The sequence below is a fragment of the Clostridioides sp. ZZV14-6387 genome, from assembly GCF_020657835.1.
Classification (GTDB): Bacteria; Bacillota; Clostridia; order Peptostreptococcales; family Peptostreptococcaceae; genus Clostridioides; species Clostridioides difficile_A.
Window position 1 is genome coordinate 1 of sequence record NZ_JAGWCW010000005.1, and the last position, 115,343, is coordinate 115,343.

The following is a 115,343-nucleotide window of genomic DNA, read 5'->3' on the forward strand; positions in this document are numbered from 1 at the left end:
CAGTTTAAAATAAATAACTTATGTAAGAACCGTAGGAACTACGGGGATAGCCTGTGGAGAATTGGTAAGACATATTTCAGTATGCAAAATTCTATGAAACAGGAACCCTGTGACTTTAGTCATGGGAGGTTCAGAAATTAGCAGGAGGAATTTTTTGCATGATAAAGCTCACAGATGAAGAATTTATAATTCTTGTAAACCATATAAAAAAAGAATATGGTATTGATTTAAGCAAAAAAAGAGCACTAATTGAAGGTCGGTTATATAATACAATGATAGAGAAAAAACTTAGTTCTTTTAGTCAGTATATGAATATATTATTTAAAGATAAGACAGGAAATGAGGCTATAAACTTAATAAATAGATTGAGTACCAATCATACATTTTTTATGAGAGAACCTCAACATTTTGAGTTTATACATGATAATATACTTCCTTTTTGGGAAGAAAACAATAAATTAAGAAACTTAAATATATGGAGTGCAGGTTGTTCTAGTGGAGAAGAAGCATATTCAATAGCTATGACTTTAGATGATTATTTTGGATATAATAAAAAATTGTGGAATATTAAGATTATAGCTACTGATATTTCAATGAATTCACTTGAAAAAGCTAAGAGGGCTACATATACAGAATTAAATGTTAATAATGTTCCTAATTTGTGGAAGAAGAAGTATTTTATAGATAATAAAGATGGTACATTTAAAATTTGTGATAAGATTAGAAAAAGCGTAACTTTTAAGCCCTTTAATCTAATGAACGATTTCTCATATCAACATTTTGATTTGATTTTTTGTAGAAATGTTATGATTTATTTCGATTTAAAAACTAGAGAAGAACTCATAAATAAATTTTATAATGTAACTAAAAAAGATAGCTTTTTATTTGTAGGTCATGCAGAGATAATTAACAGAAGCAATACCAAATATAAATACGTAAGACCTGCTGTCTATAAAAAATAAAAGAGTATTTCTGATATATGACTTTGTGGAGGCGGTAATGTGGAACATTTTAATAATATGGTAATTGCTATAGGTGCATCTGTAGGTGGCACAGAGGCGATACTTGAAATTATAAAAGACTTGCCAAAATCGACACCAGGAGTTGTTGTAGTTCAACATATGCCGGCTATATTTACTGATATGTATGCACAACGGCTTGACAAGCAGTGTGTTATGAATGTAAGAGAAGCTAAAAATAATGATAGAGTAGAACGAGGAAATGTGTTAATTGCACCTGGGGGCTATCAGATGAAATTACATGTGAATAAAGATGGTTATTATGTAACTTGTGAAAAAGGTGAGAAAGTAAGTGGTCATTGTCCATCAGTAGACGTTTTATTTGATTCAGTTGCAGAAGTAGCAGGTAAAAATTCAATAGGCATAATACTTACAGGGATGGGTTCTGATGGTGCAAATGGACTTTTAAAAATGAGAGAAAAGGGTTCATTTACTATTGGACAAGATGAAAACTCTTGCATAGTATATGGAATGCCAATGGTGGCTTTTGATAGGGGTTCTGTTGTATTACAATTGCCACTTGCTGAAATTTCAAACTGTTTGATTAGACATCTTAATATTTAAAAACGAAAAGATTAATTTTTTGTAAATAAAAAATTAATCTTTTATTAAATTATATGGATAAAAAACCCTAGAAACTCCAAATATAATAAGAGAGATTTATATTTAGGAGGAAAATGATAATATGAAATTTTTTAAAGGCGATATGAAAGCTAAAGTTTTAAGATATGTATTTGTTTTAACCTTGACTATAATAGCTGTTTTAGCAATTAAACATGACCATATATATAATAATTTAGGGAAAGATGCTTCGATTAATTTAGACAGAAATAAAGAAGCAGTAAGTGTTATGAATAATCAATCATTACCAAAGGATACTACAAGTAGCAAACAAACTTTATCAGTAAGTACAATAGGAAGTAAAACAATAGTGAAAAATGATGAATATCTAGAAAGTACTATAAATATGCCTATAATAACAAATTCAAATAAGATTGTTGAAAGGTCTACAAATGATAAAATAAAAAATGATATCTTTGAATTTTATAATAAATCATACACAGAAGCAAAGCAATATCTTAAGGATAATCCTGATGAAGAAAATAAGTTTGTTGCAAATGTAGATTTTGAACTTAAAAAGAATATTGACTCTGCTCTTAGTATAAAAGTAAGATATTATACTTATAGTGGCGGTGCACATGGATTTTATCAAGATATAGCATACAACGTGGATATGAGAACGGGAAAATTTTTAGAACTAATGGACTTATTTAAAGATAACACTAAATACAAGGAAGTTATAGATGAAGAAATTAAAAGACAAATAACTGAGCTGGAAAAAAAGGACAAAGAAAATATCGGAATATACAATTTTAAAGGTATAAAAGAGAATCAAAATTTTTATTTGCAGGATGAGAATTTAGTTATGTATTTTGATTTATATGATATAACTCCATATGCAGCAGGAATACCAGAATTTTCAATAAACAAAAAATTAATAAGCTATATGTTAAAACCAGAATATGTAGATTTATTTAATTTGAAATAGAAATTTAAATTAAATGTTATGCTATAATATCTAGCATAGAGATTTATTAAAATTGGGGGTATAAAAATGCTACTTTTAAAAAAAGACGACATAAAAAAAGTATTTACAATGAGAGATGCAATTGAGGCTGATAAGGAAGCTTTTAGAATTTATTGTGAAGGAAAAAGTGTAAATCCTTTGAGAACCAATATACCAGTTCCAAGCCAAGATGCTAGTATGTTATTTATGCCAGGATATGTAGAAGAACTGGGATGTGGGGGAATAAAAATTGTATCTGTATTTCCTAAAAATGCTCAAAAAGGTAAACCAGTAATTCCAGCAACAGTATTACTATTAGATGGTGAAACTGGAGAAGTGAGTGCAGCTTTAGATGGAACTTATGTAACTCAGATTCGTACTGGGGCAGCATCTGGAGCAGCTATAGATGTATTGGCTAAAAAAGATTCTAAGATTGGGGCTTTGATTGGTCTAGGAGGACAAGGAGAACCACAACTTGAAGCTATGATAGAAGCTAGAGATTTGGATGAAGTAAGAGTGTTTAGTAGAAATAAGGAAAGTAGAGAAAAATTTGCAGAAGAAATGAATTTAAAATTAAGTAAATATAACACTAAAATAATTGCAGTTGAATCATCTGATGAAGCTATAGACAATGCAGATGTAATAGTCCTAGCTACTCCATCAAAACAGCCTGTACTTAACGGAAACTTAGTAAAAAAAGGAGCTTTAATAAGTGCAGTAGGTTCATATATGCCAGATATGCAAGAGTTGTGCCCAAATTGTTTAACTAGAGCATCTAAGATATTTTTTGAATCAACAGATGCAGTTTTATCTGAATCAGGAGATATATTAATTCCATTAGAAGAAGGTAAAATAAGTAAAGATGATTTTAATGGCGATTTAGGTAATGTTATAAATGGGACTATTCCTGGAAGAGAAAGTGATGATGAAATAATTGTGTTTAAAACTGTCGGAATAGGTGTACAAGATGTCGTAACAGCGAAAAGAATATACGATAAAGCAAAAGAAAACGGTATTGGAATGGACTGGAAGTGGTAAAATTTTCAAAATAAATCTATAATTAGACAAAATTATGTTATAATGTTGATAAATAAATTTTTTTATTATCTTAGTTGAGGGAGGCTATTTGTATGAAAATGGTAAAAAAGTTAATATTATCTTCGATTATGGCTTTAGTTTTAGTTCTAACTATAGGGTGTTCTAATGCAGAAGAAAAAGTAAAGTCAAATTTTGAAGCTAATTTAGCCGCACTAGAAATGTATAAATATGACGAAAAGGGGATTTCTGACGCATTAACAGAAGTTGAATATAAACAAATTCAAACTTATAATAGCAAGGACAAGGTTTCAATGTTAGCTCAATTGACTCCTCTTTATGGTAAAGAAAATGCTGAAAAGATATATGACACAATTGTTAAGTTAATTCAAGGTGTTGAAAAGACTGTAACAGTAGATTCTTCTAGTAAGGATAAGATAACTTTAAAAGTTGTAAGTAAAGCATTAGATACTAGTAAAGTAATGTCTGAAGCAAATACTTTAGTAAAATCATATGTAACTGATGAAAAGAATTACAACAAAAAAGAAAAAGAAGTTCAAGATGATATGGCAAAAATGATTATAGACCTTTACAATAAAAAACCAACTAAGGATGTTACAACTTTAATTACATATACTAAAAAAGATGGTAAATGGCAACCACCAAGCAATATACAAAAATTATGTGAAGGAATATATACAATTTAATTTATTTTAAAGACACAAAAACTATCTTTTAAACATATAATAAAATGTTTGGGAGATAGTTTATTTTATTCTAAAAATATCAAATATATTTTATAAGTTATTTACTTATTTTATAAATTATATTTTATAAATGACTTATCTTGTTAAATAACTTATCTTGCCAAGTAATAAATAAATTTTTTACTAAATAAAGTACATTTAATATAATTTGTTTCAATATTTATTGTACAATCAAATTTATTTGGTATGTTTGCTAATTTTGACTATATAAAACTAACAATACAATTATGATATATCTTGATAAAACATGGTGAATAATTGTGTGTTATATAGTCGAAAATATGATATATTAATATTATATTATACGTTAAAAGTTTATTTATGTATTTTCAAAAAAGTTTTTATAAAATGAGAGGGGTGTTTTTATGGTATCAAGGCAAGAATTAAAAAGAGTGTCAAAAGCTCAATTGTCTGGAAACTGGGGTACATGTGCAATTGCTATGGCAGTATATATTGCAGTGATAGTATTAATATCGATTGTAGGATTGCCTTTTGAACCTTTAACTACTATTGTAGTGGCTATAATAGGGTTTTGCGTTGCAGCAGGATTTACATGCATGTTCTTGAAGATTACTAAAGATGAAAAAGTAAGAATAGGAAATATTTTTGTAAATGGAAGAATCTATTTAAGAAGTTTTGGACTTTATGTATTAGAATCAATAGCTGTTTATATTTATTCTTTTATAATCACAATTATAGGCGCATTTTTATCATTCGGTGTTTTACTTACTAGTGGAGCAATTGAATACCTATCAAGTGATAGTGTTGGTATAGGAACTATTATTTCTACTGGAATAACTTTAGTTCTTATAATATTTGTTCTTATGCTACCAGTTTATATATTGCTATTATATGTTTCTCAAGCTGCTTTTTTAATTTGTGAAGATAAAGATAACTTAGGTGTATTTAAAGCGATGGGTGCCAGTTTAGATATGATGAAAGGAAATGTACTTAAATTATTTGTACTAAACCTTAGCTTTATAGGATGGTATATACTGGCGATAGTTACTCTTGGAATAGGCTTATTATGGTTGATTCCATATGTAGGAGTTACTAACTGTAATTTTTACAGACAATTACTAAAAGAAAATCCAGATGTAGAGGATATATTATTGGATAAAGAAAAATCTTATTCTATGTATTAAGATAGTTTTACAGTTAAATAAAATGTATTTTTAACTTGAACATTAAAGTATGGCATGACAAAACTGTCTTTTATAAGAATTTTTTTCTTAAAAGGCAGTTTTTGTTATTAAAAAATAAATGGTTGACACAGTATAGACTATTATGATAGTTTTTAATTATAGTAATGACTATTGCGATAACCATATTTGAGGAGCGATTTTATATGGAAATAAAATTATTTGATTCAGAACTTAAAGTAATGGAAGTTCTATGGGAGATAGGAGAAAGTAAGGCAGGGGAGCTAGTAAAAATACTAAAAGAAGAAACAGGATGGAATAGAAATACTACGTATACAGTTATAAAAAAATTAGTAGCAAAAGGTGCAATAGAGAGAATTGAACCAAATTTTGTTTGTAAAGCTTTAATAAGTAAAGAAGAAGTGCAAAAACAGGAAACAGAAACACTAATTAATAAAATGTTTGGAGGGTCTTCAGAAAAATTTCTTTCAGCTTTTATTAATAAAGAAAATCTTTCAAGTGATGATATTACAAAACTTAAGCAGATTGTCGAAAAATTAAAGTGAGGTAAGATTTATGTTCATTAAATTGTTAGAAATGAGTTTTACTTCTGGAGTTTTACTTTTAATTGTTATTTTCATAAGAGCATGTTTATTTAAAAAATTACCTAAGAAGGTATTTGTATTATTATGGTTGATTGTGTTGTTTAAACTTCTTATACCAGTAAGTTTAAACTCTGGTTTTAGTATTTATAGTATAATTGAATCCGCTTTTAATGTTGAATTAGGTGCTACATCAGCTGAAGATTACACTCTTAAGGAAGTCAGTAATTCTATGGATAAAAATACTTCTAACAGTAAAGTACTATCTGATATTGAGAATTTTACAATATTGGAGATGTTAGGTATTTTGTCTTTTGTGGTTACTATTATACTGAGTATATTTTTATGCTCTAAGTATATTAAAATAATTAATCTTTTTAAAACTTCAATACATATAAAAAATCATGATTTTATTAAAAAATGGATATATGAAAATAGGTGTTTTAGAAAATTTATGGTTTGTGTATCTGAATTTACTAAGACACCACTTACATCTGGTATTTTAAAGCCACGTATTATTTTACCAAAACAAATGGATTATAGTAATAATCAGACTTTAAACTTTGTTTTGACTCACGAGATGGTTCATATTAACAGATTTGACAATATGCTGAAGTTGTTTATGCTTTTGGCTCTTGTTATTCATTGGTTTAATCCTTTAGTTTGGATAATGTTTTTTTTACTAAATAAGGACATAGAATTTAGTTGCGATGAAAAAGTAATGAATATGATTGGAGAAGAATATAGAGCTGATTATGCAACTGCACTGATAAGTTTAGCAGAAGAGAATAATCCATTTTCGATGGCAATTTACAATGGATTTGGAAAGACAAAGATAGAAGAGAGAATAGTTAATGTTATGAAGTTTAAAAAGTCAACTTATGTTACTTTTTTGGTTTCAACTGTATTAGTTTGTGGGACAAGTCTTGTTTTTGCAACAGGAAATAAGGAAATTAATGAAGTTGAATCTTTTGATTTAACAAAAAGTGAGCAAAGTAATAGAAGTGAATTTTCATTAAGCAATAAATCGACTGATTTGTATTCTTCAAATGAGGATTCTGATATTTCTGTCAGTGTGTCAAAAATATCTGTGAATAAAGAAAATGAACCTAAAAGTAATGAAGATGAATCCATGAATAAAGAAAGTAAATCTAAAAGTAATGAAGATGAGTCTGTAAATAAAGAAAGTAAATCTAATAGTAGTAAATACATGTATGTAAATAAATCAAGTAATTACAATGATATATCTTATACTAATTCATCAAATTATTTAGTTCAGAAAAATGGTTATGATGAGAATGGTTTAGTTATATCAAGACAAGGAAATTTGTTGTCAGTCAGCAAAGTTCAATATAGAACTTCTGTAAAGGAACCTTAAATCCTAGTAATACAAGAGATTTAGAATTAAAATACTATCTTGAAATAAGTTTAATTATTTTGAGATAGTATTTTTTATTAAAAAAATTATAAAGATACTTGACACAAATATGACTACCGTGGTAGTCTAAAGGTGCAGTTAATAACTATTGCAATAGTCACTGATAACTATTATACCTAAATAAATCTCTAAGAAAGGAAGATTGATTATGAAAATAAAAAAATCCCTTATAGGAACAATGATGGCAGCTGCTATAGTATTAGGAGGAACAGGGTCAATATTTGCAAATGAAAATAGTGATGTATCTAATATTACACTAGATAAGTTTGATTCTCTAATAAAAGCAGGAATAACTGACCCTGCTGACTTAGAAAAGTATGGAGTAGAGTATTATACTTATGAAGAGTATGCTAAGAATATTGAAGAGTTAAAAGCATATGCTAAAGACCCTAATGAAGTTAAAGATGTAAGTCAAGAAGACCTTGAAAAAACAATTAAAATAATGGAGCAAGATTTAGAGAAGATAAAAACTGAAGGATTAAAGATTATGAAACCTATCAGAATAGACAATGGAAATGGGCTTATAAGTTTCTGTGGTAGATAATGTACTCAGCTTACAATGCTAACATTTCTTATGTATACAATGAAATGTTAATAGTATTTATTAAAAAGTTTATAAAAATACTTGACACAAAAGTGACTATTATGATAGTCTAAAGATGTAGTTAATAACTATTGCAATAGTCACTGTCAACTACAATACCCAAATAAATCCCTAAGAAAGGAAGATTGGCTATGAAAATAAAAAAAACAATTATAAGCACAATGATGGTATCTGCTATGATACTAGGTGGAACTGGAGCAGTATTTGCAAATGGAAATGATTCATCTAAAATTACTTTACCTAAGTTTGAATCTTTAATGAAATCAGGAATAACTGACCCTGCTGAGTTAGAAAAGTATGGAGTAGAGTATTATACTTATGATGAATATGCTAAACATATTGAAGAAATGAAAGCATATGCTAAAGACCCTAATGAAGTTAAAGATGTAAGTCAAGAAGACCTTGAAAAAACAATTAAGATAATGGAACAAGAGTTAGAGAAAATAAAAACTGAAGGATTAAAAATTATGAAGCCTATCATTATAGAAAATGAAGATGGGTCTCAACTTGCTATTTCTTCAAATTATGTAGCAACTAATTAGTGTTAAATATAATCTCAAAGAATATCTTAAAACCCTAAATAAGCATGACTAAATACATTAGGCTACTGCGATGATATAAACATGTAGTTGATGATTATTTAAATATTCATTAACTACACTACCCAAATGAAGTTTAAGTTTGTTAAAGTGAAGTAAAAAAGTATTAAAAATTTAGACAAGTGCAATTGAACATATTGAGTGAGAGTAAAATGAGACTCAAATAAGTAATAAAAGAGCTAAAGTCTAAGTGAAAAAAGAAGTAAGAATTAGAGGAAAAACAGAATAAAAGTAAATCAAGTCAAAGTAAAAAGTATTAAACCCAATTTGTAATGTTAACATTTTTTAATGTATGTTAAGAAATGTTAACATTATTTTTTTTTATCTAAATTAATAATTATAATATTTAGAAAATTCTAACGAAAATTAAATGTTATTTATTAGATTCATTAAAAGTTAAAGAAAATAATCGATTTAGCATTTTTAAGAGGGGTTTTAAAATTTTTAGACTTCTTGGCATAGCAATTGCTTAATATATAAATTAAATAATATGATTATAAATTTGTGGATTAATTTTATCATTACTTACTTATTAATATATATACCATGTTGATAATAAGTATATGTTGATGGCTTTTAAAGTGTATCGCTAACAAATACACTAAGCTATTAGAGGAGTATTATTTCTAAGGGGGGAGAATCATGAAACAATTGCTTACAGGAAATGAGGCAGTAGCACGTGGAGCTTACGAAGCAGGTATATCTTATGCAGCTGCTTATCCAGGAACACCAAGTACCGAAATACTAGAAAATATAGCACTGTATAAAGATGACATAATTGCAGAGTGGGCACCAAATGAAAAAGTTGCAGTAGAGTCTGCAATAGGGGCATCTATTGCAGGAGGAAGAGCACTTGCGGCTATGAAACATGTTGGAGTAAATGTCGCAGCGGACCCAATATTTACGTATGCATATATGGGGGTAAATGGTGCAATGATTATTGTGTCAGGGGATGACCCTGGAATGCATTCATCACAAAATGAACAAGATAATAGACATTATGCTAAATTTGCAAAAATAGCTATGGTAGAACCGAGCAATAGTCAAGAATGTAAAGATATGTTAAAGGCAGCTGTTGAAATAAGTGAAAAATATGATACTACAGTTTTATTTAGAATGGTTACAAGAGTATGTCATAGTAAAGGTCTCGTTGAGTTAGGAGAAAAAGAAGAAACAGTTGTAAAGAAATATGAAAGAAATCTTTCTAAATTTGATGCTATACCAGCTACTTCAAGAGTACTTAGAGTTAAGCTTGAAGATAGATTAAAAAAACTTGAGGAGTTCTCTAATGAAACAGATTTAAACTTTATAGAATGGAATGACAAAAAAATTGGTGTAATAACTTCAGGTGCTTCTTATGAGTATGCTAAAGATGTGTTTGGAGATACTGTATCATACTTAAAATTAGGATTTACATATCCTCTTCCAACTAAGAAAATTAGGGAGTTCACAGAACAAGTAGATACTGTTTATGTAATTGAAGAATTAGAACCTTATATAGAAGAACACTTAAAAGAGAATAACATACCTTGTATTGGAAAGGAAAAGATACCTAATATTGGGGAGTTAAACCCAGATATCATAGCACAATCAATCTTGGGAGAAAAAAGGGAGCTAATAGAATACAGTAAAGAAAAGATAGTAGGTAGACCACCAACATTATGTGCAGGATGTCCACACAGAGGATTTTTCTATGAGTTAGGAAAAATTAAAAATGTACTTATAAGTGGAGATATAGGATGTTATGGACTTGGAGGAGCAGAACCTTTAAATGCTAAGGATACTTGTATATGTATGGGAGGAGGTCCAGGAGTAGCTCATGGAGCACAAAAAATATTTACTAAAAATAATATTAATATGAGAACTATAAGTACAATAGGAGATTCAACATTCTTCCATACAGGGATAAATGGACTTATAGATATAATATACAATAAAAGCAATACTGTAACATGTATTCTTGATAACAGGATTACTGGTATGACAGGGCATCAAGAGAATCCTGGGACAGGATTTTCATTACAAGGTGATGTTACTGAAATGATGGATATTGAGACTATAGTAAAAGCTTTAGGATGTAAGAATGTAAAAGTTGTAAATCCTAATAAGTTAGATGAAGTTAAAGGAGCATTAGATTGGGCTTTATCAATTGAGGAACCATCAGTAATAATTACAAGATGGCCATGTGCATTAAAAAAATTTACTGAAGATGATAAAAAGAGATTTGACCTTATACCATCAGTTTGTAGTGTAGATGATGAAAAGTGCATTGGATGTAAGAAATGTCTTACAACAGGATGTCCTGCTTTGAGATTTGATAAATCTAAAAAGAAATCAAGTATAAATCAAGCTCAATGTGTAGGTTGTACAGTGTGTGCACAAGTATGTCCAGTAAATGCTATAAAAAAGGTTGGTGAAGAATAATGAAAAAGGTTAAAAATGTATTGCTATCAGGTGTAGGAGGTCAAGGTACTGTTTTAGCAAGTAAAATACTTTCTGCTGGTCTTATTGATGCTGGATATGATGTTAAGATGTCAGAAGTTCATGGAATGGCTCAAAGAGGGGGAAGTGTAACAACTCAAGTTAGATATGGTGAAAAAGTACACTCTCCTATACTTGGTAAGGGCGATGTTGATGTATTAGTTTCATTTGAAACTATGGAAGCTCTGAGATATCTTGATTTTCTAAAACCTGATGGCAAATTAGTAGTGAATGATTATGAGATGCCTTCAGCTCCAATTTTAACAGGTAGAGTGGATTATCCTGAAAATATAATAGATGATATTAAAGAAAAAGTGGATGTAACAGTGATAAAGGCAGTTGATATTGCAAGAGGTCTTGGAAATGAAAAAGTTATGAATGTGGTCCTTTTAGGAGCTTTGATTAAGGCTCTACAGATAGAGGATGATATAGATTGGGAAAAAGTAGTGTCACAACAGGTCAAACCTAAGTTTATAGAAATTAATATAAAAGCTTTAAAAGAAGGGATGAATGCCTAAAAATAAAATGATAAGTATGTAAATAAAACTAGTTGAAAACTAGATAAAGGGCTAGGGTGGAAATCAATTACAAAATAAATTATAGGGTGATTGTAAATAAGACTAGTTGAAGGCTAGATAAAGGGTTAGGGTGGAAATCAATTGTAAAATAAATTATAGGGTGATTGTAAATAAGACTAGTTGAAAGCTAGATAAAGGGTTAGGGTGGAAATCAATTGTAAAATAAATTATAAGATGATTGTAAATAAGGCTAGTTGTAAAGTAGATAAATAAAGGGTTAGGGCAAAATATAAATAAAAATTAAGATTAAAATACAATCATTTAAGAGTAAGATTTTATAAATTTAAATATGGAAAATGAATATCTAATAAGCAATGGTTAATAAATAATTACAAATAAATTGTAAATTAAATAAATCTTTGACAGGAAGGAGAACTATTTATATATTAAATAGTATTTATAATATGAAAAAAGGCGATTTTATATGGATTGGAGTTCTTATTTGTATTATTGCTATCTTAGCGATACCAAGTAGTAGAGAAGTGTTTATGGCAGCAACAGGTGCACATCCATATATTGGAGGTTTTTTCAAGTTTGCTGTACTAGCTACAATGGGAGATTTACTTGGTGCTAGAATCTTGCATAAAGACTGGAAAATACCAGTAGGGGTCTTTTACAGAGCAATAGTTTGGGGAATAATAGGTATAGTTACAACATATGCGATGTCAATCTACTCAGCAGGTGTAGGTCAAGCACAAGTAGATGGTATGCTTCCTTTTGAGGGAATAGCCTTTGCTAATGCTTTGTTTAAGAGTGCAACTATGAACATACTAATGTCACCAACTGTGTTTTTATTCCATAAGGTTATGGATTGTTTTATAGACAAAAAATATGAAGTTGAAAAAGGGATTAAGGTAACACTTAAAGATGTGGTAAATGTAGTGGATTGGAATGCTTATCTTGGTTTTAGTGTTTTAAAAACTATACCATTTTTCTGGATACCATGCCATACAATTGTATTCTTATTCCCTGCTGAATATAGAGTAATTGCCTCTGCATTTGCATCTATAGCTTTAGGTCTAATATTAGCTTTAGCCAATAAATCTAAGGTTACAAATTAAGTTTATTGATGAATCAAAAATATTATTTAAACTAGGAATAATCTTTTAAAATAATAATCTTTAAAATAGTATTACTTAGAATAACTAAGCAATATTTTCATTATGAAGCAACATTTTATTAAAAATAAATATACAATTTCAAAGAAAACTAAATTTGCGAGTACTGTTTTTAAGAAGCTTAAAATCCCCCATTTAAAGTTTTAAGATTCTAAAACAATAAGTTATAACTACAAAAATGGCTGTTAGGACTATGATACTTATAAGTTAGAATACTTATAGTATAGATTAGTTCATAACAGCCATTTTTTATTTTGAATCAATAATCTAAAATAAATTCTAAATCAAACTTTAAATTAAAGGGTTTAAAGAAGCTATTCTAGTTGTAGCCACGTAAACTCTAGATATTTCATACCATGTTTTAAAATCTACCACTCCACTTTGAGGTAAACCAAAGATTCCTTGGAATATTCTAACTGCATTTTCTGTGTCTGTTCCATATATACCATCTTCTATTACCTTTGGTATAGCTGGGTAAGAGTTGGATATGGCATTTAACTGATTCTGTATAGTTCTAACATATTGTCCAGTAGAACCAACTTGTAATGTAGTCCCAGGGAATGATACAGGGACACCACTTACTATAGGCGCTCTTTCAAATACTATCTCATCTCCATAATAATATCTTAGTATGCTTTCGTAGTCGTATCCTTGGTCACCTAAATCTTTACTTCCCCATTGAGTCATTTGGTTAGGACATTGAGATTTTTGACCATCGCAATATTGTGCTAATAGTGGCTGTCTTGCTGTAGGAGGTCTTTTTATAAATGTGTTAAATATTGCATCTACAACTACATTAATTGGTTCAAATAAGTTTCTGTTGTTTATAAATTTATGGTCATATGCAGTTGATGAAGTTATTGTAAAATTATATCCTTTATTTCGATACCACTCAGTAAATACCCTATTTAAAGTAAATGATATTATAGCTATTACATTTGCATAGATTGTCTGTTGAGGCCAAGTTGAATATATTTCAGATGAGGCTATGTTTTTAATATACTCTTTAAATTGAATCCAATAGTTTGGAGCTGATGAATCTTCTGGCAAACCATCATGAACTACTATAAATTCAGGTACTACAGGGTTATCCAATACAACAAAACCAGTAGGAGGAGGTAATGGCTTTGAGTTACTTTCTGGAATTTTAGGAGGATAAGTACCGTATAGGGTATGTTCTCCTATATCAAAAATCAATTCACTTTGTCTTGAGAAAGAACGTTTACTTCTTGTTCTAGGAAACATGGGAACTCCCTGTCTCGCTTCAATTGTAGCTAATAATTGCGTTCCTTCTATGACAACTGTTTCATATCCATCTGCTATGGCTTCTACTATATACTGGCTGTAAGGTCTAACATCAGATGGTTGTAGAGAGTAATCTACATCTGGTGCTGGTAATACTAATCCAGTCACTTGACCAGATTCATTACTCGTTAGGTTTTGGTATAAAGTTGATGAGCTTTGGCTACCATTAGACATTGAATATATGTTTACTGTTGCATTTTGAATAGGTCTATTGTTAGTAGCATCGATTATACTTACTGTTAAGAAACCATCTTGCATCAAATCACCCTTTCTTTAAATGAATTTAGTTCCCTTATATTTCAAGATATGAATATAGCTTGAGATTTGTTAAATAATATAGATATAAATTTAAATTTTTTAAAATATTTTAGTATATTTGACTTTGAATAATTTAATGTCTATTTTAGAGTGTATTTAAAACAAAATAAGCTAAAAATAAATAGATGCTATAAAGAAGAAATGAATTAAGTATTTTGAACAGAAGTGAATTAAAAATTTTGAAAGGAAAATAGTCTATGAAGCTGGATTTATTTTTATTGGCAATAGTTCCTATATTGATAGGGCTATTTTGGATAAGGTCTAAAGATAAATATTGTAGAGAGCCTTTAATTCATTTAATTAAATTTTTTTTAATAGGTGCTTTTTTAAGTATTATAATTATACTTTTAGAAAATTTACTGATGAAATTTAATGTATTTGAAGGATATTCAGAACTAATATATGTATCATTTGTAGTTGCAGGGCTTGTAGAAGAAGGTGTAAAAGCTCTGATACTAATTCCTGCACTAATTAAAGAAAAACATTTTACCGAAAAGTTAGATGGTATTATTTACTCTGTATTTTTATCTTTGGGATTTGCAACAATTGAGAATATAGTCTATATTTTTTCTGAAAGTGGTAATTTAGCCCTTCAAGTTGGTATTAATAGAGCGATTATCTCTATTCCAGCTCATGTAATGTTTGCTATTACTATGGGATATTATATCTCTAAGTATAAGTTTGAAGGAAATAAAAACAAGAGACGTGAGTACTTATTTATGGCTGTATTGATTCCAATTTTATTACATGGAGTTTTTGATTTTATATTGATGATAGAATATAGATGGGCTATTATATTACTTATAGTTTATGTGATAATTTTGTGGAAGGTAAATCTTGATAAACTTGATAAATATATGAATCACTCTAAAAAAGTGTTTTTCGGTAATCTTAAGAAAAAGAAAAGAAAATAGAGTTCAAGCAAAAGACATAAACAGTTAAAAGAAATAAATGACAAACAAACGAAGCAGATTGAAGGGGGATTATAAATTTGGCGAATTTACCAGAAGAATTTTTAGAAGATATTAGAGAAATACTACAGGATGAATATGATGATTTTATAAAAAGTTATGATGAAGATAAGACTACTGGTCTTAGAATAAATACATTAAAAATTGATAAAAAGAAACTGTTGGATTTAAATTTATTTGATTTGTCACAGATACCATGGGCAGAAGAGGGTTTTTATTATGATGATAAAATCAATAGACCTGGTAGAAATCCACTGCATGAGGCTGGAGCATATTATTTGCAAGAGCCTTCTGCCATGAGTGTGATACCAAAAGCAGATATTAAAGAGGGCGATAAGGTACTAGATATGTGTGCTGCTCCTGGTGGGAAATCTACATATATATTGTCTAAATTAAATGATACAGGTCTATTGGTCTCTAATGAAATTAATGCTAGTAGAATTAAGGCTTTAGGTGAAAACCTAGAGCGATTTGGAGTGAAAAATTGTATTATAACAAATACCGATTCTAAAAGCTTAAGAAAGACATTTAATGGGTATTTTGATAAGGTGGTTATAGATGCACCTTGCTCTGGTCAGGGTATGTTTAGAAAGGACGAGGTGGCCATATCAGATTGGAGTTATGCAAAGGTATTAGAATGTCAATCTATTCAAAAAGAAATTATAAGAGATGGATATAAAATGTTGAAGAAGGATGGTATTTTAATTTATTCAACGTGTACTTTTTCAAGAGAAGAAAATGAACATGTTATAAATGAGTTTATCAGTGAATATCCATATGCAGAACTTATTGAAATGGAAAGATTATGGCCTCATAAAATAAAGGGAGAAGGTCATTTTGTTGCCAAAATAAAAAAATTGGAAGATGAAGAGTGTAATGTCAAAGAATTAAAAATAAAAAATTTAGATAAAGAAATAAAGGATTATAGGGAGTTTGAAAAGAAATTTTTAAAGGTTGATTTTTATAGTAATAAAAAAAATAAATTTTATTTAAGAGGAGAAAACCTGTACCTACTTCCAGAAGTATATCCAGATACGAAAAAACTAAAAGTATTGAGATACGGTTTGCATTTAGGGGTTTTAAAGAAGAATAGATTTGAGCCTTCTCATGCACTATCTCATTATTTAAAGGTTGAAGATGTAAAAAATGTCGAAAACTTTAGTGTACAGAGTGATTCAATTCTTAAATACTTAAAAGGGGATGTTGTAAATTCTAATGAAAGTAGAGGCTGGGTTTTGGTATCAGTTGAAGGCATACCTTTAGGTTGGGGAAAAGAATCTGCTGGTGTAATTAAGAATCATTATCCTAAAGGTCTTAGAAAATTATTTTAAACTAGTAGAAAAAAGAAGTATAATATTTATATTGTAAGTTTATGGTAGATTATTTTGCTGTAGATTGACTTAATATTTAACACAGAGGAGACGATTTTAGTGGGTGAAGCAGTTAAAAAAGAAATTGTAGAGTGGATAAAAGTGATTGTCATAGCTCTTGTTCTGGCATTTGCAATAACTCGTTTTATAGTGCCAACAATAGTTAAGGGAGAATCAATGTATCCTACACTGGTTGAACGTGACTACCTAATAGTTAATAGAATCGCGTACAAGGTAGGAGAGCCAAAATACAAAGATATAATAGTATTCAAAACCGACTTAACAGAAGAAAATGGAAAGAAAAAAGACTTAGTAAAAAGAGTCATCGGAGTTCCTGGTGACCATGTAAAAATACAAGACTCCAAGGTATATGTAAATGATAAATTGTTAAATGAGACTTCCTATATACATAATAATCGTACTGATGGAGATATTGATATCGTAGTTCCAGAAGGAAAATTATTTGCTATGGGGGATAATAGAGAAAAAAGTTTAGATAGTAGATACGATGAGGTTGGATTGGTCGACGAGCATACCGTTTTAGGAAAGGTTCTAGTCAGATTGTATCCATTTTCTAAGATAGGAACTATTGACTAAACATATAAAATTTGGAGCAATCGCTGATTAACTGAAATCACCAGACCATGCACAATAGTTGTCTGTATAAAAAAGACAACACCTTATTTAGTAGACTTATCTAAAAGATAATGTTAAAAATGCATTATTAATAAAGATAATATAACTATAAAGGAGAATTTGTGAATGAATGAAACTATTAAAGAAGAGATTGTAGAGTGGATAAAAATAATTATTACTGCACTTTTTTTTGCATTTATTATAACTCGTTTTATAAAACCAACACTAGTAAATGGAGAATCTATGTACCCAACACTTAAGTCACATGACTATTTGGTAGCAAATAGGATGACATATAAATTATCAGAACCAAAATGTGGAGATATAATGATATTTAAGACTGACTTATTACAAGATGATGGAAGAAAAAAAGAACTTGTAAAAAGGGTTATAGGTGTACCTGGTGACCATCTAAAGATTAGTGATTCAAAGGTTTATATAAATGGCAAGTTATTAAATGAAGTTTCATATATACATGATAATTATACTGAAGGCGATATTGATATGGTGATTCCTAAGGGAAAAGTATTTGCGATGGGAGATAATAGGGAAGTAAGCTTGGATAGTAGATATAAAGAAGTAGGATTAGTAGATGAGCAAAATATTAAAGGGAAGGTTATTTTAAGAGTATTTCCTTTTACAGACATAGGCATTTTTGAGTAGGTGATTTGTATGGCAGTTGGTGTAGCATCCTTATTGTTTAATCTTGAGGAGGCTTTAGATATTTGTGAAAAAATAGAGCAAATAACTCATTTAGAGATTGGGATTGACAATATATATGAATGTAGTGAGTTATGTAAATATAAAGATAGAATTTCTAAACTAGGATTATCTGTAGGGATACACTTACCTATGGAGTTAAATACTTGCGAAAATATAGAGTATATACGAGATTCATGGATAAATTTTATTGAGAAAATAGAATTTGAGCTCAAAGGGTTTGATATAAGGTATTTCAATCTTCACTTAGGCTATGTTATGACAAATAGGATTAAAAAGAATAGAAACAAGTATTTAGACAATAGTGTAGATTTTTTAGATAAGGTAAATACAAACTCGTATATATGTATAGAGAATACATATTCAAAAAGTGGGGATTTTTCAAATATTGGAAATATATCCTATGATTTTGAATATATATTTAATAGGATTAAAAATTCTAAGATTTGTTTTTGTTACGATACTGGACACTGTTTAATTGATGAGGATGATTATATAAAGAACTTGAAGGATAAAATAAAGTTGATACACTTAAGTGATAATGATGGTATCAATGATACACATGTAGGCATAGGAAAAGGAATTTTATCTGAAGAGGGAATTAAAGAGGTCTTAAAGTTAGATGCAGAATATTTAGTACTAGAAATAAACTACGAAGACATTGAAGATACTATAAGTAAATTGAATCGTATTGTAGGAGAGGGTTAAATACCTCTCTTTAACTTGTTGATATGCCTCGTTGATTAAAATTTGTATTCATCAAAAGGAAGGAGATGTTGAAGTGAAAAAAATAAACTTAAAAATAGACGGAAAAAATAAAGAATATTCGTTAGAAGAAAACTCTTTAGGAATTAGACTAGGTGATATAGCAAAAGAATTTTGTGATGAGCATAAGGGTTATATAACACTTGCAGTTGTGGACAATAAGTTAAAAGAGTTAAATTGCAGAGTGAAGAATGATTGTGAGATAAATTTTTTAGATACTACTAATGAAGATGGTGAGAGAGTTTACTTTAGAGTCATGTCATTTGTATTTGTAATGGCTTGTAGAGAAATATTTTGGGATAGTAGAGTTACAATAGAACATTCACTATCTGGTGGGCTATACTGTGAAGTTCACATAGATAGAAAACTTAAAGAAGTGGATGTTGAAAATATAAAAAACAAGATGCAAGAGATAGTAAACAATGATTATACCATAGAAAAAATTGAAGTTACAAGAGACGAAGCTATTTCCATATTTGAAAACAATGAAATGTATGAAAAGGCAGAGCTTTTAAAGTATAAAGAGTATGATAGTGCTAAAGTATATAAGTGTAGAAACTATATAGACCATTTTTATGGGTATATGCTACCATCAACTGCTTATATAAAATCATTTGATATTAAGCTTTACAATGGAGGAGTTATAATTCTAGGCCCTAGTGAAGAAGATAAGACTAAACCTATGAAATTTATACCTCAGCCTAAATTATCAAGCGTATATTATGAAGCGGAAGAATGGTCAAGACTTATGGGAATTGACAAGGTAGTATCACTTAATAAGATAATAGAAAACAAAGAATATGGAGATATAATAAGAACATTTGAAGCGTTACATGAAAAAAAATTATCTCAAATAGCAGATATGATAAAAGAGAATAATAAGAGAGTAGTCTTAATAGCAGCTCCATCTTCGTCTGGAAAAACAAGTTTTGCTCATAGATTATCTATACACCTCAGAGTAAATAATTTAAATCCTATTTCGATTTCTTTAGATGACTATTTTATAGATAGAAAACATACTCCCTTAGACGAATATGGAAATTATGATTTTGAATCAATTTATGCTATAGATTTAGAAAAATTTAACTTAGACTTAAAGAGTCTTTTAGCAGGAGAAGAAATTGATGCTATAAGATTCAACTTCAAAGAAGGAAAGAGAGAATATACTGGTAAAAAAATAAAGATAGACTCAAACCAACCAATTATACTAGAAGGTATACATGGGCTAAATCCTATTTTAACATCATCTATACCAGATGAAGATAAATTTAAGATATACATAAGTGCCCTTACTCAAATAAACTTGGATGACCATAATAGAATTCCTACTGCTGATTTGAGAATGATAAGAAGAATTGTTAGAGATTATAATTTTAGAGGTTATAGTGCTGATAATACTATCTTACAATGGGCATCAGTTAGAAGAGGCGAAAAGAAGAATATATTCCCATATCAAGATGAAGCAGATGCCATATTTAATTCTGCTTGTGTATATGAATTAGCAGTTTTAAAGAGATTTGCTAAGCCCTTGCTGGAAGAGATAAAAGAAGATAATCCTGCTCACATTGAAGCAACTAGATTACTAAAGTTTTTGCAGTATTTTGTAGAGCTAGATGATACTTCTGATATACCAGGGACTTCAATTCTTAGAGAATTTATTGGAGGAAGTAAAATAGTCGATTAATCTGGACTATAGTATTTGTCTTTAGATTTATTAGTAATAAAATGGCAGTTGAAAAAACTGCCATTTTATTTTGCTATAATAGTTACAAGTTTTAAAATATATATTAGAATCTATTTGGAGAGATGAAGACAGGAAGTTTAAAATATTGAACTATTAAACTGTTAAAACGGTTAAATTGTTTGAAAAATGAATAAATTCTTGTAAAAAATAGTTTTAAAGTATAATTTTTTTTAACACTGTTTTATTATAGTATAAATCTGTGCTAAAATAGAATATATATATCATAATATAAGAGGTGCCTATGAATACGTTAGATGAGACATTATTAAAAGAAATTATAAGTTCTAATAAGAAATATACTAATTATGGACAAGTTGCTAGTTACATACCAGAATTAAAAAACGCTAGAAGAAATGATTTAGGAATTTGTATCATAGATAGTGAAAACAATCTTTACAGTGCTGGAAATTGTAGCACAAAGTTTACTATACAGAGTATTTCAAAACCAATTGTGCTTGCTATGGCACTTATGGACAATGATTGGGAAGACGTTTTTTCAAACGTTGGAATGGAGCCAAGTGGAGACCCATTTAATTCTATAATGAAACTTGAAATTAATGACACAAAAAAACCCTGTAATCCAATGATAAATGCAGGGGCTATAGTAACTACTTCTCTTATAAATGGGAGCTGTTTGGAAGAAAAAGAAGAAAGAATGCTTAGTTTCTTTAGGAAATTAGCAAAGAATGATAATATAGGAATAAACTATGATGTCTATAAGTCTGAAAAAATGACTGGAGATAGAAACAGAGCAATGGCTTACTTATTAAAAAGTGATGGATTTATCAGAGGTAATGTAGAAGATGTTTTAGACCTTTATTTTAAACAATGCTCAATTGAAGTAGATTCTGTAGATTTAGCCAGAATTGGCATAAATCTTGCTAATTATGGAGTAGACATAGAAAATGGTGAGCATTTGATGAGTGAAATGGTTTCTAGAATTGTCAAAACATTTATGATGACTTGTGGAATGTATGATGCTTCTGGGGAATTTGCTATTAAAGTTGGGATTCCTGCAAAATCTGGAGTTGGGGGTGGTATAATGGCTTCTGTGCCAGGACGTATGGGTATTGGTGTTTATGGACCTGCACTTGACAAAAAAGGTAACAGCGTCGCAGGAGTTAAAGTTTTAGAGGAGTTGTCAAATAAACTCAAATTAAATATTTTTTAAAATTTTAAGAAAGGATTTTTTTGACAACAACATATAATTTAATATATAATTAAATTGTAAAGAAATATGAATTAAATAAATTTTTTAGGAGGGGTCAATGAAAGAGGTATTGGTATTACGAGATTTGGAGTGCATAAAGGCTATTGCGCATCCACGTAGAATAGATATTCTAAAAGCATTTGACAAATCGCCATTGTCAGCAAAACAATTATCTCAATTATTGGAAGAACCTCATGCAAAAATAAACTACCATATAAAAATGTTATACAAAGTTGGTATTTTAGAATTAGTTGAGGAAAAAATAAAGTCGGGGATTGTGGAAAAATACTATTATCCAAGTGCAAAAAATGTGGTTATAGGGAATAGGATACTTAATTTTTCTTTAGACAATGGGGAAGAAAAAGAAGAATTGTACATATCAAAATTTGAAAACATGAGTGAAGTTTTTTATAAGGCAGCAGAAGAAGATGTTTTAGAAAATGAAAATATAGTTGATTATCATGATATTTCTCTTACTCATGATGAATTAGTTGAACTCAGTGATGCTATGAAGTCAAAGATAGATGAAATTTTAAATAAAAGACAACACAACGTTGAAGGTTCTAAGTATGATATAGCAATGGTTGTAATTCCTACACTTGAGGAAGAATGTCCTAGTTAGAACCATTAATTATGGATTAATTAAAAACATAAAGTTAGAGATTGAACATCAGAATTTACTTAATAATCAAAAAATGGCTTTTGGTATGAGTAAAAAATGATTTTTAGTCTCTATTTTTTTGCCTGTTTATATAAAGGATTATAAAATATATATAATCAAATTGTAATAGATATATAAATGAAATGTAGTAAAATTATAATTAAAATGTAAGACATATATAGATATATGTAAGGAGTGGCTAAATAATCTATAAGATTATAATATTTGAAATTTCTTAAAATGGGTATAATTAAATTGTAAATATTAAAATTTAAAATTAATATACATGAAATTGATTATAGTTACATTAAATTAAAGTTGTATTAAAATAAAAATTTACTTATTAGAAATTTATAATTAAAATTTAGCACGAATATAAGTACAAATAAGAATATAAATACAAATAAAAGGAGATTAATATGATTAAATTAGGAACACATCTTTCAATAGCAAAAGGATTTGCTAAAGCAGCTGAGACAGCTGTATACATTGGTGCAAATACATTTCAATTTTTTAGTAGAAATCCAAGAGGAGGAAATGCTAAAGAATTTGATGCAAAAGATATAGCTAAGTTTCAAGAGATTAGAAAGGCAAATAATTTTGCACCATTACTTGCACATGCTCCATACACTATGAATTTAGGTGGTGCAAAGGATGATGTATACGAATTTGCGACAAGAGTGATAGATGAAGATATAAGAAGGATGGATTCACTAGGAATTGAATACATGTGTTTTCACCCAGGTAGTCATGTAGGTGGTGGAGTAGATTTTGGTATAGAGAGAATAGTAAAAGGATTGAATAATGCTATTAAGGGTGATGAAAATATAACTATACTTCTTGAAACTATGTCAGGAAAAGGAACTGAAATAGGATTTAAGTTTGAGCAATTAAAAAGTATAATAGATGAAATTGAACACAAAGAAAGAATAGGTGTGTGTCTTGATACATGTCATATTTTTTCAGCTGGATATGATATAGTAAACGATTTAGATGGAGTCTTAGAAGAATTTGATAAGATTATAGGGATAGATAAGTTAAAAACTGTTCATCTAAATGATAGTATGATGCCATTTGGAGATAAAAAGGACAGACATGCTCCTATAGGAGAAGGAAAGATAGGATTAAAAGCATTGATTGATTTTATGGAACATCCTAGCCTGAAAGACCTACCATTTTTCTTAGAGACTCCTTTTGATGATGAAGGTCATAAGAGAGAACTTAAAATGATAAAAGAGATACTATCTAGTAAATAAAATTTTATTTGCTATGTGTAATTTTAATAGAATATAAATATATTGCAAAAATTCTCATAATTTGTTGTATAATTAAAAGTGATACATTTATATTATATAAAAATTAATTAAAAGTTAGGTGGGGAAAGATATGAGAAATTTAGGCAATACCAATATGAAAATAAAGAGAGTTGGCTTTGGGGGAATTCCAATACAAAGAATTACTCAAGAGGATACTAACTTAGTCATAAATGAGTTAGAAAAACAAGGAATAAACTTTATTGACAGTGCAAGAGGGTATACAATAAGTGAGGAAGCAATTGGAATTGCTCTTGAAGGGAAAAGAGATAAATTTTTCTTAGCTACTAAAAGTATGTCTAGAGATTATGACTCAATGAAGAGAGATGTTGAGATAAGTTTAAATAATTTCAAAACTGATTTTATAGATTTATATCAATTCCATAATGTTAAAGAAGAGGAGTATGACAATCTTTTTAAAGATAAGATGGCTTATAATGCTCTTTTAGAGGCAAAAGAACAAGGTAAGATAAAGCACATCGGGATAACTAGCCATAATTTAAGTACTATAGAAAAAGCTATAGAAGGTGGAAAATTTGACACTATACAGTTTCCTTACAATATAGTTGAAGGACAAGCAGATGAGGTATTTAAAAAGGCTCATGAAAAAGGAATTGGAATAATAGTAATGAAGCCTTTAGCTGGAGGGGCTTTAGATAATGCTACATTAGCTATTAAGTACATATTATCTAAAGACTATATAGATGTAGTTATACCAGGGATGGAAAGTGTTGAACAGGTTAGACAGAATGTTGCTGTACTTGAAAATCTTGTGCTAGATGAAAAAGATAATAAAGAAATTGAGGAAATAAGAAATTCTTTAGGTAAAAAATTCTGTAGAAGATGTGAATACTGCATGCCTTGTGCTGTTGGAATAAATATACCATTGAGCTTTTTATGTGAAGGATATTATACTAGATATGGACTTGAAGAGTGGGCTAAAGAAAAATATCAGGTTATGGATGTTAAACCTACTGAGTGTATTGACTGTGGTCTTTGTGAGAGTCGATGTCCATATGAACTTCCAATAAGAGAAATGTTGAAGACTGTTGTCGAAAAATTAGGATAGATTTTATTTGTTGAAATCGGTGTAGTAAGTTTACTCCGATTTCTTTTTATATGGATATGCTTTATTTATGTGAATATGTTTTATTTATATGGATACGTCTTTATATACAAATGTTAAATTTATATGAATGCAGTAATTTTATAAGTACTAAATTTACATAGCTACAAGTATCATATAAATTTAAAATTTGTGTGAGTATAGCTATAGCACAAATATTATTGTTATAGTTTGTATAGCATTACTATAGTATCAATTAGTATATAAAATATTTATTTCTCAAAAATATTATAAGATATATCATATTTAGATACTGGATAAAGTTCAATTTCAACCCTAGGGTTATCCTTATCGATAAAGTCGAATAAAAGTACTGGCTTAAGTTGTTTATCATTTTTTATTATTCCACTTTTTTCAATACCATCACAAATACTCTTTGGATAATTATGTAAGTCTCCCATTCTCTTGTTTGGGAAGTATAACTTTAAAACAGTTATTAGATTTTCTTCAACAGTTTCTCCTTGATACTGTTGGTTTATAAAACCTGCAATCATGTTTTCATATGCTAAATACTTAGAATACTTTCCCTTTGAAGGCATCCATGCTTGACCATTTATATTATGAAGTTTAAAATTAGATTTACTAATGGGTCTACCTGGAATTGTTATTTTAATCAAATTGTTCACCATCCTTATACAGTATTTATTATAATCTGTGGATGATTTAAAAGCAAATTCTTATTTTTAATGTTTTTGTAAGTGATAAATTTAGATATGATAAAATTTATATTGCCTATTATGAATGGTAAATTTAAAAATGTAAAATACACTATATAATTGTAAGTTAAAGTTATATTTAATTTTGTGACTATAATTTATCAGTATGATATGTATTACATTGTTGAAAACATAAAAATTATAATTATATTAAAATGGAAAATAGATGATAATTTAATTACATGGTGAAGTTTGAGTTATATAAATATTGGAGTAAAGTAGAGAAATCATATTAGTAAGATGATTACTAAAAAAATAGTAAAAAAAGTTTAAACTAAGTTGTTATTGTAGAATAATAAGAAATAGAGTATATAAAACAAGTTATATTAAAGGATAAATGGATATTATTATAAAGAGATGAGACTTATATTATAATTTAGCTCATTTTATAATATAGTAATAATAATTGTAGTTTTATAACCTAAATTAAACAGGTTAAATAGATTAAGTAGTATTAAATAGATTAAAAAGGAATAATTTTATGAATAATAAGGAATTAAAAGAATTTTGTAATCTTATAGGATTAAAGTGTGTAGGAATAGCTGGTATAGACAAGTATGACAATCTAAAAAAGATACTTGAAGACAGACAGGAAAAAGATTATTTGACTGGGATGGAAGAACCAATAATTGATAACAGGATTAATCCAAGAAATATAATGGAGGATGCTAATTCTATAATAGTATGTGCATTTCCATATCATATAAATAGACAAGAAAAAATCGAAAATTCAAATTTATCAAAATATTGCCATGGAAAGGATTATCATATTGTAGTAAAGGACTTTTTACAACAAATTTGTGATTATATATCCAAAACAGTAGAGGATTTTAAATACAAGATATTTGCTGATAATGGGCCATTAGTTGACAGATATTTAGCTTATTTATCAGGTATAGGATATTTTGGAATAAACAATAACATCATAACTGATGAGTATGGTTCTTATATATTTATAGGATATATAGTAAATAATTATGAATTTGAGGAAGATAAACCACTAGAAAAAAGCTGTTTTAAATGTGGTAAGTGTGTAAAATATTGTCCGGGAAATGCTATATTAGGAAATTATGATATGAATCCCAAGAAATGTTTATCATATATAACTCAAAAAAAAGGAGATTTGTCAGAGGAAGAAAAATCTGTTTTAAAGAGTAGTAAAAAGGTATTTGGGTGTGATATCTGTCAAGAAGTATGTCCACATAATGTTGGAATACCAACAACTCATATTTTGGAATTTAAAGAAAATATAATAGATTATTTGGACTATGATGAGATACAAAATATTTCAAATAAAGAATTTAAAAGGAGATATGGAGATAGAGCATTTAGTTGGAGGGGCAGAAATATAATAAAGAGAAATATGGAAATAATTTTAGATAAGTATAATGACTAATAATAAGAGTCTATTTCATATACTTTAATGTGAACTTACTTTAACACTTATTGTATCAAAGTCATATTATATCATTAACGTTAAATATGGGGAGGTGGGGGAATATTGAAATATAATAATACATCTGAAATAAATCCACTAGATTGTATACTAGGTCAAGAAAGAGCTGTAGAAGCTATGGAATTAGGTCTAAGAATAAGTAATCCAGCCTATAACATATACTTAGCTGGTGAATCTGGAACAGGAAAAAGTACTTATGCCTTAAAGGTTTTGAATGAATATGCATCCAAAAAAAATACACATAAAGATTGGTGCTATATATATAATTTTGAAAACCCTAGAGAGCCTATTATAGTTGAGTTAGAAAAAGGGTTTGGAAGAGAACTTAAGAAAGACATGGAGAAGTTAATTGAGAGTCTTTTAGAAGATTTTAAAAATGCGTTTGAAAGTGAAAGCTTTGAAATAGAAAAAAATAAACTTTTGGACGAATATGAAATAGAAAAAGATATGTTACTAAAGCAAATTAAGAAGTACGGAGAAGAAAAAGGATTTAAATTAAAACAGAGTAAAATGGGAATAGTCTTTATACCTTTGAAAGAAGAGGAAGATGAAAGTGACATATCTGATGAGGAGTTCTATAAGGCAAAAAGAGAACTGGAAAACATGGCTATACAGGTCGTGTATAAAATTAAAGATTTAGAAGAAATAGCTGAAAAAGCTGTTTTAGAGCTTGAAGAAGAGATAGCTAAACTTGTAGTAGAACCTCACATCAAGACATTGTGCGAAAAATATGAAAATTATGATAAAATCCAAGCTTATTTGGAAAAAGTAAAAAAAGATATAATAGAATATATGTACTTATTCTATTTAGATGAAGATGAATTAAAAGATAAATATGATAAAGAACATTTTATTAAATATAAAATCAACCTATTTGTAGACAACGGAGGTTCAAAAAACAAAGAATCAGCACCTGTTATAGTAGAGATAAATCCAAGTCCTGCAAATTTATTTGGAAAGGCAGAATACGATTATGCAAATGGCAATATAAAGACTGATTTTACGAAACTATTATCAGGAGCATTTCATAGGGCTAATGGTGGTTACTTAGTGATTTATGCAGACCAGTTGTTAAAATATACGATGTCTTGGGAAATCCTTAAAAAGACTTTGCAAACAAAAAAAGTAATATTAGAAACTCAGACAGCAATTAAGCCAGAAAATATGCCATTAAATGTAAAATTAATATTGATTGGAAGCCACTATATATATGATATTCTATACAGATATGATGAAGATTTTGAAAAATATTTTAAAATATTCGTGGATTTTGATAGTGAAATGGATAAGAATGAAAATAATGAAGATGGAATTGCTAGATTTATAGCATCTCAATGTGATAAGAATAATTTAAGACATTTTACTAAGGAAGCTGTTGGTGAAGTTGTCAAATTTAGCACTAGATTGTCTGGTGATTTAGGAAAATTATCAACTAAATTTAATAAAATAATGGAAGTTGTAATAGAAGGAAGTGCATATGCAGAATTTAGAAATTCAAGATATACAGAGCAGTGTGATGTTAAGAAAGCAATAAGTGAAAAGAGAAAAAGAATTAATAGGGTAGAGACACATATGGATGAATCAATTGAAAATGGATTTACTTTAATAGAGACAGAGGGAAAACAGGTTGGAGTGATAAATGGTCTATCTGTATTAAGTACGGGAGAGTACTCTTTTGGTAGAGCTTCAAGGATTACAGCAACCACTAGTCCAGGAAGTAAAGGCATAGTAAATATAGAAAGAGAAGTAAATATGAGTGGCTCTATACATAACAAGGGAGTGCTTATATTAGGGGGTTATCTTTCTGAGAACTTTGCACAGGATTTAATAATGTCACTAAATGCATATATCTGTTTTGAACAAAATTATGGTGGAATAGATGGAGATAGTGCTTCTTCGGCAGAATTATATGTACTATTGTCATCTCTTAGTGGAGTGCCAATTAAGCAGAATATTGCTGTTACAGGCTCTATAAATCAAAAGGGAGATATACAAGTGGTTGGTGGAATAAGTGAAAAAATAGAAGGATTTTATTCTATATGTAAAACCAAAGGATTAAATGGTGAGCAAGGAGTTATAATTCCTAAGAAGAATCAGAGAAACCTTGTTTTATCAGATGAAGTTAATGATGCTATATTAGATGGGAAATTTAAGATATATACAGTTGAAAGAGTAGAAGAGGCTATAGAGATACTGACAGATGTTAAATTTGAAGAAATAAAGAAATTAGTAAAAGAAAAATTGATATCCTTTAGTAAGATACAAACTGTGTCAAAAGAATAAGTTTATTATAGAATTTAATGGGTATTTATGTATAATAAAAAGCAAGAACTTTAATAGGTTTTTGCTTTTTTTGTGAAATATATGTAGATTGAATTTTTATTTTGTATATTTTATATATTGATGTTTATTTTTTGTTGAGATGATTAAACTATTTATAAATAGAGTCTTATAAATTAGTATTTTAAAGGGGGATAATTATGAAAAATGTAAATCTAAAAGAGATAAATAAAAAAGACATAAAAGAAAATGAAGACATAAAAGCGAACCAAGAGATAAATGAAAAAAATCTAAAAGGGAAAGAAGATATAGATAAAAAAGATACAAATAAAGTTGAACCTAAAAAAGAAATGAATAAAGCAATTAGTAAAAAAGATAAAATAATTGATGAGAAAGATATATCAAATTTTAGTGATATTGAAGAAGATAAAAAAACTGAAACAGGCAAAAAATCAAAGAGTACTAATTCCAATAAGAAAACACAAAAATCAAATAAAGAAACTAAGAGTAAATCTAAGAATAAGTCAGTAAATGATAAAGATGTAAACAAGATTTTAGATGAATTAGAAAAACTATACCCAGATGCTACATGTGAGTTAAATTATGGGACAGCCTTTGAACTTTTGATAGCTACTATTCTATCAGCTCAATGTACTGATGTAAGGGTAAATAAAGTTACATCAGAGTTATTTAAAAAGTACAATACAGCAAGAGACTTTGCCGACTTGAGTATTGAAGAAATTAGTAAAGAGATAAAAAGTTGTGGCCTTTATAAAAGTAAATCTCAAAAAATAAAAGATACATCTGAACAACTATGTGAATTATATGATGGTGAGGTACCAGATAGTTTAGAAAAACTTGTGAAATTACCTGGCGTTGGAAGAAAAACAGCAGGAGTTGTACTTAGTAACGCCTTTAATCAACCAGCAATAGCAGTAGATACCCATGTATTTAGAGTTACCAATAGAATTGGGATAGTGGATGAGCCAAATCCTCAAAAAACAGAATTTGCACTTATGGAAGCTATACCAAAAGAAAGATGGTCACACTCACATCATGTATTAATTTTTCATGGAAGAAGAATGTGTAAAGCTAGAAATCCAGAATGTGGAGATTGCCCAATAAAAGAAGATTGTAATTATTATAAAGAAATTAATGAAATGAAATAACTTTTATCAAAGTAAGTTGTACAAGAGGGATTTTCTGATATAATAATACTTATGAAAATGTTAGATAGAAAACTATTATATATAACTAAGTAAAAATTGTTATTAACATTATTATATATAATAGTATAATATTATTGTTATTCTGTTTATAAAATAAAGTTTAATAAATTAAGAGCAATACTTAGGGAGGATAAAAATGTCATTGAATATAGTATTAGTAGAACCAGAAATACCTCAAAATACAGGAAATATAATAAGAACTTGTGCAGCAACAGGTTCAACTTTACATTTAGTAAAGCCATTAGGTTTTTCATTAGATGATAAACACCTAAAAAGATGTGGGCTTGACTATTGGGATATAGCTGATATACAATATTACGATAGCTTTGAAGAATTACAAGAAAAGTATCCAAACAGCAAATACTTTTTTTCTACAACAAAGGCTAAGCAGTCACATTCAGATGTGAAATATGAAGAAAATTGTTTTATAGTATTTGGCAAAGAAACAAAGGGATTACCAGAACCTTTGTTGAAAGCAAATATGGATACTTGTATTAGAGTACCTATGTTGGATGTTGAAAAAGCTAGGTCACTAAATTTATCAAATTCAGTTGCTATAGTAGTGTACGAAGCTTTAAGACAAATAGGATACCCTAATATGAGGTAGTTTACCAAGCCTAAATGAGAAAGGAGCATACTTAATGAAAAATCTAAAGATAATCTGTGACAGTTTATCGGACGTGCCAAAAGATTTGTTAGATAAATATGATATAGATATTGTCTCGTTAACAGTTATATTAGAGGAAAAAGAGTATAAGGATAGAATCGATATATCTGGAGATGAATTTTATAAAAAGCTTAGAGAAGAAAATGCATATCCAAAAACTTCTCAAGCTACTTATGCCCAATTTAAGGAAGTGTTTGAGAAGTATACTAGTGAAGATAGAGAGATACTTTATATAGCAGGTTCTGCCACAGCCACAGGGACGTATCAAAGTGCTGTAATGGCAAAAAATGATGTAGAAGGTAAAATATATACATACGACTCTAACTTGCTTTGTATGGGAACTGGTTTACTTGTAATAAAAGCAGGAGAACTTGCAAGTGAAGGAAAGTCTATTGATGAAATATTGCCTGTTTTAGATGATTTAAAAGAGAAAGCTTTTGTTATATTTTCGGTGGATACACTAGAATATTTACAAAAGGGAGGAAGAATATCATCTACTAAAGCAGCAATAGGAAGCATATTAAATATAAAACCTATCCTAGAGATAAAAGATGGACTAGTTTCACAAATATCTCAAGTAAGAGGAAAGAAGAATGTAATTTCTAAGATGATGGACTTGATAAAATCAAATTGTGGGGATGATTTATCAGACCAAATTGTGTATATAGGATATAGTGATGATTTTAAGGAAAAAGAACAATTATCTAGGGTTATGGAAGATGAATTAAGACCTAAGGAAATTAGATTTTTCCAAATTGGTGTGTGTATAGGTGCACATGCTGGACCTGGTGTCACTGGTATCATATGTCTAAAAAAATAAATAATATTTTTTAAATTATTAGTTGTTTTTTTATTAGATTAAGATAAAATATTAAATATTGATATGCTAAATTGGATTTATTTTAGATAAAATTAAGTGTTGATATATTAGATTTAGTTTTTAGGGAAGTGTGTAAATAGATAAAATTCTATTGCACACTTTTTTATAGTAAGATTTATTGTAAAGAGTTCAAAACAAGAGTGTAAATTATATATAAAAAATTTATAAACAGTATATAAAAATGTCATGAAAGTATAAGGAGTGAAATTTGATGCATTTAAAAAAAGTGTTGATATTGATATTAACCGTAGCAATGACAGCTGGAATGTTGGTTGGGTGTAGCAATAATCCTGACAACAATTCTAATTCTAACAAAGATAATAAAAGTAATATAACTGACAAAAATAATTCAAAAAAATCTATATCTATGATACTAGATATTGAAGGAACAAACAATGAAGTTATGAATAATGCTGCTTTATTGGCATTAGACAATGCTAAAAAGAAACTTAATATAGATACAAATAAGGTGGAATCAGATGATTCGTCGACTTTTTCTAATAGTATAGATATTTTATGCAATGACAATCAAGATTTAATTATAGCTGTAGGAGCTAGGTTTGCAAAACCACTGGAGAAGGTAGCTAAGAAATATCCCAAGCAACAATTTGCAATTGTAGATTATGAATATGACAAGCAACCTTCTAATATAACTTCAATTTCTTATGAAGATAATAAATCTGGATATCTAGCTGGATTAATCGCTGGAAAGATGACTGAAAGTGATAAGGTCGGTTTTATTGGTGGAGTAAAGGGCTCTAGTAGAGATAAATTTGAAGCAGGTTTTAAAGAAGGTATTAAATTTTCTAATAGTAGTATAAAGGATGTTTCGATTGAATATGTGGATGTCTTTAAGGATAGTAAATCGGCTGAGTCTATAGCTAAAAAAATGATGGATAATGGGGTAGATGTTATTTTCTCTACTACTGAAGATGATTCAAAGACTGTAATAAATGCAGTTAGAGCGAAAAATAAGAAAGTTATAACTACTAATAAAGACCAACATGATTTGGCTCCAGAAAATGTTATAAGCTCTATTGTAAAAGATTTTGAAAAGCCTACTTATAATATGATACAAAGTTTTGTAAATGGAAATTATAAAGGTGGAGAAGTTATAGAAAATACAGTTCAGTCTGGAAGTACTGGACTTGCTCCAAATAGCTCTCAAAATGTTCCTCCAGATGTGTTAGAATATGTTAATAAGAACAATAAATAATCTATAGAGACTTCATGTTCTATATCAGGGAGTGAATTTTGTGAAAATAAAAAGACTATTGATGCTCTGCTTTGTTGTGGTGTTTACAATTTTTATATTAGCTATATGTGATTTTGATTTTGGACTTGATAAAGTAAACAAAGATAATTCTAATATAAATAGTGCTAAATCCAAACAGAGTGAGTCTAAAAGTGTATCAACATCGTCAAATAAAGATAAAGTAAATAAAGATAAATTAGATAACAAAAGTAATAATGAGGAATATGAAATAAAAGATGATGATTCTTATGTGAGAAAAACTGTTGGAGTATTATTAGACACTGAAAACTTAAATAACGAATCGTATAATAACAATGTACTATCAGCTCTAAAAAGAGCTGATAAAGATTTTGATATTAGAATAAAACTTGAGAAACCAAAGACTTCTAAGAATTTTAAAGAAAGTCTAGAAAAACTACATAAATCTGAACCAGATTTGATAATAGCAGTTGGAGCTAGGTTTGCAGAGTTAATTAAAGAAGATGCTACCAAATATCCAAAACAACAATTTGCAATAGTTGATTATGCTTATAAAGTCCAACCTGCTAATGTAGTTTCAGTATCATTTCAAGATAATTCTACTGGATATTTGGCAGGTCTTATTGCAGGTAAAATGACTGATACTGGTAAAGTAGGTTTTATAGGAGGTGTTGAGGGTTCTAGTAGGGATAAGTATGAATCTGGATTTAGGAAAGGTCTAAAAACTTCAAATAAAAATGCTGAGTTATTAGTTAAATACTCAAATGTATTTGAAAATCCTGAGTCAGCTAGAACTATTGCAAAAGAAATGAGAGATTCTGATAGAGATGTTGTATTCTCAGTTACAGAAGATGATAGTAAAAGAGCTATTCAGGTAGCAAGAGAAAATGGTGGCCAAGTTATAGCTATTAATAAAGACCAATATGATATGGCACCAAACAATGTAATAAGTTCAATTGTAAAAGATGTGGAACAACCAGTCTATGAATTAATAAAGAATGTTATAAAAGATGGTTTTCATGGAAGTAAGGTAATGGAATTTAAAATAAAAGATGGAGAAATAGGATTAACTCCAAATAGTAGTAGAAATATACCACCAGATGTTTTAGAGTACATAAAAAAAGAGTATAACAAAGTGAAAGATACATATTAATAACTGTTTTAAAAGTTTATAAAAATGCACTTTATAGGTGTGAGTTAATTATAGAAAAGTCTAATAATAGGTGTGTTAGCAGAAAAATTCTGCTACACACTTTATTTATTTCAAGTAAAAAATTTATCAAAAAAAAGAAAAAGGAGTAAAAAATGGAATTTACAAGAGAGCCATTTATACTAGATGACGATTTGTGTCTAGCTTTGGTGGACAAAAGAATTAGTTATCTAATGGAAAATGAATTAAAATTAAGAAATATAGAGATAATAAAAACAATAGAATGTAAAGAATTATATGAAAGCATAAAATATCACCCAGATATATGTATTTGTAATTTAGGAAAAGGAGATATAATTGTTGCGCCGAATGTATATAATCAATACAAAGAGTTATTAAGTAGATATAAATTTAATATAATTAAGGGAGAAGCTAATTTATTAAATAGATACCCTTATGATATACCTTACAATATTGCTATAGTTGGTGACTATGCTATCCATAACTTTAAGTACACTGATAAAGTAATATTAGATTATATTGAAAATAATAAACTTAAAAAGATAAATATAGAGCAGGGCTATTCTAAATGCTCAATCTGTATAGTAGATAGAACATCTATAATAACATCAGATAAAGGTATTTGGAAAAGCATGAAGAATACAGAAATAGAGTGTTTATTAATAGAAAAAGGTCATATAAATTTATTTGAGATGAATTATGGATTTATAGGTGGATGTACAGGGTTAATTTCTAAGGATAAACTAGCTTTTTGTGGAGATGTTAAAAAACATCCTGACTATGAACGTATAAAAAGTTTTGTAGAAAGTAAAAACAAGGAGATAGTTACACTTAGCTGTGAGAATTTACTAGATATAGGTTCTATAGTTCCTCTCATGACAAGAAAGGAGCGATAACTTTGGTTGAGAAGGATAATATTTCTTCTATGAAATTTTTGAGGAATAATAATGTAAACGATAGATTAATATATACGAATGACATTGTAGAAGTAGTGATAGATTCTGCAAAGCAAGAAGTATTAAATAAAAAAATACTTAATGGTACTAAAACTGAACAAAGAGCTCTAAATATTGATGAGATATCAACAGAAATAACTAGTATGATAATAAGTATAATGAAAGAGAAACTTTTAAAAGAATACATTCTAAAATGCTATGGGCGTACATATCCTGAAGATAAAAATAATATATACATATATTCACTGAACATATTTGCTAAAAAAGAGATTTTTATGAGAGAAACAGTATTTACAAGGGTGAGAAACTATATAGAGGAAAATGATTTTATAAACGTAGAAGGTTTTATTAGATTTAGAATGCGAGAATTTATGAAATATATTTCTGCTATAGGTGATATTGCAGTTGAGGAGTATTTAATAAAGAAAGACCAAGATGAATTTATAAGAGTCTTAAAATACTTTATAGATACTCAAGAAGAAAAGATTGATTTGCTAAAAGTTCATATAATGGAAGATAATACATTTATTTTATACGATAAAAATGGAAACAAAATAGACAGTATAGATGATGAAGAAATCATAAATATGGTAATAAGAGAGAATTTAAACTATGAGGACTTTTTAATAAGTACCTTATTAACTTTATGTCCTAGAAAAATAGAAATATTAGATTTATTAAATAATAATTGCTCAAAAGAAATTATAGATACTGTAGAGGCAATTTTTGAAAATAAAGTTAGTATAATTATGGAGAATTAGGAACTAAAGATATAAAACTAAAAAAATTCTTTTTAAATCGACACAAAAGACTTATAATTGTATATAAAGCTATAATATAGCTAGGGCTATTAACTATAAAAAATATCTACTGATTAAGTGTAATATAGCTGACAAATATACAATTGATAAGGAGAAATTTTATAATGGATAATTTAATTAGGATACTGATATTAGCTGTTATTGGTGGATTTATAGGTTACGTTACAAATGTAGTTGCTATAAGACTAATATTTAGACCAATAGAGCCTATTAAAATACCTATTTTAAATATAGAAATAGTAGGGCTTATACCAAAGAGAAGAGCAGAAATAGCAGCCAATGTGGGAGAAATAATTCAAGAAGAATTTCTTTCTATGGACGAAATACTTGCAAATATCATTACTGACGAAGATAAGGAAGAAGTTGTAAGATACATAAAAGCAAGGGTAAAAATTATAATACATGAGAAAGTCTCATTTATACCAAGTGGCATAAAAAACATGATACAAGACTATTTAGGAGAGATAATTGAGTCTGAAGTTAAACAGAGTATAGATGAATTGAGTAAAAATATAATAAATAAAGCAAATGAACGTATAGATATACAAAAAATGGTCGAAGATAAGATTAATGAACTAGATTTATATGAATTAGAAGAGATAATAATAAAAATAGCTAAAAAAGAATTAAAGCATATAGAGTTTTTAGGTCTTGTTTTAGGTTTTTTAATAGGTATAGTTCAAGGTTTGGTTACTATATTTATTTAAATATACAATAACTAGCTATTGTACTTAAGTATACAAAAACTAAAAATTAACTTCAATAATAATTAATTTTAGTATTTATCTAGTCATATCTATCATGCATGTAGATATATTTTAAAAATTTTAAATTGGTGAAAATATTATAATATAACTATAAATCAAAAGATTAAAGTAATATAAAAATATTAGAATATTGATTTAGAGTTGATTAAGATGAAAAATAATGGGTAATTATTATATTACATTAATGTTGATTGATGTATAAGTATCTGTTATAATGAAAATATATTAAAAATCATAGTGTTGAAGAGGAAGAGTAGAGTAGAAACCATTCTCAGAGAATTTGGGTCTATGGCTGAGAGCCCATGTAACAGGTCTATTTGAAAACTACCTTGGAGCTGAGTTTATTAGCAGTATTTGTATTTATACTATATGTGAAAGTGCTCGGGTGACGACCTTATAGTCATCAAGAGGGTTGTATATACTTGTATACACCAACTTGGGTGGAACCGCGAATTAATATCGTCCCAAACATATTTGGGGCGATTTTTTATTACAAAAAATCTAAAAATTATTTCAATAAGGAGGAAAAAACAATGATTAAAGTTGCTTTAAAAGATGGCTCAATAAAAGAATTTGAAAGTGCTATTTCTGTTATGGATGTAGCAAAATCCATTAGCGAAGGATTAGCTAGAAATGTGGTAGCAGCATCTGTGAACGGAGAGGTTGTAGGTATGGACCACATTATAGATTCTGATTGTGACTTAAATTTATTTAAGTTTGAAGATAAAGAAGGTAAGGAAGTTTTTAGACATACATCAGCACATATATTAGCTCAAGCTATAAAGAGACTTTACCCAGAAGCAAAACTTGCTATAGGGCCAAGTATAGAAAATGGATTCTACTATGATATAGATTTAGACCATAGATTAGTTCCAGAAGACTTAGAAAAAATAGAAGCTGAAATGAAAAAAATAGCTAAAGAAGATTTAAAAATAGAAAGATTTGAACTTCCTAGAAATGAAGCTCTAGAGCTTATGAAAGAACAAGGAGAAGACTATAAGGTAGAACTTATATCTGATTTACCTGAAAGTGAAATAATATCTTTCTACAAGCAAGGTGATTTTACTGATTTATGTAGAGGACCACATTTACCATCTACTAAAAAAGTTAAAGCTGTTAAATTACAAAGTGTTGCAGGTGCATACTGGCGTGGCGATGAAAAAAATAAGATGCTTCAAAGAATCTATGGAACTTCTTTTGAGAAAAACAAAGATTTAGAAGAGTACTTACATTTATTAGAAGAAGCTAAAAAGAGAGACCATAGAAAACTAGGTAAAGAATTAGGATTATTTATGATACCTGAAGAAGGTCCTGGATTCCCTATGTTCTTACCAAAAGGTATGGAACTTAAAAATGAACTATTAAAATTCTGGAGAGAAATACACAGAAAAGCTGGATATATTGAAATAGAATCTCCTATTATATTAAATAGAAAATTATGGGAGACTTCAGGTCACTGGTATCATTACAAAGAAAATATGTATACAGTTAAAATAGATGATGAAGATTATGCTATAAAACCTATGAACTGTCCTGGAGGATTAATTTACTATAATTCTCAATTACACTCATATAGAGATTTCCCAATGAGAGTTGCAGAGCTTGGTAGAGTTCATAGACATGAGTTATCTGGTGCATTACAAGGATTAATGAGAGTTAGAGCATTCACTCAAGACGATTCACATATATTCATGTTGCCAGAGCAAATAAAGGATGAAATAAAAGGAGTAGCTAACCTAATAGATGGTATCTACAAAACTTTTGGATTTGAATATAACTTAGAGTTATCTACAAGACCAGAAGATTCTATGGGAAGCGAAGAAGAGTGGGAAGCAGCAGAAAATGGATTAAGAGAAGCTTTAGAAGAATTAGGTCTACCATATACTATAAATGAAGGTGATGGTGCATTCTATGGTCCTAAGATAGACTTCCATCTAAAAGACTGTTTAGGAAGAACTTGGCAATGTGGTACTATCCAATTAGATATGCAACTTCCAAGACAATTTGATAACACTTATATCGGACAAGATGGTGAAAAACATAGACCAGTTATGATTCATAGAGTTGCTTTTGGTAGTATAGAAAGATTTATAGGTATATTAATAGAGCATTATGCTGGTAAATTCCCAGTTTGGTTATCTCCAACTCAAGTTAAGATACTTCCTATATCTGATAAATTTATGGATTATGCAAATGAAGTTAAGAAAGAGTTATTTGATAAGGGTATAAGAGTTGAATTAGATGACAGAGCTGAAAAAATCGGATTTAAGATAAGAGAAGCTCAGCTTGAAAAAGTTCCATACATGTTAATAGTAGGTGAAAAAGAAGTTGAGGAGAATAATGTTTCTGTTAGATCAAGAGATAAAGGTGAAATAGGTAGCATTAAATTAGATGAATTTATAGCTAGTATTTCAAAAGAAATCGAATCAAGAGAAAGTATTATTCAAAACTAATATTTAAGATATTAATAGATAATATAAGTTTAATCGATATATCGATATGTAGAAATTAAACTTATGAAAAGATAAATATAATTAGAGGTACAGTTAATCATATTTTTATGATAGTGTACCTCTAATTTTTTTGTTGTAGGTTAAATGATGTATTCATATGTCTGTTAATTTAGAGATGTATAAAAGATGCTTAAATAATATATTTATATGTTTGCTAATTTAGAGATGTATAAAAGATGCTTAAATTAATGTATTTATATGTTTACATTAATTTAAATATATATAAAAGTTGTATAATTGTAAGTAAAGAGAGATATATAAAATTAAATAAAGTTAGTTTATGCAAATAAATTTGATATACCTATAGTTAACTTTGGAGGTGTGATATGAATACCACTATTTTGTTTTTTAATCAAATAAATGAAGATAGCTTTAATTTAGTTGGTGGGAAGGGGTTTAATCTTGGCAAAATGACTAAGAGAAACCTACCTGTACCAGAAGGATTCTGTATAACAACAGATGCCTTTTACAAGTTTATAGAACCATTAAAAGATAATGACTTATTTAAACAATTAGATAATGTAGATGTTGATGATTTAGAAAAAATTCAAGAATTGACTAGTAGTCTAAGAGATTTAATCATAGAAAAGTCACTTTCAGATAGTATAAAACAAAATATAAAAGAGGCCATAGAAAGCATTGGAGAAGATGATTTCTATGCAGTGCGTTCTAGTGCAACAGCAGAAGATTTGCCAGATATGTCTTTTGCAGGTCAACAAGATACATATTTAAATGTACATGGATTTGAAAACTTAATTGAAAATGTAAAATATTGTTGGGCATCACTTTATACTCAAAGGGCTGTAGTATATAGAAAGAAAAATAATTTGAATGAAGATAATGTATTAATTTCTGTAGTAGTTCAGAAAATGGTCGATTCACAAAAGTCAGGAATAATGTTTACTGCTGACCCCATTAACAATAACTATAATCATTTGACTATTGATGCAGGTTTTGGACTTGGTGAATCTTTGGTAGGGGGGTTAATAACTCCTGACTTGTACAAAGTAAATAAAAACGAAAATAAAATTATAGCAAAAGAAATAAATGCGAAGAAGTTAGCCATATACAGAAAAAATGATGGTGGTACAGAGCAAATATTACTTGATAAAAATAAACAGAAAGAACAAGTACTTTCAGAACGAGAGATTTATAATGTAGCACAATTAGGACATGAAATCGAGGAATACTATCAGACTCCACAAGATATAGAATGGGCAATTGATGAGAGTGGGAAAATATATATTTTGCAAAGTAGGATGATAACATCTCTATATCCTAGAGTCGAAAATAGTAATAGAAATGGAAAATCTCAGGTATATATATCAGCAAGTCATATTCAAGTAATGACAAAACCAATTAAACCTTTAGGTCTTGATATATTCAAAAGAGTAATGCCTTTTGATAGAGTCGAAGAAGGCAGTAACTTCAAGATAATGAGTCAAGCTGGAGGTAGACTCTATGCCAATTGTACAGAAATACTGAGATTACCAATAAGAGATAAGATAATCAAAGATTTAATGCCCAATGTAGACTATCTTGTAGCAAGTGCACTTGGAGAGTATATTGAAAAATATCCTTTAAAGAAAAAACTGCCTTCTAAAACTACATTAAAAATGGCAAAGAATTTAATAATACCTATCTTAAAAATATCAAAGCAAAATTATGCCTTTGATAAAAAACCAGATGCTCTTGCAAGTTTAGTGGAGTTGAAAGAAGAACTTATTGATGATGTGTATAGAAATATAAACAAGGGAAATGATTTATGTGAAAAGATTGTAATCGTGGAAGAGTTATTATCTGCTTTTATATTTAAGTTAGCAAAGCAACTTATACCAAATGTAGCTCCAGGAATTTTAAGTGATAGAAAACTTAGAAATATGCTTGAAGAATTAGATTTATTGTACTTAGAAGATAGTTTTGTAAGTGGACTAGAAGGAAATATTACTACTGAGATGGGATTAAGAGTAGGTGATTTAGCTGATTTAATAAGGGATAATCTAAAAGAGATTGATATATTAAATAAAAATCCTAAAGATGCTCATTTATTGCTTTTAAAAAATGCTAGTGATGAATTAAAGAGTGAGTTAAGTGATTTTTTAAGACAATTTGGTATGAGAGGAATTGGAGAAATAGATATAACAAATCCTCGTTATCAAGAAGATTTCACTCCAATAAGTATGTCTATATTGAATAATATAAATACATTGGAAAAAAATGAACATAGAGAAAACTATCAAAGATTGATTGAAAAATCGAGTGAAAGTGAACGATTAATTTTGGAAGCTTATGAGAAGATAGGTAAAGATGATTTAGTCAAAAAAGTTAAGAATCATCTAAATAATATAAAGACTTTCTTGCCTTTACGTGAATATGGAAAATATATTATAGTTGGTGTATTTAATGAAGTAAGAAAAGTAATTGATGAAGTAGGGGATAAATTAGAAAAGGATAATTTACTTGATAATAGATATGATATATTTTATCTAAACCTTGATGAAATATATCAAGCATTAACTGAAAAAGTAAATTTCAAAGAAAGTATACAATGCAGAAAAATAGAGTATGATAAATATGAAAAACTGAATCCACCAAGGGTAATTACAAATGAAGGAGAGATATTCTCTGGGAGTTATTCAAAAGAGGGGGTACCAGAAGGAGCATTTGTTGGTATGCCAGTATCAGCAGGTATCTATGAAGGATATGCAAGAGTTATATTGAATCCAAATAACGACAGTTTACAAAAGAATGAGATTTTGGTGACTAAATTTACAGACCCTGGTTGGACGCCACTTTTTGTAAATGCGAAGGGGTTAGTACTTGAAGTTGGAGGGCTTATGACTCATGGTGCAATAGTATCTCGTGAGTATGGTATACCTGCTTTGGTGGGAGTGGAAGATGCTACAAGTCTGATTAAAACAGGAGATTATTTGAGAATAGATGCATATAAAGGATATGTTGAGATTATATGTAAATAGAGTGGACTTAGTAGAGTATTATAGGAGAGATGTTTACTAGTGAAAATGAATGAGGCAATATAAAATTATGATATATAAAAACACTTCTAGGAGTATTTGATTTATCAATAAATAATAAATCTACTATAGAAGTGTTTTGATTTTAATAATAAAAGTGTTTTTGTCATAATAATAAAAATATTTTGGTTGTAATAATCATTTTATCTAATTCTTGTTTTTTAGAATAGTAAAATTTCCACTTGTAGCACTTACATAGAAATTTGTAGCCCCATTTTTATAAGTGTATAAATCATCGTGACGATTCAATTCAAAGTCACTATTTAAAGAACTAGAAATCTTATCAAAGCTTAAAGTGAATCCTGGATTATCAGGAATAGACAAATCAATATTGGCAGAAGTAGTCTCACAGTTTAGAGAAGACAACATTTTGTTAGATATAATTTTTACATCACCTGAAGTTGATTCTGCTTTAATATCAGAAAGTGTTCCAGATACATCCATTCGTCCAGAAACTGTACTACAGACAAGGCTTTTATTATTTATATCTTTTAAATTTATATCACCACTAGTTGTATCTAAATTTAAACTATCAATTTTGCCAGAAAGTTGTATTCTGCCAGATGTTGATGTAAATGTGGCGTCTTTACTATCTAGTTTTGTTATATCAATATCACCACTAGTTGTGTCTAAGTTTACTTTATTAATATTACCAGAAAGCTCTATTATGCCTGAAACCGTGCTAGCTTCCATTATATTACCTTTTATGTAAGTACTATATATATCTGCTGAAGTAGTAGATAAATTTATTTTATCATAAAGCTTATTAGGCAAATATAGTTCAAGTATTGTTGGTTTTGGAAGATTAACTCCAATAAAGAATTTCTTTGCTGAATTATCATCTATAGAAAGAGAATTTCCATCAACCTTTATCTTCGCAAGTTTTTTCTTTGAAAAATTAGAAGGAGTTTTTTGAATTAATTTGATTTTATTAGAATCACTTTTCTTAATTCTAACTTCACCTGAAATCCAGTCAACATTAATATCGTTTATTTTATCTGAAAAACTTTCATTTTTAGCTACTATATACTTATCATAGTTGTATTTAGAATGTAAATTATTAAAAGAAAGATTAAAAGAATGCGAGAATATGTTTCCTATAAGAAGAAGGATAAATACTATAGAAAGTGATATTGCAACGATACTCCATACTAAAATCTTTGTTTTTATGAGTTTTTTATTCATGTTTATTATCCTCCTTTGATTCACTTAGTTGTATTATTCCTTTAATAATCTCAACACCAGCAGAACCTATTATAAATAGTATCCATGAAAAAGACCAAATATTAAATAGCATGCTTGTGATTAGATATATAGCAACTATTATAATCCAATATGCACTAATAAATGATTTGTAAGCTGGATTTATATCATCATAATTTGTTTTAAATTCTTTAAATTCTTTTGTTGAAGTATCATTATATAGAGCATAGTTTGGTTTTGTCATTTGATTATAAACTAGTAGCCCTACTCCAATTGCTATTAATATAAGCATTAAAAGAATCCCTAGAGTTGGCTCTATACCAAAGCTCACAATTGAGACTACAAACAAGAAAGGGCTTACTATAAAAAGAGCAATTGCTATTGATGCTCTTAAGGCTCTTTTCTTTTTTTCCTCAATTAATTCAGAAGGTACAAAATATGGTTCTTTAACACTTTCAATTAACTCAGATAAATCTCCAATTCCTGAGATTACTGAATTATATGCTTCTTGTTCTGTTTTACCATCTTGTATTTGGTCGTTGTATTTCTCTTTTAGATTTTCAAATAATTCATCTTTAAGTTCTCTGACTTTTTTTGTTTCATTAATTCCTGTAAAGCTATTATCAATATAAGTACGTATTTTATCTAACATATTTTCACCTCCTAAATTAATATGTCTATTAGTGCTTTTGTATTATCCCATTCTTCATGGCTTTTTATATATTTTTCTCTGCCTATGTTTGTTATAGAATAATATTTTCTTCTAGCTCCAGTAGCTTCATCTCCCCAATAAGAGGTTATTGCACCAGACTGCTCAAGTCTACGAAACGCTGTATATAGAGTGGCTTCTTTTAACTCGTACAATCCATTGGTCTTTTCAAGTATAGATTTATTAATCTCATAACCATAACTGTCTTTTTCAAGTAAATGTTTTAAGATAATTGTTTCTGTATGACCTCTTATCATGTCAGATGCGATTGTCATGAACATCACCTCCGATTAAATATATAATACTTTGATATACCTCGCCTGTCAAGGTATATCATGAGAAAAAATATTTCATAGTGTTATTATAAGATTATAAGAGTTTATATGAAAATAATGTAAAAGTTTTATGGATAATATATTTTATATTTAGTTTTAGATAAATTTATATAGTTATTATGTTAAAAAATGATAAAAAGTCTAATTTAATTTAGCAAAATAAGTGATATAATTAAAAAAGAAAAGAAATATGGATTTATTTGGAATAATTTTGACAATCTATTTACTACACGTGTAGAGTCGTATATAATTAAATTATACGTAAAATATAAAAAATAATTTATCAATACGTTAGGAGAAAGTATTATGATAAAGTCAGGCTTATTTTGGAATATTTTCATTATGATATCCTTTATAATAGAATGGTTTCTTTGTAAGAAAATGCTAGATTATACAAGTGAGCAAAAAATTTCTAATAGAAAAATAAATATATACATGGGTAGCATTATTATTTTTGCTAATATAATTTATTTTTTTGATGTATCTCCAGATATAAGAGTAATTATATCTGTGGTGTTTACTGTCGTATTTTACAAAATCTCATATGATGTGAGGTTTATGAAGTCTATATTAATATCCTTAATTTACTGGATGTTATTAATTGCTACAGATGCTTTAAGTATATCTTTAACAGTTTGGCTTAATTCTATAGATGATATGAGTAAGATGGCAACAGGTTATATATACAGAATTGAGTCCATGGTATCTGGAAAGATGCTTTTGATTTTAGCTTTATTTTTATACAGAACATTAAAGATAAAATTGAATATAGAAATAAATAAAAAGACATTCTCTTATATAATCATCCCAATAGTCGCTAATATAGCATCTTTTTTTATTATTTTTAAATACATATTTAATTCAAAGTCTGGTAGTGGAATGCATAATAGTCAATTTGTTATGATTTCTGTTGTACTGCTTATATCAAGTATTATTTTAATCTTAATTGCTAAGAAGTTACAGCAATATAATACTTTAATGGTAGAAAATAATATGATTAAAAACGTTTTAAAATCTGAAAGTGAGTATTATGAAGATATAGAAAAGAAATATCTAAAGACTAGATTATTAAGTCATGACATGAAAAATCATTTATTGTGTATAAATGCCATGATTAAAAAAGGTATTGATGTTACTTCATATTTAGATAATCTACAAGGAGAGATTCATGGTAATGACTTATTTTTTAATACTGGTAATTTCATATTAGATAGTATATTAAGTGAAAAGAAAGAAATCTGTGATAAAAATGATATAGAACTAAGAACAGGAATAAATTTTAGTCATTGTGAGGCTATTGAATTAGTAGATGTATGTCATATATTCTCTAATATTTTAGATAATGCGATTGAAGCATATAACAAAATAGATAGTGGTAATAGAAAGATTTGTATTAAAGGCGATGTCATGCAAAATTTTTATCTAATAAGAGTGGAAAATACTAAAGTAAATGAGATTATTACTAAAAATGGAGATATTGTGACAGATAAAACAGGTCCTTTTCATGGTTTTGGAATAAGAAGTATAAAAAACTCTGTAAACAAGTATGGTGGTAATGTTGTAATTGAATATGATGATGACAAATTTGTAGTTAAAATTGCTATACCACTTAAAAATGTGAAAAAGGTAGTCAATCATGTAATTTAATGTATACAGGTAAAGTCTATAATTATGTGTACATATTGAAATTATTTATTATTTATCAAAATTTTTCAAAGTTGGGATATTATACATATTATAAATGGGGCATATTAATAAGCTTAAGATAGTAAGCTTTTTATTGTGATAAATAAAAAAAGAAGTTGCATCAAAAATAGAAAAACTCTTTAAAGATGTAACTTCTATGGTATATGTATGAGAGGCTATATCGCCATTTCTGGGATTAAGCTTCTCATAGCTTCTATAGTTGTTTGAATAAGCTTATCAAGTTCCCAGCCAAGCATTTCTGCACCACTTCTTATAACATCTCGAGAACAGCCAGCAGCAAATGACTTATCTTTAAATTTCTTTTTAACAGATTTCAATTCTAAATCAGAAACACTCTTTGAAGGACGCATTATTGCAGCGGCACCAATTAAACCAGTAAGTTCATCTACAGCAAATAATACCTTTTCCATAAACTGTTCTGGCTTGACATCTGAGCCAGTTAGTCCATATCCATGACTTACAGTAGAATCGATTATAGATTTATCTAAATCAAGCTCTGTCATTAATTCTCTTTGCTTAACACAATGTTCATCAGGATACATTTCAAAATCTAAGTCATGTAAAAGTCCAACTACTTCCCAAAATTCTACTCTCTCAGGGTCGTATTCTTTTGCATAGTATCTCATAACTCCAGATACGATTTGAGCGTGTCTTATATGAAATTCTTCCTTATTGTATTTTTTTAGTATTTCCCATGCTTGTTCTATATTTGGCATGTAACTCATTTTTATCACTCCTCTAGCTGAATATTTTGAATTTTTATAAAGTTTATTTTCCATTGATTATATCAATCAATTTCCAATACGTCAACACACTGATACACAATTTTGCATGTGAATTCAGAAATTAGTGAAAATTGAATTTTTATGTCTGGTTTTTAGGTCTAAAACCTTTCTATTTAAATTCTGAGTATCTAAATTTTTTCATTCTGTAATGTTATTTTCGATATAAACGCTATAAGTAATGTAATAAATCCTACTCCTATTATAATAATATACACTCTATCCGATAATAAATCGAAAAGTCTACCATATATAACCTGCCCAATAGGCATTGCGACAGATGTTCCTGCAAAAAGAATAGCCATAACTTTTCCTAGCAGTTCATTTGGAGTTTTTAATTGTATGATTGTTATAGCATATATTGAGATAAGAGTCGTTGTAAAAAATATTAGCATAGAGGATATAATAAAGATTAAAAATGGAACTGGAAATCCTGTATTTAATATAAATGGATAGACTGAAAATGCCATTGGTATAAATATAAGTGCACATATGATGAAACAAATATGTAAGTTGGTTATTTTCAGATGCTTTGAGAAAATACCAATACTCACAGCAGCTATTAACGAACTAAAAGAGATTGCTCCTTCTGCTACACCATATAGAAAGTTATTAGATTCCATAGTTATTTTTACTATATAGGGGATACCTACGATTAGCATAGAACTTAAAACTAGATTTATTGCCATTGCTAAAAAGAGTATTTTTAATGTAAATCTATTTTCCTTACATATATGGATAATACCATCTTTTATATCAATAAATATAGTTTTTATAATGTTGCCAGTTTGTTCTTGTTTAACAAAAGGAATCTGTATAAATATCTCCATAATTGCAGATAGAAAGAAACTTATACAACTGATAACGACAATTGCATTGATACCAAGGATACTATACAAAACACCTCCTAATACAGGACCTGCTATATTTGTAAGAGAGGCAACTCCAGCTACGATACCATTTGCATTTATTAAATGTTCATTATCTACTAAAATGGGTGTACTTGACTGAACTGTTGGTTGATACATTGTGCTTATGACTGAAAGTATGGTCATAATAATTCCTATAAGTAGTATTGAACCATTATCATTAAATAAGAAGAGTGATAAGATTAGTACTGCAACACTACTTGAAAAATCGAAAATAACCATTAAGTTTCTTCTGTTGAATATATCTGCAATAGCCCCACCAATAGGGGAGAATACTACAATTGGGATTGAAGATACTGCGAGTATCGTAGCAAATATTTCTGCCTTACCAGTCATATCAAGTATGTAGAGAGATAAAGCAAACTTGAGTATTGATGCACCAAATAATGAAATTATTTGACCCAATACCATTAAGTTAAAATTTTTATTAAAAGTATTTAATGATTTTACCATATATATACCTACCTATCTAAGATTATTAAAATATTTATAATGATTGCTATGACAGCAATGACTATAAGGAAGTTTTTTCTTGTTTTAATCCCTAATATTATTATAAATGCAGAAAATATTATAGATAAGATAGAGTAGAATGGCATGAGTTCGCTGCTAGGGTCTACTAGTTTTGTGTGGATATTTAGTTTATCATTTATTTTGTAAATAATATCATTTAGTTTTTGTATTAATTCAATCATATTACCCCTCCTAGTTATAAAGAAATGTTTAGAAAATTTATTTTAAATTATTACTCAAGTATGTGTTCTACAAGATTGTCTACCATAAAATCAAATACTTCAATGTAGTTATATCCAATATCTTCTTTTAGCAATAGACTTGAAAGTAGGGCATTGCAAACACCAAAGGCTTTTTCTTTCTCTATTTTTAATTTGAGATTGTATCTTTCAATTAAGTTGTAAAAACTTTGTACATTATTATATTCAAGTTGCGAAAGCATCTCTTTAGGCATCTTATTTAATAAAGAGATGTAATCAGCATTGTTTGGTGAATATAAGAATGGGTTTTTATCATATAATCGGTATAACATCTTCAAGGCTTTTGCAAAACCCTCTTTTTGAGGCATGTTACTTAAAATTTCATCTACTGATGATATAAGTTTGTTTTGAATTTCATTTAATACTTCAAAAAATAGCTTTTCTTTTGAATCAAAGAATGTGTAAAATGAACCCTTTGCAATTCCTGATTTCGAACAAAGTTCGTCAATGTTAGTTTTTTTGTATCCATATTTAGACCAGTGAATTTCACATTCTGAAATTAATCTTTTTCTAATATTATTTTTTTCTATTTCTGTAAAGCTTTTAGCCATATTTATCAATCCTCTCTATAAGTATATGTTATCTATGACTTAAAATATATTTTAAGTCATAGATATATGATATTGTTCATTTACAAATTTGTCAAGCTTGACCCTGACAATAAGTAATATTTTTTGCTACAATCTGTTATTAATCTCATATGGAAGCCGTTATATGAAGCCAATAGCCATAAGGGATGTTATTTATAGGTTATTGGCTTTATGTCTTTATATCTGAGTATTTGATAGCTGGCAAATTTAATTGTTTTACAGTGATAAGATTTTCTTATTTATACTTGAGATAGGATAGCGAAAAATTTTTAAGCACTATATTTTTCAGATTCCTAACCTTATTTATAATATTTTCGATTTAACACTATATCATTTGAACTAATATAAGGATTATGATATTTTTTGCGTTTTCGAGTGAAATAAGGGAAATTAATGGATTCTTTTGGACAAAAGGAAATGCAAGCCATACACTGATTACATTTATGTTGAAATGTTGGTTTACCATTTTGCATTATTATATTTTTGCAAGGGCATACTTTAAAACATAATCCACAAGAAATGCAATCATCCCAAACCTTGAAATATTTATCATTAGATGGACAATTTTTTATATAATGGTTCATTATTTTATGAAAAAGTGTATTTACTAAAAAATTGGGTTTTGGGTAGTTCCTTATTTCTTTTTGTGATATTTCTTTTGATATAATTCTAAGCTGTTCCTCCATTTTAGGGACACGTTTTTTAGGGTTAGGAAATGGTGGATACATGGCTACATAATTAGCAACACTATATACTTTATTCCCATAAGATAAATTACACCCTTTTTCCTTGAGTAACAATGCTAATTCTTCCATGCTTTTTCCGTTAATAAAAGCAGGCATAGAAATTGCAAATATATAGGCATCAGGGGATAACTCTAAATTTTTTATAAATTGAATTACAGTTTCTGGTATAGTCCAATGGTATACAGGAAAAATAAATCCTATTCGTTCAGCAGTCAATTTTGAATAATCAGATGGTGATGTTCTCATTGAGATAATCTCTGTATTATTAAGTTCTTGTGCGATTACCTGAGCAGCTCGCATACTATTTCCTGTTCCAGTAAAGTAGTAGATTACATTACGCATATTTTTTACCTCCAAAATCTGTTGAATAAGACTTGTAACAGTCTATTTTTTATTCTGAGTTTTAAACAGAATAGTGTTCTGTTAGGATTATATCATATATGCAAATTAGGGTCAATAATTAAGAGAATAGCGTTCTTTTAATTGTATAATCTGTCCTATTCTTGTTGACATTATGATATGTGTAATTATACCTTGAGAGAAATATAAGGGTGAAATAATGAGAGAATTATTTAAAATACAATGCCATTTAAAATACAAAAAATATAGATTATGAAAAAATTTTTTAAGGTAAACGTTTATTAAAAAAAGAAATGTTTACATAACGAATAAATGGCTATAATTTAAATACACAAAGTTATATCAGAGAGAGGAATAAAAATATGTTTAATGAACTTAGAACAAAAGAAAATGTATATAAAAATTTAATAAATGGAAAATGGGTGGAATCTAATTCAAGAAAACCAATAGAAATTTACTCACCAATAGATAATTCTCTTGTTGGTAAAGTACAATCTATGACAAAACACGAAGTAGATAAAGCCATTGAAAATACAAAAGAGAGTATAAAGGTATGGGCTGAAATGCCTGTATACAAGAGAGCTAATATATTCCATAAGGCTGCTGATTTATTGTTAGAAAATATGGACGAGATAGCTAATATATTGGTACTTGAAATAGCCAAAGATATAAAGTCTGCAAGAGCAGAAGTTGAAAGAACGGCAGATTTTTTAAGATATACAGCTGATGTAGGAAAAAATATGGAAGGTGAAGCTATTAGTGGTGATAACTTCCCTGGTGGAACAAGAAATAAGATGTCTTATGTTTCAAGGGTTCCATTAGGTACTGTTTTAGCGATATCTCCTTTTAATTATCCTGTGAATTTATCAATGTCAAAGATTGCACCAGCACTTATTGGTGGAAATGCAGTTGTATTAAAACCTGCCACACAAGGAGCTATTAGTGCACTTCATGTAGTAGAAATTATGAGAAAAGCTGGTATACCAGATGGAGTACTTAACACTATTACAGGTAGGGGTAGTGAGATAGGGGATTATGTTGTAACTCACAAAGGAATTAATTTTATCAACTTTACTGGTAGTACTGAAGTTGGTCAACATATATCTAAAATATCTAGAATGGTACCATTATTATTGGAACTTGGTGGAAAAGATGCCGCTATAGTATTAGAAGATGCAGACTTGGATTTTGCAGCTAAGAATATAGTGTCTGGAGCTTATTCATACTCAGGCCAAAGATGTACAGCAGTGAAGAGAATCCTAGTACAAGAGAGTGTAGCTGATGAATTAGTGGAAAAGATAAAGCCATTAGTAGAGAAGTTAACGATTGGAAATCCAATGGAGGAAGTAGTTATCACGCCTCTTATAGATAACAAAGCGACTGATTTTGTTCAAGGTTTAGTTGATGATGCACTACATAAAGGAGCAAAATTAATAACAGGTAATGTTAGAAAAAATAATTTATTTTATCCAACATTATTAGACAATGTAAATGTTGATATGAAGATTGCTTGGGAGGAGCCTTTTGGCCCAGTACTTCCAATTATAAGAGTTAAAGATATAAATCAAGCAATTGAAATTGCTAATCAGTCAGAGTATGGACTTCAATCATCGGTATTTACAAGTGATATTGATAGGGCATTTTATATTGCTGATAAGCTTGAGGTTGGAACTGTTCAAATAAATAATAAGACTGAAAGAGGGCCAGACCATTTCCCATTCTTGGGTGTAAAGGCATCTGGTATGGGAACTCAAGGTGTTAAGTATTCAATTGAGGCTATGACTAGACCTAAGGCAGTAGTGGTAAATGTTAAAGAGTTATAAGTAAATGACTAGGAATAAATAAAATGATTATAGAAAGTAACTAAAATAGTCAGAAATATAATAAAGTGGAGAATTTAATTCTCCACTTTATTTTTTAAACTTTCATTTTTTATGTAATATATCTCTTAGAATAAATAACTTTGTACTGATTAGTTAGAGGATTTTTGAAATAATTGCTTTTCAAAATCTTCTATTGGTAAAGGTCTAGAAAAGATATAGCCCTGTAACATATCACATTTTATTTCTTGTAAAAAGTCTTTTTGAAAACTAGTTTCTATTCCTTCAGCTACAGTAGTCATTTTTAGTTTCTTAGCTAATTCAATTATAGAGATAATTATATCTCTTTCACGCTCAGAATCTAGGCGTTCTGATTTAAAGAATGCGCCATCTAATTTTATAGTATCAACATAAATATCCTTAAGCATATTAATTGAGGAATAACCACTTCCAAAATCATCAATAGAGCATTTAAAGCCATATTTATGGATTTCATTTATTATTTCACTAAATACTTTAACATCTTCAAATACAATTGTTTCTGTAATCTCAATTTCTATAAGATTAGGTGGAATATCATATTTTTGGGCTATTTCTTTATATGAATTAATAAAGTTTTTGAATGAAAAATGATAGCGAGACATATTTACTGAAATATTTATAGTATTTAATCCACAATCAATCCATCTTCTTAAGGTTTTGCAGACTTCTTCAAAAACGTATAAATCTAACTGTACAATAAAGCCATTTTTTTCAAATAATGGAATGAATTCATTAGGAGGGATTATTTTCCCAACAGGAAGAATCCATCTAACTAGAGCTTCTGCACCACATATCGTTTGATTAGATAGTTCCAATTTTGGTTGTAAATAAACTTGAAATTCTCTCTTTTCAAGTGCTTCATACATTCTATTTTCTATACTTTTCTCTAGTATGAGTTTTTCCTTATCTGTTTTGCTATAAAAATTACAAATACATAAACCATGATTTTCTATATTTTTAGTTGCTTTACAAGCTACATTTGCTCTATCTTGGATATTTGTTATATCTAAAGAAGTATCATGAATTACATAGGCACCAGCAGTAAAGTAAAGCATGTATTTATAATCAGCATTATCATTGAATTTATTGATATATTTAACTATTGAGTTTAGTCTAGAAGTTATGTCTTCTTGATTATTTTTAAAAAGAAGAATGAAATTATCAGCAAAGATTCTAGTTACAAGCTCACCTTCATGTAAGTGCTCGTTTATGCAATTATAGATATATTTTAAAAGTTTATCTCCAGCTATATTTCCTGCTGAATCATTTATTAATTTAAATTTTTGCATGTTTAGCCATATAAGAGTATATGTATCAGATGGTGACTGTTCAATAACTTCTTTTACTGTTATGTTAAATTTAGTACGGTTCATACCTCCAGTAATTGGGTCAATAAAAGCTAATTCCTTTAATTCCTTATTATTTTTTTCAATAATCTCATTTTGTTTTACTAATTTTGTGACATCTGAATAGATTAAAAGATATATAGGTTTATCATCTTCCCAATCTATGCATTCAGCCACAACTTGCATGTGAACGATGTCTCCATTGATAGTTTGTGGAGAAATAGAAAAACAAATGTATTTTCCATTTCTAAAATCACTATAGTGTTTATACACTTCACTAAGATAGCTTTCTGAATCTATATCTTTTAATAGGAAATTTACATTATCTTTAAAAATATCAAAGTATTTTTGGTTAGCATCAAGAAGTTGGAAACCAAAATCAGTAACCTTAAACTTAGCAATGAGACCAGGAAAATTTTTGTAAGTTGCAGTTTGCTCTATTTTAATCATCATTTGTTCAGTAATATCAATCATAACGGAATATGAAATAGGGCATCCATCAATAATTTCTCCTGTTAAAAATCCAAATAACTTTATCCATAATTTTTTTCCATTACGATGCTTCATACGACAAACATAGTCATATTTTTTTTCTCCATTAGAGAATTTCTTTTCCACATAATCTACAAGTGAATTCCAATCTTCTGGATTATCTTTGTAAAAAAGGTCACATTGATTATGAAATAGCGATTCATATTCTTCTTTTGTATAACCAAACATTTCATAATAGCGGTCATTAGCCCAAACAACAGTAAAGTGTTCATCTAATTGGTGTCTACTAACGCTTACATCTAACGCATTCATTAATAAACTATATTCAATATTTGCAAAATCTTCATGCTTTGACATTATTAGGACTCCTTTATAGCATATATTTCATAGAATATCTAAATTACCTAACTTAAATTGGATTTATTTTTAAGCTTATTTTTATACATTAAAGAATTCAATTTTGATATTAAAGTTTCAATATCAGATATACCATATCATTTAATTAATCCATAACTGGTAGAAATGGTATAAGTGTATCCATTAATGCTACTTAAGTGTCACTTAGTTTTGATAATTCATTATTGATATTAAGTGCTATTTTTTATATCTCTATACAACTTGTTTTATAATTTCTAATTTATGGCATCTTTTCTAAATAAATATTTTTTCAATGGAATATATATGATTGATGAATATAAGTATTTTTAAGGTTAGCAATATATTACTTTCGATTATAAAGTAATAAGTTAGAGTGTTTGTTGGTGAAAATGTAATCAGTATACTATCAAACAGTATATATTCTAAAGTAAACCAAATAAACTTTAAAAACAGACTGAATTCCATTTGATTTTGAGTTATTATATAAATGTGTTCTTTTATTTTATCTATAGGGTAACATAAGCTAAAATCTAAATTAGGTAGACTTAACATATCTACACTTTTTTGTTGTACATAATTGTATTATATCAGTAATATGCTATTTTACTTAATTATAACATCACAAAACTTAGACCATATGTATGAATGGTCTATACTAATTATAGATTATGAATAAAAAATAAGCAACTATTTTAATTTATTAAATAAAAATAAATATAGATTATGAAAGTCAATAATTTTAATTTATTAAAGAGGGAAAATATGAAAAGAAAACCACAATATTCAATTGTATTTGAAGATATAATTAAACAAATTTATACAGGCAGAATTACTGTTGGTGACAAGCTTGATTCTATTAATAAGATGTCCAAAGAGTATATGGTATCAAAAAATACTATAAAAACAGTAATAAAAATGCTATTAGAAAAGGGTTTTATAGAAACCAAAGCTGGGTCTAGAGCAACTGTGATATACAATGCAAGTACACAACAATCAATTGAATCTGAATTATCATATGAGAAAATCTTGCAAATGTCAGATATATATCAAATTTTCAGTTTGATATTTCCTTCTATTGCTATTAATAATGTTAAGCAATTTACATCTAAAGACTTTCAAGAATTAAATGATATTATCAATCATATGGAAGAGAATAGTTCTGACACTTTTATAATTAGAAAACAGAGGATAAAATATATAAACAAACTAATAAGCAAAACAAATAATTCTCTGATTCAATATTTCTGCGATATTATTCAATATGATGTTATGATTTCACCAATGGATTATAGTGTCAATAATTTGGAGAACGGTTATGTTACTTTTTTTAGTAGTAAGTATATAGAGCAGGTAAGACAAAGTTATTTATATGGGTTAAATAGAGATTTTATTGAACTTAAGAAGTTATTGACTTACATGTATGAAAGTTGTAGAAAATTAACACTTAACATGATAAAAAAATATGTTTCAGAAGATAAGTATTCAAACAATTTTAAGTATGTATCATTAGAAAAAAGTTATTTGTATGACTTTATTGTTTCAGATATAATTTGTAAAATTTTTGAAGGAAATCTTAAAGTAGGAGACTGTCTACCATCAATTACTTCAGTAATTAATAAGTATAATGTATCTCTTCCAACAGTTAGAAGTGCATATAATGAACTAAATGAGTGTGGTATAGCTAGAACAATTAATGGAAAAGGAACTTATATAACACTTTTTTCTGAATATGCAGATGATTATATAAAGACAGAAAAAGGAGCTAAAAGATTGACACTGCTTTTAGAAGCTATGGAGTTTATTACAATTACCTTTGAAGATGTAGTATTTTTATTAGGTAGTAGAATGGATTATGTAGATATAGAGAATATAGAAGCTCATTTAAGAGGTTTACAAAATAGTTATAAAGAGTGTAAGGTATATCCAGACTTTGTTTTACTTTGTAAGATAATAGACTGTACACACATTTATGTAGTACAGGAAACTTTCAGACATTTAAAACAACATACGATATTTGGAATTTATTTAGAGAGATTCTTTCATAAAAAATATAATGAGATTTTGAAAACACGCTTTGATGTATGTTTCGAGATACTTACATATTTAAAAAAAGGTGATATTAAAAATTTTGCATCAGCTTTTTCTAATGTCTTTGAAGACTCTTTTCAAAGGTTGAAAAATGCTATATTTATATTAAGCCAATGATGATGGAATAGAATAAAACTTTATTAATTTATCATATTAACCATATTAATTCCCTACATAGCAACTTGAAAGTTTGAGCAAGACATTTTTATACCAAGTACATAGGTAACAGTTTGTATTGGCTTAATTGGGTAGAGAGAAACAAAAACATTTTAAGGAGGGATATTAGCAATGAAAGAATATAAGATTGTAGAAGCTAAGAAGTCTCAAGCAGAAACAATAATGAATGACATGGCAAAGCAAGGTTGGGAAGTAGTTAGTGTAACATATTGGTATTCTTGGAAAATCTCTCTTGTGATTACTTTTTCTAAGGAAGTGTAATCATCGACACACAGGTTTAACAGAATCAATATATTTAAGTAAGGGATATTTTCTAAAGGTAATATTTGAAAATATCCCTTAGAGAGTTTTTTGTTTATATGTATATTTTTATGTAATAATTCGATTCCAAACGAGTAATTATAAGAAATATATTTCATTTTTAGATAAATATTTTAATATGAAAAAATATTCTAAGAAATTTTTACGACATTTTATCCTAATAGAATGATTGTTTTTTGTGTATTATATTATCTTAAATTATACAAGATTGTTTAAAAATATTGATTTACTTGAATATTTATCCAGTTATGCACTTTGATTGACCAGTTACACGAAATATATTGAATATTAAGAAAATTAGTAATATTATATGGATAAATAAAAAAATATATAGGAGGTATTTTATATGAGTCTTTTTGTTGGTGGATGGTCAAAATTTAGAACTGTCGAGGAAGAAGATTTAAAAGTATTTAATGAAGCTGTAGGAATGTTAAAAGGTGTTGATTATGAAGCACTTATTGTTGCTACTCAAGTTGTTGCAGGAACAAATTTTAAATTTATTTGTAATGCTACTTCAGTCACAAATCCTCCACATGATTATTTAGCAGAAATAGTAGTTTTCAAACCTCTTCCTTGTGATGAGCATGATGCAACAATTACAAGTATTAATGTAATTAAGTAATATTAATAGGAGCTAGGATATGAGATTAAATATAACGAAACAAAACACTCTAGAGGTTGAAAATAGTAAAAAGGAAGATGTCTATTTTGTAATAGTTGATAATGTTTTCTTTGAACGTCATGGTGATGTATTTAATAGTATCACAGACAATAATTTAAATAATTATAATGTAGAAATATTACCGACTAATAATATTTTCTTAGAATTAAAAATAACATCTACTAAAGATTTAGAACCTGTTTTTATTGTAGTTGAAGATAGACAGTATAATCACGGAAGTGTAATGTTTAAGCCAGTAGTGGTGTAATGTCTAAATTTCTTACAGAAGTATAACTATAATAAAAAGAAAAAAGTCTATAAATATGATAACTATGAAAAGATAGTGTTTAAAAATATAACAAAAAAATATAACCAAATAAATGAACTAATTAAAATAACTGTGTTGACAAAATCTATATTCTGCAACACAGTTATTTTACTAAATAAGATAGAAATTTATCAATTACAAAAGTAAAATAAAACCTTTTATTTAAATCAAAATTTATAATTTAGGGGGCAAATAAATGCTAGAAAATCAAAATCAACTTTTAGATGAAATAACACTCTTATTAGATGAAGGAAAAGTAGCGATAAATAAGGCACAAGGTCAAAATTTAATTCTAGTTCTTGGAGGTACAGGTTGTGGAAAAAGTACTGCAATTAATTATCTTGCGGGATGTGTAATGAAGGAAGTAGAAGATGAAGATACTGGTACATCATATATTGAATGTTTAGACCCTGTAGCAGAGATTGGCTCAGGAGCTGTCTCACAAACTCTATATCCGAATATTGTAGATATGAGAAAACCAGTGGAAGGAATGAATGCAAAATTATGTGACACTGCAGGATTTAGTGATAATAGAGGAGTAGCTCATGATATTAGTGCAGCAGTTTCATTAGGTGAGGTATTTAAAAATTCTGCATCTATATGTGCAGTAATTGTACTAATACCAGAAGCAGACATTTTAGACTCTAGACTTACAAAAGTGCTGGATTTATTCCAACAGTTAAATATGTGTCTTCATAAAGATAACTTTAAAGGAAGTATAACTTTTTTCATTTCAAAAAGCTTCTTAGGAAGAACAGAAAAACAATTATATAATATTATCAGAAAAAAATATGAACAGTTGTGTGAATCCTCAGAAAGTAATATAGATGAAAAGGCTTGGTTATTTGAAGAATTGCTAAAAGATAATGGCAAAAATATTCATCTTTGTAAGCCTCTTGTAGCTGAAGAGAGAGAGACTTTATTAAAACAAGCACTAGAATTAAATGAAGTCAAGGATAAGACATCAGCATTCCAATATCCAATTAGTTCGGATGCAAGATTAGTTTTAGATACATTAATAAAAGAGATTCAAAGTAGTATAGTATCTAGTTTAGAAGATTATGTGAAGGCATATACAGAAGACTTTATTAATGTTATTGAAAGAATAACAATGATTCGAGAAATATCAACATATGATAGAGTTGTAGGGACATTTAAAAATTGGTTGGAAAATACATCAAGTCTTACTATAGACAAATTTATTAATGTGTTATCTAAAGAAAGTGGATTATTCTTGAAAGATAGTTGCATGAAGTTACAAAATAAGATAAAGGGAAATTTAGATATAATTGATGCCCTAAGTAAATATACAGAGAATGGAACTGGGGAAATTCTATTACCTTCTGTACACATGGAATCTATTATAGAAAAAGTAAGTAAAAAGATAATGGAGCAAAACTTCACTATAATAAGAAAGAATTTAGAAAAAGTTTTAGTTTCTCATGAAGTACAAAAACAAGTATTTACATTAAAAAATAGAGAAAAATTGATGGAAGTTGCAAATAAAAAGGACTATATGTATAGTGTAAATGATTTTGAAGAAATTTTGATGAATGTTACGACTGTACAGCGTGAAGAATTAGTAGACAGTATAACAAGATTAAATGCATATGGAGAAGAAGGAAACGAAATAATTAGAGAATTTGTAAGTAAATACATCTTAAATCCATTTATAGTAAAAACAATTAATATTAATGATAAGAAGTGTGTTGAAATAAGAGCATTGATTCCAAACTTAGTAATTAGTAGTGTATTGAAATATTTTAAAAATAGAAAAGTAGATGACAATACTACTACATTTATGTTCTTTGCTAAAGAGACTATTTATATGGATGATAACCTTGGAATGGAATTTGCATCAGAGAAAAATATTATTCTTTCTTGTAATAATCTCGATGTAAGTAGCAATGTAAAGATTAACGTAAGTGGAAAGAGTGGAGACCTTGTAGATAATTCTATGTATGGACAAAATGGTAAAGATGGTAGGGATGCAGGTAATATTTACCTATACATTAAGAAAGAAATTAGAAATTATCGCTTAACATTAATTGCAAATGGAGGAAATGGCTCTAAAGGAACAGATGGGAAACGTGGAGATGATGGAGCAAGTGGAGCTAATGGAGCAGATGCAGGATATACAAGTTATTTTGCTGCACAAATATTTAAGGGATATTTTGCAGAAGGCACAAAAGGTAAAAAAGGTGATAAAGGTGGAACTGGTGGAAATGCTGGAATAGGTGGAAATGCTGGTAAGAAAGGTAATATTTACTTCGTTTCAGATTCAGAAGAACAAAAAAATAGAATAATTAATCATTGTGATGTAACAGTGAGAGATGGAGAAGCAGGTCCAAATGGTGTACCAGGCTCAGGTGGATATGGAGGCAAAGGTGGTTATAATGGTTATAATACACTTTCATTCTCTGCAAGTGGTATAGATAAGACTCTGTACTATACAGGATATTTTACAAGTTGGGATTATAAAATAGAGAAAGTATTTTATTATCGTGTAGAACTTAGTGGTGGAAGTTGGAGTGAAGGAAAAACAGGACCATCAAGAGAGTATGCTGAATATGGAGATAGAGGAGACAATGGAGGATTTAATGCACCAAATACCAAGATATCAACAGCCGTTTCAAAAGTAGAAGAAAGTCTAATTAAAGAAAAATATCAAAGCTATTGTTCTGAAATATAGAAAGGGATGGATATATGGCAAATAAACTTTATAGTGGAATCGTAAACCTTTTGGAAGAGGGAAGGGACACACTTGAAAAATATAACTTAAAAGAAAAATCAATTTTATTATTCTTAGGTGCTTCAGGTGTTGGAAAGAGTACTTGTATCAATTATTTAAAAGGTTGTGAAATGGAAGAAAAAACAGATGCAGAAACTGGACAAGTATATATTACTGCAAAAGATTCAGCTGTTGAAATTGGTAATGGTGTATACTCTAAGACGTTATGCCCAGAAGTTGTAGATGTTACAAATAGAGACTTTTCATTATGTGATTGTCCAGGATTTTTTGATAATCGTGGACCAGAATATATGATTGCAGGAGCAATGCTTGTAAGAGAAACTATCTTTACATCTTCAAAGGTGAAAGGAATGGTAGTTATTTTAGACTACCAGTCTCTACTGGATTCTAGACATACACTATTAATAGAAACAGCTAAAAACTTAAAAGATATGTTTAATGATTATACAAAGTATAAAGAAAATTTTTTCTTCCTTATTAATAAAATACCTAAGTCACTCAGTGATAAAGTAACTGAAGAGAAAATAAGAGCTATATTGAAGAAAGTAAAAAAAGACCTAGACAGTCAAGAGAAAGATTATGATGGTTACAAGGAGCTAGTATATCTATTAAATGTAATCTTATCAGACAATATATCTATCAAACTGTGTAATCCACTGGATAAAAAGCCAGAAGTATTATTAGATAAAATGAAAAATCTTCCTGGAAATTTTGAAAAGACAGATATGGGCTTGATGCTTACTGCTTCTTGTAAAATAGAAATACAAAAAGCTGTTGATGTAACATATAATGAGACAGAAAAACTTTTAGTTCCTTATATACAAAGTGTAAAAAAAGGTATAGAAGACTCTATTTCCATTTTACCTTCTATAAAAAGTCTAAAAGATACAGAATCACAGTTGGAGAGTATGTATACAAATCTATGTAGTAAAGTAGCTAATATTAGAGAACTTATGGAGTTTGTACAGGAACTTTCATATGGTTACGGATTACAAAAAGTTAATCTATTAGAAGAAGTACGCCTTCTCTTAGAGCTAAATAGTTATTGTAGTGAAACTCACATTGTTGGCTTAAGCGAGCTATTAAAATCATTACTAAAGAATACATTAGAAGATGCATTAAGGGATATTAGATACTGGATAATAGAAGAGGAAAATAAGAAAGAAGAGGCCAAAAAGCTTGAAGATGCAGAATATAGAAGAGATAAGATTAGAAGTTGTACATATATAAAATCATATGATAAAGAAAATATACTTTCCATGTATATACCTATACCTAAGGTGAATTTATCAGACTTAACTGAAATAATATCTGGTTATCAACTTAATATTTTATCGTCTATATATATGTATGGAGATTGTGAGATAAAAATCGATTGTAATATGGAGAAAGAAGTTTTCTCAGGTAAAAATATTGTATTGTTAGCAAAAAAATTATGTATACCAGAAGGAACTCATTCAATTAACGTATCTGGTAAAGATGCAGAGCAATTGACTGGAGAAGACACTATTTATAATGGAATGAATGGAAGAGATGGTAATAATGCAGGAACTGCAGGTGACATTTTATTATCTTTTAAAGAGATAGAAAAAAAGGGAGAACTTAAACTTTATGTAGATGGTGGACTAGGTGGAAATGGACAGGATGGAAAAATAGGAGAGACAGGAATAACAGGAGAAATTGGAGCAAATGCAAAGATAGGTTCTGAAAAAGAGTCGAAAGAATTTGCTAACGATAACGATACAAAATATTTTGTGATAAAAGCAGAAAAAGGAAAACAAGGTGGAATTGGAGGTACAGGTGGAGACGGTGGAAATGCTGGTCTTGGAAGTAAATATGGACAGATTTATCTTCTTGGAAAAGCATCTGTACTAAAAGGTGCTATAAGTACAAAAGATGGACATCATGGTATGGCAGGAAAAGGAGGTTCTGGAGGAAAAGGAGGCTCTGGAGGTCTTGGAGGAATTAGAGGAATATATGAAGAAACAATAAGACGTGGAGAAGGGGGCGATTATAGTGATAGAAACTATTATTATTTTGATAGATATGTATTAAGTTACGCCTCAGACTCAACAGAGGTAGCAGATGATGGAGTAAAATTAAATGCTCTTTATGAAAAACATAAAGATTGGAAAATTAGCAAACGTGAAGATTCAGGTTCAGATGGAGCAGAGGGAAAAGAAGGGCGTTTTGGAAATGCACTAAAAGAAAAGGAATTATTAAAGCAAGAGTATTCTTTATCAATTGATACGTTCTTCTATGAGTTCTTTGATAGATTTGGTTTTACTGGAAGTAAGGGATATAGAAACCTTAAACTGTTATGTGCTGTAGGAATCTTAGAAGCTGATATTTTAGAACTTTCACATATTTATGAGATTTTTCATGCCGTTGAGAAAGTAGAGATGCAGTTAAATAAAGAAATACTTCAAAAGTACTTTAAATTTGAGAGCAAAAAGAAAGAACCACTTTCTATAGAAGATATGAATATAAAGAAAGAATTTTATCAAGAGGCAAAAGAGATTTATGAATATCTTATAAATAAATTGATGCAGTCTGATAAAATAGAATCTTTTGTAGCAGAAAAACAGAATTTTAGTGAATGGAGTATGATTTTATTTGCACTTGAGCAAAAGACTGCGTTCTATGTGCAAATGATAGAGGAAAATGAAATTGGAGGAAATCGTGTTACTGATATTCGTGCTTTAACAAATTACCTAGATAAGACTTTAAAAGAATTGGAACAAGGGCAGAAGGACAAAATAAAGGAAGGATATTTCAACACATATAAAGAAGGTATACTGACTCAAATTGAATCTGGAAATCAGCAAATAGAAGTTTTAAGAAATGAACTTGAGAATAAAATGATTTCTGTTTCTGCAAAAATGAATCTATTGATTCAAGAGATTCTAAAGATAAAAGAAGATGAAAAAGAAGATATAGAGAAACTAAAAGAGAAACAGAAAAAACTTGAGGAACAAATGAAAACACAGTTAATTCTTTCAGGGATACAGAGTGCGTTGAGCTTATTAACAGCATTTAGTGGCATTGGTCAAGCTTGTTTAGGGGCATTTGATAGTGCAAAATCTTTGAGTGAAAATCTTTCAGCTAAAGAAGAAGAATATAACTGGACTAACAGAATGGTTGAGTTCTCAGATTTTAAATTAAGTTCTGAGGGTATTAATGTTGTTCTTGGAGCTCAATTGAAGGATGATAGAAAGAATGTTTTAGAAAAAATGACACATAACTTAGCAGGTGTTGATGAAGGAAAAAGAGAGAAGTTTGACCAGATTAAAGATATTATAGTTAAGTCTGTAGATAATCCTGCATATGCAGAAAGAGATAGTGATATTCAAGCGGCAAGAAACGGATTAAGTGAAGACGAATATAAAGAAATCTACACAAAAATTGAGAAGAAACAAATAGGCATGCTAGAAGCAAATTATAGCAATAAACAACAAAAAGATAAATTAGCTGCACTAGAAAAGAGCAAACAAGCTGTTGAAAGACAACAAAAGACAGCTGCTATTAAAAATGCCTTAAGTATTGGTAGTTCTGCTTGTTCTCTTGTTAATACAGCAATTAGCGGTGTTAATAATTGTCTTAATGTAAAGTCTAGTTTTGAAAGTAAGATAGAGGTTGTAAAAGATGCAATTAAGGACAAAGAAAATAATATTAAAAAATTGGATGAATTAAATACTCAGATGGTAGAGTTTAAAGATAAAACTTTTAAAGAATCTATTGCACCATTTGTAGAAAAATTTGATAGTACAGTTAAAAATCAAGATATTTTCCAAAATGAGATAAGTAAGTTAAAAATGAAGGAAGTTTTAACTGAGTTAATTACAAAATTTGAAGGTCTAAAAATGGAAAACTCAGCAGAGATTTCTGGAATATTTAAAAAGGTACAAGATATGATGGAAACTCAGATTATCATTACTGATAAGATTGACAAGAAAAAAGATAACCTTGCAATGGGAGAATTAATTTATCAAATGTCGGATAGTGGTAATCAAATGAATGAATATCAGAAAAAACTTATTCATCAAATTGAATTAAATCAGGTTAGATACTTGTGTCAGCTAGAGGCAGCTGCTTTTCAATTATGGACATTCCCATTTGGAAGTAATATAGTAAATATCTTAAATAGATGCCATGTAGGGATTACAGAAGATGAAAATGAGGTTGTAAATCAAGCTAAAGAGCAAAATAGACAGATTAAAGATTTTCTAGACCAAGATACTTATCAATGGCAAAGAACAGATAATCATATTCTAAAAGTACCATTGGTAGGAAGTTTAGATGGAAAGAGTAAAGTAGGATTTGAAAATACATATTCTTTATATACTTGTAGTGAAGAAGAAGTGAAGAAGCTTTTGACTGGGGAGGAAATTAACTTTGAGATTCCAGTAAATCAAAACTTTGATGCTATGAAATATGTAACTATTTATGCTAATATACCTAATCTTAGACGAAATATTTTAGATGATAGTGCAAAAGTAAACGTGCATATGCGTTTATACGATAGTGGATATTTTTCACTATATGATGATAGAAAAGACGTCTATTATCAATATGTATTTCCACAAAACTATATTGATATCACACATGGTCTTGATGTTAAGTACAATGATTCAGATTCAATAAACTCAATATGGTCTTCAGTAGAAGATAAAGGAATAGAAAAGTTCAAGAATGCAGGATTAAATTCTGGGAGAAGCCCATACTCTATGGCTAAGGTTTCTTTGAAGTCTCATTTTAATAAAAAACTTTCTTATGATTTATTGACGAATGAACAGAAGAAGAAACTAGAATCGTATTTTAATACATCTAGTAAATACGCATGGAGTGAGAGTATAGATATATTGAAAAGTCTTGGATATGTTGATTTGAAAGGTGTTTTAGCAAGAAATTGGTCTGAAATCAAGAAAGATATAGATAATGATGGAGAGATTATGAAGCATTTCTCAATATTACAGGCTGATTTGTTGGAAAGAATTATTTATGAGCAGACTAGTATATTAAAAGCAAATATACCTGACTTGACGATTGAATTTGTAGGGTGTGGTATTTATGTAGAGTCTGAATTTAATTATTTAAAGCAAAATGAGTTAAGATGTTATGAACAGAGATTAGTTAAAAATACAGTTGAGGAGTAGTCTTTAAATAGGTATGAAAAAATCTAAAAAAGCACTTTTAAATATTTTGTTTAAAAGTGCTTTTTTTAATATGAATTATAAATTTATTATATGTACATATGTTTTGTAAGGAGTTTTATATAATTAGGATTAATTGTAGTTATAAGAATTAGAGTCTTCTAATAAATTTGTCATACTTTTTAAACTTATTCCAACAGTAGAGGCATTGTGTAAAAAGGCAGATGTACTTGGTCTAACAAATCCACCAACACCAAGTAAAATCAGACCTAAATTAAAGCCTATAATAAACTTAGAACTTAAATCAATTCTCTTCATAAGCTTATCACTAATCTGTTTTAAAACGATTAAGTTATTTAAATTATCTGCTGATATGGTAATATCTGAAATCTCTCTTGCTATTTCAGCACCTTCACTCATTGCAATTCCGACATCTGATTCTGAAATAGCAGGGGAATCATTGATTCCATCTCCAATCATAATCACTTTTCGACCATTTAGTTTTTCATTTTTGACAAAGTTGGCTTTATCTTCTGGTAAGACTTCTGAATAATATTCATCAACGCCAATTTTACTTGCTATAGATTTTGCTGTTTTTTCACTATCTCCAGTCATCATCACAATCTTTTTAATTCCATATTCTTTCAAATTTGAAATTACATATTTTGCTTCTTCTCTTAGAGGGTCATTAATGCAAATAACTGCTGATAACTTGCCCGATATTGCCATAAATAGGTGTGAATATTCATCTGATAGATTATTATACTTATCATCTTCACCATCTGGAATAGTACACTTCTCATCTTCAAATACGAAGTGTTTGCTACCTATTATAACTTTTTTATTATCAACTTTTGTTGAGATACCATGTGCAATAATGTATTCTACCTCTGTATGCATCTCTTTGTGACTAAGCCCTTGTTTTTCAGCTTCATATACTACTGCATTTGCTATAGAGTGTGGGAAGTGTTCTTCTAAGCAAGCTGCAAGTCTTAACATTTCTTTCTTATTATAATCTTGGAATGTAATTATATCTGAAACAGTCGGTTGAGCTTTTGTTAGTGTGCCTGTCTTATCAAATACAATAGTATCTGCACATGCCACACCTTCAAGAAATTTTCCACCCTTTACAGTAATGTTGTGATTGTTACATTCTCTCATAGCTGACAGTACAGAAATAGGGATGGAAAGTTTTAATGCACATGAGAAATCTACCATCAATATAGAGAGTGCTTTTATAGGATTTCTAGTAATTGCATAGGTTAATATGCTTCCTAAAAAACTGTATGGAACTAATGTATCTGCTAGATGTTCAAATTTACTTTCCACAGAGGATTTTAATTTCTCAGATTCTTCAATCATGGTTACTATTTTTTGAAATCTAGTAGTACCAGCTTTTTCTTTGACACACATGACAATATTGCCTTGTTCTATTACAGTTCCAGCATATATGTAAGAGCCTTCTCTTTTGTTGATTGCAAGAGATTCACCTGTAAGTGATGCTTGATTAACCATTGCTTCTCCTGATACTATAACCCCATCGAGTGGAATCATAGTTCCCATATTTACACTGACTAAGTCGTCTTCTTTTATTTCTGAAATTGGAACTAGTATTTCGGTATCATCTTTTTTTAACCATACTTTTTCAATGTTCAATGACATACTTTGAGCTAAATCGTCTATAGATTTTTTTCTGGTCCATTCTTCTAGTAATTCGCCTATACCAAGAAGAAACATGACTGACCCAGCTGTATTGACATCTTTTCTAAAAATAGAGATGCCTATAGCAGTGGCATCTAAAACAGAAATTTCTATTTTTTTATTTAGTAGAGAAGAGATACCTTTTTTAAAATATTTTATAGAGTGAAATCCTATTAAAAAAAATCTTAAGGACTTTGGGAAAAATATTTTAGAGACACTCTTAACAAGTAGCTTGTTTACTAATTTATCTCTATAGTAATTATTTAATTCTCTGCTAGTATGTTCAGGGACTAGACTTTCTATTTTGCTATTATTAAAACTAAACTTAGTGATTTCTGTTATTATGTATTCTCTTTCTCCAGTGTAATAAACAACTGCATCACCAGTTCTATCGTAAACTTTTGCTTTAGTAATACCATTTATAGAAGTTAAATAATATAAGAGAGTATCTGATTGCTTACTATTTAATTTACCAAGTTGTAAATCAAAGCGTATACGACCTCTTATTTCATGTTTTATATAAAAATTCAATTTACTTCCTCCTGATACTATTGATTATAATACTTGGTACTATTAACTATGATATTTGATATTATTGATTATAATACTTTGTATAATTAACTATAGTACCTAATATTATTAATCATAATAATCGTTAAATTTATTCTCCTGTGCAAGCGCTATTTTTTTCTTCAGTTTCATTTTCTTTGATTTCTTCATATTTAATGCTATTACAATTAGTATCTTCTACAGTTTTTATAGCTTCTGTTTTAGGAGCTTCTTGTTCATATTTAGAGACTTCTTGTATAGCGTTTGCCTTAGATGTTGATGATTCCTCCTGTTCGTTGATTTCTTTTGCTTCTGCTAAAATATCTTCTACGTTTTCTTGGATTTTAGTAGTTGTTTCAAGTACAGAGTCTTTAACTTTTAATGCCCCTGCTGTTGCACGAGTGCAAGTTTTTTTTGCACAGTCGCTTGAAAGTATCTTAACACCTAAAGTGCCAAAAAGTACTCCTCCTAAAAATATCCCTGTTTTTTTCATTTTTAAAATATTCATTTTACCTTATCCTTTCGTTTAATTAGATTTTATTTATATTTATGTACAGAGTAATAAATGCTTGAAGTAACTCTTATATAGCTGATACAATTTTCTATATTTATTTTATATTTTAGAAAATTCTTGATATCTATTTCAAAAATTAAAAATTCAATAATAATTGTTATTAATAGATTTCTAAAATCATATGACATTTATTACCATTTATGAAATTAAGTATAGCATGAGCGAATGGTATTTTCAACAGAAAATGATAATTTATATCAATTAATTTGGTTGGTTTGTGAAAGAATGTAGTAGGAGAGTTTAAGGTGTTGAGATTAAGAATTTTTCTATAGTGGAATTTTATAATGATTTATATGAGTGTTGGCATATGTATGAGTGTTGGCATATGTATGAGTGTTAGCATATGTATGGGATTTGCAATCGTCAAAAAGCTAGAGATTTATGTTTTAATTCTCTAGCTTCTTATTTATTTTCTATACATGATGCTGGGATAGCACCATGTTAGAATTTTTATTATAACCATTTTATCGATGGATGAGGAACAGCTCTGCCTTCCTTAGTTATATGTGTTGTAGGGAATCCAATTGCACAGGCATCAAATCCATATTCTCCTGTTGGGACTCCTAAAATATCGCAGAAATCTTTATTATTGCCTAATCTTCCTATTACACTAACAAGTTCAAGACCTAATCCTAAAGCCGTTGATTTAAGCCACATATTTTGCATCACATGAGACAATGATTTTTGTTCTATGGCTGGTATTCCACGACGTTCTGCCACAATAATAAGATAAGGTGCTGTCCCTATACCAAGAACCCCTTTTTTAACTTGCATCTTTAAAGAAGCAATGAAGGATTGAAGAGTGATGTTGTTCTCGGCTTCCTTCTCAAGGGTTGATATTTGAGTTTTAATAACATCAATAAGAATAGTTTTTATTTTATCCATTTGTAAACTGTTATTTGAAATAACAAAGAAATGTCTGAAATCTGTTTGTTTTGCTACTGCAAGTATTGCATAAGGTGCAAGTCTTCCAGTTTCAATTATTTCTTCAACAAGTTCTTTTGAGGGTACTTCTTTTGTAAAACTTCTTACAGATCTTCGAGTTCTTAATAGCATATCCAAAACTTCATTAACATTGCTTTTGTCTAAATTGTTCATTTTGTCCTCCACTAATCAATACATCTACCAAATTATTAAATTTATATCCAATTCATAATTCAATAGATATTTGATATATTCCATTCATTAATATTATTCTTAGGATATTTTATAATACATTCATTAAAGGTAAACTTTTTGGTCATGTTAAACACCTTCTCCAAATTAATTTACTGTTTTTTATGAACACATTGTTGATTAATAGCCTATATGTATATTATAATGTTTATGTTGTTTTATACAATAAACAATAATATTTAAACTGTTAAGTAATGGACATTTACCAGAAAATTGTTAATTAAAATAAAAAAATTTATATAGAATGAGGAAATAATTCATGAATAAAACATCTAGTGATAGAAGAACAATACGTACTAAAAAGATGATTAGGTCTGCCTTAGCAGAGTTAATAGAGGAGAAAGGATTCAACAATGTATCAGTTACTGACTTAACTCAAAGGGCAGATATAAATAGAGGAACTTTTTATCTGCACTATGTCGACAAGTTTGACTTGTTAGAGAAGATTGAAGATGAAATCATACAGGAAATTGAAGAAGAGACTAAGCATCTTGATTCAGTCAATATGATGAACATAGATGCTTCAAATGAGCCCCTTCCGTTTATGGTAAAAATTTTTGAATATTTTAGAGACAACTCAGTGATTATTAAGTCTATTTTAGGACCAAAAGGTGACCCTACTTTTGAAAGAAAGATAAAAAGCTTTATTGAGACCAATTTGTTTGAGAAACAAAAGCTTAAAAATTTTAATATAGATGAGGCAGTAATTTCAGAAGAATATTTTATACAATATATACTTTCAGCAGACTTAGGTGTAATTCAACATTGGCTTGAAAAAGACATGAAAGAATCTCCTGAAGAAATGGCACTAATACTTGCTAGAATGTCATTACTTGGTCCATTAAGAGCACTTGGTATTCGTAAAGACTTATAAATAAGTTTTAGATATTAAGATAAATATATCAAGCAATAAAATATAGTTTACTGTGAAGAAGTTTCTATTTTTTGATTCTATTGTAGAAATATGGTATATACACACAACATACACGACAAGATGCATTTACTTGATTAACCCTTGTTTAAGTGCATCTTCTATTGCTTTTTTTATAACTTTGCTTGAGTTTGTAGCGCCTGATATAGCATCTACATCTATTTTTTGCTCATTGAGTACTTCATCAATGACTTTCTCAGCTTTTTGACCCCTTTCATTTTTATGTTCCAATATATTGATGTTTGTAATTTTACCACTGTTTACAACAACTTCTACCTTAGCAGAGATAAGATTTACATTGCAATTCCCAATATAAGTTCCATCTTTAACATCAGAAAGCTTTATATTTTCAAAGGTCATATTCTTTACTGTCTGTTGATAGTCATGTACTCGTTTCATATAGATTCCAAAACATATAAAACCTATCAATAAAACAACAACAATAGTACGATAAATGATTTTTTTACTTTTAATTTTCATTTTAATACCTCTCAATTTTTTAGTTAAAATATTTGTATTTCTTTATTTTTAATATATATAACCACTTATTTGATGATGGAATTATTTTGAGATAGAGCGATAGAGTGTGTCAAATCCATATTTTAGAAATTCTTCTTTAGAGAGTTTGAGTTCTTGTTTTATATAAGCTTCTTTATTAGTTGCTGTTTGTATCAAACCAGATAACATTCCCCAAAATGAAAAAATAGTAGGCATAATTTTAATATCGTCTCTAAGCTCGCCTGATAGGATACCATAACTTACAAATTGCTTTATTTTATCGTTGATTTCCTCACCAACACGGAAAGTTTCTTTTTCTTCAGGTAAATAGTCTGTACTTTCAAAGTCAATGTTTATTTCGTCAAGAGCTATTTTGAAGTAAAATGGAAATTCTTCTTGGTATCTTAGTAGAGAATTGCAGATAAAATCATATCTTGCTCTCGTACTTTCTTGTTCTTCTAAAGAGTGGGTAATGTATGTATGTAGTTTTTTCATGCTTTCAAGTACTAGTACACCTACAATTTCTTCTTTGTTTTTGAAATATACATATATGGTAGCTTTGCTATAGCCAGCTTCTTTTGCAATATCATCCATTGAAGTAGCCTCAATCCCTTTTTTCATAAATAAAGTTTGGGCTGATGAAGCAATGTTTTCACGATGTACACTTCTTGGTTCTTTTTTTCTTCTTCCCATGATATAATCCTTCCTTGAAATTAATTAAACTGGTAGTTTAATTATAAATAGGGTTAGTTATTTTGTCAATCAGTATTTGGGAGTTATTGCATAATAAAAAGCACCAAAGAATGATGATTTATGGTTTATCATTATTGATGCCATTTATGTTAATTTATTTTATGTTTTTAGAGTTTTTTTATATCATGAAATATGGATAAAAAAATTATGTTTTCTTCTTTTATAGATATGAAAAAAGCCGTTAATATTGTTGGACTAACGGCTCATATTAAAGTATTAAATTTAAATTTGTCTGAGTTACATTATATTTATTAGTTGTAGGTTTTTTGTTTTATCTATGTACTCAAATACCAAGTATACCCGTACCTATCAAGTACTTCAGCACCACCATCATTTTCATCTGGAGGTGGGTGAGGTAAAAATTTTTGCACAAGCGTACCACCCTCAGCAAGCTTTACAGATATTTCTTCAATCACTTCTCGAGATGGTAATACAACGCAAATCGCCATGCCAGAAATTAAAACAGGTTCTTCTGTATCTACGCCCATTATACAGCCATCATACTTTGTGAAAGTGACACTTGCGTGTATAATAGGGTTGTTCGGGTTGTTGTTTAGTCGTACAAACCTAGTTTTTCCACCTCCAAAAGCCTCAGCATAAAAGTTAAATGCTTCTTCACAAGTATTATTGAAGGTTAAATATGGAGTTAATATGGTAAACATCTCCTTTCTTTGGTACAAAATATAAATAATTTGCAGTTATAATTACTCTACAAATTAAGAATTACTAACATTAGTATACCAGAAATACTGATAATTTATATTACTGAAAAAGAAATTCTTGGATATTTTCGAAGTCTTGATTGTAACAATAATAAACAGTTTGCCTTGATTTATCATAAACCATTGAAAACTCTGTTATCCATTCGCCTTCACTTTGTTTGACTGCTTCCAATATCTCAAGGGCTTTTTCTACATTCATATTAACTGATAAGGAGAGTAAGGATATACTCTTATACAAATTGAATCGAGAAGTAGATAATGGTAAAATGAACTTAGAAAAAGCAATAATGCAGTTTATACAAATGGGAGGATTATAATGGATTTTCACAAGGCTTATACCTTGCTGGAGTAGAGTGTATAGATGATGCAGAGCCACCAAATGGTTGGGTAAAGTGGACTGTGCCTAGTTATGAATATATCTATGTTGAAAATGAGGGAAAAGATACTTTCCAAACTGTTACTTTGTATCTACATGAAAATAATATCACCCTTGCTGGCTCAGTACATGATTTTAATTGCCCTATAACTGGCAAAGGATATATGTTTTTCCCAATACTCAGATTGTAAGCATACTTCCATATGAAAGTAATAAATATTTTAGTTATGATAAAACTTACTATTTTACTGTAAAGAAATCAAATATTGATATACTAGTAGACAATATTACTAAAGCATTTTTATACTCAAATTTTCTATAGAACAAGGAATTATATTGTATATAAAAAATATCAAAAACTAACGTTGCTTAGGTGGAGTTTTCTTTGCTCGTATATATTGAATAATGTCGAGTAAATCTGCATCTTCTAAAATACGATATTTAATCCAGCCTCCATTATCACCACAAGGATAACGATTTGACCAGTATTCTTTAGCTTTTGGTGTTAAGGCAATTAGCATTTTTTCTACTGCTGGAACTTGTTTGTCACCTATCTGAATCATAACAGTGAATGCCCCTTTTTCAAAGAAAGCATAGCATAGATGAAAAGATTTATGACTATATTTGTAACCCCAACCATAGTTATTCCCAAAAGGGAATCGAAGTTCTTTTGATAAGCTATATTGAGTTTCAAGGTAAGTTTCTAACTTACACAAGCGTGTATACCCATCTTTACCCATGTATTCAATTATTTGAGACAAGCTAGGTTTATTGTTTTTTTCAAGCATACGTTCGTACATTAGATTTCACTCCCTAAACATGTAATTTGTAATTAGAATTAATATCCTAGTGATAATTTATAGTATAAGTTTAAGTCCTTGTTAAGTTTGTAAGTAAGCTGAGGACTATTTTTTATATACATTTTCATAAAGTATCTTATTTTTACTTTTAGTATAACAAAGTAATTATGATAACTAGTATAACAAAGTAATTATGATAGCTAGTATAACAAAGTAATTATGACAACAGTTTGTCATGTTTTGTAAGTCTTGCCTATATAATATGTATAAAATACAAAGTAGTTAATATTAATAATAATATTGATGGCTAGAAAATATTATATTTATATTTGTTGGAAAATAATGTAAAAGAATGATAAAATAGAGTTTATAATATAAAAGTAAAATTATATTATAATTATATGTATTTGTTGGATTTATGTATTTAAATACTGTAGAATTTATGTTAATTATCGCTAAAAAAGCATAATACTATGGTGTAAGGTTTTATAAACTTCTAATTGAAAGGGGAGAATTCAAATGGATAAAAGATACTTAAAATCCAATGTGTTTGAAGCTTTTCAAGATAGACTTTCTTATATTTTCAGTGAATTTGATTATGTCTATGTGTCTTTCAGTGGAGGAAAAGATAGTGGTTTATTATTGAATTTAGTTTTGGATTATAAGAGAAAGCATAATATAAGTTCCAAAATTGGAGTATTTCATCAGGATTTTGAAGCTCAATACAGTATGACAACTGAGTATGTTGAAAAAACATTTGAAGAGAATCTTGAAGATATTGAGCCATATTGGGTGTGTTTGCCGATGGCCACAAGAACGGCTGTAGGAAATTATGAAATGTTTTGGTATCCATGGGATGATGAGAAAGAAGAGTTATGGGTAAGAAAAATGCCAGTCAAAGAATACATAATAAATCAAGAAAATAACCCATTTGTCTATTATAAATATAAGATGAGGCAAGAAAGTTTGGCAAAACAATTTGGCAGATGGATGAGGGACAAGCATAAAGGTGCAAAAGTTGCTTGTTTATTAGGAACAAGAGCGTCGGAATCATTACAACGCTACTGTGCTATTGTAAATAAACAGCATGGATATAAAGGAAAGTGCTGGATAACGAATCAATTTAAAAATGTATGGACAGCATCTCCTATATATGATTGGGAAATAGAAGATGTTTGGCTAGCTAACTATAAGTTTAACTATGATTACAATAAAATTTATGATTTATTCTATAAAGCTGGTGTAGCTCCAAGAAGTATGAGAGTAGCATCTCCATTTAATGATTCAGCGAAGGATAGTCTAAATTTATATAGGGTATTAGACCCAGATGTATGGATGAAATTGGTTGCTAGAGTACAAGGAGTCAATTTCACCTCTATTTATGGAAAAACAAAAGCTATGGGGTACCGAAGTATTTCATTGCCAGATGGACATACTTGGAAAAGCTTCACCTATTTTTTACTTGACACTTTACCTGAAAATATAAGAAAAAATTATATTAAGAAATTTTCAACATCTATTGATTTTTGGCATAATAGAGGAGGAGGTTTACCAGGAAGTGTTATACATGAATTGATAATGAAAGGATATAAAATAGAATTAAATGGAGTTTCAAATTATACAAAAGATAAAAAAATTAGAGTTAAATTTTTAGGTGATATACCTGATGATACAGATGATATCAAGTTTACCAAAGATATTCCAAGTTGGAAGAGAATGTGCTATTGTATTTTAAAAAATGACCATATGTGTAAATTTATGGGATTTAGTCCTACAAAAGAACAAAGAGTTAGGACAGAATATATTAAGAAAAAATATGAAAAAATTCATGAGATAGGAGTTAAGGTGCTATGAAACAGAAAAGTCCCGTATATGGAATCATTGCAGTACCCATTGAAAAGATAGAATCTAACGACTATAATCCAAATACAGTAGCCCCACCAGAAATGCAGTTGTTATATAAAAGTATTAAAGAAGATGGGTATACAATGCCAATTGTTTGTTATTATAATCAGGAAAAAGACAAGTATGTTATTGTAGATGGTTTCCATCGTTATAGAGTAATGCTTGAAAATAAGGATATCTATGATAGAGAGAATGGACTTCTTCCTGTTTCAATAATTGATAAATCTCTTGATGAGAGAATGGCAAGTACTATTCGACATAATCGTGCAAGGGGCTCACATAATGTGGATTTAATGAGTAGTATTATAACTGAACTGTGTGAAATTGGAAAATCTGATGAATGGATATCAAAGCATCTAGGTATGGAGATTGATGAAATTCTTAGATTAAAGCAAATAACTGGATTATCTTATTTGTTTAAGGATAAAGAGTTTAATAATTCATGGATTCCGTCTGATTCTGATAATATGTAAGAAAATTAAGAGTATACATTAAAAATTAAGAGTTTTAAGTTTATATATAAATACAGAGAAAGGGCTGTCTCGAAGTGAATTTTTTGGTTCATGAGACACTCTTTTTTTTATGAAATTAAATATATTTTCATCATTTTAATTATGAAAAAGAGGCTTATCTATATTTTGAGATAGCCTCTTTTTTATTTGTATAAATGTTAATACCATATATGAATGTAGAAGTCTTAATACTATATTTGTATAAATGTTAATACCATATATGAACGTAGAAGTCTTAATATTATATTTGTATAAATGTTAATATCATATACGAATGTAGAAGTCTTAATACTATATTTGTATAAATGTTAATATCATATATGAATGTAGAAGTCTTAATATTATATTTGTATAAATGCTAATACCATACATGAATATAGAAGTCTTAATACTATATATGAAGATATGAATTTTAAGACTAGATAATGAAAATGTAATTATTAAAATCATATATGAAGCATGCTTTTATAATGCAACTAAATAAAATTATAAAATAAATAGACTTGTTTTATTTAAGCTAGATTTAGATTTTAGAAAATAAAATTATAAAATTCGATAAATTTTAAAAATGATTTATTGATTGAAAAAATAGTATTAAAATATCAATTTTTATTTATTTTAGTGATAAAGAGTAACATTTTGACGAGAAATAAATATTATATAGTAAATAGTAATTGTGTTATAAGAAATTGTATAAATTCTATACTGATTATTTAGAATGAATATTTATACAAAATTAGTTGAGTAGACAAATTTTAAGAATAAAAGAGGAACAAAAAAGATACTCGTTTATTTCTGTTAAAGTTCTATTAAAACCACTGATTATAATATAACACAAGTATAAAATTATTAAAAATAATACTATTTTAAAATTCGAAAAATTAAGGAGGATAATTAATGGAATATTTAAAAGAGGATAAACAAGATTATTGTTATGAATTTGCTAGACCATACATTAATCGTCAAATTTATGATGACACATACAATCCAAAAACAGCATTAAGAAGAGGTACTTTATTTCCTGAGTTGGATTTAATAGAGTCAAATAACTACAATGATTGGTTATATGAAAATCCTAAAAATAGAGTTAGAGAGAAAAAAGGGGGTAGTATGTACTAATGTCATTAAATAGAAGAGAACTTTTAGAGAGAATTTCAGAATATCAATTTGCTTGTATAGAATTAAATTTATATTTGGATAACAATCCAAGAGATGAGGAAGCTCTTGATTCATACAGTAGATACTGCGATAAATTTACACAAGCTATGTGTGATTATGAGTCTAAGTATGGGGCATTAATTAATTTTGCTTATGAATCAAGTGAATATCCTTGGTCATGGGTATCAGAGCCTTGGCCATGGGATAAGTCATTTTATAAATAAAATTATACAGTATTAAGATTAGATTTACTATTAAATATATTAAGGAGGAGTAAGATAATATGTGGATTTACCAAAAAACACTGGAACATCCAGTTAACATAAGACAAGCAGACCCTAGAATGGCAAAATATATAATGACTCAGTTGGGAGGACCTAATGGTGAGCTGGCAGCTGCAACTAGATATCTTCAACAAAGATACACTATGCCAACAGGAAAATCTCGTGCACTTTTAACTGATATAGGTACAGAAGAAATGGCTCATGTTGAGATAATTTCTTCAATGTTATATCAATTAATAAGTAGCTGTACTCCAGAAGAGCTTAAAGCTGCTGGACTTGGAACTAATTATGCTACTTTTGGACATGGTCTTCAGCCAGTTGATTCTAATGGAGTAAACTTTACTACAAGTTATATTAATGTCTTTGGCGATGCTGTAACTGATTTACATGAAGATATGGCTGCTGAACAAAAAGCATTGGCTACGTACTATCAATTAATAAATTTAACTGATGACCCAGATTTGAAGGATATCTTAAGATTTTTAGGTGAGAGGGAAGTAGTGCATTATCAAAGATTTGGTGAAGCACTAATGGATGTTTACGAGTTTACAGAATGTAAACATCAGTTCTAATAAAATAATAATAAAATAATAAAAGGAAGGTGCTTCAAAATGAGCTTTTAGTTTATGAGGCATCTTCTTTTTGTATGAAATAAAATAAATCAATCTCTTTATATATAAATTAGTCTTATAAATAATTAAATAAATATAAAAAATTTAAGAATTAAAATATGTCAACTTGACATGATAATTATGATAGAATATAATACTTACTAAAAGTAAGTATATGATTTCGAGCTAATTAAGGAGGAGAATATGGAAAAATATTTACCTGCTTGTCCAGTAGAAATAACGCTACAAATGATAGGTGACAAATGGAAGTTTTTGATATTAAGAGAATTAATAAGAGGTAAAAAACGTTTTGGAGAATTAAGTGAATCAATTGATAATATAAGTCAAAAAATGTTGTCTCAAAATCTAAAAAGTATGGAAGAAGATGGTCTAGTGCATCGTGAAGTATATGAACAATTTCCACCTAAAGTTGAATATTCTTTGACTGAATTAGGGATGACTTTACGACCTATATTAGTTTCTCTGTTTGAATGGGGCAATATGTATAAAGAGTATAGTGAAAAGGAGAGTAAAGATGAATAGAGTAGTAATCACTGGGATTGGAATAGTATCCCCTATAGGAAATAATATTGAAGAATTTTGGAGTAATGTAAAAGCAGGTAATCATGGTATACAGATGATAGATAGGTTTGATACTAAAGATTTTCCTGTAAAAGTAGCAGGGCAAGTAAAAGGTTTTAATCCTTTATTATCATTCTCTAAGAAGGAACTTAGACATAATGACTTGTATTGCCAATATGCAGTAGAAGCTACAAGACAGGCTATTTCTGACTGTGGAACTGATTTTAAAGAATTAGACCCTTATCGTATAGGAGTTATAGTTGGTAGTGGGATAGGTGGAATAAATACTTTGGAAAGTGAATATGGAAAATTTATTGAGAAGGGAAGTAGACGAGTTTCACCATTTACGATACCAATGCTAATCTCAAATATGGCTGCTGGAACGATTGCTATTAAATATGGATTTAAGGGAATCAATTATGCTTTAGTATCTGCTTGTGCGACATCTACTCATACAATAGGGGAAGCATTTGAGGCTATTAAATGTGGAAGATTAGATGTCTGTGTAGCTGGTGGTTCTGAAGCAGCTATAACTGAATTTACATTGGCTGGATTCAATAATATGAAAGCATTGAGTGATAGTGACGACCCTGACAGAGCATCAATTCCTTTTGATAAAGATAGAAATGGATTTGTCATGGGTGAGGGAGGAGCTATTTTAATATTAGAGAGTTTAGAAAATGCAAAGAAAAGAAATGCAAAGATTTATGCAGAGGTAATCGGGTATGGTGCTACAGAAGATGCATACCATATTACTAGTCCAGACCCTACAGGAGAAGCAGCTTGTCAGGCTATCTTGATTGCATGTAATGAGGGTGGAATTAATCCAAGTGAGATTGATTATATTAATGCTCATGGTACTTCTACTCCAATTAATGATAAATACGAGACGAATGCGATAAAACTGGCATTAAAAGATTCAGCTAACGATGTACTTATAAGTTCTACAAAGTCAATGACAGGGCATTTGTTGGGAGCAGCAGGGGCATTGGAAGCAATAGTTTGTGTAAAAGCTATAGATGATAATTTTGTTCCTATGACTGTAGGTTATAAGAATTTTGACCCAGATTGTGATTTGAATTATGTTGTTAATGGTGGAATTGAGAAAGAAGTGAAATACACTATTTCTAATTCATTAGGATTTGGTGGGCATAATGCTACTATTTGTATAAAGAAGTTTGAGGAATAGTAGTAAGAATAAGCAAAATTAAAATAAGACTTTCCTTTATTTTTCCAAAAATGTATTGTATTATTGATTCAGTAGTAAATGCAATGAAATCATATGTCAATAATCATTTAGTATTTGCATTATAGTATCATTTAGTTATATTTATTAAATATAAAGAGTAAATAATAAAGATTATATATTTAGTGAATTAAGAGCTATATTTGTTGATATTGTACAGAATTATTGGGAGAAGGAGGAAAAGCATGAAAAAAGATACATCTCATGTTATCAAACGGGCAGAGAACTTTCAGGTAATTTTGATTGGAGAAGGACTGATAGTTGGTGCTGTGGCTGGTTTGATTGTACTTTTATATAGGATACTTTTGGGGCGAGCTGGTATCTGGCTTAGCCAAATTTTGACGTTTGTAGAAGGTTCTACAATAAAAATAATAGCTTGGTTTGCAGTGCTTGCACTACTTGCTTGGATTGTATCAAAGCTTGTAGACTTAGAGCCAATGATTTCTGGAAGTGGTATTCCTCAGCTTGAGGGAGAAATGACAGGAAAAATCAAGCAGGTATGGTGGCGTGTGTTGCCAACTAAATTTATTGGAGGATTTTTGGCACTTATGGGAGGTCTTGCATTGGGAAGAGAAGGACCTTCTATTCAGCTTGGTGCTATGGCAGGGAAAGGTATCTCTAGAGCACTTGACAGAGGTAAGACAGAGGAAAAATTTCTGTTAACCTGTGGGGCAAGTGCTGGATTGTCAGCAGCATTTCATGCGCCATTAGCAGGTGTTATGTTTTCGCTTGAAGAAGTTCATAAGAACTTTTCAGTGTCTGTTTTAATTTCTGTGATGACAGCATCTTTGACGGCAGATTATATCTCAGCTAATTTTCTAGGGATTGAGTCTGTGTTCCAGTTTGACATTGGTCATGTATTGCCACAGAATTATTATGGATTGATAGTGATTCTAGGTGTGATTCTTGGAGTTATGGGAGCATTTTATAACTGGTTTACTTTATATGTGCAGTCTTTATATAAAAAGATTCCTAAAATCGGTACATTTGGTAAACTGCTGATTCCATTCAGTATGGCTGGTATTCTTGGACTTATGATGCCTCAAGTGCTAGGAAGTGGGCACAATTTGGTGGAGTCACTTACAAGTCATGAATATCTTTTTGGGATGGTTGTTTTGATTTTTGTCGTACGCTTTATATTTTCAGCTGTTAGTTTTGGGTCAGGTGCACCAGGTGGCATCTTTTTTCCGTTGCTTGTTTTAGGAGCATTTATAGGTGGAATATTTGGAATGATAGGTGTTAAGGTTTTTGGAATGAACCCAGACTATATAAATAATTTTGTGCTTTTGGCTATGGCAGGATATTTTACAGCTATTGTACGTGCACCTTTGACTGGTATTATATTAATTTTTGAAATGACGGGTTCTGTTAGTCAAATGCTTTCACTATCTGTAATTTCGATTGTGGCATATATTGTAGCTACTCTTATGAAATCAAAACCTATTTATGAAAGTCTTTTGGAGCGATTACTTGAGAAAAATGGAGAACCTGCTCCTAAAGAGAGGGGAGAAAAGATACTAGACCAGTTTTCTGTTATGTTTGGTTCTCCTGTTGCAAACAAAAAAATTCAGGATATACAATGGCCAGAGAATTGTCTTCTGGTAGCTATTCAAAGAGGTGGTGAAGAGATTATTCCTAGAGGGAAAACTATTCTTAAGCCAAGTGATATAATTGTGACTATGACAGATGAGAGAGACAGTGGTGTTGTGTATGATAGGATGGAGAATTTGTGTAAAGAGAATACTTCCCATATTTTATAGATAAGTGATAATATTAAATTGAGTAAAGAGTTAGTTATTGAGTGGTATGAGAAAATGAAAGTGTAGGATTTTAGATGTAAAGAGTTTGAAAAATAAATTGATTGTATGTAAAATGATAGATTACATTTTATTGAAATAGTAAATTAAAGCTTATTGAACTGAAAAAATAAATTTGGAAAAAGGAAGATTTAAGTATGTGTGATGAATTTGTAAACTTGACAGTAGAAAATCTTGCCAATGAACATTTATGTTGTATTATCCGTACAAGAAAGCTACATAAAGGTATTGAAGCCAAAAAGCAATGGATTTCTGAAAGATTAAGAGAAGGGCATACCTTTAGAAAATTGAATGTCAAAGGTACTGTATTTATTGAGTATGCACCCCTTGAGACTGCATGGGTTCCAATTACTGGCGATAACTATTATTATATATATTGCTTATGGGTATTGGGTGATTATAAAGGAAAAGGGTATGCGAAATCGTTAATGGAGTATTGTGTGGAAGATGCTAAAAAGAATGGAAAATCTGGCGTTTGTATGCTTGGGGCGAAAAAACAAAAAGCATGGCTTTCAGACCAATCATTTGCGAAAAAATTTGGATTTGAGGTCGTCGATACTACTGATAATGGATATGAGCTACTTGCACTTTCTTTTGACGGAACAACACCAGTGTTCAAGCAAAATGCAAAATCGTGTGAAATCGAGAGTGAGGAACTAACTATTTATTATGATATGCAATGTCCATTTATCTATCAAAATATTGAACGATTAAGAGATTATTGCACAACACATGATGTTCCAGCTTCATTTATTCAAATAGACACATTACAAAAAGCAAAGGAATTACCTTGTGTTTTTAATAACTTCGCATTATTTTACAAGGGGAAGTTTGAAACAGTAAATTTAATAGATGTTGCGTATTTGAAAAAAATGCTAAATAAATGATAGAGAATAATATTCTATATCAATGTAGTGGCGGAAGTCTTTTGATTTTCCGCCATATTTGTGTGCAGACAAATGGATGGTTCTAATGATGACTTAAAATAACATAATTAAGAGGGTTATTTTAGAAATCTTATAATTTTAATTTAGAGTATGTATTCATTTTTTATATCTTATAAATAAGACATGATTTTTTAGAAATTCAAGTATTGTACAGATAAGATTGACTTATATTGACGTATTTAGTTATTCTAGATTTAAGAGAAGAGAGGTGGCTATATGAATTTGATTTTGAATGATATTCTTAGGACTGTTGTATTAAGTGATTTGTGTATAGTTATCCTATTGAGTTTTAGAATGACTATATTTAAAAGGTTTAGCAAAAGATTTAATTATTATGTTTGGTTGATTGTGATTATTAAGTTATTACTACCATTTACATACTATACTTTTACATTTAATAGGAGGGAATATCAATATACTATTAGTAAGGTGTATTTAGAAAATTTTAATACTATCTTTACTTCGAAAAACAGTATTTTATTATTTATTTGGATTGCTAGTATAATAGTATATTTGGTTTATATTAGTTGGAGATACATTAAGATTAAAATTTTGATGAATGATTTATCCTATGATGTTGAGGATAATGAGATAAAAAATCTTTATGAGAATTTATTAAAGGAGCTTAGTATAAATAAAAAGATACAACTTAAATATTCTTATGAAGTTGAAACACCAGTGTTTTTTAATTCAAGTGTCATTTTACCTCCTTATGATTATACATTAAAGGAGCTGGATTGGATATTTAGACATGAGCTTATGCATTTTAAGAGTAAAGACCTTTATGTTAAGTATTTGGTGCTATTTTTAAAATGTGTTTATTGGTTTAATCCTTTTATATATATAATGGAGAAGTTTATAGATTTGGATTGCGAATTTTATTGTGATGAAAGGGTTTTAAAGAACCGTACTGTAGAGGAGAGACAGGACTATGCGCTTACTATAATAAGTGCGATGAGGAAAGGTTCAAGTCATTCAAATAAGTTTGTGGCTGGTTTACATAAGGAGTCGGATATTAGAAAAAGAGTGTCTAATATGTTTAATGAAAGATATAGAAATGGTGTTTTGATGGTGGTAATTTTGTGTTTGTTATCTTCTATTACATATTTTAGATTTGATACAATCTGTTATAATCCATTGATTTATCCAATGCATAAGCAGTCACCTATTGAAAATAGAGCTAATTCAAAACCAACATATGAGTTTAATATTCATGTAGATGATTAATATATAAAATTATCATATAAAGAGGTTTTAGGCATATAAAATTGATAATCAGTTTTTTTGTGCATTAAGTAATTATGAAGAAGTATTTATTAATTTATTATATAAATTAAGTAATTTTGATTGTAAAGAGTTTTATTCTTACCTGTGACAATATAAATCATATTTTTAGATATTTTCTTTGATTATAGTATTTTAGTTGTATAATACATTATTGTGTATAAAGGTGTTAGTTATAGTAATCGAATGGATAAATAGAGTATTTAAAATAATTAGTTTATAAGGAGAAATATTTATGAGAAAGCAATTGGAAGAAATGACTTTAGAAGAATTATGGGAGTTGTTCCCAATAGTTTTAACTGTTCATAAGGAATGTTGGAAAGATTGGTTCAAAGAAGAAGAATGTAGATTAACTGGGGTATTACCTATGCAAAATATTGTTAGAATAAGTCATATTGGAAGCACTGCTGTGAGCACAATCCATGCCAAGCCAATTGTTGATATACTTATTGAGATAATGAATGATTGTAGCATAAAAGAGATTAAAAAGTTAATTGAATCAATGGGATATGTTTGTATGTCTGAGAGTAGTAGCAGGATTTCACTTAATAAAGGATATACAATAGATGGTTTTGAAGAACGAGTTTTTCATTTACATATAAGGTATGCAGGTGATAATGATGAGTTGTTTTTTAGAGATTATTTAATTGACAATCCAAGTGTAGCTAAGGAGTATGAAGAACTTAAGTTAAATCTATGGAAGAAGTATGAGCATAATCGTGATGCTTATACAGATAGTAAGTCGGATTTTATTAAAGAATTTACTGAAAAAGCAAAGGTATTGTATTCTAATAGGTATATTTAGAGATTTATTTATATATTTTTATTAGGTTACTTATTGATTTTTAATGTAGGTAAGTTATATAAGGGTAGAAAGATTAAGTTTATTAAATTGTATGAAGTTACATACAAAGGGATGTTAGATTGTTTAGATTATATGAATTTAAATAAAAAATGGTAGTCAGATTGATTGCCATTTTTTATTTTTAATGAATGTAGATGTAAAATAGAACTCTTTTACTTTATCTCTTTGTATTAATATAACATTTATAGATTGACTTTTAGACAAATGTCTAATAAAATAAATTTAAAGGTGTGTGATTATATTGAAAAAAATACCAAAGTCTGAATTGTTAGTTATGAATTTTATCTGGGATAAAGATATGGATAAGATACCTGCAAGAGAGGTAGCTCATTTTATGGAAGATTACCATGAATGGACGAAAGGAACTACAGGAAAAGTTCTTTCTAGATTAAGTGACAAAGGATTTTTAGAGTTTGAAAAAGATGGTAGAAATACTGTCTACACTGTTAAGATTAAGCGTGAAGAGTATTTGAAGTTTGAAACAAAAGATTTCTTTGAATTTATGCATAAGAATTCCATCCATAGCTTTATTTCATCACTAGGTTGTGAAACTGAGATATCAGATGATGATATAAAAGAGCTTGAAAAATGGATAAAAAAAAGAAAATAGGAGAAGTATCTTATGGAACTTTTTATAGAGATTTTAAAATTAAATATTCATATAAGTATGCCAATTCTTGTGTTTATTATATTTACTAAAAAAGTAAATAGGTATGGCTATAAGTTTTATTATTTAATGTGTATCTTAATAATATTTAGAATGTTATTTATATCTAAAATAAATTTAAATATATTGACTATGAACAATAACATAATTAAGAGTTATAAACACAGTATTGATAGTTACATATCATATGGTTATAGTATTAATCTAGATATATTTATGTATATTTGGATATTAGGTATTATATTAATATCTTTTTATTATTTAAAAAACAATTTTAAATTTTATAGCTATGTAGAAAATTTACAAGAAGAAGTTTTAGATGTAAATATTATTAATATTTTAGATGAACAAGCAAAAAAATTAAATATAAATAGGAGGTTTAAAGTATTTAGAGTTAAAGGGATTTATTCTCCTGCTATTATAGGATTAAGAGATTATAAAATAATAATTCCAGAAAAAGAATATAGTAATAGAGAATTAAATTTTATTTTTAGACATGAATTAGTTCATTATAAAAGAAAAGACAACTTATTTAAAGTTATGGTTAGCTTTGTATGTACAATATACTGGTTTAATCCAATTTGCCATTTACTAAAGAAACAATTTAATGAATTATGTGAATTATCTTGTGATGAAATTGTAATTGATGAATACACTTCAAGTGAAATCGAAGAATATGCATATCTAATATTAGATACAATAAAGTATAAAAAAACATTAAGGTACTCAACATATGTATCTCAGTTTCGAAATGAAAAAAATATTATTTTAAAAAAGAGGTTGAATCATATGTTTAATAAAGATAAAAAGAAAATTAATTTATGTTTTAAGTTTTTATTAGCTTTTATAATAATTGGCACTATGTTTTCTATTAATGCTAATTCTGAACTCAATGGTGATATATTGGGAAATACTGATGGTAAGATTAGCTATAATAAAAATGGAGAGACATACGGTCCATCTATAACAGGTTCAAAAGGAACTTTAGTTGAGCCAGAACTTATTGAAGCAATAGGTATAGGAAAGAGAGTAGGGTATGTAAGGAAAAGGGATTTGTATGATTGTGATAATCAACCCAAAACACCAGAAGAAGCAGTTGTTTATACAAGAAAAAAAAGATTTAATATATTTGAAAAAAGTATACCTCTTTATGATAGAGAAGGTGTGAAAATTATAGGAAGATTTAGAATTGGTTAAAATAAAAAAAGGGATGTTTCAAAATGAAAATTTGAATCATCTTTTTTTATACAAAAAGAAAAAATTTTATATTATAAAACGATAAAGTATAATTTTTTGTTAAAAGATATAAGAAATATATATATTTAAGCAAATATATACAATAATTTACATCTTTGTAATAACATTTTCTTTACAAGTTTTTAGAGATGTGATAATATTTAGAAAAGTGCATATGTATTCATAATAATTACTGGAAAACGCTTAAAATATGAAAAAATAGATAACGTATGCATAAATAGGCAAAATTTAAAATTGATAAATTTGGGAGGATATAGTTATGGGAAAATATCAAGGTTCAAAACAAGTTGTAAGAAACTACTTCGAAGCATTAGAAAATGCAAATGTAGATGGAGTTAAGAATGTTTTAAATGAATACATGAAATCAGACTATAATTGGAAAGGTGTATATCCATTTCGTGAACAAGAAGGAATTGAAAATGTAGCAGATGTATTTTGGAAACCTTTAAAAAATTCATTAAGTAATATGCAAAGAAGACAGGATATCTTTATTGCAGGGACTAATGAAATTGACAATAGTGAGTGGGTCATGAGTATGGGACACTTTATGGGACTTTTTGATAATGACTGGCTTGGGATTAAGCATACTCGTAAAATGATTAGTTTAAGATATGCAGAATTTAACTGTGTACAGGATGGAAAAATTTCTAAAACTGGATTATTTGTAGACATAATCGGATTTATGATTCAAGCAGGAGTAAATCCATTACCTCCACAAACTGGTTCATATTTTGTATATCCAGGGCCAATTGACCATAATGGATTACTTTTTGAAGATGCAGATGAAATTGAAGGAGTAAAAACTTTGGCATTAGTGAATAAAATGGTAGATGATTTATCTGAGTTAAATGAAAGTGGTGCTATGGGATGTCCTCCAGAAGTACTTGAAAAATCATGGGCTAAAGATATGATTTGGTATGGGCCAGGAGGGATTGGTGCTTCTTATACTATACCTAGATATCAAGAACAACACCAATTACCATTTAGAAACAATTTAAAAGGAAAGACTTTTAATGGACATGCATGTAGATTTGCAGAAGGAAACTTTGCTTGTTTCTTTGGATGGCCTAATCTGACTAATATACCATGTGGAGGTTTTTTAGGATTGCCAGGTGGTGAGGTTAAAGCAGATATGCAGGTAGTTGATGTGTATTATCGTAAAGGGGATAAGCTTCAAGAAAACTGGGTACTAATTGATATTCCTTATTGGCTAAAACAACAAGGTCTTGATATTCTTGAGAGAACTAAAAGTATTTTTAATGCTTAATTATGCATACGTATGCTTAAAGAGGTGGAGGAATATAAAATGACATCCAATAATAAAAATGATGGAATAGTAAAAGAGCAAGAAAAAGAAAGTTCTATAAGTGAGCTTGAATCAGAAAAAGTTAAGGGAAAACATAAATCTAAAGTAAATCAAACTAATTTTAGTAATATGGATAAAAATGAAACTACTAAAAATCAAATTACTGATAATAAAACAGGCATACATAAAACTGAGGAAGATAAATCTAATATAAATATTACTACTGAAAAAAATGAAAAAGTTGTATTTAAGGGGGAATATAATATGGAGTCTACAAAAATTTACTATGGAGATTCACTAGAAGTAACACCTGTTGGAGTGATGGACTACAATGATTTTTCAAAACAGACAAAAAGGGAGCAAGAAATACCTGGATTTGATTCTAAGTATAGGGATTTTGTAGATTATATTATGAAAATAACACATAATATTTGGGAAGAAAAAGGTATAGGGGTTATTTATGATACATATCACAATAATGTTACAATGCACTGTGGTTCTTCTAATTTAGTCGGTATTAAAGATGTTATTTCCAATACTCTTCAAACATTACATGCGTTTCCTGATAGAAGATTAATTGGGCAAAATGTAATATGGTCTAACTTTGGTGCTGATGGTTTTTTATCTTCTCATCGTGTTTTATCTACAGCAACTAATCTAGGTGATAGTAATTTTGGACCAGCAACAGGTAGAAAAATAAACTTTAGAACTGTGATTGATTGTGCTACAACAAACAATAGAATTCATGAAGAATGGTTAGTTAGAGATAATTTATGGATTGTCACTCAATTAGGATTAGACCCTCAAGAAGTAGCAAAAGGTATGGCAAAAGCAAGTGCATCTAAAGTACTTAGTTTACAATCAACATATGGTATCTGTGAATCTATGGATGGTCAATTCATGCCAGCTAAGTATCAAGCAAAAGATGAGTCTGTTGGTGAAATGATGCTTGAAATGACAAGTCGTATTTATAATTATAAATATATAAATGAAGTTAAAAAATACTATCATGATAATGCAGTAGTCCATTTTATATGTGATAAAGATTTAAATGGATATGATGAGATACAAGGCATGATTGTAAGTTTACTTGCTTCAATTCCAAATGGAAGTTATGAAGTAGAAAGAGTAACCTGCAATCAGAGGGAAAAAAATGAAGGATATGATGTATCTGTAAGATGGAGATTACGTGGAATAAATGAAGGGATAGGTTTCTTTGGACAACCTTCTGGAAAGCCTGTGGAAGTAATGGGAATCAATCATTATCATGTATTACAAGGTAAAGTAAAGGAAGAATGGATAACTTTTGATGGCATGGATGTTCTAAAGCAAATGTATATGGGTGTGGAAGAGTAAGTTTATTAGAGTATAAATAGTCTTGAAATCTATATAATGAGTATTTTTTTATAAATTTGAGAAATAGATGTATATAGCAAATAATGGATAAATTCTTAGATGTACTATGGTATATAACGAATAACAGGATAAATCCTTAGATGTACTATGGTATATAACGAATAACAGGATAAATTCTTAGATGTACTATGGTATATAACGAATAACAGGGTAAATTCTTAGATGGACTATGATTAATATTAAAAAGGGGGATTTATAAAGAATATGAAAACAACAGTTGGAATAGAAAATGATATCATATTAGGAAAGGACTATTCAAACCTAAAAAGAGGAATTGCATTTTTTTCAATTGCTTTAATATACTTTTTTTATTGCTACAACTTTATGGTAGGTACTTTTATTAAACCAACAATGATTTATGCCCTAGCAGAGGGTGGATTTGGTTTTTCATTGAAACAAACAGAAGAAATATTTGCTGTGATGTCTTTTGGTACAATTCCAGGAACTTTTATTTTCGGAGTGATTTCAACAAAAATCGGAAAAAAGAGAACTTTAATTAGTGTTGCTTTATTAATTGGATTGACAACATTTATACCAATGTTGTCTCCTACAAATATTATGTTATGGAAAATTGCACGTTTGTGTACAGGAGTAGTACTAGGTGGTGTATTTGGAACAGCTATGCCTTTGGTTGCAGATATGTTCCCAAGTAAATATCGTGGTAAGTTAGCTGCTATATTGACTGCCTTATTTTCATTAGCTATGATTTTTGGTGGAAAAGTGTATGGAGTATTGGGTGATTCAAATTGGCAAATATTGATGTATACTGCAATTATACCACCTATAGTTGGAGGTATCTTAGCAATTTTCTTTGTACCAGATGATTTGGAGTATACAAAAGAATTAGTTAAAAAGGGAAAAGAAACTGGTGAAAAAATTAGTTATATAAGTATGTACAAGGGAAAATACTTATGGATTGGTATAGGAACAATTCTTTTATCAGGGGCTAATTTTACAGCATATTCAGCATTTTCAAATAATGCAACTACATACTTAGTAACAGGACTAGGAATGACATCAGTAGTAGCTGGTTCTCTATATAGTTTACAAGGAATTGGTCAATTAGTAGGATATTTATTCTGGGGCTCTATAGCAGATAAATTTGGGAGAAAAGTACCTTTTATAGGTATGGCATTAGCAGCAGTATTTGTTTTTATATATACAAAATTAGGAGGAGACAATATAACAACATTCTACATGATATCAGTATTGTTAGGTCTTGCTGTTGGATATTCTGGGGCATGGGGAGCATACTATACAGAACTGTTCCCAAGTAAATATCGCTCACTGTCATCTGGGATGTCGTTTAATGGAGGAAGAATTATATCTACCTTTGCAATACCTGCAATAGCTGGGACAGCTTCTGGTGCTTTAGGTATGATAACTATTTTTTATATATCAATAGCAGTATTTGTAGCAGGTGCTATTGTATGGTTATTCTTACCAGAAACATTAAATAAGAAGTAATAAAATACTGACAAATTTTTTTGTTACTTAGAAAGGGGTGGCTTATGATTTCATCAATTGATGTGTGTATTATAATAGGATATTTGCTGTTAATGTTAGTTATTGGTTATTATTCAGGAAAAGATAATAAAAATCAAGAAGATTATTTCTTAGCAGGTAGGTCAATGCCGTGGATTCCGATTGCTTTATCAGTTGCAGCTACTATGATTAGTGCAAATGGCTTTATAGGTGGTCCTGGATGGGCATATATGGATGGGATGTATCCAGTAATGGTTAATATTACAGTACCTTTAGCAATATTTTTTGCACTGAGCATTACCACCCCAGTTATTTATAGATTAAAGATAACATCTGTATATGAATACATGGGATTTCGTTTGGGAAATTATTCAAGAGGGTTAACTATTATTCAATTTTTTATTAATTCATTGATTCAAGCGAGCTCTATGGTATATATACCAGTGCTTATTATTCAGATGATTACTGGTTGGTCGCTTTATATTTTAGTTCCAATTGTTGTACTTGTATCAATTATATACACGTTATTAGGGGGAATTAAAGCAGTTATATGGACTGATAGTATTCAAATGCTAGTAGTAATAAGTGCTGTATTTATAGTAATTATTGTAGCTTTAAAAGGAATGAATCTTAGCTTTTTTGATACCCTACAAATTGCACAACAGAGTGGTAAATTAAATACATTTGATTTTAGCACAGATTTCTCAGTTACAAATACTTTTTGGGCTACTTTAATTGGTGGAACTATAATGTGGATAAGATACTTCTGTTTTGACCAAGCTCAAGTACAAAGAGTTTTAACATCTAAATCTTTAAACAGTGCAAAAAATTCTTTTGTAGTTAGTGCATTTGTTATGAATCTAGTTTATTACTTTATGTTATTGGTAGGAGTGATTTTATTTGTCTTCTATGATGGAAGAGCATTTGAAACTTCAAATGAAATAATGATTACTTTTATTTTGAATGAACTTCCAGTAGGAGCGATTGGAATTATTATTGCAGGTGTGTTTGCAGCAGCAATGTCTAGTATTGACTCTATATTAAATAGTATGACAACTGTTTTTACAAAAGATATTTATGAGTTTTATTTTAAAAAAGATGGTAAAGAATCATCATTAAAAGTAACAATGATTATAACCATAGTTATAGGTGTTGTTATGACAGGTTTCATTATTATGGGGTTTGGAGGAAGCATTAAGTCAATTCTTGACCTTGTTGGTAACTATATCTCATACTTTGCTGGACCAGCTACAGGTGTATTTGTACTAGCAATGTTTACATATAAGGCTCATGATAAAGGAGTATCTATTGGTTTTATTGTAGGATTAGTTTTAGGGTTTTTTATTTCTAATAAATATAACGTGAGCTGGTTGTGGAATCCAGCAATAGGTGCTACAATAACATTGATATTTGGATATATTTTTAGTATCATCTTAAAAAACAATAATAATGTAGAGGATATTAAAAAATATACTGTACTTGGTATGAGAAAAGAACTTATTTCTAAAGGGATGGATAAAGTAGATGGAGTGTCCATACTACCATTTTCTTTAGGTAAGCAAGAATTAATTGTATTAGCTTTTTTCATTATCCAATATATTATCTTATTTTTAATACAATTTTAAGAAGAAATACTAGATATTTAAGGAGAAATACTAAATGAATCAAAAGAAAGTTCATTATAATAAATCAGCTACATCAAAAGATGTCGCAAGATTGGCAGGAGTATCTCAATCATCTGTTTCAAGAGCATTTGGTAGTGCAAATGGAAAGGGTGTAAAACCTGAGGTAAGAGAAAAAATTTTTCGTATAGCGGATGAAATTGGGTATGTTCCTAATCTAGTTGCAAGAGGAATGATTAGTGGAAAAACAAATGTCATAGGGTTGATAGTGGGAGATAGCTTAGGTCCGTTTTACAATAGGATTATTGACCTATTTGTAGAAAAAATTCAAGAAATTGGTAAGCAATGTCTTGTTTTTAAAGTTCCTAGACAAGAAAGTATAGACAGTATAATCTCAAAAGTAATTCAGTTTCAAGTGGAAGCAGTAGTTATTACCGCTTCAGCTATGAATAAGGTTATGGCTGAGACATGTGAAGAAAATAATATTCCTGTCATACTTTTTAATCGTTTTATACCAGGGATAAAAATAAGTACAGTCTATGTAGACCCAATTGAAGGTGGTGGAATGGCTGCTGAGTATCTTATTAACAAGGGGCATAGCAATATAGGATATATTCAATTTACAAGAGAAACTAGTGAAGAAATGGAAAAGAAGATTGGATTTTATTCTAAGTTAAGACAAAATGGGATTCATAGCCTTAAAGAGGAATCAGCAAACTATGATTATGAATCTGGTTATGAAGCAGGGAAAAGAATGTTAGCATTATCAAACCCTCCAACAGCAATTTTTTGTACAAGTGACTTAATAGCTACTGGTGTGATGGATGCAGCGAGATTTGAATATAAATTGAGAATACCAGAGGATTTATCAGTAATAGGATACGATGATATTCAGATGGCTTCATGGAAAAGCTATAGTTTAACAACAATTAGACAACCATTAAATTTATTGATTGACAAGACTATTAATATACTTAAAGTTTTGCTAAATGAGGATAAATGTGAACCAATAGTTGAGATGCTTAAGCCTGAATTAATTGAAAGGGATTCTACGATTTAAATAGGAGTTAGTTTAAATATATAACATAGTTTTATAAGAAATCAAAAAACTGTTATTAAAATGATTTTTATAATCAATTAATAACAGTTTTAATTATTTATATATTTTGTAAGGCAATTAGATAGTAGATTTTAATAGTATTTTTTTATTTAATATTATTTTAGTATGTTGAGGATAATCTTATTAATAAAAATTATTGCTGAACTTATATGTGATATTAATTCAACTTGCTCATAATGTGATGCTTTGAATAATTTACATTCATCTATTGATTCAAGAAATTCAGGCTTATCTAGTTCCAGTTCTTCATCAATAATATTTCCTTTTAAACTATCTAATATTTGATATACTAATACTTTTGTCAGAATATTGATATATGTATTTCTGTATTTAACACCAGTTTTTTATGTGATTTGTATATGAGTCTTGTGCTAACAAACTAAAATAATCTAATATAAAGAAATAAAGAAAATTCATTATCTGTATAAGAAATGTTCAACTCTCCATTATACTTATCGACAATTCCTCTAATATTCTCAATACCATATCCATGAGAATTACTATCTTTTTTGTCTGAAACAAATAATTCATGTTTTTTATTAATAGGATTTATTTTATTATTTGTCAACAAATAGCTAAAATACTCTTTCTCACAACGAGCCTTTAACACCACTTTTCTATTTGATAAATCTGATATTTTTAAAGATGCTTCTATAGCATTATCCAAAGAATTTGAAAAAATAGTACACAAGTCTATAGGCTCTATACCTAAGTGATTGTCTATATCTATATTAAAATGAACATCAACTCCATTTTCTTCTAACTTTGTATGACGAAGATTTAAAATTGAATTAAGAGCTTGATTTTTACAAAATTGCTTGCCACTAAGAGTGCCAAGTCCTATTTTCAACTGATTAAAATATTCTTTAGCTCCATCAATATCTTCCACCTCTAAATACGATTCAATCATTTGAAAGTGGTTATTCATATCATGACGTATTTTACGTATTTGAATCTGTTGATTTTCTAGTAAGTTGTAGTATTTTTCTTTTATGTGATTTGCTTGATTTTCTATCTTCATCTTTACGTTTTCAATTAATGGTTGTAAAAGAAGTATTACACCAATATTTGCTATAATTGCTGATAAAATGATTATATAAGTGCCATAAGAATCACCTAAGATAATATTGTTTTTACTACCCATAGGAATTAAGTTAGTTGGTGGCAGAATAATAGCAATTAATATTGATAAAAATGAAGCTATACAGACCATGTCGATAAAAATCCATATCTTGTTTGATAGGTACTGTTTTATGTTGACTAATCTATTTTTTAAGAACATGTGTATAAAAAACCAAAACAATAATTTTATTATAGCAGAGACTATCTTAACAATTGAAAGTATTAAAAGATACTCACTTGAACAGATAAGTTCCCTATATAGAGGGTTGTTTATAAAAAGAAAATTGATACCAACTATAATAGGGTAGAGTATCATGATAATTGATACTATGGGAATCAATCTACTTTTACTACAGATTATAAGCATTATCAGATACCCAAGTAATGTAAATAAAATATTTACAGGGTCGGAAGCCCATATTATCATCTGGCTGATAATAGAGTAACCAAAAATCAATATGACTTTAAAAATCCAATGGTTTCTAAAGTCTATAAAATAAGAAGTCAACTTATAAAGAAAAAAAGCTATGTAAATATTAATTAAAACGATGATAAAAGTTGTGCCATTATTAAGTAAAGAATAAGAGTTCATCTAAGATACCTTTCTAAAAAATCGTATTCTAATATGTATTTTAAAACTAAGATTTTAATATATTATCTTGAATTTAAATTTTTAATATATCTTTAAAAATAAAGATTCTAACTCATTCTTGAGTTTAAGTCTTTAATATCCTTTTTAAAATTAAGTTTCCAATATATACCTTGTAAACTTTCCTACAACTTCTTGATACTTTTGACGGCTTATAGGAATTTTTTCATTATGAACTTTAGCATAAGTTTGATTTACACTATCTACATGGTTTAGATTAACAATATACCTTTGATGTGTGCGTACAAAGTTAGATGGAAGAACAGTTTCCATATCATTTAACTTCCCATAATATTCTAAAGTTCTATCAGAGGTCACTACAGTCAATTTTCTTAGCTCACTTTTAAAGTAGATAATGTCTTTCATATTGATTTTACAAAGGTTAGTTCCAATTTGAACTGTAATAAAGTTTTCTTTCCATTGTTCTAATTTTTTTAGTGCCTCTTTTAGTACCTCAGATATTTTTTCACTTTTGTAAGGCTTTAAGATATAGTTCAAAGCACCTACATCATACCCATGAAACACATAATCAGAAAAACCTGTGACAAAGATAATTATAGTATCTTCTGAGTATCTTCGTATAGTCTTTGCTATATCAACACCATTGCTTTCTCCAAGTTCAATATCTAAAAAAATAATATCCATATAATAGCTTTCTTGCTCTAGGTTGTATATTAGGCTTTCACCATTTGAATACTCTTTTATTTGGCATGGGTGACCCCACAAATCCATTTCCCTTGTAATGATTTTATTTAACATATTTCTTTGTTGTTTTTCATCATCACAAATACAAATCGAAATCAATGTGTAATCTCCTTTCAAGTTTTATGTTTATATAATTAAGTATATAATATATCTTGCTACCTAGATATATATAATGAGATAACAAATATATCCAAGTAGCAAAATAAGTTTTCTATATCAGTATAGATGATACCTAAAACTATTTTATTAAACTTATTTTGAGATTCCAATGGTTTTTCTTACTTTGAAATCCCAATAATATTTTTGAATTTCTTATAAGTTAACAGATATACAAGGTACATATAGATACCACAAATCCCTATAAGACCTAAGTTTATCAAAAGAGCATACACCTCGCTGTTGACAATTCTACTATCATTGTTAATCATAATCATAAAATTAAATAGATAGATTACAAAACTTCCTACAATAAGAGGGTATGAAAATACTTTCTTTAATTGATTTTTAATACAGAATTTTATATAGTCGTTATTAGCTCCTAATCGACTTAAGTCCATAAAAACTTGCTTATGATTCATAGCTATAGTGACACCTCTTGTATATGCAATGATTCCAACTGCTGCGAAACAGATGATTGCCACATATATAAATAACATTAAAAAGACTGCCATATTTTTTATCATATCTTGGCTTTGTAAAATTTTAAAGTTGGGATAGTATTTCCAATTAAGGTACAGTTGATTATTGTCTGGTTCTAATTTTAGAGGTCCTTCTCCACTTGTATATCTCTCATCCATAAAATACTTTTCTCCAGTTGATTCATAACGTTTTTTTACATACTCATCATAACCAGTAAACATACCCAGTTCTTTAGATGTTCTTTTTATAATCTCTGCCTTTAAATCATTAGCAAAAGCATAAGTATCTTTAGAATTATCTACATTAAATAGTACAGAATTATTGTAATTTTTTATAGATAAATCTTTAGTAAATGCTTTATAATCATTTTCATTAAGAACATAAACATTCATACTTTTGTTTTGAAAAAAGGAGCCATTAAAGATTAGATTTCCAGCATGTCTAAAAGGCATTTCTTTTTCTGTTACTGGACTTGATATAAATTTGGTATAATCGTAGTCTTGATTTTCATTCTCTTTATTTACAACAGCAAGATATTCACCATTTTTTATATTTATTGGTTTTCCAATTAATTTAGAAAAATCTTTAGAATTAAAGAACATGTCATAGGAACTTTTTTTCAGGTATACATTGTCAATAGTTCCATTTTTATGACGTGTTGACTCCACACCATCAACAATCAATTCAATAGAAGGAAGTTCCATATAGTTGTGAATATCTATATTGTATTTATCTGCTAATTGTTCAATATCTTTTTTTGATACCTGTTTATCTCTTTGATTGTAGGTAAAAGTGTAATCGATAGGGTTGTTTTTAATATTATCATAAATTCCTGTGACCATATTAGGAATATAGAATATAGCAAATAATGCTCCTGCAATTAAAAATGAAATAACACACATATTTTTTACTGTCTGTCTTCCCATAAATCTCATCATACTAGTTGATATGATATTTTTGTAGTATTTCTCAGGATGTTTTCCTCTTTTTGCATGTACTACTATATATGTCATAACCATGTAGATTCCAATAGCAGAGAATAGGTAGGTAATACTCCATATAGATGGTAATACATAATTTAATTTATCTATAACTATTGAAGGTACAATATAACCCAAAATAATACCTAGTATAACAAAAATCATACCTAATATACCATACCATTGCTTTACATCCTGTATTGGTTCAGATATTCTCTGGTCATTTAGTATATCAATTATATTTGTACGATTGATAAATTTTGATGAAAGCATAAATATACAAAATGTCACAAATATACAGAATATAAATCCATATATGAATCCTTGAGTCCCAAAATGATATGTCATTTCTCTAGTGTCAATAATCACTAATTGGAATATCTTCCAGATTCCAAAAGAGACAGGTACACTCAATAAAAGACCTAAAAAACAGCATATTATAGAAATCAACAATATTTCTGAGAATAGAAGTTTTTTTAATTTTTTCTTATCTGCTCCTAGAGCCATGAAAATACCAATTTCTTTACTTTTAAATTTTAAAAATAGGGAAGAAGCATATGTAGTAAAGACAGCACATCCTAATATAGCAACTGAGAATATCATTGTAGCTTGTTTTCTACTATCTCCACCAGTTGGGAGGATATTTTGTACTGTTGGGCTAAAATAAATTAGAGCATATGAAGTAACTAGTACTACAGAAAGTATTATACAAAAGAATAGGGTAGTATAGTTCTTCCAATTGTAGGCTCGAAGTTTTCCATATAACTTATTAATTGTCATCTTGAGCGCCTCCCATTTCTTTTAAAAGTTCTAGTAATTCATCTAGAAATTCACGTCTTGAATTTGATTTTACAACCTCCTTATAAACTGTTCCATCTTTAAGGACAATAACACGGTCGCAGAAGCTTGCTGCAAAGCTATCGTGTGTAACCATAAGTATAGTAGCATCTAACTCCTGTTTTGCTTTTAGAAACGAATCAATAACTGTACGACAAGACTTACTATCAAGGTTACCAGTTGGCTCATCTGCTAATATTAAGTCAGGGTTGTTCATAAGTGCTCTTGCTACTGCTGTACGTTGCTTTTCTCCACCAGATATTTCAGCGGGGTATTTTTTTCTAATATGTTCAATATCGAATAGTTCGCATAGACTAATGGCACGGTTTTCCATTTGTAAGACTTGACCACCTTTGATAATTTGTGGAACACATATATTTTCAAAGACGCTAAGACCATCAAATAGCATGAAGTCTTGGAATACAAATCCTAATTGTTGGTTTCTAACTTCAGAAAGTTCTTTTTCTTGTAAATTTTTTATATTATTGTTTCCAAGAGTTATTTCGCCATCGTCAATTGGAATAAAGCATGAGATACAATTTAGGAGAGTGGTTTTTCCACTTCCTGATGAACCCATAATTGCTACAAATTCACCTTTGTTGATTTCAAAAGAAATATTTTTTAATACTGGATATGTTTTATTACCTGTTTTGTATGATTTACATAAGTGGTTTACTTTAAGCATATATACCATCCTCGCTTTCATTTATCTTGTAAGTCAATGATAGCATTTTAAAGGGGTAGAGAAATACCAGCCCTATTGTAAGAATTGGATGTTTTTTTGTAATACTTGAAAATGTATTATTGATTATGCAAAATTCTATGAAGTAGGAACTATGTGATTTCAGTCATGGGAGGTTCAAAGTGTTAGAGGTAGTATAGTTTATGGTTATGTTGAGTAGCGATAGTGAGAAAGTTTATAAGTGTGTTTATAGGTATCGATTATCATGGTAGAGTAAGATAATATATTGAGAAAAGGGGTCATGGAGTAGTGAAGTAGTATTTAGAAAAGATTTTAAAAAATATAAATGTTATAGAATTGGAAAGGGATACTATAGTATTAAACCAAATAAATTGCTAAAAAATTTAAAGTTTGGTGTTAAAAGTATAAAAGAACTACTAATATAAAAATCATAATGAGCCTATAGAAAATATAAATAGAGATTTAAAAATATCCTAAAAAGCGATAGAAACACTTTTAAGATAGTCAAATAATCTCCATATCATCGTAAATTATTATAATAAAGACATTAATTTCTTACCAAAAAAGATACTACAATCAACAATGAAAAAACAATTGAAAGTATCGAAAAAGTAAAGTGAGAATTTGAGTCATTATTACGGTTATTAAGTTTTATCCATAAACCACATATAATTGTGAACAATAATAAAATTGCTGATATTACTCCTATAAATGTAAAAAACATTAAAACTCCCTCCCTATTTAATGTAAATATCTTTTAGTCAATGAGAATATTTTCAACCATTACCAGGGCTATACAGCAAAAAAGCTAATATATCATTATTTTATAGTATCTACTAGAAGTAAATCTAACTGAAAATCTATTAGACTATTCCTTTGTTCAACATTCATAATATCAATACCACTATACTTAAAAAAAGCATCAGAACGAAGGCAAAGCAACTGAATAAATGAAGTTATTTGATAAGCAATAGTTCTGTATTCAGCCTCAATTTTTTTATTGTTCTGATTTTCATAATGAGCTTTAACTAAAGGAAGTATCTCGAATGGATAAATAATTTCCTCTTGTACCAATATGTAGGGTACAGAAACTCTTATAAATTGACTATGTGCGTCTATAAATTCAAAAAATGCAATTATTATTTCTCGTAACTGCTGTTTAGGCACTAAATCTTTAATATCATGTGAGGCTTTATACTCATCCATATGACACTTTAAAAACTTTTTAATAGCAGTATTAACTAATGCTTCTTTAGATTTAAAACAATAGTTAATCATAGCTAAATTGACATTTGCCTTAGCTACAATTTCTCTAGCTGTAATGCTTGAAATATCTTTATGCGAAGATAATAACTGGATTGTGGCATTAATTAGCTGTTCTTTTGTAGAATCTGTTCTCATAATTTTCCCCTCAAAAATTTCCCTATAAAAAAATTAAACGTGTTTAATACACGTTTAGATACTATCATGAAAATTTTGGGATGTCAATGGGTGCTTAGACCTTTATAAGGGGGATTTGAACTTCTGTAAGATAATTCTCAGGATTTGATTCATTATGCTCACCTTTATGACCAAGCTGTCTATTTACACCTGACATCTTATAATCACTATTCTTATCCAACCAATAACAAAAGGATTCATATGCACCAGCTATATTTTCATATGGTCCATATACCATGGTGCATGCCATTATATCAACTTCTTCTGTCTCGCGATATGTAAATTTGGACTTATTCTTTCCAAACTTCTTTACGACCATTCCAACCTCAACATCTACGCCATTACCTGTAAGCTCTTCATCATGATAAAACGCTATATTATTGTTGGATTGACGTGATACTTCTATATGTTCCTCATTAATAAAATCAGATAACTTTTTCCAGAGGATACCTTCATAGAAGTAGTCTGGTATTATTTCTCTAAGAGATATGATTTTATAACTTGGAATTTTCTTAAAGACAACATTATGACGAATCTCATCTTTATCACATTTTAAGGCTTCTATAAATTTATCAATTTTATTTATTCTCTGTTTCTCTTGTTGTATTTCCTTTTGTATTTCATTCTTTTTTCGATTTAATTCCTGAATTACAAATTCATCATCCCAGTTATGTAATATATTTGATATTTCTGCAACACTAAACTTTGAATCTCTTAATAAGACGATTTTTTGCAAAGTTGAAATCTGTTCAACTGAGTATAGGCGATAACCTGTATATTTATCTATTTCTGCTGGTTTTAAAATACCAAGTTCATCATAATAACGTAACATACGAATAGATATCTGTGTCAATTTTGAAACTTCTCCAATTTTAAACATGAAAATGCGACCTCCTTTTCACTTATAATCAGTATATATTTTGTTTTTATATACTTCAAGCATTTAGGAAAATACGTTAAGGTTGCAAATCTAGCTCAAATTCAAAATCATTTGACTTTATCTGTTCAATTTCAGAATCTACTTTTTGTTTAAATTTATTAGAATAAAGTATGTATACAACAAATACTAGTCCAAATACTATTTGTACATATTGAGAGATTACACATAATTTAATAGAGTATTGAGATAACAATTGGATATTAAAAAAATTGTACATCATATGGACAAATCCAGCTGCTAAAATGCTTCTATTGGTATTTATATACACAAAATTAATTATAAAGGTTAAAAGTACAATGTTTGGTATAAATAAAACTGCATTAAATAAAGAATATTGTGCTAGATTATAGGGTATTTGACCAAAAGTAAAATAAGACCCTATATACCAAATTCCACAAATAATTCCTAAAATAATTGAAGAAGTTGTAAATCCAAATCTTACTAAGAGTTTGTCAATACAGTATCCTCTCCATCCTGCTTCTTGACTAAGTATACTTAATATAAAACTTGATAATAGCATGAATGCAATTTTAGAAGGTTCATATATTGCCATATGCATCAAATTTATATTAGAAGTTTTCTCATTAAAATGATTACCTATTATTAAAGAAACTATAAAGATTGAGGCAAAGAATAGTATTGTAAATAATGGCCATTTTATGCCCATTTCTTTAAAGCTAAAAACTCTATAAGAAAAATCTTTTTTTGCATTATCTGGATATATGGTAGAGATAAAAAATAGACCTACAATAGCTGGTGATGTATATCCAAGATAAAAAATAAGTTCTCCAAGTATAGTACCAGTAATCCCGAGCAGTACAGGTGTAAGACTGAATATCCAATTTAATAATAAAGTAAATGTAAAAAAATAGCTTAAGTGTTTATTTGTATTAAAAGGGGTATTATATATTTGCATCTTTTCACTATCCTTTCATTTTATAAGAGCGTTTTAATTTGTATTAGTTGATTTTTTTGCAATAAGGTATAATCTAGTAGCAACTCTCAGTTATGATAATATATTATTTCTTATATTTTTGCTAATTGTTTCTACACTAAATATGATTAGTTAGCATTTAACACTGACCAAATATGTTGTACTGTTTTGATTATAATATAGGTCAAAAATATAAAATTAGTTATATTAATAAAATACTTTAAGATTTATTAAATGTTTAGCTTTTCTCTAATATTTTTTATGTAACGGCGATTAATAATAACCTTTTCATTATTTGTTAAAGTGGCTTGCATACGATTATGTGATATTATTTTTATGCTTTCTATGTAGTCCCTATTTAAAATCATGGATTTAGATATTCGTGAGAAGGACGTATTAACTAATAATTTTGATAATTTATATATCTTTAAATCAATTTCAAACACATCGTCCTCATAATAAGCAAATGTCTTGTTTCCTACTGTCTCAAAATATAAAATATCACAGACATTAAGTTTATAAATCTCTCCTGATTTTTTCCCTTTTATATCAAGTAGTGGTGTACTTAATAATGAAATTATTTTCTCGATGTTATTATCTAAGGTAGAGCATTTTATAGTTATCTCAATATCATCGCAATTAGTAGCTTGTTCGACATGTATTTTCATTAATCATCACCTCATTTTATTACTGTCATTAGAATAGCATTATATCTTATTGAGTCCAACTAGATGCGTTCTGAATTTCAAATTGAGTATAGTGAAATTCAAAAACAAAATAGTGAAATTCAAATTTGAGGTTGCAAAATTCAAAAAAATACTATAGATATTTGGATTATTTTTCCAAATATCATAGTATTTTTCATAGAATATATCTAATTATTTTACAAATGGACCTATTTTATGATTTTATATATTGTCAAAATTATTTCTTAAATACCAAAATATTTTTGGATAGTGTATCAATACTGTTTGATAAAGTATTTAATTTACCTTCAATTCTAACCAATAAATACATGGATAGGGCTATAGGGAAACCAACATTTGTTATTAACAGCTGTAAACTATCGTCCATGAAATTAACCTCCTATTCTATAACTAAGTCATAAGGAGTGGTATTTGTTTCTACAACCTTAGCTTCAACAGCAGAAGCAAGGTCGAATCCTCCAACTGAAAAAATATTTTTAGATATTATTAAATCCATAACAGATTTTATATCTTCTTCAGTTAAGTTATCTTTTGGATTTTCTATAGAAAAAGAAACTTGCTTATCCTTTATATTTTTAAAACTCATGACTAATTTTTTCTTAATCTCCATACAGTTACCTCCGTTATAATAATTTATATTTTTAATTGTTACTATTAGTGGTTGATTTTAATTGTTGTTGGTATATTTAAAAGATATTATTTAGATAATGATGTACTGTCTAATTTTAAAATATCTACAATAGGGTTTTCTTGAAGCCCTGCTATTGCTTCTGCAACAGTATAAACATCATCATCTAATGCTTCTGCCTTTACATTTGCAAATGACTTACTTTTAATAACCGCCTTACCCTTATCATCAAAACCAGCATCCAATTTTAATTTTATACTAGATAAATTTTTTGTTGAAACAACTGCCATAAAATTACCTCCTAAAAATTTAATTTCAAAGATTTGTCGACTTTCTTTGGTAACTATAATACTATCATCTAAGATAATATCGGAGTTAAACAGTAATTTCTTAAGATTATTTGTGTAAATTTTTATTGGAAAAATTTTGATGTAGGTATATTTATTTAATTTATATGTTATATTTGAAGACTTATTTTCAATATTTTTGATGTGGTATTTGTGTGTTTTTCTAGGATTTTGAGCTATTGCTGTTTGAAATTGTGTGTGTCTAAAATTAAATACTCAAAGATTAGGGAGTGTTTAAAAAATTATTAAATTTAATCTGTAAATAAAAAAGTTAAAAGTCCAATATTAACATTTTACTTTTAAACCATTAAAATCTTTATTAAAGCCAACAAAGTTATTATGTTATGAAAAATTTTATTAAGTTTATTAAAAGGAGTAAATTTTTTGTTCAGATAAATAAAGTTATTATATTAAGAAGATTTATACTGGAGCTAATGAAAGTGTCAAATTAATAAGCATTTTTTTTGGTAAATAGTGTTAATTGAGTCAATAGGGTTGATTGAAAATCAACAAAGTTAATTGATTTAATAGAACTGATTGAGTCAATAGAGCTGATTGAAAATCAATAAAGTTAATTGATTTAATAATATACTGAATAAAAACTTTGTTAAGGCTATAAAAAATATTTTAAGGGGGAATGTAGTTTATGAAAATAAAATTAGAGGATATACCAGTTCAGTTTCATGCAATGATAGAAATAGTGGGGATTGATAAGTTCATAGAGATTGCTAAGTTGTATGGAGGGACAAACACCTATATACCAACATGTAAGGGGCTTTTTAGATATGCAAGAGATAGGGAGATAGTAAAACAGTTTAATGGAGTAAATTACAACGAGTTGGCTATTAAGTATAATATGTGTGTAAGTAATCTTAAGCGAATATTAAATGAAAATGGAATATAAAATATAATACAAAATGTCTCATAAAGTCTAAAGATAAAAGACAGAAAAAACATTTTGCAAAATTTTTTTAGACAAAAAAACTAAAATTACTGCTTTTTAATTTAAATACATTGTATATTCTATAAAAGAATTTGTTAGATACTGGAGATATATTGAGAATGTAAAGAAAATAGTCGAAAATATTTGTTGGCTAAAAAATAGATAAAATGATACAATTGCTTGTACAAAGGGGAAAAAACAGTAAATAAGCCATATAAATAAAAAAATATAAATTAATATGACATAATATATTTGTATTTTTAAGGATATAAATAGATATTTTAAGGAATAAGTTATGTAATTAAAAAAAATATATATTTATATTTAAACTATTGTGTTATTTATATAAAAATAATAATTAACTTGTTACAAGCACTTATTAATAGAAATGGGGGAAATAGAGATGAGTAATGGATTTTACAAATTGAATTCAGCAGTATTGGGTTTTGATATAAAGAATGATATTAACAAAATAAGATTTAATCACTATATAATGAGAAAAGAAAATATACAAAGGTTTCAAGGTACTTTACCAATGGGTCAATTTTATATGACAGTGAGAAGAACTGCTACAGACTTACATCTGTCTATTTCTACTATAAGTAGGCTTGTAAGAGAGTTTTTGGATTTAGGAATAATAAGGTTGGTATCTAAAGGTGTAAAAGGTAAAAACCATTCTATATATAGTTATGTAAGTGTAGAATTTAATGGAAACTTATCTGAAAACACTCACATGGAAGGTGATGTTAATGGGGATTTAGTTGATAGTGATATAGAATTTGATTATGATGATAAAGAGGAATCCTTTAATAGTGGCGTGAATGTAGAGCTTGAGTATAAAGATAATAAGGATTTGTCTAACGATACAGAGTATAGTCGTGATAATTTCCATAGCAAAGACACTATAATTAATAAATCCATTTCTAATATTAACACTATCAAAAACTATATCAATGAATCCTTTAATATAAAAAAATCAAAAGAGAACAACTCTAATCTACTATCAAAACCAATAAATCTAAACCTTAACGATACGTACAATGACATATATAAAAGAGTTAATAATAGTATAGAAAATAATCAAGTTAAAAATGTCATAAAATCCAGCAATAGCAAAATATCCAGTGATATAGGTATCACAAGTAAAAATAATTCCTTTAATCGCATTCATAATATACAAAAAGAAACTAAATCTGTAACAAGTAAAAAAGAATCTTTAAATAAATTTAATAAAAAAAATATACAACAAAACATTATAAACATGCTAAACAAAAAATCAGGAAAGAATTTTAAAATCAATTCTCCAATAAGTATAAAACTTATCAATGAAAGGCTAAAGGAAGGTTATGTCTTAGAAGATTTCTACAGAGTTATTGAGGTAAAAGTAGCTAAGTGGAAGAATACCATAATGGAAATGTATATAAGACCAGAGACTTTATTTAGCTATAAATTTGAATCATATGTGAATGAAAACATATCTATAAAAAGTCAAAACAATGTTTATCAGTGTAAAGAGGGTAATAGTCATCACAACTGTAATTATGGACATTCTAACTATACAACATATGACAATAGTAGTCGTGAGAGAAAAAAACATGAGAATGTAAGATACTGGAATCCTATATGTGAAATTTAATTAGTATAATAATGTATTCGTAGCTAATTGTCGTATTATAACTAATAATCATATTGTAACTGACAATGTATTCATAATAAACAGTGTATCACGTCATAATTAGTAATGTATCTATAACTAGCAATGTATTTTTATTCTAATAATGTATTCATAGCCAATAGTATTGTAACTAACAATATATTCATAACAAACAACATATCATATCATAATGAATAATGTATTTATAACCGATAATGCACTTAAAAATTAAAATATAAAAAACTTATGAAGAAAGTGAGATTAATTTATATGGGTAAATCAGATGTTGAAATAGAAAAATCTATTTTAGGCACAATTCTTTTAGACAATAAATTAAACTATAAGTTAGATGAATTAAGTGAGGACATGTTTATGGAAAATACATGTCTTGAGATATTTAAAATTATGAAAGAGCTTAAAAAAGAAAACATAGTGATTGATGTAGCTACTGTAAAGTCTAGGATAGATAGAAAATCTCTAGCGATAAAAACGAGTAGCTTAACTAGTCTAATCACTTGGGGGCAGAATTTTGGGATTGATAGCCATATTAAGATTTTAAAAGAAAATTTAGCTAGAAGAAGTATAAATCAAAACTGTCAAAGACTTTTACAAAGTCTAAACCTTGGAGAAAATATCGACACCTGTATATACAAGTTTGAAAATAATATAAAAGAAATTTTAGACAGAGATACTCATGAAAATGATGATGTAAATAGTATTGCAGAAAAGGTACTAGATTTCTTGGAAAATGATAAAGAAGTTGGTTTTAAATTTGGTATAAAGTTACTTGATGCAACTATAGGTGGTCTTTTTAAAGGGGAACTGACTACAATAGCAGCTAAGTCTGGGGTTGGAAAGACTGCTTTGGCACTTCAAATAATGTTAAACTCAGTTAAGCAAGGAAAAAAGACTTTATTTATAAGTAGAGAGATGACTAGTGAGCAAGTGTTTATGAGAAATATATGTAGGATGACAGGTGTAAGTACAAGAAATATGAAGTCTAAAGAGATAAGTGAAAATGATTGGAAGCTTATTGTAAGTGCAATAGGCGATTTGAGTGAGAATAACTTAATTTACATAAATGACAAGATAGATACAATTAGTTCAATTAGAAAGAGGATAAGGCAGGTAAAGCCAGATTTATTAATAGTGGATTATGTGCAACTACTTACATCTCAGAAAAGTATGGATAAAAGGGAAAGAGAAGTAGCTACATTTTCTAGAGAGCTTAAAAATATGACTTTGGATTTTGATATACCAATAATTCAATTAAGTCAGTTAAATGATGAAATGAAAGATTCAAGACCTTATGGAGATAGACCCATGAGGGATAGTAAGGCTATTTACCACGATAGCAACAATGTGGTTTATATACATCAATTAAAAGGGAGTGATTATGAAGAAGCAGTTAAAGATATAGGAGAAAGTGAGGAAGCAGTTAGGGAATCAGAGTACAGGGGAATTAAGATGGTTGATTTAATCGTTGCAAAGTGTAGAGATGGACAGACCAAGCATAAGCACTTTTGCTATTTTGGGGATAAGTTGCATTTTCAGGAGCTAAAGTATTAGGTGAGTAGGATAGCTATAATAAGCTTATTGAAAGGTAAGAAACAGGAAATATAATATAAAATATGAGGTGAAAATATGCTAGAATTAGAGAAAATTATAGAATTACTTGAAGAACACAAGATAGAAGTGAGTATTCCAAAGGAGTTACATAAGTATAGTTTGCTGGAATATCTTAAGTTGTGTCAAAAAAGCGGGGGAACCTATTTTTATATTAAGACAATGGAAGGTGCTTTAAAAGATGCTAGAAATGAGCTTATGATTAAATTGTTTAATGGAAAAAATTATATGGAGTTAGCAAGAATGTTCGATATGAGTGTTATTAATGTCAGGTATATTGTAAGAAAAAAACAGAGCTGATTTGGAGAAGGCAATTTTGAGGTGTTTATAGAATATAGGTTAATGTAGTTGGGGTTAAATTGTGATTAATAGATTAAGAATGTGTATAAGTTTAAGGATATAGAGGAATCTAAGTGTGATTAATAACATGATTTTGTGAATAAAGTTGGAGTTATACTTGGGTTAAATGTGTGGCGAACAAGGTAAAACTGTGTATAAGATTATGAGCATGTAAAGGAATGAATTATAATTAGTAAGGTAAAATGGGATGTATAGTTAAGAATATGCAAGATTTTAAGGTATTAAACTATACTAATAAGGTAAATGTGCATGTGTAGTTAAAGTTTGTATAAGAGTATGATGTGTGATTAATAAAGAAATATGTGTATAAAATTACGAGCATAGACAGGTCTAAGCTGTGAATAATAGAGTAGGAATGTGTATAAAGTTATAAGTAATAGATAGGTGAGATTGTGAGTAATAGAGTAAAAATGTGTGTAAGATTAGAAACTAATAGATAGGTTCGTTATTAATTAAATTTCTTCCATAGATAGAGTACAATTTTAATATTGATATTTTATGTGATTAAGTCACAGATAAAAAGCAAATATATTGATATAATTCTTATAGATTAATAATATAGGGAGGTTATTATGTCTAACAAAAAAAAGAAGTATGCAAATATTTTAGAAAATGAGTGCGTAGCTTGTGGAAGCTGTATAAAAGTATGCCCAAGAGGGGCAATCTCAGTTCCACAGGGTATTAGTGCAAAAATTGATAGAGATTTATGTGTTGGATGTGGTATTTGTGAAAAGATATGTCCAGCATCTGTGATTGAGATTATAACAATATTAAAAGAGGAAGAAGGTAAGTGTCATGAATAATAAAAAACATTGGTATGACTATTTATGGATTTTTTCCTCAATATATTTAATATTAGGATTTGTAAATATTATTTTTGCTTGGATTGGATTAATTTGCTTCTTTGTACCACTAATTATTTCTATTATCAAGGGGAATAAGGCCTATTGTAATAAGTATTGTGGAAGAGGGCAACTGTTTAATCTGCTTGGAAATAAATTAAATCTGTCAAGAAATAAAGATATTCCTAGATTTATTAGAAGTAAGTGGTTTAGATATGGGTTTTTGACGTTTTTTATGGTGATGTTTATTAATATGCTTTTCTCAACTTATTTAGTATTTGAAGGGAGTAGAAGTCTTAAAGAGGTAGTGACTTTGCTATGGACTATAAAAATGCCTTGGCAGTGGGCGTATCATGGAACTTTAGTTTCACCTTGGATGGTACAGTTTGCTTTTGGTTTTTATAGTGTTATGCTTACATCGACTGTACTTGGATTGATTACAATGGTATTGTTTAAGCCTCGTTCATGGTGTGTTTATTGTCCTATGGGGACTATGACTCAGATGATATGTAAGGCAAAGAGTAAATCTGTATAGAAAGAGGTTTTGTGCAGATTTAAATATCAGCGAAAAAGACCTTGAAAATATTGAGGTAGATTTTGAATAATGTAATGAAGATAATAAGTTATATCATTTAGGGAAGATGGTTTAGTCTATGATGTTGCAAGTGAAAGAATAAAAAAATGAATAAGAGACTTGGTTGCAAGTAAGTTTGTATGAACTTAGAATTACTTGCAACTAAGCATGTTTATATTTATGTTAAAATGTACAATAATTATTTAAATATATTATTTAGCAATTATTAGAAATTAGGATGGGAAAGTTTCTAGTATATACAACTATTAAGTAGATATAACTAATACCATATAGAAATACTTTTTATATTGAAAGTATTTTAAAATCAATTATTAATTCTTTATGACATTCTAAAAAAGAATCTCTTGTACTTATAATGTCAAAGAACGAAGCTTATCCTTATCCAATACTTTTATCCCACCACGAGATAAAGACACAATACCTTCACTAGCAAAATATTTTAACATTCTAGACACAACTTCTCTGGCACTACCCATATACTTAGCAATTTGCTCATGAGTCATCTTTATAGTAGTACTATTATCCTTAGCTATTTCATCAATTAAAAAAGATGCCAAACGCTTATCAAAACTCATAAAAAGAATTTGTTGCATTGCCCACATAACATCAGAAAAACGTTCAGTAGCTAATTTATATGAAAATAATTCTACATGGATATTTTCAGTAGACAACTTTGAAAAAACAGAGGAACTAATTTGTATAATATCACAATCCGTTTCAGCATTTACATATACATCAAAAGTTATTGTTTTCAGAATACATGAAGCTGATAAGATACATACATCACCATTATCAAGGCGGAAGAGTGTAACCTCACGACCTTCATCTGAAAGTATGTAAGTACGTATTGTTCCAGTTTTTATGATTAAAACCCCAATACAGTCACTATCGCCACAGTGTATGGGATTTCCTTTTTTATAATGGGAGATATCTGCTGAGGTAATTAGTAGCTCTTTTTGTGGGTCAGTGAGTTTATCCCAAAAAGGCAAACTGTGTGTAAGTATATCAATATCATTTTGTGAAATCATGTAAGCGCTCCTTTCTTAAAATCTTATAATCCCATGATACAAGTGAATTAATAAAATAACAAGTAGTTTATTAGTAGGATTGTTTAAGTGGATATTAATAGTATGATTTGTGTAGAAAAAATATGATAATACCTATATTCTTGCCTATTAATGAGTAAATTATATAAAGGAGAGTATTAATATATTTATAGATTGCAGTTATTATATGAAGTGATAAATACATGAATTTAGGTATATCTAGTAAGCAGAAAGAACTATTTGATAGTGTACTTACTGTATAATTCTTTGAGCTTACGAAAGATATACAATAGTTTTATTTATTGAATAAAAATATATATGAAGAATCTACACGATAACTATTTGATAAAAGGACATATATGAAGAATCTACACAATAGATATTAAAAATAGATTTAAAATTTATATATATTTTAAAAGATAGAGTTTGTTTTTAAAAACTTAAGCTCTTTATGTAGCTTGATTGCCATGAAACCTGCAATTATTGCAGCCACCAAATCAGCTATTGGCTGTGCATATAAAATACCATTTAATCCATAAAATACAGGAAGAATCAAAATTATAGGAATAAAACACACACCCTGTCTACACATACCTAAAAATCCACCTTCCTTTGCTTTTCCTAGTGCAAGGAATAATGTAGAATACACTGTATAAAAACCAAATAACATAAATGAAAGTCCATTTGCTCTAAGTGACTTACTTCCACATTCAATCAATAGCATATCACCACTTGTAAATTGTGAGATTATAACCTTTGGGAAGATTATCATTACAAGACCAAGCACTACACAAAATACTGTAGTCCATAGTATGGATGTTTTTATTGCACTATGCAATCTATCGTAGTTCTTTGAACCAAAATTATAGCCAGCAATTGGTTGAAATCCTTTTATAAAGCCAAATACTATAAGACTACCTAAAGACATTATTCGTGTCACTGCACCCATACCAGCTATAGCAAAATCACCATATTTTGCGGCCTCCATATTAGTTAATGTGATAGCAAGACTAGTTAATAATTGAAATATCAAGGTAGGGATACCAATCTTCAAAATTTCTGACATGACATCTTTTGAAAAACAACATTCATTAATTCTAAAACTAAACATACTTTTCTTGCTGAAAATATATCGTATATAAACGAGTGTTGAAACTATCTGAGAGATAGCTGTTGCAATAGCGGCACCCCTTACCCCCATATCAAAAATATAAATGAATATAGGGTCTAAAATCATATTAAGCAATGCACCTGATAACATTGCACACATACTTGTTTTAGCAGCTCCTTCACTTGTGACAATATTAGTCATAGTGACATTGAATACATTGAAAATAGAGGATACTATATAAATACTTGCATAAGATACTGCATAAGGCATGATACTTTTTGTAGCTCCTAATAATTTTAAAACAGGATTTAGAAAAATTATAATAACAATAATGACTAATGCACCTACTATAATGCTACTGTAAATAGATGTACTAGCTACTTTACCTGCCTTTTCATTATCACCATGACCTAAAAGTCTTGCAATGTATGAAGCAGCTCCATTTCCAAACAATAGACCTAATCCAACAACAAGCTGACCTAATGGAAATGCAACAGATATAGCACCCATCTGACTGGTTCCAAGTCCACCTACAAAGTACCCATCTACTAGATTGTACAATGCAGTTATCATCATACCTATCATAGTAGGTAACCCCATAGCTAATAATGCTTTTGGTATTGGAGCAGACCCCAATAATTCAATTTTCTTGTTACTTTCTTTCATGTTAAACACCCCTTTTCTATTGACATTAACTCTAAATTATAATACTATAAATTATAGTAAGTATGGAAAATAGTACTATAATTTATAGTATTTGTCAATAGAAAGAAAATGAGAGGAGAATTTTTATGGCTACAATAGATTTAATTGTATTAGGTATAGTAAAGCAAGAGCCTCAGAGTGCTTATGATATTCAAAAAGCAGTAGAATATAGAAAAATATCACGTTGGGTTAAAATAAGTACACCATCAATTTATAAAAAAGTAATTCAATTAGAAGAAAAGGGATATATTGAAAGTACATCTGTGAAGAAGGGTAAAATGGCAGAGAAATCAGTTTATTCATTAACTAAATTGGGAGAAGAACATTTTTTAGATTTAATGTTTGATACGGCTTCTAAGCCAATAAACATATTTTTAGATTTTAATGCTGTTATAGTAAATTTAAATAGCCTTACATCAGAAAAACAGAAATTATGCCTTAAAAACATTGAAGAAAATATACAAGAGCTAAAGAAAACTATTGAAGAAAACATAAGTATAAAGACGGATGTACCTGATATAGCAAAAGCAGTGTTGGACCAACAGTTAGTACTAGCTCAGTCACTAGAAACGTGGATAAATTCTTTAAAAGAGAGTATGGACAATAATTAGAGAGTTGGATTTAATTTATTGAATAAAATCTAGCATAAAAGAAAGTATGTAAATTAATTAGAAAAACTGGTTTAATCATAGGACAAAAGCTATTCCAAAAAAAATATGGATAATAATTAGAAAATCGGGCTTAATTTATTGAATAAAAATTAGTATAAAAGATAATGAAATATTATTTATATAAAAAGAGTGAGGATTATTTATATTTTATGATGAAGATTTAGTAATATGACACACTGGTGTCTTGTTCTGTGGTATATGATTAATAAATCAAACATAGAAGGAGGAATAGTTATATGCCAGACTTACTAAAAAATAAGTTTAATCACAAGTCACTTTATGAGGTTGCATTGGCTATCCAATCAGTCTATAACCCATTTCAAGTGGATGAGTTTATAAAATCGACAATAGATGAGACGTGGGATAATTTAGAGTTAAAATCTAGATGTAGAAAAATAAGTATGAATTTAGGAAAGTATTTACCATCAAACTACAAGGATGCTATTTCCATTCTTGAACAATCTGTCAGAAGATTTCCTTTTGCATTTT

At 28.6% G+C, this 115,343-nt stretch carries 104 protein-coding genes, 2 pseudogenes and 1 other annotated feature (1 of these 107 running past the window's edge); of the genes and pseudogenes, 73 read left to right on the plus strand and 33 right to left on the minus strand.

Going from position 1 to position 115,343, the window contains the following annotated elements; all coding sequences use genetic code 11:
* Positions 1-158 precede the first annotated feature (158 nt).
* The 13 genes from KGF38_RS04275 to KGF38_RS04335 all read left to right on the plus strand — a co-directional run bounded on the left by KGF38_RS04275 (position 159) and on the right by KGF38_RS04335 (position 12,893).
* On the plus strand, positions 159-962 hold the full coding sequence (locus KGF38_RS04275; RefSeq protein WP_227832224.1) for a CheR family methyltransferase: 804 nt from the start codon (positions 159-161) through the stop codon (positions 960-962).
* A 39-nt stretch (positions 963-1,001) separates the two neighbouring features.
* Positions 1,002-1,583, plus strand: a complete 582-nt coding sequence (locus tag KGF38_RS04280; protein WP_054269066.1) for a CheB methylesterase domain-containing protein — start codon at positions 1,002-1,004, stop codon at positions 1,581-1,583.
* Positions 1,584-1,704: 121 nt separating this feature from the next.
* The gene (locus tag KGF38_RS04285) at positions 1,705-2,568 is read left to right on the plus strand and encodes a DUF3298 and DUF4163 domain-containing protein (protein ID WP_054275830.1); all 864 of its coding nucleotides are present in this window, start codon (positions 1,705-1,707) and stop codon (positions 2,566-2,568) included.
* A 66-nt stretch (positions 2,569-2,634) separates the two neighbouring features.
* Entirely contained in the window at positions 2,635-3,624 is a 990-nt protein-coding gene (locus tag KGF38_RS04290; protein ID WP_227832225.1) for an ornithine cyclodeaminase family protein, read from the plus strand.
* Positions 3,625-3,716: 92 nt separating this feature from the next.
* Positions 3,717-4,328 (plus strand): hypothetical protein, encoded by a 612-nt coding sequence (locus tag KGF38_RS04295; RefSeq protein WP_054269069.1) that lies wholly within the window; start codon positions 3,717-3,719, stop codon positions 4,326-4,328.
* 425 nt (positions 4,329-4,753) lie between these two features.
* Positions 4,754-5,533, plus strand: a complete 780-nt coding sequence (locus tag KGF38_RS04300) for a DUF975 family protein (RefSeq protein WP_054275831.1) — start codon at positions 4,754-4,756, stop codon at positions 5,531-5,533.
* Between the two features lie 203 nt (positions 5,534-5,736).
* Positions 5,737-6,096: a BlaI/MecI/CopY family transcriptional regulator gene (locus tag KGF38_RS04305; protein ID WP_054269071.1), complete on the plus strand. Its 360-nt coding sequence runs from the start codon at positions 5,737-5,739 to the stop codon at positions 6,094-6,096.
* 10 nt (positions 6,097-6,106) lie between these two features.
* Positions 6,107-7,510, plus strand: a complete 1,404-nt coding sequence (locus KGF38_RS04310) for a M56 family metallopeptidase (protein WP_227832226.1) — start codon at positions 6,107-6,109, stop codon at positions 7,508-7,510.
* 208 nt (positions 7,511-7,718) lie between these two features.
* Positions 7,719-8,114, plus strand: a complete 396-nt coding sequence (locus tag KGF38_RS04315) for a hypothetical protein (RefSeq protein ID WP_054269073.1) — start codon at positions 7,719-7,721, stop codon at positions 8,112-8,114.
* Positions 8,115-8,305: 191 nt separating this feature from the next.
* Positions 8,306-8,716: a hypothetical protein gene (locus KGF38_RS04320; RefSeq protein WP_227832227.1), complete on the plus strand. Its 411-nt coding sequence runs from the start codon at positions 8,306-8,308 to the stop codon at positions 8,714-8,716.
* A gap of 699 nt (positions 8,717-9,415) precedes the next feature.
* A complete protein-coding gene (gene iorA, locus KGF38_RS04325) occupies positions 9,416-11,197 on the plus strand; it encodes an indolepyruvate ferredoxin oxidoreductase subunit alpha (protein ID WP_074179063.1) in 1,782 nt (593 codons plus the stop codon).
* Positions 11,197-11,772 (plus strand): indolepyruvate oxidoreductase subunit beta, encoded by a 576-nt coding sequence (locus KGF38_RS04330; RefSeq protein WP_054275834.1) that lies wholly within the window; start codon positions 11,197-11,199, stop codon positions 11,770-11,772. The genes iorA and KGF38_RS04330 overlap by 1 nt, the downstream gene beginning before the upstream one ends.
* A gap of 464 nt (positions 11,773-12,236) precedes the next feature.
* Positions 12,237-12,893: a hypothetical protein gene (locus KGF38_RS04335; RefSeq protein ID WP_054269077.1), complete on the plus strand. Its 657-nt coding sequence runs from the start codon at positions 12,237-12,239 to the stop codon at positions 12,891-12,893.
* Between the two features lie 348 nt (positions 12,894-13,241).
* Here the strand turns inward: KGF38_RS04335 and sleC are convergent, their stop codons facing one another.
* Positions 13,242-14,513 carry a spore cortex-lytic germination protein SleC gene (sleC, locus tag KGF38_RS04340; protein ID WP_054269078.1) on the minus strand — a complete coding sequence of 424 codons (1,272 nt, stop codon included), beginning with the start codon at positions 14,511-14,513 and terminating at the stop codon, positions 13,242-13,244.
* A 257-nt stretch (positions 14,514-14,770) separates the two neighbouring features.
* Between sleC and KGF38_RS04345 the strand changes: the two genes are divergently transcribed.
* The 11 genes and pseudogenes from KGF38_RS04345 (at position 14,771) to KGF38_RS04395 (ending at position 25,032) form a co-directional block, all read left to right on the plus strand.
* A complete protein-coding gene (locus tag KGF38_RS04345; RefSeq protein ID WP_054269079.1) occupies positions 14,771-15,487 on the plus strand; it encodes a PrsW family intramembrane metalloprotease in 717 nt (238 codons plus the stop codon).
* Positions 15,488-15,514: 27 nt separating this feature from the next.
* Positions 15,515-15,562: pseudogene (locus KGF38_RS20555) on the plus strand (bacteriocin); the annotation flags it as partial.
* 2 nt (positions 15,563-15,564) lie between these two features.
* Positions 15,565-16,875: an RsmF rRNA methyltransferase first C-terminal domain-containing protein gene (locus KGF38_RS04355; RefSeq protein WP_074179065.1), complete on the plus strand. Its 1,311-nt coding sequence runs from the start codon at positions 15,565-15,567 to the stop codon at positions 16,873-16,875.
* Positions 16,876-16,974: 99 nt separating this feature from the next.
* Positions 16,975-17,511 (plus strand): signal peptidase I, encoded by a 537-nt coding sequence (gene lepB / locus KGF38_RS04360; RefSeq protein WP_054269080.1) that lies wholly within the window; start codon positions 16,975-16,977, stop codon positions 17,509-17,511.
* A 165-nt stretch (positions 17,512-17,676) separates the two neighbouring features.
* On the plus strand, positions 17,677-18,213 hold the full coding sequence (gene lepB, locus KGF38_RS04365; RefSeq protein WP_054269081.1) for a signal peptidase I: 537 nt from the start codon (positions 17,677-17,679) through the stop codon (positions 18,211-18,213).
* 9 nt (positions 18,214-18,222) lie between these two features.
* On the plus strand, positions 18,223-18,978 hold the full coding sequence (locus KGF38_RS04370) for a sugar phosphate isomerase/epimerase family protein (protein ID WP_054269082.1): 756 nt from the start codon (positions 18,223-18,225) through the stop codon (positions 18,976-18,978).
* A gap of 73 nt (positions 18,979-19,051) precedes the next feature.
* Positions 19,052-20,719, plus strand: a complete 1,668-nt coding sequence (locus KGF38_RS04375) for a nucleoside kinase (protein ID WP_054275838.1) — start codon at positions 19,052-19,054, stop codon at positions 20,717-20,719.
* A 301-nt stretch (positions 20,720-21,020) separates the two neighbouring features.
* Positions 21,021-21,950 carry a glutaminase A gene (glsA, locus tag KGF38_RS04380; RefSeq protein ID WP_054269084.1) on the plus strand — a complete coding sequence of 310 codons (930 nt, stop codon included), beginning with the start codon at positions 21,021-21,023 and terminating at the stop codon, positions 21,948-21,950.
* A gap of 97 nt (positions 21,951-22,047) precedes the next feature.
* Entirely contained in the window at positions 22,048-22,611 is a 564-nt protein-coding gene (locus KGF38_RS04385) for an ArsR/SmtB family transcription factor (RefSeq protein WP_054269085.1), read from the plus strand.
* Positions 22,612-23,069: 458 nt separating this feature from the next.
* On the plus strand, positions 23,070-23,906 hold the full coding sequence (locus KGF38_RS04390) for a deoxyribonuclease IV (RefSeq protein ID WP_074179067.1): 837 nt from the start codon (positions 23,070-23,072) through the stop codon (positions 23,904-23,906).
* A 130-nt stretch (positions 23,907-24,036) separates the two neighbouring features.
* Positions 24,037-25,032 carry an aldo/keto reductase gene (locus KGF38_RS04395; protein WP_054269087.1) on the plus strand — a complete coding sequence of 332 codons (996 nt, stop codon included), beginning with the start codon at positions 24,037-24,039 and terminating at the stop codon, positions 25,030-25,032.
* A 269-nt stretch (positions 25,033-25,301) separates the two neighbouring features.
* Here KGF38_RS04395 and KGF38_RS04400 read toward each other — a convergent pair whose 3' ends face one another.
* Positions 25,302-25,706 carry a RusA family crossover junction endodeoxyribonuclease gene (locus tag KGF38_RS04400; RefSeq protein ID WP_021383211.1) on the minus strand — a complete coding sequence of 135 codons (405 nt, stop codon included), beginning with the start codon at positions 25,704-25,706 and terminating at the stop codon, positions 25,302-25,304.
* A 580-nt stretch (positions 25,707-26,286) separates the two neighbouring features.
* Between KGF38_RS04400 and queG the strand changes: the two genes are divergently transcribed.
* The 12 genes from queG to KGF38_RS04460 all read left to right on the plus strand — a co-directional run bounded on the left by queG (position 26,287) and on the right by KGF38_RS04460 (position 42,757).
* Positions 26,287-27,201, plus strand: a complete 915-nt coding sequence (queG, locus tag KGF38_RS04405; protein ID WP_054269088.1) for a tRNA epoxyqueuosine(34) reductase QueG — start codon at positions 26,287-26,289, stop codon at positions 27,199-27,201.
* Between the two features lie 105 nt (positions 27,202-27,306).
* Complete coding sequence (locus KGF38_RS04410; RefSeq protein WP_167639735.1) at positions 27,307-29,544, plus strand: ATP-binding protein; 2,238 nt, start codon at positions 27,307-27,309, stop codon at positions 29,542-29,544.
* A 197-nt stretch (positions 29,545-29,741) separates the two neighbouring features.
* The gene (gene nth, locus KGF38_RS04415) at positions 29,742-30,710 is read left to right on the plus strand and encodes an endonuclease III (RefSeq protein WP_176702488.1); all 969 of its coding nucleotides are present in this window, start codon (positions 29,742-29,744) and stop codon (positions 30,708-30,710) included.
* 196 nt (positions 30,711-30,906) lie between these two features.
* The gene (gene trmL / locus KGF38_RS04420) at positions 30,907-31,377 is read left to right on the plus strand and encodes a tRNA (uridine(34)/cytosine(34)/5-carboxymethylaminomethyluridine(34)-2'-O)-methyltransferase TrmL (RefSeq protein ID WP_003429657.1); all 471 of its coding nucleotides are present in this window, start codon (positions 30,907-30,909) and stop codon (positions 31,375-31,377) included.
* Between the two features lie 34 nt (positions 31,378-31,411).
* Positions 31,412-32,257 carry a DegV family protein gene (locus KGF38_RS04425; RefSeq protein WP_054269090.1) on the plus strand — a complete coding sequence of 282 codons (846 nt, stop codon included), beginning with the start codon at positions 31,412-31,414 and terminating at the stop codon, positions 32,255-32,257.
* A 271-nt stretch (positions 32,258-32,528) separates the two neighbouring features.
* Positions 32,529-33,533 carry a BMP family ABC transporter substrate-binding protein gene (locus KGF38_RS04430; RefSeq protein WP_227832228.1) on the plus strand — a complete coding sequence of 335 codons (1,005 nt, stop codon included), beginning with the start codon at positions 32,529-32,531 and terminating at the stop codon, positions 33,531-33,533.
* Positions 33,534-33,573: 40 nt separating this feature from the next.
* Entirely contained in the window at positions 33,574-34,704 is a 1,131-nt protein-coding gene (locus tag KGF38_RS04435) for a BMP family ABC transporter substrate-binding protein (RefSeq protein ID WP_223152737.1), read from the plus strand.
* Between the two features lie 152 nt (positions 34,705-34,856).
* A complete protein-coding gene (locus KGF38_RS04440) occupies positions 34,857-35,618 on the plus strand; it encodes a DUF6873 family GME fold protein (protein ID WP_054269092.1) in 762 nt (253 codons plus the stop codon).
* A gap of 29 nt (positions 35,619-35,647) precedes the next feature.
* Positions 35,648-36,439: a putative sporulation protein YtxC gene (locus tag KGF38_RS04445; protein ID WP_227832229.1), complete on the plus strand. Its 792-nt coding sequence runs from the start codon at positions 35,648-35,650 to the stop codon at positions 36,437-36,439.
* A 164-nt stretch (positions 36,440-36,603) separates the two neighbouring features.
* A complete protein-coding gene (locus KGF38_RS04450; protein WP_054269094.1) occupies positions 36,604-37,206 on the plus strand; it encodes a DUF445 domain-containing protein in 603 nt (200 codons plus the stop codon).
* Between the two features lie 291 nt (positions 37,207-37,497).
* Positions 37,498-37,736: a binding site (T-box leader), on the plus strand.
* A 63-nt stretch (positions 37,737-37,799) separates the two neighbouring features.
* Positions 37,800-39,719: a threonine--tRNA ligase gene (gene thrS, locus KGF38_RS04455; protein WP_054269095.1), complete on the plus strand. Its 1,920-nt coding sequence runs from the start codon at positions 37,800-37,802 to the stop codon at positions 39,717-39,719.
* A 386-nt stretch (positions 39,720-40,105) separates the two neighbouring features.
* Positions 40,106-42,757: a phosphoenolpyruvate synthase gene (locus tag KGF38_RS04460; RefSeq protein ID WP_074179072.1), complete on the plus strand. Its 2,652-nt coding sequence runs from the start codon at positions 40,106-40,108 to the stop codon at positions 42,755-42,757.
* Between the two features lie 204 nt (positions 42,758-42,961).
* On the opposite strand, the gene KGF38_RS04465 is transcribed toward KGF38_RS04460, so the two are convergent.
* From KGF38_RS04465 to KGF38_RS04475, 3 genes are read right to left on the minus strand one after another with little or no spacing between them, the layout of a single operon-like run.
* The gene (locus KGF38_RS04465; RefSeq protein ID WP_074179073.1) at positions 42,962-43,999 is read right to left on the minus strand and encodes a DUF4097 family beta strand repeat-containing protein; all 1,038 of its coding nucleotides are present in this window, start codon (positions 43,997-43,999) and stop codon (positions 42,962-42,964) included.
* Positions 43,992-44,669, minus strand: a complete 678-nt coding sequence (locus KGF38_RS04470) for a permease prefix domain 1-containing protein (RefSeq protein ID WP_074179074.1) — start codon at positions 44,667-44,669, stop codon at positions 43,992-43,994. The genes KGF38_RS04465 and KGF38_RS04470 overlap by 8 nt, the downstream gene beginning before the upstream one ends.
* A gap of 11 nt (positions 44,670-44,680) precedes the next feature.
* Positions 44,681-45,001, minus strand: a complete 321-nt coding sequence (locus KGF38_RS04475) for a PadR family transcriptional regulator (RefSeq protein ID WP_054269099.1) — start codon at positions 44,999-45,001, stop codon at positions 44,681-44,683.
* Positions 45,002-45,367: 366 nt separating this feature from the next.
* On the opposite strand from KGF38_RS04475, the gene KGF38_RS04480 reads away from it, so the two are divergent.
* Complete coding sequence (locus KGF38_RS04480) at positions 45,368-46,708, plus strand: sensor histidine kinase (RefSeq protein ID WP_227832230.1); 1,341 nt, start codon at positions 45,368-45,370, stop codon at positions 46,706-46,708.
* Between the two features lie 215 nt (positions 46,709-46,923).
* On the opposite strand, the gene KGF38_RS04485 is transcribed toward KGF38_RS04480, so the two are convergent.
* From KGF38_RS04485 to KGF38_RS04505, 5 genes are all read right to left on the minus strand, one after another.
* Positions 46,924-47,493: a hypothetical protein gene (locus tag KGF38_RS04485; protein WP_054269101.1), complete on the minus strand. Its 570-nt coding sequence runs from the start codon at positions 47,491-47,493 to the stop codon at positions 46,924-46,926.
* A 188-nt stretch (positions 47,494-47,681) separates the two neighbouring features.
* Positions 47,682-48,932: an MFS transporter gene (locus tag KGF38_RS04490; protein ID WP_074179076.1), complete on the minus strand. Its 1,251-nt coding sequence runs from the start codon at positions 48,930-48,932 to the stop codon at positions 47,682-47,684.
* A gap of 8 nt (positions 48,933-48,940) precedes the next feature.
* Positions 48,941-49,174, minus strand: a complete 234-nt coding sequence (locus KGF38_RS04495) for a hypothetical protein (RefSeq protein WP_054269103.1) — start codon at positions 49,172-49,174, stop codon at positions 48,941-48,943.
* A gap of 50 nt (positions 49,175-49,224) precedes the next feature.
* Positions 49,225-49,803, minus strand: coding sequence for a TetR/AcrR family transcriptional regulator (locus KGF38_RS04500; protein ID WP_167639742.1), 579 nt, complete (start codon positions 49,801-49,803; stop codon positions 49,225-49,227).
* Between the two features lie 338 nt (positions 49,804-50,141).
* Positions 50,142-50,930: an EFR1 family ferrodoxin gene (locus KGF38_RS04505; protein ID WP_074179078.1), complete on the minus strand. Its 789-nt coding sequence runs from the start codon at positions 50,928-50,930 to the stop codon at positions 50,142-50,144.
* 380 nt (positions 50,931-51,310) lie between these two features.
* On the opposite strand from KGF38_RS04505, the gene KGF38_RS04510 reads away from it, so the two are divergent.
* A complete protein-coding gene (locus KGF38_RS04510; RefSeq protein WP_074179079.1) occupies positions 51,311-52,771 on the plus strand; it encodes an NADP-dependent glyceraldehyde-3-phosphate dehydrogenase in 1,461 nt (486 codons plus the stop codon).
* Between the two features lie 149 nt (positions 52,772-52,920).
* Here KGF38_RS04510 and KGF38_RS04515 read toward each other — a convergent pair whose 3' ends face one another.
* A complete protein-coding gene (locus tag KGF38_RS04515) occupies positions 52,921-55,005 on the minus strand; it encodes an EAL domain-containing protein (RefSeq protein ID WP_227832231.1) in 2,085 nt (694 codons plus the stop codon).
* A 783-nt stretch (positions 55,006-55,788) separates the two neighbouring features.
* On the opposite strand from KGF38_RS04515, the gene KGF38_RS04520 reads away from it, so the two are divergent.
* From KGF38_RS04520 to KGF38_RS04550, 7 genes and pseudogenes are all read left to right on the plus strand, one after another.
* The gene (locus tag KGF38_RS04520) at positions 55,789-57,231 is read left to right on the plus strand and encodes a GntR family transcriptional regulator (protein WP_227832232.1); all 1,443 of its coding nucleotides are present in this window, start codon (positions 55,789-55,791) and stop codon (positions 57,229-57,231) included.
* A gap of 26 nt (positions 57,232-57,257) precedes the next feature.
* Positions 57,258-57,365 (plus strand): annotated as a pseudogene (locus KGF38_RS04525) (IS1595 family transposase); the annotation flags it as partial.
* Positions 57,366-57,402: 37 nt separating this feature from the next.
* Positions 57,403-57,552 carry a DUF4177 domain-containing protein gene (locus KGF38_RS04530; protein ID WP_169466549.1) on the plus strand — a complete coding sequence of 50 codons (150 nt, stop codon included), beginning with the start codon at positions 57,403-57,405 and terminating at the stop codon, positions 57,550-57,552.
* Between the two features lie 406 nt (positions 57,553-57,958).
* Positions 57,959-58,234: a hypothetical protein gene (locus KGF38_RS04535; protein ID WP_054275850.1), complete on the plus strand. Its 276-nt coding sequence runs from the start codon at positions 57,959-57,961 to the stop codon at positions 58,232-58,234.
* Positions 58,235-58,253: 19 nt separating this feature from the next.
* Positions 58,254-58,541 (plus strand): hypothetical protein, encoded by a 288-nt coding sequence (locus tag KGF38_RS04540; protein WP_054269108.1) that lies wholly within the window; start codon positions 58,254-58,256, stop codon positions 58,539-58,541.
* Positions 58,542-58,797: 256 nt separating this feature from the next.
* Positions 58,798-61,293, plus strand: coding sequence for an ATP-binding protein (locus tag KGF38_RS04545; RefSeq protein ID WP_074179080.1), 2,496 nt, complete (start codon positions 58,798-58,800; stop codon positions 61,291-61,293).
* Between the two features lie 14 nt (positions 61,294-61,307).
* Positions 61,308-66,509 carry a GTPase domain-containing protein gene (locus KGF38_RS04550; RefSeq protein WP_074179081.1) on the plus strand — a complete coding sequence of 1,734 codons (5,202 nt, stop codon included), beginning with the start codon at positions 61,308-61,310 and terminating at the stop codon, positions 66,507-66,509.
* 129 nt (positions 66,510-66,638) lie between these two features.
* Here KGF38_RS04550 and KGF38_RS04555 read toward each other — a convergent pair whose 3' ends face one another.
* From KGF38_RS04555 to KGF38_RS04565, 3 genes are all read right to left on the minus strand, one after another.
* Positions 66,639-68,738, minus strand: a complete 2,100-nt coding sequence (locus tag KGF38_RS04555) for a heavy metal translocating P-type ATPase (protein WP_074179082.1) — start codon at positions 68,736-68,738, stop codon at positions 66,639-66,641.
* Positions 68,739-68,868: 130 nt separating this feature from the next.
* A complete protein-coding gene (locus tag KGF38_RS04560; protein WP_074179083.1) occupies positions 68,869-69,264 on the minus strand; it encodes a DUF6110 family protein in 396 nt (131 codons plus the stop codon).
* A 519-nt stretch (positions 69,265-69,783) separates the two neighbouring features.
* On the minus strand, positions 69,784-70,428 hold the full coding sequence (locus KGF38_RS04565) for a nitroreductase family protein (protein WP_054269113.1): 645 nt from the start codon (positions 70,426-70,428) through the stop codon (positions 69,784-69,786).
* Positions 70,429-70,765: 337 nt separating this feature from the next.
* Between KGF38_RS04565 and KGF38_RS04570 the strand changes: the two genes are divergently transcribed.
* Positions 70,766-71,380, plus strand: coding sequence for a TetR/AcrR family transcriptional regulator (locus tag KGF38_RS04570; protein WP_074179084.1), 615 nt, complete (start codon positions 70,766-70,768; stop codon positions 71,378-71,380).
* 126 nt (positions 71,381-71,506) lie between these two features.
* Here KGF38_RS04570 and KGF38_RS04575 read toward each other — a convergent pair whose 3' ends face one another.
* The 4 genes from KGF38_RS04575 to KGF38_RS20355 form a co-directional block, all read right to left on the minus strand.
* Entirely contained in the window at positions 71,507-71,917 is a 411-nt protein-coding gene (locus KGF38_RS04575) for an FMN-binding protein (protein WP_054269115.1), read from the minus strand.
* Between the two features lie 81 nt (positions 71,918-71,998).
* Positions 71,999-72,628, minus strand: coding sequence for a TetR/AcrR family transcriptional regulator (locus tag KGF38_RS04580; protein ID WP_074179085.1), 630 nt, complete (start codon positions 72,626-72,628; stop codon positions 71,999-72,001).
* A gap of 335 nt (positions 72,629-72,963) precedes the next feature.
* On the minus strand, positions 72,964-73,350 hold the full coding sequence (locus KGF38_RS04585; protein WP_074179086.1) for a VOC family protein: 387 nt from the start codon (positions 73,348-73,350) through the stop codon (positions 72,964-72,966).
* 100 nt (positions 73,351-73,450) lie between these two features.
* A complete protein-coding gene (locus tag KGF38_RS20355) occupies positions 73,451-73,582 on the minus strand; it encodes a hypothetical protein (RefSeq protein ID WP_255645980.1) in 132 nt (43 codons plus the stop codon).
* Between the two features lie 227 nt (positions 73,583-73,809).
* Here KGF38_RS20355 and KGF38_RS20560 point away from each other — a divergent pair, with 227 nt between their 5' ends.
* Positions 73,810-73,977, plus strand: coding sequence for a hypothetical protein (locus KGF38_RS20560; protein ID WP_219673748.1), 168 nt, complete (start codon positions 73,810-73,812; stop codon positions 73,975-73,977).
* A 168-nt stretch (positions 73,978-74,145) separates the two neighbouring features.
* On the opposite strand, the gene KGF38_RS04595 is transcribed toward KGF38_RS20560, so the two are convergent.
* Positions 74,146-74,586, minus strand: a complete 441-nt coding sequence (locus KGF38_RS04595; protein ID WP_054269117.1) for a DUF3788 domain-containing protein — start codon at positions 74,584-74,586, stop codon at positions 74,146-74,148.
* Between the two features lie 519 nt (positions 74,587-75,105).
* On the opposite strand from KGF38_RS04595, the gene KGF38_RS04600 reads away from it, so the two are divergent.
* The 18 genes from KGF38_RS04600 to KGF38_RS04685 all read left to right on the plus strand — a co-directional run bounded on the left by KGF38_RS04600 (position 75,106) and on the right by KGF38_RS04685 (position 94,610).
* Positions 75,106-76,440: a phosphoadenosine phosphosulfate reductase gene (locus tag KGF38_RS04600; RefSeq protein ID WP_074179087.1), complete on the plus strand. Its 1,335-nt coding sequence runs from the start codon at positions 75,106-75,108 to the stop codon at positions 76,438-76,440.
* Positions 76,437-76,964, plus strand: coding sequence for an IbrB-like domain-containing protein (locus KGF38_RS04605; RefSeq protein ID WP_074179088.1), 528 nt, complete (start codon positions 76,437-76,439; stop codon positions 76,962-76,964). Before KGF38_RS04600 ends, KGF38_RS04605 begins: the two co-directional genes overlap by 4 nt.
* Before the next feature lie 936 nt (positions 76,965-77,900).
* A complete protein-coding gene (locus KGF38_RS04610; RefSeq protein ID WP_054269120.1) occupies positions 77,901-78,122 on the plus strand; it encodes a spore coat associated protein CotJA in 222 nt (73 codons plus the stop codon).
* Entirely contained in the window at positions 78,122-78,385 is a 264-nt protein-coding gene (locus tag KGF38_RS04615; protein WP_074179089.1) for a spore coat protein CotJB, read from the plus strand. The genes KGF38_RS04610 and KGF38_RS04615 overlap by 1 nt, the downstream gene beginning before the upstream one ends.
* 59 nt (positions 78,386-78,444) lie before the next feature.
* Complete coding sequence (locus KGF38_RS04620; protein WP_054269122.1) at positions 78,445-79,017, plus strand: manganese catalase family protein; 573 nt, start codon at positions 78,445-78,447, stop codon at positions 79,015-79,017.
* A 243-nt stretch (positions 79,018-79,260) separates the two neighbouring features.
* Positions 79,261-79,599 carry a winged helix-turn-helix transcriptional regulator gene (locus KGF38_RS04625; RefSeq protein WP_054275857.1) on the plus strand — a complete coding sequence of 113 codons (339 nt, stop codon included), beginning with the start codon at positions 79,261-79,263 and terminating at the stop codon, positions 79,597-79,599.
* The gene (fabF, locus tag KGF38_RS04630) at positions 79,592-80,827 is read left to right on the plus strand and encodes a beta-ketoacyl-ACP synthase II (RefSeq protein WP_054269124.1); all 1,236 of its coding nucleotides are present in this window, start codon (positions 79,592-79,594) and stop codon (positions 80,825-80,827) included. The genes KGF38_RS04625 and fabF overlap by 8 nt, the downstream gene beginning before the upstream one ends.
* 242 nt (positions 80,828-81,069) lie before the next feature.
* Complete coding sequence (locus KGF38_RS04635; RefSeq protein ID WP_054269125.1) at positions 81,070-82,644, plus strand: ClC family H(+)/Cl(-) exchange transporter; 1,575 nt, start codon at positions 81,070-81,072, stop codon at positions 82,642-82,644.
* A gap of 344 nt (positions 82,645-82,988) precedes the next feature.
* The gene (locus KGF38_RS04640) at positions 82,989-83,588 is read left to right on the plus strand and encodes a GNAT family N-acetyltransferase (RefSeq protein WP_407811844.1); all 600 of its coding nucleotides are present in this window, start codon (positions 82,989-82,991) and stop codon (positions 83,586-83,588) included.
* A 276-nt stretch (positions 83,589-83,864) separates the two neighbouring features.
* Positions 83,865-84,875: a M56 family metallopeptidase gene (locus KGF38_RS04645; RefSeq protein ID WP_074179090.1), complete on the plus strand. Its 1,011-nt coding sequence runs from the start codon at positions 83,865-83,867 to the stop codon at positions 84,873-84,875.
* A 292-nt stretch (positions 84,876-85,167) separates the two neighbouring features.
* Positions 85,168-85,737, plus strand: a complete 570-nt coding sequence (locus tag KGF38_RS04650; RefSeq protein ID WP_074179091.1) for a GrpB family protein — start codon at positions 85,168-85,170, stop codon at positions 85,735-85,737.
* Positions 85,738-86,029: 292 nt separating this feature from the next.
* Positions 86,030-86,407, plus strand: a complete 378-nt coding sequence (locus KGF38_RS04655; protein ID WP_227832233.1) for a BlaI/MecI/CopY family transcriptional regulator — start codon at positions 86,030-86,032, stop codon at positions 86,405-86,407.
* Positions 86,408-86,419: 12 nt separating this feature from the next.
* Positions 86,420-87,661 carry a M56 family metallopeptidase gene (locus KGF38_RS04660; protein ID WP_227832234.1) on the plus strand — a complete coding sequence of 414 codons (1,242 nt, stop codon included), beginning with the start codon at positions 86,420-86,422 and terminating at the stop codon, positions 87,659-87,661.
* A gap of 319 nt (positions 87,662-87,980) precedes the next feature.
* Complete coding sequence (locus KGF38_RS04665; protein ID WP_054269128.1) at positions 87,981-88,988, plus strand: nuclear transport factor 2 family protein; 1,008 nt, start codon at positions 87,981-87,983, stop codon at positions 88,986-88,988.
* A 39-nt stretch (positions 88,989-89,027) separates the two neighbouring features.
* Positions 89,028-90,383: an ester cyclase gene (locus KGF38_RS04670; protein WP_074179093.1), complete on the plus strand. Its 1,356-nt coding sequence runs from the start codon at positions 89,028-89,030 to the stop codon at positions 90,381-90,383.
* A 264-nt stretch (positions 90,384-90,647) separates the two neighbouring features.
* On the plus strand, positions 90,648-91,910 hold the full coding sequence (locus KGF38_RS04675) for an MFS transporter (RefSeq protein WP_054269129.1): 1,263 nt from the start codon (positions 90,648-90,650) through the stop codon (positions 91,908-91,910).
* Between the two features lie 44 nt (positions 91,911-91,954).
* Complete coding sequence (locus KGF38_RS04680; RefSeq protein ID WP_074179094.1) at positions 91,955-93,553, plus strand: sodium:solute symporter; 1,599 nt, start codon at positions 91,955-91,957, stop codon at positions 93,551-93,553.
* A 34-nt stretch (positions 93,554-93,587) separates the two neighbouring features.
* A complete protein-coding gene (locus KGF38_RS04685) occupies positions 93,588-94,610 on the plus strand; it encodes a LacI family DNA-binding transcriptional regulator (protein WP_054269131.1) in 1,023 nt (340 codons plus the stop codon).
* Between the two features lie 439 nt (positions 94,611-95,049).
* Here the strand turns inward: KGF38_RS04685 and KGF38_RS04690 are convergent, their stop codons facing one another.
* The 12 genes from KGF38_RS04690 to KGF38_RS04745 form a co-directional block, all read right to left on the minus strand.
* The gene (locus KGF38_RS04690) at positions 95,050-96,384 is read right to left on the minus strand and encodes a sensor histidine kinase (protein WP_074179095.1); all 1,335 of its coding nucleotides are present in this window, start codon (positions 96,382-96,384) and stop codon (positions 95,050-95,052) included.
* Positions 96,385-96,534: 150 nt separating this feature from the next.
* Complete coding sequence (locus KGF38_RS04695; protein WP_074179096.1) at positions 96,535-97,245, minus strand: LytR/AlgR family response regulator transcription factor; 711 nt, start codon at positions 97,243-97,245, stop codon at positions 96,535-96,537.
* Positions 97,246-97,424: 179 nt separating this feature from the next.
* Positions 97,425-99,545, minus strand: coding sequence for an FtsX-like permease family protein (locus tag KGF38_RS04700; protein ID WP_074179097.1), 2,121 nt, complete (start codon positions 99,543-99,545; stop codon positions 97,425-97,427).
* Positions 99,535-100,287, minus strand: a complete 753-nt coding sequence (locus tag KGF38_RS04705; protein WP_079770265.1) for an ABC transporter ATP-binding protein — start codon at positions 100,285-100,287, stop codon at positions 99,535-99,537. The genes KGF38_RS04700 and KGF38_RS04705 overlap by 11 nt, the downstream gene beginning before the upstream one ends.
* 565 nt (positions 100,288-100,852) lie before the next feature.
* Positions 100,853-101,029 (minus strand): hypothetical protein, encoded by a 177-nt coding sequence (locus tag KGF38_RS04710; protein ID WP_054269136.1) that lies wholly within the window; start codon positions 101,027-101,029, stop codon positions 100,853-100,855.
* A 95-nt stretch (positions 101,030-101,124) separates the two neighbouring features.
* Positions 101,125-101,706, minus strand: coding sequence for a TetR/AcrR family transcriptional regulator (locus KGF38_RS04715; RefSeq protein ID WP_219673758.1), 582 nt, complete (start codon positions 101,704-101,706; stop codon positions 101,125-101,127).
* Positions 101,707-101,800: 94 nt separating this feature from the next.
* A complete protein-coding gene (locus tag KGF38_RS04720) occupies positions 101,801-102,625 on the minus strand; it encodes a MerR family transcriptional regulator (protein WP_054275873.1) in 825 nt (274 codons plus the stop codon).
* A 76-nt stretch (positions 102,626-102,701) separates the two neighbouring features.
* Positions 102,702-103,601: a CPBP family intramembrane glutamic endopeptidase gene (locus tag KGF38_RS04725; RefSeq protein WP_227832235.1), complete on the minus strand. Its 900-nt coding sequence runs from the start codon at positions 103,599-103,601 to the stop codon at positions 102,702-102,704.
* A 248-nt stretch (positions 103,602-103,849) separates the two neighbouring features.
* Positions 103,850-104,287 (minus strand): LytTR family DNA-binding domain-containing protein, encoded by a 438-nt coding sequence (locus KGF38_RS04730; protein WP_054269140.1) that lies wholly within the window; start codon positions 104,285-104,287, stop codon positions 103,850-103,852.
* A 256-nt stretch (positions 104,288-104,543) separates the two neighbouring features.
* Positions 104,544-104,693, minus strand: coding sequence for a YvrJ family protein (locus tag KGF38_RS04735; RefSeq protein ID WP_054269141.1), 150 nt, complete (start codon positions 104,691-104,693; stop codon positions 104,544-104,546).
* Between the two features lie 12 nt (positions 104,694-104,705).
* On the minus strand, positions 104,706-104,936 hold the full coding sequence (locus KGF38_RS04740; protein WP_054269142.1) for a DUF2922 domain-containing protein: 231 nt from the start codon (positions 104,934-104,936) through the stop codon (positions 104,706-104,708).
* Positions 104,937-105,022: 86 nt separating this feature from the next.
* Positions 105,023-105,244 carry a DUF1659 domain-containing protein gene (locus KGF38_RS04745; protein ID WP_054269143.1) on the minus strand — a complete coding sequence of 74 codons (222 nt, stop codon included), beginning with the start codon at positions 105,242-105,244 and terminating at the stop codon, positions 105,023-105,025.
* Positions 105,245-105,947: 703 nt separating this feature from the next.
* Here KGF38_RS04745 and KGF38_RS04750 point away from each other — a divergent pair.
* The 6 genes from KGF38_RS04750 (at position 105,948) to KGF38_RS04775 (ending at position 111,261) form a co-directional block, all read left to right on the plus strand.
* Positions 105,948-106,205, plus strand: a complete 258-nt coding sequence (locus KGF38_RS04750) for a Mor transcription activator family protein (RefSeq protein ID WP_054269144.1) — start codon at positions 105,948-105,950, stop codon at positions 106,203-106,205.
* A 442-nt stretch (positions 106,206-106,647) separates the two neighbouring features.
* A complete protein-coding gene (locus tag KGF38_RS04755; protein WP_227832236.1) occupies positions 106,648-107,880 on the plus strand; it encodes a conserved phage C-terminal domain-containing protein in 1,233 nt (410 codons plus the stop codon).
* Between the two features lie 264 nt (positions 107,881-108,144).
* Positions 108,145-109,467, plus strand: a complete 1,323-nt coding sequence (locus KGF38_RS04760; RefSeq protein WP_227832237.1) for a DnaB-like helicase C-terminal domain-containing protein — start codon at positions 108,145-108,147, stop codon at positions 109,465-109,467.
* Positions 109,468-109,542: 75 nt separating this feature from the next.
* Entirely contained in the window at positions 109,543-109,824 is a 282-nt protein-coding gene (locus tag KGF38_RS04765) for a Mor transcription activator family protein (RefSeq protein ID WP_054269147.1), read from the plus strand.
* Between the two features lie 632 nt (positions 109,825-110,456).
* Positions 110,457-110,687 carry an ATP-binding protein gene (locus KGF38_RS04770; protein WP_074179103.1) on the plus strand — a complete coding sequence of 77 codons (231 nt, stop codon included), beginning with the start codon at positions 110,457-110,459 and terminating at the stop codon, positions 110,685-110,687.
* Positions 110,680-111,261 (plus strand): 4Fe-4S binding protein, encoded by a 582-nt coding sequence (locus KGF38_RS04775; protein ID WP_074179104.1) that lies wholly within the window; start codon positions 110,680-110,682, stop codon positions 111,259-111,261. Before KGF38_RS04770 ends, KGF38_RS04775 begins: the two co-directional genes overlap by 8 nt.
* Positions 111,262-111,671: 410 nt before the next feature.
* On the opposite strand, the gene KGF38_RS04780 is transcribed toward KGF38_RS04775, so the two are convergent.
* A complete protein-coding gene (locus tag KGF38_RS04780; RefSeq protein WP_074179105.1) occupies positions 111,672-112,349 on the minus strand; it encodes a Crp/Fnr family transcriptional regulator in 678 nt (225 codons plus the stop codon).
* A gap of 430 nt (positions 112,350-112,779) precedes the next feature.
* On the minus strand, positions 112,780-114,144 hold the full coding sequence (locus tag KGF38_RS04785; protein ID WP_227832238.1) for an MATE family efflux transporter: 1,365 nt from the start codon (positions 114,142-114,144) through the stop codon (positions 112,780-112,782).
* Positions 114,145-114,269: 125 nt separating this feature from the next.
* Here KGF38_RS04785 and KGF38_RS04790 point away from each other — a divergent pair, with 125 nt between their 5' ends.
* Together KGF38_RS04790 and KGF38_RS04795 are read left to right on the plus strand one after the other, a co-directional pair.
* Positions 114,270-114,794, plus strand: coding sequence for a PadR family transcriptional regulator (locus tag KGF38_RS04790; protein WP_054269152.1), 525 nt, complete (start codon positions 114,270-114,272; stop codon positions 114,792-114,794).
* A 296-nt stretch (positions 114,795-115,090) separates the two neighbouring features.
* On the plus strand, positions 115,091-115,343 hold the 5' portion of the coding sequence (locus KGF38_RS04795; RefSeq protein ID WP_074179108.1) for a DNA alkylation repair protein. 827 nt of this gene lie beyond the right edge of the window; 253 of the gene's 1,080 nt are visible here — the first part of the coding sequence; its start codon is at positions 115,091-115,093; its stop codon lies beyond the right edge, outside the window.

Bases quoted from the DNA above. Each gene is read 5' to 3' on its own strand.
- KGF38_RS04275 (WP_227832224.1), top strand. From the start codon at position 159: ATGATAAAGCTCACAGATGAAGAATTTATAATTCTTGTAAACCATATA.
- KGF38_RS04285 (WP_054275830.1), top strand. From the start codon at position 1,705: ATGAAATTTTTTAAAGGCGATATGAAAGCTAAAGTTTTAAGATATGTA.
- KGF38_RS04290 (WP_227832225.1), top strand. From the start codon at position 2,635: ATGCTACTTTTAAAAAAAGACGACATAAAAAAAGTATTTACAATGAGA.
- KGF38_RS04295 (WP_054269069.1), top strand. From the start codon at position 3,717: ATGAAAATGGTAAAAAAGTTAATATTATCTTCGATTATGGCTTTAGTT.
- KGF38_RS04300 (WP_054275831.1), top strand. From the start codon at position 4,754: ATGGTATCAAGGCAAGAATTAAAAAGAGTGTCAAAAGCTCAATTGTCT.
- KGF38_RS04305 (WP_054269071.1), top strand. From the start codon at position 5,737: ATGGAAATAAAATTATTTGATTCAGAACTTAAAGTAATGGAAGTTCTA.
- KGF38_RS04310 (WP_227832226.1), top strand. From the start codon at position 6,107: ATGTTCATTAAATTGTTAGAAATGAGTTTTACTTCTGGAGTTTTACTT.
- KGF38_RS04315 (WP_054269073.1), top strand. From the start codon at position 7,719: ATGAAAATAAAAAAATCCCTTATAGGAACAATGATGGCAGCTGCTATA.
- KGF38_RS04320 (WP_227832227.1), top strand. From the start codon at position 8,306: ATGAAAATAAAAAAAACAATTATAAGCACAATGATGGTATCTGCTATG.
- iorA (WP_074179063.1), top strand. From the start codon at position 9,416: ATGAAACAATTGCTTACAGGAAATGAGGCAGTAGCACGTGGAGCTTAC.
- KGF38_RS04330 (WP_054275834.1), top strand. From the start codon at position 11,197: ATGAAAAAGGTTAAAAATGTATTGCTATCAGGTGTAGGAGGTCAAGGT.
- KGF38_RS04335 (WP_054269077.1), top strand. From the start codon at position 12,237: ATGAAAAAAGGCGATTTTATATGGATTGGAGTTCTTATTTGTATTATT.
- sleC (WP_054269078.1), bottom strand. From the start codon at position 14,513: ATGCAAGATGGTTTCTTAACAGTAAGTATAATCGATGCTACTAACAAT.
- KGF38_RS04345 (WP_054269079.1), top strand. From the start codon at position 14,771: ATGAAGCTGGATTTATTTTTATTGGCAATAGTTCCTATATTGATAGGG.
- lepB (WP_054269081.1), top strand. From the start codon at position 17,677: ATGAATGAAACTATTAAAGAAGAGATTGTAGAGTGGATAAAAATAATT.
- KGF38_RS04370 (WP_054269082.1), top strand. From the start codon at position 18,223: ATGGCAGTTGGTGTAGCATCCTTATTGTTTAATCTTGAGGAGGCTTTA.
- glsA (WP_054269084.1), top strand. From the start codon at position 21,021: ATGAATACGTTAGATGAGACATTATTAAAAGAAATTATAAGTTCTAAT.
- KGF38_RS04385 (WP_054269085.1), top strand. From the start codon at position 22,048: ATGAAAGAGGTATTGGTATTACGAGATTTGGAGTGCATAAAGGCTATT.
- KGF38_RS04390 (WP_074179067.1), top strand. From the start codon at position 23,070: ATGATTAAATTAGGAACACATCTTTCAATAGCAAAAGGATTTGCTAAA.
- KGF38_RS04395 (WP_054269087.1), top strand. From the start codon at position 24,037: ATGAGAAATTTAGGCAATACCAATATGAAAATAAAGAGAGTTGGCTTT.
- queG (WP_054269088.1), top strand. From the start codon at position 26,287: ATGAATAATAAGGAATTAAAAGAATTTTGTAATCTTATAGGATTAAAG.
- nth (WP_176702488.1), top strand. From the start codon at position 29,742: ATGAAAAATGTAAATCTAAAAGAGATAAATAAAAAAGACATAAAAGAA.
- trmL (WP_003429657.1), top strand. From the start codon at position 30,907: ATGTCATTGAATATAGTATTAGTAGAACCAGAAATACCTCAAAATACA.
- KGF38_RS04425 (WP_054269090.1), top strand. From the start codon at position 31,412: ATGAAAAATCTAAAGATAATCTGTGACAGTTTATCGGACGTGCCAAAA.
- KGF38_RS04430 (WP_227832228.1), top strand. From the start codon at position 32,529: ATGCATTTAAAAAAAGTGTTGATATTGATATTAACCGTAGCAATGACA.
- KGF38_RS04440 (WP_054269092.1), top strand. From the start codon at position 34,857: ATGGAATTTACAAGAGAGCCATTTATACTAGATGACGATTTGTGTCTA.
- KGF38_RS04445 (WP_227832229.1), top strand. From the start codon at position 35,648: ATGAAATTTTTGAGGAATAATAATGTAAACGATAGATTAATATATACG.
- KGF38_RS04450 (WP_054269094.1), top strand. From the start codon at position 36,604: ATGGATAATTTAATTAGGATACTGATATTAGCTGTTATTGGTGGATTT.
- thrS (WP_054269095.1), top strand. From the start codon at position 37,800: ATGATTAAAGTTGCTTTAAAAGATGGCTCAATAAAAGAATTTGAAAGT.
- KGF38_RS04460 (WP_074179072.1), top strand. From the start codon at position 40,106: ATGAATACCACTATTTTGTTTTTTAATCAAATAAATGAAGATAGCTTT.
- KGF38_RS04465 (WP_074179073.1), bottom strand. From the start codon at position 43,999: ATGAATAAAAAACTCATAAAAACAAAGATTTTAGTATGGAGTATCGTT.
- KGF38_RS04470 (WP_074179074.1), bottom strand. From the start codon at position 44,669: ATGTTAGATAAAATACGTACTTATATTGATAATAGCTTTACAGGAATT.
- KGF38_RS04475 (WP_054269099.1), bottom strand. From the start codon at position 45,001: ATGACAATCGCATCTGACATGATAAGAGGTCATACAGAAACAATTATC.
- KGF38_RS04480 (WP_227832230.1), top strand. From the start codon at position 45,368: ATGATAAAGTCAGGCTTATTTTGGAATATTTTCATTATGATATCCTTT.
- KGF38_RS04485 (WP_054269101.1), bottom strand. From the start codon at position 47,493: ATGAGTTACATGCCAAATATAGAACAAGCATGGGAAATACTAAAAAAA.
- KGF38_RS04490 (WP_074179076.1), bottom strand. From the start codon at position 48,932: ATGGTAAAATCATTAAATACTTTTAATAAAAATTTTAACTTAATGGTA.
- KGF38_RS04495 (WP_054269103.1), bottom strand. From the start codon at position 49,174: ATGATTGAATTAATACAAAAACTAAATGATATTATTTACAAAATAAAT.
- KGF38_RS04500 (WP_167639742.1), bottom strand. From the start codon at position 49,803: ATGGCTAAAAGCTTTACAGAAATAGAAAAAAATAATATTAGAAAAAGA.
- KGF38_RS04505 (WP_074179078.1), bottom strand. From the start codon at position 50,930: ATGCGTAATGTAATCTACTACTTTACTGGAACAGGAAATAGTATGCGA.
- KGF38_RS04510 (WP_074179079.1), top strand. From the start codon at position 51,311: ATGTTTAATGAACTTAGAACAAAAGAAAATGTATATAAAAATTTAATA.
- KGF38_RS04515 (WP_227832231.1), bottom strand. From the start codon at position 55,005: ATGTCAAAGCATGAAGATTTTGCAAATATTGAATATAGTTTATTAATG.
- KGF38_RS04520 (WP_227832232.1), top strand. From the start codon at position 55,789: ATGAAAAGAAAACCACAATATTCAATTGTATTTGAAGATATAATTAAA.
- KGF38_RS04530 (WP_169466549.1), top strand. From the start codon at position 57,403: ATGAAAGAATATAAGATTGTAGAAGCTAAGAAGTCTCAAGCAGAAACA.
- KGF38_RS04535 (WP_054275850.1), top strand. From the start codon at position 57,959: ATGAGTCTTTTTGTTGGTGGATGGTCAAAATTTAGAACTGTCGAGGAA.
- KGF38_RS04540 (WP_054269108.1), top strand. From the start codon at position 58,254: ATGAGATTAAATATAACGAAACAAAACACTCTAGAGGTTGAAAATAGT.
- KGF38_RS04545 (WP_074179080.1), top strand. From the start codon at position 58,798: ATGCTAGAAAATCAAAATCAACTTTTAGATGAAATAACACTCTTATTA.
- KGF38_RS04550 (WP_074179081.1), top strand. From the start codon at position 61,308: ATGGCAAATAAACTTTATAGTGGAATCGTAAACCTTTTGGAAGAGGGA.
- KGF38_RS04560 (WP_074179083.1), bottom strand. From the start codon at position 69,264: ATGAATATTTTAAAAATGAAAAAAACAGGGATATTTTTAGGAGGAGTA.
- KGF38_RS04565 (WP_054269113.1), bottom strand. From the start codon at position 70,428: ATGAACAATTTAGACAAAAGCAATGTTAATGAAGTTTTGGATATGCTA.
- KGF38_RS04570 (WP_074179084.1), top strand. From the start codon at position 70,766: ATGAATAAAACATCTAGTGATAGAAGAACAATACGTACTAAAAAGATG.
- KGF38_RS04575 (WP_054269115.1), bottom strand. From the start codon at position 71,917: ATGAAAATTAAAAGTAAAAAAATCATTTATCGTACTATTGTTGTTGTT.
- KGF38_RS04580 (WP_074179085.1), bottom strand. From the start codon at position 72,628: ATGGGAAGAAGAAAAAAAGAACCAAGAAGTGTACATCGTGAAAACATT.
- KGF38_RS04585 (WP_074179086.1), bottom strand. From the start codon at position 73,350: ATGTTTACCATATTAACTCCATATTTAACCTTCAATAATACTTGTGAA.
- KGF38_RS04595 (WP_054269117.1), bottom strand. From the start codon at position 74,586: ATGTACGAACGTATGCTTGAAAAAAACAATAAACCTAGCTTGTCTCAA.
- KGF38_RS04600 (WP_074179087.1), top strand. From the start codon at position 75,106: ATGGATAAAAGATACTTAAAATCCAATGTGTTTGAAGCTTTTCAAGAT.
- KGF38_RS04605 (WP_074179088.1), top strand. From the start codon at position 76,437: ATGAAACAGAAAAGTCCCGTATATGGAATCATTGCAGTACCCATTGAA.
- KGF38_RS04610 (WP_054269120.1), top strand. From the start codon at position 77,901: ATGGAATATTTAAAAGAGGATAAACAAGATTATTGTTATGAATTTGCT.
- KGF38_RS04615 (WP_074179089.1), top strand. From the start codon at position 78,122: ATGTCATTAAATAGAAGAGAACTTTTAGAGAGAATTTCAGAATATCAA.
- KGF38_RS04620 (WP_054269122.1), top strand. From the start codon at position 78,445: ATGTGGATTTACCAAAAAACACTGGAACATCCAGTTAACATAAGACAA.
- KGF38_RS04625 (WP_054275857.1), top strand. From the start codon at position 79,261: ATGGAAAAATATTTACCTGCTTGTCCAGTAGAAATAACGCTACAAATG.
- fabF (WP_054269124.1), top strand. From the start codon at position 79,592: ATGAATAGAGTAGTAATCACTGGGATTGGAATAGTATCCCCTATAGGA.
- KGF38_RS04635 (WP_054269125.1), top strand. From the start codon at position 81,070: ATGAAAAAAGATACATCTCATGTTATCAAACGGGCAGAGAACTTTCAG.
- KGF38_RS04645 (WP_074179090.1), top strand. From the start codon at position 83,865: ATGAATTTGATTTTGAATGATATTCTTAGGACTGTTGTATTAAGTGAT.
- KGF38_RS04650 (WP_074179091.1), top strand. From the start codon at position 85,168: ATGAGAAAGCAATTGGAAGAAATGACTTTAGAAGAATTATGGGAGTTG.
- KGF38_RS04660 (WP_227832234.1), top strand. From the start codon at position 86,420: ATGGAACTTTTTATAGAGATTTTAAAATTAAATATTCATATAAGTATG.
- KGF38_RS04665 (WP_054269128.1), top strand. From the start codon at position 87,981: ATGGGAAAATATCAAGGTTCAAAACAAGTTGTAAGAAACTACTTCGAA.
- KGF38_RS04670 (WP_074179093.1), top strand. From the start codon at position 89,028: ATGACATCCAATAATAAAAATGATGGAATAGTAAAAGAGCAAGAAAAA.
- KGF38_RS04675 (WP_054269129.1), top strand. From the start codon at position 90,648: ATGAAAACAACAGTTGGAATAGAAAATGATATCATATTAGGAAAGGAC.
- KGF38_RS04680 (WP_074179094.1), top strand. From the start codon at position 91,955: ATGATTTCATCAATTGATGTGTGTATTATAATAGGATATTTGCTGTTA.
- KGF38_RS04685 (WP_054269131.1), top strand. From the start codon at position 93,588: ATGAATCAAAAGAAAGTTCATTATAATAAATCAGCTACATCAAAAGAT.
- KGF38_RS04690 (WP_074179095.1), bottom strand. From the start codon at position 96,384: ATGAACTCTTATTCTTTACTTAATAATGGCACAACTTTTATCATCGTT.
- KGF38_RS04700 (WP_074179097.1), bottom strand. From the start codon at position 99,545: ATGACAATTAATAAGTTATATGGAAAACTTCGAGCCTACAATTGGAAG.
- KGF38_RS04705 (WP_079770265.1), bottom strand. From the start codon at position 100,287: ATGCTTAAAGTAAACCACTTATGTAAATCATACAAAACAGGTAATAAA.
- KGF38_RS04710 (WP_054269136.1), bottom strand. From the start codon at position 101,029: ATGTTTTTTACATTTATAGGAGTAATATCAGCAATTTTATTATTGTTC.
- KGF38_RS04715 (WP_219673758.1), bottom strand. From the start codon at position 101,706: ATGAGAACAGATTCTACAAAAGAACAGCTAATTAATGCCACAATCCAG.
- KGF38_RS04720 (WP_054275873.1), bottom strand. From the start codon at position 102,625: ATGTTTAAAATTGGAGAAGTTTCAAAATTGACACAGATATCTATTCGT.
- KGF38_RS04725 (WP_227832235.1), bottom strand. From the start codon at position 103,601: ATGCAAATATATAATACCCCTTTTAATACAAATAAACACTTAAGCTAT.
- KGF38_RS04730 (WP_054269140.1), bottom strand. From the start codon at position 104,287: ATGAAAATACATGTCGAACAAGCTACTAATTGCGATGATATTGAGATA.
- KGF38_RS04735 (WP_054269141.1), bottom strand. From the start codon at position 104,693: ATGGACGATAGTTTACAGCTGTTAATAACAAATGTTGGTTTCCCTATA.
- KGF38_RS04740 (WP_054269142.1), bottom strand. From the start codon at position 104,936: ATGGAGATTAAGAAAAAATTAGTCATGAGTTTTAAAAATATAAAGGAT.
- KGF38_RS04745 (WP_054269143.1), bottom strand. From the start codon at position 105,244: ATGGCAGTTGTTTCAACAAAAAATTTATCTAGTATAAAATTAAAATTG.
- KGF38_RS04750 (WP_054269144.1), top strand. From the start codon at position 105,948: ATGAAAATAAAATTAGAGGATATACCAGTTCAGTTTCATGCAATGATA.
- KGF38_RS04755 (WP_227832236.1), top strand. From the start codon at position 106,648: ATGAGTAATGGATTTTACAAATTGAATTCAGCAGTATTGGGTTTTGAT.
- KGF38_RS04760 (WP_227832237.1), top strand. From the start codon at position 108,145: ATGAAGAAAGTGAGATTAATTTATATGGGTAAATCAGATGTTGAAATA.
- KGF38_RS04765 (WP_054269147.1), top strand. From the start codon at position 109,543: ATGCTAGAATTAGAGAAAATTATAGAATTACTTGAAGAACACAAGATA.
- KGF38_RS04770 (WP_074179103.1), top strand. From the start codon at position 110,457: ATGTCTAACAAAAAAAAGAAGTATGCAAATATTTTAGAAAATGAGTGC.
- KGF38_RS04775 (WP_074179104.1), top strand. From the start codon at position 110,680: ATGAATAATAAAAAACATTGGTATGACTATTTATGGATTTTTTCCTCA.
- KGF38_RS04780 (WP_074179105.1), bottom strand. From the start codon at position 112,349: ATGATTTCACAAAATGATATTGATATACTTACACACAGTTTGCCTTTT.
- KGF38_RS04785 (WP_227832238.1), bottom strand. From the start codon at position 114,144: ATGAAAGAAAGTAACAAGAAAATTGAATTATTGGGGTCTGCTCCAATA.
- KGF38_RS04790 (WP_054269152.1), top strand. From the start codon at position 114,270: ATGGCTACAATAGATTTAATTGTATTAGGTATAGTAAAGCAAGAGCCT.